We start from the raw sequence: 113,318 nt of genomic DNA on the forward strand, positions 1-113,318 counted from the left end.
CCTTGCCGTCGGCGATGATCGCGTCGTCCTCGGTGCGCACCCCGTACATGAGCCAGCGCAGCAGCGCCATCTCGGAGGACAGCCGCGCGCGGTCGAGCAGGTGCGGGTCGCGTGTCTCGCGGCGGGCCATGCCGTAGGCCTCGACGACCGAGTCGAGCACATCTTCGGGGGCCGACGCGACGAGCCAGGCCAGGTCGTCGGCCGGGTCCGCGACGCGCGCATCCATCCAATCCACGATGCCCGAGATCAGCTCCTCGCGGACGAGCAGCTGGTGCTCTCCCATGTCACCGTGGACCACCGTCGGCTCGAAGCGCCACCACGAGACGTTCTCGAGCTGCCTCTCCCAGCGATCCGCGAGGCGCGGGGGGACGAATCCCGTCTGCACGCCCGCGTCCAGCTCGGCGAGACGACGCTCGCGGTGCTCCTCGGCCGAGTACGAGGCAAGACCCAGGTCCTCGACCAGCTGCGGCGGCAGCTCATGCACCGACGCGAGAGCCTTGCCGATCGACGCGGCGAGGCCCGGTCCGCCGACGACCTCGGCGAGCACGAGCGGCGCCCCTGGCGCCTCCTTGTAGACGATCGCGCGGCCCTCGCCGTCCGACAGCGTCGCGGCTCCTGCGGGGATCGGCACCGCGAAGGTCACGAGCCCCGCGTCCTTCGCACGCGCGAGCGCCTGCAGCAGGCCGCGCTCCGCCTCGAGCGCCGCGCCGGCGGCCGCCCGTCTCGGGGCGCGCACCAGCCACCGGCGACCGGTGGCGTCCTTGACGACGACCACATCGAAGTCGGCGTCGGAGTGCGGCGAGCGGAGGACGTCGTAGACGTCCAGCCCTGGCACCGCTACCGACGCCAGCGCCGCAAGGGCGAGCGGTGAACGAGGCACGCCCTCACATTAGGACGAACCAGGCATCATCGCCATGGACCACGCCGGGGGACCGGTGTGGTGCGGGAGTACGGTGGAGCCGTGAGCGACCCGTGGACCAGGCCTGACCCCCTCCTCATCGATCGTGCGACCGAGCGTCGCGACTCCTTCGATCCCGGGGGAGCGACCGCGATCGTCGTGACGGGGGGCCGGCTTCTGACCTCTGCGGCTCGGCTCGTCGAGCTTCTTCCGGGCGAGCACCCGGAGGCGGCGCTCACCCTGTACTTGGGACATGAGGCGGGACGCGACCTGGTTGCGATCGTGCCCGCCGACCCCTCCTTCGCCGACGGCTATGACGGCATCGGCGGCGAGCGGCTCGTCGGCCTGCGGGACCTGTTGAAGCCGTTCGCCGAGCGTGGCGCTGAGGGCGTGCGGGACCGCGAGCTCGGGGCGACGGCCGTCGCGCTCGAGCAGTGGCACGCGGCCCACGGCCACTGCGCCCGGTGCGGCGCTGCCACCGAGTCGATCAAGGGCGGATGGGTGCGGCGGTGCCCCGCCGACGACCGCGAGCACTACCCGCGCGTCGACCCCGCCGTCATCGTGGCGATCACCGATCCCGACGACCGCCTCCTGCTCGCGCACGCCGCGCACTGGGGCCCGCAGCGGTTCTCGATCCTCGCGGGCTACGTGGAGCCGGGGGAGACCTTCGAGCAGGCGGTCCACCGCGAGGTGTGGGAGGAGGTGCAGGTGCGTCTCACGGACGTCGCCTACGCCGGGTCGCAGCCGTGGCCGTTCCCCGCCTCGGTGATGGTCGGCTTCACAGCGCGCACGGACGCGACGAGCGCGACCGTCGACGGCGTCGAGATCACCGAGGCGCGGTTCGTCTCCCGCGAGGAGGTCGTCGCGCTGGTCGCCGACGGCGAGGTCGTGCTCGCCCCGCACGGTTCGATCGCCCGCCGGCTGATCGAGGCCTGGCACGGCGGCCCGATCCAGGACCGGGTGCCCGACGACAAGATCGACGTCTGAGCATCGCGCCCGGGAATCGGCCTGGGCGTCGCCCCGGGCGACCGTACGCGACCGCCGTCGTCCCCGTGGCCGGGCCCGCCCCGCATCGTCCCCAGCCGTGCCTCGGAAGCGTCGGCGCTGTCAGCCCCGGCTGACACAATGCCTGTGATGTCATCCGATCAGATCCTCGAAGCGCTCGACCCGGAGCAGCGCGAGGTCGCCACCGCCCTCCACGGGCCCGTGTGCGTCCTCGCGGGCGCGGGCACGGGCAAGACTCGCGCCATCACGCACCGCATCGCCTACGGCGTGCGGGTGTCGGCGTACAACCCGCAGTCGGTGCTCGCCGTGACGTTCACGGCCCGCGCCGCGGGGGAGATGCGCCAGCGGCTGCGCGCGCTTGGCGCGGGCGGAGTGCAGGCCCGCACGTTCCACGCGGCGGCGCTGCGTCAGCTGAGCTACTTCTGGCCGCAGGCGGTCGGGGGCCAGATCCCGCAGCTCGTGGAGCACAAGGCGCCGTTGATCGGCCGCGCAGCGCGCCAGGTCGGGCTGAGCCTCGATCGCCTTGCGGTGCGCGACCTGGCGAGCGAGATCGAGTGGGCCAAGGTGTCGCTCGTGGCCGCCGAGGACTACGTGCGCGTCGCGGCCGACCAGGGGCGGCCGGCTCCTGCGGGGCTCGACCGCCTCCAGGTGGTCGACGCGATGCGCGCCTACGAGGAGGCGAAGACCGAGGCCGTGGTCCTCGACTTCGAGGACATCCTGCTCCTGCTCGCCGACATCATCGGCCGTCATCCCGAGGTGGGCGACACGATCCGCAGGCAGTACCGGCACTTCGTCGTCGACGAGTACCAGGACGTCTCGCCCCTCCAGCAGTTCCTCCTCGACCAGTGGCTCGGCGGGCGCGAGGACCTGTGCGTGGTCGGCGACCCGGCGCAGACCATCTACTCCTTCGCGGGCGCGACCCCGCGCCACCTGCTCGAGTTCGCGCGCCGCTACCCGGCCGCCCAGACGGTCAAGCTCGTGCGCGACTATCGCTCGACGCCGCAGGTGGTGAACCTCGCCAACGGGCTGATGGCCAGGCGCGGCGCGGCGGGGATGGGCGTCGAGCTCGTCGCCCAGCGGCCGTCCGGTCCCGCGGTCGGCTTCAAGGCCTACCCGGACGATGCGGCGGAGGCGGCCGGCGTCGCGGACGCCGCGCAGGCGCTCATCGCCTCGGGCGTGGCGGCGAGCGAGATCGCGATCCTGTACCGGATCAACAGCCAGTCCGAGCTGCTCGAGGAGGCGCTCGCGGAGCGCGGCATCGGCTACCTCGTGCGCGGCGGCCAGCGGTTCTTCGACCGCGATGAGGTGAAGCGGGCGATGGTGCTGCTGCGTGCGGCGGCCGTGGCGCCGGACGATGCGCCGCTCGGCGAGCAGGTGCGGTCCGCGCTGTCGGACATCGGCTGGGCGGAGAAGCCTCCGGCCGAGCGCGGCGCCGTGCGTGAGCGGTGGGACAACCTGCAGGCGCTCGTGCAGCTCGCGGATGACCTGGACTCGGACGCCGGCGGTCAGATGACGATGCGCGAGCTCGTCGAGCACCTCGTGGAGCGCGCGCAGGCGCAGCATGCGCCGTCGGTCGAGGGTGTGACGCTCACGACCGTCCACGCCGCGAAGGGCCTCGAGTGGGACGCGGTGTTCCTGGTCGGCTGCTCGGAGGGGCTGATGCCGATCTCCATGGCGGAGACGGATGAGGCGATCGAGGAGGAGCGCCGGCTGCTGTACGTCGCGATCACCCGCGCGCGCGAGCACCTGGCGCTGTCGTTCGCCCGCGCGCGTCGTGAGGGCGGCAAGGCGACGCGCAAGCGCACGCGGTTCCTCGAGAAGTGGTGGCCCGACGCGGCCCCGGCGCGCGCGCCTCGCCGTTCCAACAAGGCCGAGCTCGCGGAGCTCGACGTGGACCAGCTGCGCCTGTTCGACGCGCTCAAGCAGTGGCGGTACGCGATCGCCCAGGAGACGGGCAAGCCGGCGTTCACGGTGCTCGTGGACGCGTCGCTGGTGCAGATCGCGCGCGACCGGCCCGGCACGCGCGGCGACCTCGCCAAGGTGAACGGCGTCGGCGCGTCGAAGCTCGAGAAGTACGGTCTCGACATCCTCGGGATCGTCGCCGAGCACTGAGGCACACGCGGGTCTCCGACGTCAGCCTGCAGCGCCGCACCCGCAGTCCGCCCGAGGCGAGACGGGCGCGGGACGGGGCGCCCCTCCCAGGACGATGCGCCACGCCTCGTTGGACGGCGCGCCGCCGCGCAGGGCCCGGATGACGAGACGCGATGCAGCGGCCACGATGTCGGGCACGATCTCCGGTAGCGGACGAGGGCGGCGCCCCGACAGCTGGTCGAGCAGCAGCGGCCAGTCCGGGTCCACAGCGGTCCGCTCGAGGGCGAGGCAGCGTCCGCACGCGGTCGCCCCAGGCACGACGAGGGGCCCGACGGTCGCGCCCGCCTCATCGACCGCGATGAGCAGATGCGGGGTCCCGTCGTGCTCCCATGCGGCGGTCGCGTGGCGCGCCGCCCCGCCCAGCGAGATGAGCACCGTCAGCGTCGGGTCCGACGCGTCGACGACGCTCGCGCGCGGCAGTCGTTCCCTCACGGACCATGCGGCCCCACCCGCGCACGTCGAGACCAGCGCGCGCCGGGGGTACAGGCCCGGCTCGTCGTGCGCGGGGCGCCGGTCGGAGAACGCGACCGTGATCCCACACGCGGCGAGCGCGGAGCCGAGCTCGAGGCCGATCCTGCCCGCGCCGTGGATCGCCACGACGCCCGCGGGCGGCTCCTCCTCCTCGACGAGCAGCCCTGCCTCGGCTAGCCGCGCGCCCGCGTCGCCGAGCAGGGCGCACTCGTCCGCGCCGATCGGGGTGCTCTCCGCTGCGATGACGACGGGCCGCTCGGTCTCGCTCAGCGCGGCGAGCCGGACGGGCACGGACGTACCGACCTGGGTGGTGCCGTCCGGGCGGGCCAGCACCGGGGCGCAGGGGGCGAGTCTCATGCGGCGATGCTCGCACCTGGCGCGGGCGCGAGGACGTTGTCCACAGGCGCCGCGGTGGCCACAGCGTCGTCCACAGCCCCGACGTCCCTCGGCCACTGCATCGTTCCTGGACCCACGCATAGTCGTGGAAGGCGAACGTCCCCGAACGCGAAGAAGCGGGCCGCCCCGTGAGGGACGGCCCGCTTCTGTCAGCTTCGGTGGGCGCTTACGCCTTGCCGAGGATGCGGTTCAGCTTGGTGCCGCAGACGGGGCAGACGCCCTTCGCCATGCGACGGTCGTTCGAGACGACGACGTCGCCCTCAGCCTCGCGCTTCTCCTTGCACTTGACGCAGTAGAACTCGCCCTGCCACTTCTCGTCGGCCATGAGTCCCTCCTCATTCGTAAGGCGCGGCCGGTGGCCGCGCATCGATCGGTCTGCTGGACCTTCGCCCCCCAGCGTAGACGCGAGGTGCGGCGAAAGGTCGTCATCTCAGCACGCCGTGTCGCGGCGCGTCGAGCGGACCGCTAGAGCCTAAGGCACGCCTGCGGCCGTGCGCGACCGCTACCGGTCCGTGTCCGGGTCGGGTTCGCCACCCGCGTCGTCCCCGCCCGCATCGTCCGCGCCCCCGCCGAGGAGCTTCTCGAGCTCGCGGTCCATCTCGTCCTCCTGGTCGCCCGAGACCCGGCGCTCGACCCACGCGGACCAGTCCTCGAGGTCCGTCGCGGTGGGCAGCAGGTCGGGATGCGACCACACCTCGTCGCGCGCGGAGGGTCCGGCCTTGGAGGCGAGCGACGCCCACATCGCGGCGGCGTCGCGCATGCGGCGCGGACGCAGCTCGAGCCCGAGCAGGGTCGCGAAGGTGTCCTCCGCGGGCCCGCCGGCCGCGCGACGGCGGCGCATCATCTCGCCGAGCTGGCTGAGCGACGCGAGGTGCGGGGCCGCGGCGCGCATCGTGACGTCCTGAACCCAGCCCTCGACGAGCGCGAGGAGGGTCTCGATCGACTCGAGCGTCGCGGTCTGCTCCTCCGAGTGCTCGGGCGCGAAGATGCCGCGCGTGAGGGCCTTCTGCAGCTTGGCGGGGTCGCCGACGCCCGCGTCGCGGACGGCCTCGTCGAGCGCGTCGGCGTCGATCGCGATGCCCTGCGAGTAGCGCTCGATCAGGGAATGGAGCTTGGCCTGGAGCCACGGTGCGGCCTGGAACAGGCGCACGTGCGCGGCCTCGCGCAGCGCGAGGAATGCCTTCACCTCGCGCTCATCGACGCCCTCGAGCCCGCGCGCGAACTCCTCGACCGCATGCGGCACGATCGCGACCCGGGCCTCCGCCAGCAGCGGGATCCCCAGGTCGGTGGCGCCGAACGCCTCGCGAGCCATCTCCCCGGCGGCCTGGCCGACGTGCATGCCGCACACCGTGGGGCTCACGGAGGACAGCATCGCGCGGCCCTGCTCGCCGAGCAGCGCGTTCGTCGGATCGTCGGGGTCGTCCGACGCGGCGAGCTCCCGTCCCAGCACGCCGCCGAGCGCCTGCGAGACGCTCACCGCGACGGGGCCCGCGAGCGAGCGCCACGTGGGAAGCGTCGCCTCGACCCACTCCGCGCGGCTCCACACGCGCGGCTCGAGGCGCGACGGGTCCAGATCGGTCGCGGCGTCGAGCCACAGCTCTGCCTCGGACACGACCGCCCGGTGCTCCGACGCGACTGCGGCCGAGACCGTGGGATCACCGCCCTGCGCCGCGACGCCGCGCGCGACGTCGTGCGCGAGCTGCCAGTTGACGTCCTGCCCGTCGCCCTGGGACAGCAGCGTCCTGATCTGGCGCAGGACGTGGTCCATCATCGCGGGCGAGGCGCTCATGCCGGAGGCCTGCGCGAGCGCCTGCGGGTCCATGCCCATGCGCTGAAGCTCGGCGAGCGCCTCGTCGGCGTCGTCTCCGAAGAGCTCGCGCAGGAGGCGCATCCACGGGGTCTCGTCGTCGGTCACGTCGTCTCCTCGGCGCTCGGGCGGCGTCCGCGGTTGCGTCGCCTTCACTCAAGGTAACGTCCGGGCGGGGTGATTGGGTCTCGCGTTCGCTATGGGCAATGATGGGGCGGTGACCGACGAGACGACGCCCGACCCCGTGGAGACGTTCAACGCCTTGTACGAGGCGGATGAACCAGTCGTCACGCGCCGCGAGCGGGTGATGGGGATCTCCGGTCTCACGACGAGCGCCCTGGTCGCGCTCATGGTGATCCTCCCGTCGCCCTACGCGATCGGCGGCCCCGGTCCCACCTACGACACCCTGTCCACGACGGACGACGGCGCGCTCGTCACGATCTCAGGCGCGGAGACCTACGAGCCCTCGGGCGAGCTGCGGCTCACGACCGTCTCGGTCCAGGACGCCGGGTCGACGTTCATGACGATGGGCTCGGTGCTGCGCGGCTACCTGTCCGGGAGCCAGTACACGACGCCCCGCGAGCTGGTCTTCGGCAGCACCGAGGAGGACGCCGAGGAGGCGGAGCAGGAGTCCGCGGAGCAGTGGGTGACGTCGCAGGAGGCCGCGACGGTCGCCGCGCTCGAGGCGCTCGGCACCGAGGTGTCCGCGACGCTCACCGTCGCTCAGGTGCTCTCCGGTTCCGACGCTTCCGGCAAGCTCGAGGAGGGCGACGTGATCCTCGCGGTCGACGGCGAGGACCTTGACGGCTTCACCGACCTGGCGGACGCGATCGCGGGTCACGCCGTCGGGGACGAGCTCACCGTGACCGTCGACCGCGACGGCGAGGAGCAGGACGTGACGTTCGCGCTCGTCGATGACGGCACAGGCTCCCCGGTGATGGGGATCCTCGTGGACCCCGAGTTCGACCTCCCGATCGACGTCGAGGTCGCGATCGACACGGTCGGCGGCCCGAGCGCCGGGCTCATGTTCACACTCGGAATCATGGATCTCCTCACCGAGGACGACGAGCTGAACGGCGCCCTCGTCGCCGGCACCGGCACGATCTCGTCGACGGGGCAGGTCGGGGCGATCGGAGGCATCGACCTCAAGATGCTGGGCGCCCAGCGCGACGGCGCGGAGTGGTTCCTGGCCCCGGTGGACAACTGCGACGAGGTCGTCGGGCACATTCCTGACGGGCTGTCCGTTGTCGCGGTGGAGGACATCGACGACGCCTACGACGCCATCGTCGCGATCGGTGCAGGTCAGACGGACGACCTGCCGACGTGCGAGGCTGTGGCAGGCTAGTCGGAAGCACCTTCGGGCCGTCGCGCGGCGGCTCGACCGATGAGCTCGTGAGGACCGACAGTGACGTTCGCCGCAGACGGCAACCAGCCCAGCCCACCACGCCCTATCCGTGTGCCGCAGCGACGCAGCCCGCTCGCGATCACGGCGATCGTGGTCGGCGTCATCGTCGTCCTGGCGGTGGTCGCGGCCAACATCTGGACCGAGATCGCCTGGTATGACCAGCTCGACTTCTCCGAGGTCGTGTGGGTCCAGTGGATCACCCGCGGGGTGCTGTTCCTGATCTTCGGCGGGCTCGCGGCCGGCGCCGTGTGGCTGTCGCTGTTCCTGGCCAAGCGCGCGCGTCCCGCGCGCAGCGAGGCGCAGTCGAGCCTGGACCGCTATCGCGAGCAGATCGAGCCGCTTGAGCGCGCCGTCACCATCTCGCTGCCGCTGTTCGTCGGCCTCATCGCGGGCGGCGCCATGTCGTCGCAGTGGCAGACGTTCCAGCTCTTCCTCCACCGCCAGTCGTTCGGCACCGAGGACCCCCAGTTCGGCCTTGACGCCGGCTTCTACGTCTTCACGCTCCCGGCGCTCAACTCGATCGTCGCCTACGTGCTCACGATCTCGATCCTGTGCGCGATCGTCGCCGCCTTCGTCCACCTGCTGTACGGGTCCATCTCGGGCGGCGGCCGACGCTTCATCGCCTCGCGGGGCGCGCGCATCCAGCTGTCCGTGATCGGCTTGATCGTGATGCTCTCGGTCGCGGCGAACTACTGGCTCGACCGGTACAGCCTGCTGACCAAGCAGGGTGACCTCATCTACGGCGCGACGTACACCGACGTGAACGCTGTGCTGCCGTCGCGCACGATCCTGGCGGGAATCGCCGTGATCGTCGGGCTCATGTTCCTCGTGGTCATCTGGCGCGCCGACTGGCGCATCCCGATCATCGGCGTCGGCCTCATGGTGATCGCCGCGGTCGCGATCGGCGGGATCTACCCCGCGATCGTGCAGCGCTTCCAGGTGAACCCGAACCAGCAGGAGCTCGAGACCGACTACATCCAGCGCAACATCGATGCGACCCTCACGTCGTACGGCATCGATGACGTGGAGATCACGCAGTACGACGCGACGACGGAGGCCGACGCCTCCGCGCTGCGCGCCGACGCGGACACCACCGCGCAGATCCGCCTGCTCGACCCGAGCATCGTCGCTCCCGCGTTCCAGCAGCTCCAGCAGAACAAGCAGTACTACACGTTCGAGGACGAGCTGAACGTCGACCGCTACGACATCGACGGCGAGAGCCAGGACACCGTGATCGCGGTGCGCGAGCTCAACATGGACGGTCTCGACGACTCGAGCCGCAACTGGGTCAACGAGACCACCGTCTACACGCACGGCTACGGCGTCGTCGCGGCCTACGGCAACGCGGTGACGTCGGACGGGCAGCCGTCGTTCTTCGAGGGCGGCATCCCGTCCTCCGGACTGCTCGGCGACTACGAGCCCCGCATCTACTTCGGTCAGAACCTGCCTGCCTACTCGATCGTGGGCGCGCCGGAGGGTGAGGGCGGCTGGGAGCTCGACTACCCGGACGACGACGCCGACAACGGCCAGCAGAACACCACGTACGAGGGTGATGGCGGGCCGTCGATCGGGAATCTGTTCGAGAAGCTCGCCTACGCGATCTCGTTCGGCGAGGAGCAGATCCTGTTCTCGGACCGCGTGACCTCGGAGTCGCAGGTGCTGTACTACCGCGACCCACTGGAGCGCGTCGCGAAGGTCGCCCCGTACCTCGAGCTCGACTCGACGGTGTACCCGGCTGTCGTCGACGGGCGCGTCGTGTGGGTGGTCGACGGCTACACGTCGACGTCGGAGTACCCATACGCGTCGCTCATCAACACGACCGGCCTGTTCGCGGGCGACGACTCGAGCCTGATCCAGACCACGCTCAACTACGTGCGCAACTCGGTGAAGGCGACCGTCGACGCGTACGACGGCACCGTGACGCTGTACGCGTGGGACGACGAGGACCCGATCCTCCAGGCGTGGGAGGACGTGTTCGGTTCGGAGATCCACCCGATCTCGGACATCTCCTCGGACCTCATGAGCCACCTGCGCTACCCGGAGGACCTGTTCGCGATCCAGCGCTATCAGCTGTCCGAGTACCACGTCACGGACGCGGCGTCGTTCTTCTCGCAGGGTGACTTCTGGCAGGTGCCCGAGGACCCCAACGACTCCACGAGCCTCCAGGACCCGTACTACCTGACGCTCCAGATGCCGGGTCAGGACGAGCCGACGTTCTCGCTGACCACCAACTTCATCCCGGCGGGAACGAGTCCACGCAACATCCTCACCGGCTATCTCGCCGTGAACTCGGAGACGGGTGACACCGCCGGCGAGGTCGACGAGGACTACGGCACGCTGCGCCTGATGGAGCTTCCACGCGACACGACCATCCCAGGCCCAGGCCAGGTGCAGAACAACTTCAACGCGGACTCCGACGCGCAGACGGTCCTGAACCTCCTGCGCTCGGGCGAGTCGACCGTCGACAACGGCAACCTGCTCACCCTTCCGGTCGGCGGCGGCCTGCTGTACGTGCAGCCCGTCTACGTCCAGGCGAGCAGCGGGACCCAGGTGCCGCTGCTGCGCAAGGTCTTCGTGTCCTTCGGCGACGAGGTCGGGTTCGCCGACACGCTCGCCGACGCGCTCGACCAGGTGTTCGGCGAGGGCGCGTCCGAGGGCGCGACCGATCCGGACGCCGGGGTCGACGGCGATGCCGTGGACGACGGGGTCGCGGACGATGCGGCCACGGACGACGGGACGACGGACTCGTCCGCCACGCCCGAGGCGACCGATTCGGCGTCCAGTTCCGCGACCAGCGAGCCGACCGAGACGGCGACGCCGGCCGAGACCACTCCTGCGGCGGCCGACGCGCAGGCGGCGCTCGACGAGGCGCTCTCCCGGGCCACCCAGGCCATCGAGGACGGCAACGCCGCGCTCGCGGACGGCGACTTCGCCGCCTACGGCGAGGCGCAGGACGCTCTTGACGAGGCGCTCCAGGACGCGGTGGCGGCCTCGGACGCGCTGGACGCCGCCACGGAGTAACGGCTCTACAAGGGACGATGCGGGGCCGGCGGGGCATTTGCCTCCCGGCCCCGCTCCCGTTCCGCGGGGTCGCGGGGCCCCGTGGTCATCGGGGCACCGAAACGCTGGTAGAGTTAATACCCGCAGCAACGACGCGGGGTGGAGCAGTTCGGTAGCTCGCCGGGCTCATAACCCGGAGGTCGCAGGTTCAAATCCTGTCCCCGCTACCACTCGAGAAGGCCCGGACCAGATGGTCCGGGCCTTCGTCGTTCCTGCTACGCCTAAGCCAGTTCGCTGATCCGTCCCCGCGCGGCCAGCCGCTCGAGAGCGAGCTCATGCGGCAGCGCAGGGCTGAAGTGCCCCGCACGCCCGGTCATGTCGCGGTTCGCGAAGAGCGCGTTGAGCACGGCCTCCTCGGTCGCCTGGACGGTCGCCGTGTAGAGCAGATCCATGAAGCTCCACGGCACCATCTGCAGGCTGTCCAGAGTGGCCTCCGCAGCAGGCGTCGCAGAGAACCCGTTGTCCAGCGCCCCCGCGTTCCCCGTCGAGAACGCCAGGAAGATGTCGCCGGAGAAATGCCCGCCGGTCGTGCCGGTCCGCGCGAGCCCGAGGGACACGCGCTTGGCGAGCGCCTCGCACTGCGTCGGGATGAGCGGCGCGTCGGTCGCGACCACCGCGATGCACGATCCCGAGCCTCCGGGCACCCGTCGGTCCTCGGCGAACCAGGATAGATCTCCCATCGGGTACGGCACGTCCAGATCCCCGAGGGGGACGCCCTGGATCATCAGCTCGCTGCGATCACCGAAGTTCGCCTGCAGGAACACGCCCACGGTGTACGTCGCGCCACCGATGGAGACCTGCCGCGAGGACGTGCCGTTGCCGCCCTTGAAGCCGTACAGGTTCATGCCCGTGCCGCCGCCGGCGGAACCCTCCGGGACAGCGGAAGAGGAGGCGGCATCGATGGCCGCCCCCGCATCGTCCGTCGTGACGAACGGCTGGTTGATGCTGTTGAGGTAACCGTCCCAGGTCTCGCCGACCACGGGCAGCAGCCATTCGGCCGCGAGATCGGGACGATGCGTCGCGGTCCAGTCCACGACGCCGCGGTGGACGGTGCCCACCGCGTGGGTGTTGGTGAGCATCACGGGGCCGGCGAAGGATCCGGAGTCGCGGATCCAGTGCGAGCCGGTGAGCTCGCCGTTGCCGTTGAGCGAGTGCACGGCCGCGGGAACAGATGAGCCGACCCCGTCCCGCCCGAGCGGGAGGATCGCCGTGACCCCGGTACGGGCGGCGACTGCGGCATCGTCGGTGTCCTCGATGCGCGTGACGGTGCCGACCGTGAGGCCGGGCACGTCCGTGATGCCGTTGAGCGGGCCGGGAGTGCCGGCGAGGTCGAGGCCAAGGTCGCGTGCTCTCATGCGGGGGACTCCTCGGGGTCGATGGTGATCGCCGGGCAGGACAGCGCCTCGGCGAGATGTGTGCGCATCAGGTGACGCGCGCGGTCGGCGGAGAAGCGACCGGCCGCGTTGATGATGTAGAGGCCGTACGCGTCCTCGAGCGCGACGGCGTTCGCCGCGATGTCGGAGGCGGCGGCGGAGGGGGAGAAGTGGCCCTGTGCGGTGCCGATCTCCACGGTGGTCGCGTACAGCGTCACCTGCTGCTCGGTGAGTGCGCGGGTCATGGTCCGGTGGACGGCGCTGCGGCGCACGAGGGCGTTGAGGTCGTAGAGGGCGACGACGAGGACGTCGTCGTCGTTCTCGGGCACGCCGGTGTCGATCAGCGCCGCGATCTTGTCGCGCGCGTCGGGAAGCGCGGCGATCATCTCCTGGCGCGCGCCGACGAAGCGGTCGATCGCCTCCTCGTGCACCGCGATGAGCAGATCGTCCAGGTCCTTGAAGTGATAGTGGACGGTCCCGGTCGCGACGCCCGCGGCCTCGGCGATGTCCTTGATGCGCAGCCCGACGATCCCGCGCTCGCTCACGGCGTGCAGCGCGGCATCGAGAAGTTGCGCCCTGCGGGCGTCTCCATCGCTCCTGCCCATTCTGACCTCCGCGTCAAAGTAGATGAATTCACCGAGTGTGCATGGTCAATGTTTCGAGCACGTTGTGCCGATTTAACAGTACATTTCATTCTCAGAAATGCTTGACAGCACCCCGCTCGGTAACTTTGACTTTGGCGTCAACATGGCACTTACCTAGAAAGGAAGCCGCCGTGGCCCCCAAGGAGAAGTACAGTCAGGAGCTCTCCCGGTCGTTGACGATCAAGGAGAACATGCTCATCACGCTGTCGTCGGTGACCCCGGCGTCGAGCGTCTTCATCATCGTTCCGGCCCTCGTCGTCGCACTGGCAGGTGCAAGCGTCGCGGCGATGGCGATCGGTGCGTTCATCGCGCTGTTCGTCGGCTGGTGCTACGCGGAGCTCGCGAGCCGCTACCCGATCACCGGAGGCGAGTACACGTGGGCCGCGCGCCTGCTCGGGCGAGGCTACGGCTTCGGTGTGTTCCTCCTCAGCCTCGTCTCAGGCGTGCTCATCATCGCCGTGATCGCCTCGGGCGTCGGCCCGTACCTGTCGGTCGTCTGGGAGGGCTTCAACTCCTCGATCACCACGGTGGTCGTGGTGGCGATCACCACCCTCATCGCGGCGCTCACGATCACGACCAACGCGTGGGTCACCGGCGTGTGCCTCGCTCTCGAGGTGCTCGCCCTCATCGTGCTCGCGGTCATGGGCTTCAGCCACGTGAGCCGCGGCGTCGACACCTTCGTCATGCCCCAGACCCTGGGAGCCGACGGCGGCCTCGAGACCGTCACCTGGGCGATCCTGTTCTCCCTGGTCCCCGTGGCCCTGTTCGCCTTCAACGGCTACGGCGGCGCCGTGTACTACGCCGAGGAGACCAAGGGCGCCTCCAAGACCATCGGCAAGGCGATCATGATCTCCCTGCTCATCACGGTGATCGCCGAGATCGTCCCGCTCGCCGCCGTGATCCTCGGCTCCTCCGACCTCGAGGCTCTCGTGTCGTCCGAGTCCCCCATGAACTGGTTCCTGCTGGACCGCGGCAACGAGGCGATCAACGTCATCGTCAGCCTCGGCATCGCGGTCGCGGTCTTCAACGCCGTCATCGCGGTGCAGATCCAGCTCGCTCGCCTGCTGTTCTCCTCGGCCCGCGACCGCTCGTGGCCCGACGCGATCGACCGTGTGCTCGGCAGTGTCCACCCGCGCACCAAGACCCCGATCGTCGCGACCATCGTCATCGGCCTCGCGGGCATCGGCGTCGGCTTCCTCCCGTTCGACTGGCTGCTCATCGCGACCGGCGCGAGCGCGGTCGTCATCTACTCCACGGTCGCGGTGGCGGCGCTTCGCGTCCGCGGCGCCGCCGGCCGTGAGGGTGGCTACCGGATGCCGCTGTTCCCGCTGCCCCCGATCGTCGTGCTCGCGATCATGGCGTACGTGACGTACCAGATCATCGCGTCCGACCCGACGCCGCTCCTGGTCTCCGTCGTCGCGATCGTGCTCGGCGTGCTCTGGTACGCACTGTTCATCCACCCCCAGCGCGGCGAGCGGTGGACGCTGCCCGACCCGCAGGATGACGCGGAGCACGCCCTGGCGGATGACGTCGATCCCGACGAGGTCGAGGCCGCCAAGGTCTGACGCCCATCTGCTTGACGCGAATGCCCGGGGCCTGCGCCCCGGGCATTCGCCGTTCCCGGGACGATGCGCCAGCAGCCGCATCGTCCCTGGTCTCCGTCGTCCTGGTGCCGAGAATGTGCACCCGGCGTAACGTGGAAGACGAGAGAGCCGCCCCCAGTCGGGGCGTCGGCACGGATGCCGCGACGCGAGGACGACGGAGAGTGAGGACCTCATGTCGTACGCAGACCGGCTTGCCCGCTTCGAGACGGGCGCAGGATTCATCGCAGCGCTGGATCAGAGCGGTGGCAGCACCCCGGGAGCGCTCGCGCGATACGGCATCCCCGAGTCCGCCTACGGGACGGACGAGGAGATGTTCGACCTCATCCACGCGGCCCGTACGCGCGTCATCACGAGCCCGGCGTTCACGCGCGAGCACATCCTCGCGACGATCCTCTTCCAGGGCACCGTGGATCGGCAGATCGCCGGCAGGGGCGTCGCCGACTACGTGTGGCGGGTCAAGGGCATCCTGCCGATCCTCAAGATCGACAAGGGCCTCGAGGAGGAGAGCGACGGAGTGCGCCTCATGAAGCCGATCCCCGGCCTCGAGGACACCCTGGCCGCGGCCCTCGACAAGGGCGTCTTCGGCACGAAGGAGCGCTCGGTCATCAGGGAGGCGAACCCCGTGGGGATCGCGCGCGTGGTCGACCAGCAGTTCGCGCTCGCCGAGCGGGTGGTGGCTGCGGGCCTCATGCCGATCGTCGAGCCCGAGAACGACATCAACGCGCCCGACAAGGCGGCGACAGAGGATCTGCTGCGGGAGCAGCTGCTCACCCACCTCGACGACCTCGGGGATCGCAAGGTCGCGCTCAAGCTCACGATCCCGACGGTTGACGGGCTGTGGGGCGACCTGATCGCTCACCCCAACGTCGCCCGCGTGGTCGCGCTGTCCGGCGGCTACACCCGAGCGGAGGCCAACGAGCGGCTCGCCCGCAACCCCGGCCTCATCGCGAGCTTCAGCAGGGCGCTGCTCGAGGGGCTCACGGTGGACCAGGCCGACGCGGACTTCGACAGGATGCTCGGCGAGTCGATCGTCTCGATCTACGCCGCGTCGATGGCGGGATCGTCCGGGATGTCCGGCCTGCGAGGTGCCGCGTGATGTGACGCGGGACCCAGGTCCTCGCGCGCGAGGTCGGACCGGCGTAGGCTCGCGACTCGTGTGTGTGACGATTCAACGAGACGCTGCCCCCGCGCGTCGTGAGAGGTGCGCATGACCGCTTCGAAGGGTGGCGGCTGGCTCGCAGGCCGCACCGCGCTCCTGCTCGCGTTCGCGTTCTCCGTGATGGCGGACCCGGTGTCCTCGGTCGCGTACGCGATCGAGGCCGCGCTGCACGCGTTGAACGGTCACCTGCCGCTGCTGCTCGGCGCGATGGGCCTCGTGGTCCTCGTCGTCGCGCTCGTCGTCACCAGTTATCACCAGCTCGTCGGCCGCTTCCCCGAGGGCGGCGGCGCGGCCGCGGCCACGGGCGCGGCCCTGGGCGACGGATGGTCGTTCGTGCCCATGGGCGCGCTGATCGTCGACTTCGTGCTCACGATCGCGATCTCCGTCTCCGCGGGCGCGTCCGCGATCATCTCCTACATCCCGTCGCTCGCGCCGTACCGGCTGGGCCTCGCGCTGTGCCTGCTCGTGCTCGTCGCCGGGCTGATGTGGTTCGGGCACATGGGCCGCGCGGTGTTCGCGCTGCTCACCGTCATCTTCCTGGTCGCGGCCGTCGCGGTGCTGGTGTCGGTCGCGATGGCGGCGCCCACGATCGCGGACACCGTCTCCGCGGAGACCGCCGAGACGAGCCTGCTCCACTCGGCCCCGCTGTCCGTCGTCCTGGCCTTCCCCGTCGCGATGGCGCTCGCGACCGGCGTCGAGGCGCCGTCCTCGGCGATCGCGCAGCTCGCGCAGCTCGACGACGACGGCCGACGTACGTTCGGCCGCACCGCCCTGTGGCTCACGCTCGGCATCGTCGGCACGCTCACGCTGTTGCTCACCGCCTCGGTGGTCTACCTGGAGATCGGCCTGCCGAGCGAGGACTCGACGCTCGTCGCCGACCTGGCCCGTGCCGCATCGTCCCCGGCGGTGTTCGCGCTCTTCCAGGGAGCCACCGCGCTGCTGCTGCTGTCCGCCGCGAGCTCGTCCTTCCAGGCAGGCCCCGGCCTCATGAAGGCGCTCGCGCGCCGCGAGGACGGGACGGCCGGTCACGGCGTCCTGCCCTCGATCCTCGGCCGCACCAACTCGCATCACACCCCGTACGTCGGCGTCGCCGTGTTCCTCGCGCTGTCCGCGGTGGTCGTGGCCGCCGCCGGCGCGCGCGACCAGCGTCTCGTCCTGTTCTATGCGGTCGCCGTGTTCGTGAGCTTCCTCATGGGCCTCGTGTCGATGGCGCTGCTCGCCCACCGGGACGGCCAGCGCCGCTGGGTGACCCTCAACATCGTCGCCGCGGTCGCGGTCGGCTTCACCCTCATCATGAACCTCACCCGCGTCGCCGCTCTCGGATCGCTCGCCGCGACCGCCGTCGCGTCCGGCATCCTCTACTGGGCCTGGGTTCGTGCTGGCAAGCCGAGCGGGGCGTCGCACGCGGTCGCCGAGTCCGAGGCCGGGGACGATGCGGTCGCCGAGGACGATGCGGCGTCGGGCTCCACCTCGGCCGCCGAGCACGCCGTTGCCGAGGATGCTGTCGCCGAGCCCACGGTCGCGGAACCCGCTGTGGCGGTGCACGCGCGCCTCAAGCGCTGACGCGACCCGCTCGCGACCCTGACGCCAGCGCGGTCCCGGCCTCCGGACCGACCCGGCCCGCGCATCGTTCCTGTCCCGCCCCTGCCCCCGCTCTGGCCCGCTCCTCCCGCCGCCTGTAGCCTTCCCGCGTGACCGCACGACGGGTGGGACTGCTGGGAGCGACCGGCATCGGCGTGGGCTCGATGCTCGGAGCAGGCGTGTTCTCCGACATGTGGGTCGACGTGCTCGCCGCCGGGCGCTGGTACCTGCTCGCCCTCGCGCTCGCGGCGGCGATCGCGATCGCGAACGCGCTGTCGACCGCCCAGCTCGCGGCGGCGCATCCCGTCGCGGGCGGCTCGTACGCCTACGGCCGCGCGGAGCTGTCCCACTGGGCCGGCCACGTGGCGGGGGCGGCGTTCCTGGTCGGCAAGACCGCGTCCGTCGCGGTGGGGGCCGTGGTCCTCGGCACCTACGTGCTGCCGGGCCACACCCAGGGAGTCGCGACCGCCGCGATCGCGCTCGTCTGGGCGCTCAACGCGCGCGGCATCACCAAGACCGCATGGGGCGCGACCGCGATCGCGATCGTCGTGTCGCTCGCCCTCGCGGTGCTCGCCGTCGTCGTGCTCTCCGCCCCCGTGTCCTTGAGCTGGTTCGCGTGGAGCGCGGACGGAGAGGCGTATGAGCCCACCGTCCTCGACTTCGCCTTCAGCGGGCCGGGGGGCCTCGCTCAGGTCCCGGTCGCCGCGGCCGCCGCGTTCTTCGCCTTCGCGGGCTACGCGCGCATCGCGACGCTCGGCGAGGAGGTGCGCGAGCCCGAGCGGACCATCCCTCGCGCGATCGTCATCGCTCTCGCGGTGGTGCTGACGCTCTATGTCGCGATCGCGGTCTCACTCGCGCTCCACGTGGGCTACGACGGGCTCGTCGCCGTCCTGGAGCCGGGCACCGACGCGGGCGAGGCCATCACGCTCGCGCCGCTCGAGCGCCTCGCGGATGCCGTGGGATTCCCCGTCGCGATCGTCACGGCGACCGCCGCGCTGAGCGTCTTCGGCGCGATGCTCGCGGTGCTCGCCGGGGCTGGCCGCACCGCGATGGCGATGGCCCGCGAGGCCGACCTCCCCAGCGCGCTCGCCCGTCAGGGTGGCAGCGGCGCGCCGTGGCTCGCCGAGGCGGTCATCGCGGTCGCCGCGATCGCGCTCGTGTGGACGCAGGGGACGAGCCTCCTGCTCGTCTCGGTCGCGACCGTGCTCACCTACTACGCGGTCGCGAACGCCGCCGCGATCGCGCAGCGGCGGGCGGGGAGGACGGCGACGCTGCGCGTGCCGGTCGCGGCCTCCGCCTTCGGGCTCGTGGGATGCGTCGCGCTCGCGATCGTCGCGGCGCCGTCGGCCGTGGGGGAGGGGCCCGCGTGGGTCCCCTGGGCGCTCGCGCTCGTCGTCCTGGGATGGCCGACCGTCGCCTGGACGATGCGTCGGCGTGCATCGGGACCGAAGTCCCGCTAGTATGTCCCCAAGTTGACGTATCAACGTCAGCCCGGCGCGGCAAGCGCCACGGCCTGCTGAGGCCGAACCGCACCCCGGTCCCCGGGGGTGCGGTTCGCCGGCCTCGCGCCGACAGCCACCACCCTCATCCCCGAGGATCGCGTGCGCGAGGGTCAGTCCCGTGCGGCGTCAGCCTCGCTCGGCGAGCCAGGCGTCCGCCGCCTCGAGCTCGCCGTCCATCGTCCTGGTCACGGTTCCGACGAGGGCGCGCTCGATCATCGGCCCGACGATCGGCATGGGGACGCTCACCTTGCCCGTCGCGAGCAGCTCGGTGCCGTCGCCGTCGGGCCGCAGACCCAGGGCGCCGGCAACATGGCCGGGCGCGCCCATGATCTCGACCGCGAAGGTGCCGATGCGCTCGTCGTCCTCGGGTGGCTCCCACGCCTCGGTGTACGTCACGACCAGGCGGGAGCCGACGAACGCCCGGATCTCCGAGGGGATCGATGACGTCGGCGCCTCGCGCCTCAGCGAGACACGGAAGTCGGCGTCGGCGCTCCCGTCGACGAGCAGGTCGACGAGCCGAGCGCCCGACGCCTCGCCGCGCACCTTCGAGAAATCCGCGTCCGCCAGCATGGCGACGACGGCGTCGAGCGGCGCGTCGAAGCGGTGGCGGTGCGTGAAGTCCATCGGTGTCTCCAGGTGTCGGTACGACCTCTCAGCCTACCTCGCAGGAGGGACGCCTTCCGTGTCACGTGGGACGGTCGGCGGCGCGGGGTGTCAGCGGGCCGTAGGCTTGGACGGTGGCAAGCCTGAGAGAGACCGCGGAGCGCTACGGCGCCCTCACCGACGCCGAGGCAGAATGCCTGTCCCTGCTCGCGGAGGACTGGCAGATCATCGCCGACCTGTCCTTCGCGGACCTGGTGATGTGGCGGCCGGTCGACGACGGATTCGTGGCGATCGCGCAGTGCCGTCCCTCGACCGGTCCCACCGTCCACCAGGACGATGTCGTGGGCGTCTTCGCCGCGGAGGGCCGTGTCGCGCACCTGCGCAGCGCCTTCGACTCCGGCGAGCTCGTCGCGTCGCGCGAGCCGCGCTGGGACGAGTCCTACGCGGTGCGCGAGGACGCGCTTCCCGTCGTCCTCGACGGGCGGCCGATCGCGGTGCTGACCCGGGAGGTCTCCCAGGCGGTGTCGCGCTCGTCGTCCCGCCTGGAGCTCAACTACAAGGGCGCGGCCGACGACATCCTGCACATGATCACGAGGGGCGAGTTCCCCGTGCCGACGTCGATCACGGGTCCCCGCCGAGGCGCGCCGCGCGTCGGCGACGGAGTGCTGCGGCTCGACGCCGCGGGGCACGTCACCTACGCGAGCCCGAACGCGCTGTCGTGCTTCCACCGCCTCGGCCTCACGGGACCGCTCATCAACAAGTCCCTCCCGCGTGAGGCCAGCGCGATGCTGCTCGACAAGGGGCAGATGGACGAGACCCTCGCGATGGTCGTCATGGGTCGCGCGGCCTGGCGCACCGACATCGAGGCCAACGGCGCGGCGCTGTCCCTGCGCGCGATCCCGGTCACGGAGAACGGCGTGCGCCACGGCGCGGTGCTGCTGTGCCGCGATGTCTCGGAGCTGAGGCGCCGCGAGCGCGAGCTCATCACCAAGGACGCGACGATCCGCGAGATCCACCACCGCGTCAAGAACAACCTTCAGACCGTGGCGGCGCTCCTGAGGCTCCAGTCACGTCGCGTGGAGGCCCCCGAGGCCAAGGAGGCGCTCGCGGAGGCGATGCGTCGCGTCTCCACGATCGCGCTCGTCCACGAGACGCTGTCCGGCACGCTCGACGAGCTCGTGAACTTCGACGACCTGGGTCGCCGCGCGATGCGCATGGCCGCCGAGGTCGCGTCGCCGGGTGTGCAGGTCTCGATCGTGAGGGAGGGCGACTTCGGGATGATCCCGGCGCAGTGGGCGTCCTCGCTCGCGCTCGTCATGACCGAGCTCATCACCAACGCGGTCGAGCACGGCTTCGAGGGCAGGGAGCGCGGCGTCATCACGGTGCAGGCCGATCGCGAGACCGCGCGCGAGCGGCTGCACATCGCGATCCTCGACGACGGCGTGGGGCTGTCCGGCAGCCCCACCGGGCTCGGGTCGTCGATCGTGCGCACGCTCGTCGAGAACGAGCTCGACGGCTCGATCGAGTGGTCGCTGCGCGGAGACGAGCCCGGCTCCGCGGTCACGCTGGACGTGCGGATCGGCGAGGGACCGGGCGAGGGCCGGTACTGACGGCTCCGCCGCCGAGAATGGCAGAAGCCGCGCCGCCCCGGAGGGCGACGCGGCTTCTGTGCGCTGGTCTGAGCCGCGCTGTTCGTCGAGCGGTTACTTCGCGGCGCGGCGGGCGCGAGCGGCACGGCGCTTGAGCGAGCGGCGCTCGTCCTCGGACAGTCCGCCCCACACGCCAGAGTCCTGGTTGTGCTCCATGGCCCACTGCAGGCAGGTCTCACGCACGTTGCACGTGCCGCACACGGCCTTGGCCTTCTCGATCTGGGAGATCGCCGGGCCGGTGTTGCCGACGGGGAAGAAGAGCTCGGGGTCCTCGACCTCGAGGCAGGCAGCGGTGTTACGCCAATCCATCATGTACTCCTTAGGAAAAAGAGAGCGACGGACCATGGGCCAGGGGAAGGCCGTGATCCGTCGCATCGTCGCTACATCACTGCCGAACATTTTCTCATTGTTACAAACAGATGACAAGAGGGCGGTTTCTGAGAATTTCCGCAGAGCCGCCGCGCGGTTCTAGGGTGGGCGCCGTGACCTCCGCCGAACGCCGTGACCCGCTCGACCTCCTCGCGACCGTGCTGCTCGCGCTCGAGGCGGCGCTGCTCGTGGCGGTCGCTGCCGCGTACGTGGCGTACGCGGCCGGGGGAGAGGACGTCGAGCTCGCGGCCACGCTCGGCATCGCCGCGTTCGCGCTGGCCATGGGCGGCTCGGTCGCGTTCGTCGCCCGCGGGTTCGCGCGGGGTGCGCGCTGGTCGCGAGGCGCGGCGCTGACGTGGCAGGTGCTTCAGGCCGCCGCAGCGGCCGTGATGCTTGGCGCGCTGCCGATGCTCGCGATCGCGCTGCTGGTCGCGTCCGCCATCGTGGCGGCCGCTGCGATGCGGGCGTCCGCTCGAGACGCGCAGCGCGAGGACTGACGAGGGCTTCAGCTCCCCGAGATCTGCTCCGTCGCCGACGCTACCGAGGTGACGGTTCCGTCGTCGTTGACCACCCCGATGAGCCACTTGTAGTTGCGCGTCACGTAGGTCACGGGGATCCGCTGCAGCGAGTACCCGGAGTGGGTGACGACGGACGTGACCACGGGCGTCGGCGTCTCGGTCCACTCGAGCCAGTCCTTGTTGCGGGTGACCACCACGGGTGCCTCGCCGAAGACGTCGACCATCTCCGCGAGCGTGTCCTGCGTGGGCTCCACGAGCGCGAGGACGACCGGCACGTCGCACACGACGCGGATGGTGCCGAAGACCTCGGAGGTTCCCGCGAGCACGACCGGACGGCCGTCGATCTCGTCGCACAGGTCGTCGATCATCCCGTTCGCGCCGTCCATCTCCGTCGTGAACACGTTGACGGCGGCCCCGATCGGGATGCTGCTTCCCGGCGAGACGGACACCCAGGTGGTGATCGGCAGGATCACGAGCGCGCCCACGGCGACACGTCTGCCCAGGCGTCGGCTGTGCTCGCGCCTCAGGAGGCCCACGAGCCACCATGCGCCCACCATCGCGGCGATCGCGAAGCCCGGCAGGGTCGCGGGCTCGAACCGTCGGATCGACCAGATCTGGTCGGCGATGATCGACGGCTTCCAGAGGTAGAAGAGCGTCGACGGCAGCACCGCCGCGAGCAGCACCCACGAGTCATAGGGTCCGCGGAGCACGCGGTAGATCAGCACCCCGAAGCCGACGAACGCGAGCAGGACCAGCGGCCACGTGAGGTAGTAGCTGAGCCACGTGACCGTGCTCTCGGCGTACGTTCGGGTGGGATCCACGTCGAGCCCGGCCGAGCTCTGGAAGCCCTGGATCACGCTGTTCGTGAACTGGTCGGTGCTCGTCTCGGTGCCGCGGCGGGAGATCATCCACAGCGGGCGGGAGGTGAGGATCGCGAACGTCGCGCCGAGGAGGAGCGAGGCGGCGAGGGATCCGCGGTGACCCAGCCGCTCCGTGAGCGCGGGCAGCAGCCGGTCCATGCGGCTGCTCGCGACCCAGCTCATGACCCACAGGAGCACGAGGACCGCGGAGGCCGCGTACGCCCCGACGAGCAGCGTCGTCTCGTCGCCGAGGCGCTCGAGGTAGGCGCGGCTCCAGCGGTAGAGGGACAGGTATCCGCCCGTGAGGACGACGGACTGCAGCCCGACGTACGCGAGAGCGGCGCCGCGACGCCACGCGCGCGGTGCGTCGGCCGCCGACAGCGCGAGCACGGTGCCGACCATCGCTCCCCACGCGAAGACCGCACCGTCGATGCGGGCGAACGCGGTCGCCCCCGAGACGAAGGCGCCGGCGAGCAGCGGCGCCCACGCGCGTTCCGCGACGCCACGCCATGACCACAGGACGCCCGCGAAGACGAGCACGAGTGTGAGCGGCTCGGTGTACGCGGCGCGGGAGAGGCCGATGTGCGCGACCGTGAGGCCCAGGAGCGCCGCCGGGGCGAGCGCGGCGAGAGGGGCGAGGAACCTGCGGGCGACCAGGTAGACGGCCGCCATGCCCGCCGCGCCGATGATGATGTTGGCGCCGTAGACGCCAGCGGTGCCGGCGAACCAGCCGCCGACGGCGATCGTCGCGGGCAGCATCTTGGCTCCCTGCGGCTGCACCGCGTCGCCGAGCAGGTTCCACGCCTGCGAGGCGTCGGGGATGAGGTTGCTCTGCAGCGCCGCGGCCTCGACGGCCCCGGAGGCGGGGATGTCGGTGCTCGCATGGTGCACGAGCCACAGCCCGCTGAGCGTGAGGAAGCCCGGGTCGCGGACCACGAGGATGTACTGCGCGGCGAAGAACAGGTTGACGAGGATCCACGCGACGGTCCCCGACAGCAGCAGGATCCCCGCGAGCCGCGCCTGCGGGTGCGTGTCGGTCGTGACGAGGTGGCGCCATAGGAGCGCGATGAGCAGCGCGGCGAGCGGGAGCACCGTCCACCAGCGATGATGGCCGACAGACACCAGCAGACCGGCGGAGACTGCGATCGCGGTGATGACGAGGACGAAGGCCGATGGCGCCGTCCGCACCACCGTGTCGATCCGGGCCTGCAGGGACGCACGCAACGGCGAGGTGGAGCCGGCGGCCACACGAGCGTCACTCATAGCCTCCGAGCCTAGTGGCGGCATGCCGTGCCGAGATGCCGGCCGCGGAGAACTTGGGGTGCGGAGAACCTTGCATTGAGAGAGCCCGGCGGTATCGTGTCCTCATGACCCGCATTGTCTTGGTCGAAGATGACCCGACCATTTCGGAACCCTTGACCCGGGCTTTGACGAGAGAAGGCTACGACGTCGAGTGGTGTGGCACCGGTACCGAAGGAGTCGGGGCCGCGGAGGACGCCGACCTGGTGATCCTCGATCTCGGCCTGCCCGACATCGATGGTGTCGACGTCGCTCGCCGCATCCGTGACAAGGGACTTCAGGTTCCGATCCTCATGCTGACGGCCCGCGCCGACGAGGTCGACCTCGTGGTCGGTCTCGACGCCGGCGCCGACGACTACGTCACCAAGCCCTTCCGCCTCGCCGAGCTGCTCGCGCGCGTCCGCGCCCTGCTGCGTCGGCGCGCCGGTGCGGACGCGGTGGGGGAGATCTCCGCGCGCGACGTCCGTGTCGATGTCGCCGGTCACCGCGCCTTCCTCGGTGAGAGCGAGCTCCAGCTCAGCTCCAAGGAGTTCGAGCTCCTTCAGGCGCTCGTCACGAACGCCGGATCAGTCGTGTCCAGGGACGCGCTCATGCGCGAGGTCTGGGAGGCGGAGTCCGGCGCTCCGTCGAAGACCCTCGACATGCACGTGTCCTGGCTGCGCCGCAAGCTCGGCGACGACGCCGCGAACCCGCGCTACATCACGACGGTGCGGGGAATGGGCTTCCGCTTCGAGAGCGGCGACTAGGCCCGCGCCGTGCGGCGCAAGCTGCTCCAGGCCACCGTCTCGGCCCTGCTCGTGGCCGTGGTCCTCCTCGGCATCCCCCTGGGCGTCGCGGCCGCGCAGTTGATCTTCAGCTCGGCGGAGCAGGATCTCGGGCTCCGCGCCTCGACGGCGTCACGCGCGATCGAGGTCAGGTACGACCTCGGCGACACGATCGACGAGCGCACGCTCGAGGCGTTCGTGTCCGAGGCCAGGGGCGCGCCCAAGTACATCGTCGTGACGCTTCCCGACGGGACCGAGCTGTCGGCGGGCGAGCAGCCCGACCCCTCGCTCGTCGGCTCCTACGTCGCGAGCTCGGGCGTCTTCGTCAAGATGTACGTCGCCTGGTGGGACGTCTTCCTCGATGCGGCGCAGCTCGTCGGGCTCGTCTTCGCGGTCGCCTTCGTCGCGATCGTCGCCGGTATCGCGATGGCGTCGTGGCAGGCCGAGAGGTTGAGTCGGCCGCTGGTCTATCTCGCGGCGTCCGCGGAGCAGGTGGGCTCGGGACAGACACGACCGCGGCTCGAGAAGACGGGCGTCGAGGAGATCGACCTCGTCGCCGAGGAGCTGTCGCGCTCGGCGGATCGCATGGCGGCCCGCCTCGCGGCGGAGCGGCAGTTCGCCTCCGACGCCTCGCATCAGCTGCGCACGCCGCTCACCGCCCTCACGATGCGCCTCGAGGAGATCTCGCTCATGACCGAGCGCGAGGAGGTCAGGGAGGAGGCCGAGGCGTCGCTCGAGCAGGTGGAGCGGCTCGTGGGCGTCGTCGACGACCTCCTCGGGCGGTCCAAGCGCGCGCTCGGCGCCGGCACCGAGCTGCTCTCTCTCGATGAGGTCTTCAGCCAGCAGCGCGAGGAGTGGGCCGCGACCTTCGCGAAGGCGGGCAGGACGCTCACGATCCATGACACCGACAGCTCGGTGTTCGCGACCCCAGGCGGGCTCGCCCAGGTGCTCGCCACGCTCATCGAGAACTCCCTCCACCACGGCGGCGGGGCGACGACCGTGTCCGCCCGCGAGTCGGGATCGAGCCACGCGATCGTGATCGAGGTCAAGGACGAGGGCGACGGCGTGCCAGACGACCTCGCGCCGCGGATCTTCGAGCGGGAGGTGACCTCGGGCAGGGGCCACGGGCTGGGGCTCGCCCTCGCACGCGACCTCGTGACCGCCGATGGCGGCCGGCTCGAGCTGTCTCAGCGGCGCCCCGCGGCGTTCTCGGTGTTCCTCCAGGGCGTGCCGAAGATGGTCGACCTGGAGAAGGTGGTCCCGCACGGGCGCACGCTCAAGCAGCGCACCCGCTGGGTGTGGGGCAGGGGCTAGGAGCGGGGTTCGTCGGTGACCAGGGACGACGCGTCCCCGAGCTCGGCGTCGTCGGTCGCCTTCGGCTCAGGATCCCGGAACAGGAAGAGCCGGTAGGCGCCGTACCGGACGACCGTGCCCAGGCCGATCCCGACAGCGGCGGATACGTTGTCCGCGAACGCCGACGTGAGCCCGAGCACGTGGTGCGAGAGCGCGACGGTGCCCGACTCGATGAGGAGCGCGCCGCCGTTGACGACGAGGAACATCAAGGCCTCGTGTCCAGGCTTGTGGACGCTCATGCCGCGGAACGTCCACCCGCGGTGCGCGATCCACGCGAACGCGATCGAGACCACGGTCGCGATGATCTTCGCGCTCACCACGCGGTCGTCGTCGCCGCCGATCTCGGCATCGGGGGCGAAGGGCCCCATCCTCAGCAGGTTGAACACGCCGAGGTTGACGACGACGCCGAGGGCTCCGACCGTCGCGAAGCGCGCGAGCTCGCCCGCCCGCGCGCGCACCCACTCGACGATCGTCATGGATAGGCATTTTACGCGGGTAGTTTGGAGCCATGACCCCGCCTATCGTCGCCGTCGTCGGCGGCGGCCAGCTGGCGCGCATGATGGCGCCGGCCGCGACGGAGCTCGGCGTGACCCTGCGCGTGCTCGTCGAGTCGCCCGCCGCCGCCTCCGCGCTGCCCGCCCATGAGACCGTCGTCGGTCTCCCCACGGACCCCGAGGCGGTCGCCGCGCTGCTGGCCGATCCCCGCCCCACCGTCCTCACCTGGGAGCACGAGCACATCCCCGCCGAGGTGTTCGCCGCGGCGGAGGCCGCCGGGGTGCCCGCGCTGCCGGGTCTGGGAGCGCTGCGCTTCGCCCAGGACAAGATCGAGATGCGCGTCCGCATGGACGCGCTCGGCCTCCCCAACCCGGACTGGGCGCCCGTCACGACGGAGGACGAGGTCGCATCGTTCCTGTCCTCCCACGGGGGAGAGGCGGTGCTCAAGACCGCGCGCGGCGGGTACGACGGCAAGGGCGTCCGCATCGTCCGTGCCGCCTCCGAGGCGGCGGACTGGCTCGCGGCCGCAGCCGCGGGAGGTCCTCGCGTGCTCATCGAGGCCAAGGTGCCCTACACGCGTGAGCTCGCGGCCCTGGCCGCGCGCCGACCCTCCGGCGAGGTCGTGACCTGGCCCGTCGTGGAGTCGATCCAGCGCGACGGCGTGTGCTCCGAGGTCATCGCCCCCGCGCCCGGACTCACCGCTGACGAGGAGCGCGAGGCGCGCGAGGTTGCGGCCAGGGTCGCCTCGGCGCTCGGCGTGGTCGGCGTGCTCGCGGTCGAGATGTTCGACACCGGCACGCACGTGCTCATCAACGAGCTCGCGATGCGCCCGCACAACTCTGGGCACTGGACCCAGGACGGCGCGGTGACGAGCCAGTTCGAGCAGCACCTGCGCGCCGTCCTCGACCTGCCGCTGGGTGCGACCGACGCGCTCGCGCCCGTCACGGTCATGGCGAACGTCCTCGGCGGATCGCGCGAGGACCTCCCCGGCGCCCTGGCCGACGTGGACGATGCGGGGGCCAAGATCCACCTCTACGGCAAGGAGGTGCGGCCGGGCCGCAAGGTCGGCCACGTGAACGTCACCGGGACGGACTCCGACGACGTCTACCGCCGCGCTGTCGCCGCCGCCGCTATCGTGAGGGACGGAGGTGCGGCATGAGCGAGCAGCCGATCGTCGGGATCGTGATGGGGTCTGACTCCGACTGGCCCGTGATGCAGGCCGCGGGGGAGGCCCTCGCGGAGTTCTCGGTCCCGTTCGAGAAGGATGTCGTCTCGGCTCACCGGATGCCCGAGGAGATGATCGCGTACGGGCGCATGGCGGCTGAGCGCGGCCTGCGCGTCATCATCGCCGGTGCCGGTGGCGCCGCCCACCTGCCCGGCATGCTCGCGTCCGTCACGACCCTGCCTGTGATCGGGGTGCCCGTGCCCCTCAAGCACCTCGACGGCATGGACTCGCTCCTCAGCATCGTCCAGATGCCCGCGGGAGTCCCCGTCGCGACCGTGTCCATCGGCGGCGCCCGCAACGCGGGCCTGCTGGCCGTCAGGATGCTCGCCTCGGGAACTGATGATCTCGCGCAGCGGCTCACCGTGGAGATGCAGGGCTTCCAGGACTCGCTGCGCGAGACCGCTCACGCCAAGGGCGAGGCGCTCCGCCGGGCCTGACGCGTGCTTCGCCGGGCCTGAGGCGAGCTGCACCGGGCCTGAGACGCCGAGAGCCAGCCGCTCTCGCGGCCGGCTCTCTTCAAGACTCGTGAGGGATCAGACCTCGCAGGCCGCGAGGATCTCCTCCTCGGTGTCCCTGCTGAGGTCGTACGCCTCATCGGGGGGCACCGGCAGGTACTTCGTCGCGTCGTCCGCGGAGAGGTCGGCCCGCTCGGAGGAGTCGGTCTCGTCCTCGGTCGTGTTGGCGTCGTCGATCTCATCGAGCGCGTCCTGGAGGCCCGAGTCGTCGCGGATCGCGGCCCAGATCGTCTCGGCGTCCGAGGTGAGCACCACGTCGCCCGAGCTGTCACCGGCGTACGCCCACGGCGCGGTCGTCATCACGACGTTGTCCAGGTCGATGTTGCGAAGCGAGTACAGCAGGCCGAAGTCGTACGTGAGCGAGCCGAAGTCCTCGGACATCGTGAACGACTCCGTGGCCGCCTTGACGAACTTCGACAGCACATCGATGTCCGTGAAGGCGTTGACGCTCAGGGCCTTCTCGAGGATCGCCTCGATCAGCTGCTGCTGGCGCTCGATGCGCATGAGGTCCGTGCCGTCGCCCAGGTTGGTGCCGGTGCGGGCGCGGGCCCAGGCGAGCGCCTGCTTGCCGTTGAGGATCTGCGCGCCCGCCTCAAGGTCGAGGTTGGCCTTCTTCGAGTAGACGTCGTAGGGGATGCACATCGGCACGCCGCCGAGCGCGTCCACCATGTCGCGGAAGCCGGTGAAGTCGGCGACGACGTACTCGCCGTCGAACTCGATGCCCGTGAGGTCGTTGATGGTGCGCATCACGCACGCGGCCGCCTCGGACGGGTCGTTGTTGAAGGCGTAGCCGTTCGCGAAGGCGACGTTGAACTTCGTGGTCCAGCCGGTCTGGGTCTGGCCGTCGAAGGACTCGCACGTGGAGATCGCGACGCGGGTGTCGCGGGGGATGGAGACGAGCTCGACCCGGCTGCGGTCCGCGGAGATGTGCACGATGATCGTCGTGTCGCCGCGCGCTCCCGCGACGTAGCCGCCGATCGCGGCGTTCTCCGACGTGCGCACGTCCGAGCCGATCACCAGGATGTTGAGGTCCTCACCGGCGTTCTCGTCGACCGGGTTGTCCGAGTCTCCCGTGGACACGGGAGACGAGATGTACTCGGAGTCGCTGTCGCCGCCCGTGATCGCGCTGATGTCCTTGGTGTTGGCGTTCGCCTGGATCAGCGCGCCGGTCGCGAACACGGTGCTGCCGTAGAAGCCGAGCACCGCGACCGTCACCGAGGCGACGGAGGACAGCACGAGACCGTGGTGGCGGCGGGTGGCGTGGCGCGGGCGCAGGCGCGCGCGGCTGAAGGTCGTCTTCCTCATGGGTGCCGTCATTGTATGTGGTGCCAGCGCAGAGATTGCGCAGAATGTGGCGCACGCCTCATCCGTCCCACGCCGCTCCCGCCGCCCGCTCGAGGGCGATCGGCGAGGTCAGTAGTCGCACTCCGCCAGCAGATCGTCCACGACGGAGGACTCGTCCGTCGCGTCGGGCGTCGCCGACGCGGAGGCGGAGGCGGAGGTGGACGCAGACGGCGACTCCGTCGTGGAGTCGTCGTGACCGGTGTCCCACTCGGAGGATGCGTCGCCCTCGGCGTCGACGGTGAGCGGCTCGTCGTTCCTCAGCTGCTCCCACATCGTCTCGGCGTCGTCCGTGGCGATCACGTTGAGGTCGTCCTCCGTGTACTCCCAGGGCACCGTCGCGAAGACGATGTCGTCGATGCTCACGCCGCGCAGGCTCCACGCGAGGCCCTCGAGGTACTCGAGGCTGCCCAGGTCCTCGTCCATCGTCATCGAGCCCGCCATCGCCTTGACGAACTGCGTGATCTGGTCGGTGTCCGTGAGGATGTTCTTGCCCAGGAGCGTGCGCATCGTCTGGCGCAGCAGCTCCTGCTGGCGCGTGATGCGCTGCAGGTCGGAGCCCGAGACGCCGCCCTCCTCGGCGGTGCGCAGCCGCGCGTAGGCGAGCGCGGTCTTCCCGTCGAGCAGCTGCGGGCCGGCGTCGATGTAGAGATGGGCCTTCTTGGAGGAGATGTCCGAGGTGATGCACATCGGGATGCCGCCGATCGCGTCCACCATGTCCTGGAAGCCGGTGAAGTCCACGACTGCCCAATGGTCGATCGCGATGCCCGTCATGTCCTGCACGGTGTTGATGGTGCACGCGGCGGCCTCGGCCGCGTCCCCCTGCTGGCCGCCGTTGGAGAAGGCGATGTTGAAGTCGCCGAACCAGCCTTTGACCTCGGTCCCGTCGAAGAGCGTGCAGTCGGAGATCTGCACCTGGAGGTCGCGCGGGATCGAGATCATCTCGACGCGGGAACGGTCCGCGGAGATGTGCGCGATGATCGTCGTGTCGTTGCGCATGCCGCCCACGTCGCCGTTGTTGTCGGCGTTGTCGCCCTCGCGGGTGTCCGATCCCATCAGCAGGATGTTGAGGTCGTTGCCAGCGTCGGTGTCCTCAGGGCCGGCAGATTCCTCCACGTCGTTGATGAGCGCCGAGTTGTCCCTCGCGTCGAAGCGGTCCTCGATGAGGTACGCGAACACCGTGTAGCCGGCGAGGACGAACCCCATCACTCCCGCGACGATCATCACCCCGACGCGGATCACGGGATGGTCCGGCTGGCGCGACCCGTGGCGTCGCGCGGGTCGGCTTCGATGCGTCGGGCTCGTCACGACTTCCGATCCTAGTCATCGAGTGCCTCGGCGCCGCGTGAGGGATTGCTCCGTTTTCATCATGCCTGCACTGGGTGCAACATGTCACTCTCGACTTGACTGGCACGGATGACACGGGTGTAATTCCCCTTAGGCGGGGGTGGCTCCCCCGCGGCGAATCGGAGGGAAGCCTATGTGGAGCATCTACGACGGCACAGTCCCCTCGGACGCCGGCGCGCCAGCACCGACGCTCGCACCCGTGATCGACATCTTCGACGCGGTGGAGGACGACGGGCCGCTGGCGTGGCAGGAGCGCTCATTGTGCGCCCAGACAGATCCTGAGGCATTCTTCCCTGAGAAGGGCGGATCGACACGCGAAGCGAAGAAGGTGTGCGCGTCGTGCGAGGTCCGACAGGAATGCCTCAACTACGCTCTCGAGAACGATGAGCGTTTCGGGATCTGGGGTGGCCTCTCTGAGCGCGAGCGTCGCAAGCTCAAGCGGCGCGCTGTCTAGTCGGCTTTCCACGAGGGACGTGTCGTGAACGCGGCGCGTCCTGTCGTGCGCGCGATCGTCGTCTCCGACGGACGGTCCGATCACCTGACCGACGTGCTCGCCTCGTTGGCCGAGCATGAGTACGACACCCTGGACGTGGTCGTCGTCGATGGTGACGCCCCTGAGCTTCCGCCCGAGCTCCGCGGTGATGTCGTGTCCGCGCCCGGCGCGACGTACCGCGAGGCGGTCGACGCGGCCCTTGCCAGGCATCCCGACCTCGAGCGCGACTACCTCTGGCTCCTGCACGACGACACCGCACCCCTCCCCGGCGCCCTGACCCTGCTCGCAGCGACGGCGCGCAAGCGCCGCCGGGCCGCGATCGTGGGCGCGGCGCAGGTCCGATGGGACGAGCCGAGCCGCCTGGTCGGACTGGCCTCCACCACCTCCCGCGTCGGCGCGCGCCGCGTCTCCCTCGTCGAGGAGGACGACGTCAACCAGGGCCAGCATGACTCCCGCGACGACGTCCTCGCGGTGAGCCTCGCGGGCGCGCTCGTGCGGAGGGACTGGTGGAAGGAGTCCGGCGGCATCGATGACGCCTACCGGGGCTTCGGGGAGAGCCTGGACCTGTGCCGGCGCGCGTGGAGGTCGGGCTACGACGTGGTCGTGGTTCCCGCCGCGCGGATCCGTCACGCTCAGGACGCGCTCAACGGCGTGCGCGCAGGCTCCTCGCGCGGCCGCGCGTCGAGCTACGCCGCTCGGCGCACCGGGGAGTGGTACCACGCGCTCGCCTACGCCCCTGCCGCGATGCTTCCCCTGCTGGTCCTGTGGTCGTTCCTCGCCGTGCCCGCGCGCATCGTGCTGAGGATCGCGCAGAACGATGGCCGGACAGCGGTGTCGGATCTCGGGGTGCCATGGCGTCTGCTCGGACGGCTCGGGTCGTTGCGACGCAGCCGCTCGGCGGTACGCCGGGCGACGACGGCCCCGATCAGCATCGAGCGTCAGCTGCTGGCCACGCCGCGCGAGGTCCTGCACCATGTGAGGGTCGCGGAGCTCGGCGCCTACGACGCGTGGCGTGAGAGCCAGGCGCCGACCGACGTCGAGCGGGCGGAGCTCGCGGTCGCGGCGGCGAGGCGTCGCCGGGGCCTCGCGGTCACCGCCTTCCTCGCGCTCGTCGTGTCGCTGGCGCTGCACGCCGATTGGTTCATCGGGCTCGCCCGCGGCGAGATGCTGAGCGGCGCGGTGCTCGGCGTCACCGACCTGTCGTTCGCCGAGGTCTGGAGCCGCGTGCTGACCGGCTGGGACGAGACCGGCTTCGGCGGCGCGACGCTCGATTCCGCGTACGCCTCGCTCATGCTGCCCCTCGCGGCGATCCCCGGTGGCCTGCGCATCGGCGCGGCGCTCCTGCTCTCCCTCGCGCCGCTCATCGCCGCGCTCGGTGGATGGGCCGCCGCCGGTGTCGTCGTCAGGTCGACCTGGGCGCGCGGCGCCGCGGCGCTCGCCTACGCCGTGTGGCCCCTGTTCCTCGTCTCCGTCGCGGACGGGCGGATGGGCGCCGTCATCGCGCATCTCGCGCTGCCGTGGGTGGTGTTCGGACTCGTGCGCGGCGCGGGCTGGCACCGCGGCGAGCCGGTGGGCGACGGCGAGTACCCGCGCGTTCCGCAGGCATCGCCGAGCGCTTCCGCAGGAGCCGCCTTCGCCGGCGCCGTCACCGTCGCGGCGGCTCCCGTGCTCCTCGCGCCGTTGCTCATCGTGGTGGCGGTCGCAGGCGTGCTCGCGCGCGGCACCCGCCTGCGCACCTGGGGCATCGCGGTGCCAGCGCTCGTGGTCTCCGGGCCCGCGATCCTCGCGGCCGTCGAACGCGGTTCTGGGGACGCTGTCGCACGCATCCTGGCCCGGGATGTCGGGCCGGTCGGCGGTGTCACCACGCTCTCCCCGTGGACGCTGCTGCTTGGCGGCACCGTTGACGGGCCGACCTCCGCCCAGCTCGGTTCGGCGGCAGGCGGGGACCTCGGCGCCACGGGCGTGTGGCTGGCCTTCGCCGTCGGCGCGTGCGTGCTCCTGGCTGCCGTCGCCGCGCTCGTATCGCTGCGCGCCGGGTGGGCGGTGCGCGCAAGCGTCGCGGTCGCGACGCTTGGCCTCGCCGCGGCGATCGTGTCGCAGCACACTCCTGTCGGCGCCGTCGACGGCGCCGGCGGCCAGGTCACGCCCGGCTGGGCCGGCGCCGGGTCGTCGCTCATGGCCCTCGGGCTGATCACGGCGGCAGCCGCCGCGTCGTCGGGATCGTGGCGCACGGGGCAGCGCTCGCGTGGCCTGGCCTGGCGCCGCACGGGTTACGCGGTCTCGCTCGGCGCGGTCGCCGCTGTGCTGGCAGGACACGTGGCGGTCGCCTCGCTCCTCGAGCCCGCCGCGGACTCGGCGACTCCCTCCGGCACGCGCGTGCTTCCGCTCGCGACGGCGCTCGATCAGCAGTCCTCGTCGCGCCAGCGCGCGCTCGTGATCGATGAGGACGAGGACGACGGCACGATCAGCTACTCCGTCCTCGGCACGGACGGAACCGTGCGCGTCCTCGGCACCGCCGAACGGGATGCCGGTGGCGTGACGCTGAGCCGTGCCGCAGGCGATGCCCCAGCGTCTCCCGCGGACCTCGCCGAAGCCGTCGGCACGCTCGCGGGTGGCGCGGAGGGTGCGGCGACCGCGCTGACGGACTGGGGCATCGGGATCGTCGTCGTGGCGCCTGGCGCGGACGCGCTCGTGTCCGCGCTGACGCAGGTGGACGACGTCGCGGCGATCGGCGCGAGCGACTACGGCACCCCGTTCCGCGTGGTGAGGGGCGACGGCACACAGGCGTCGCGCGCGTGGCTCGAGGAGGGCGACGCGACCGTCACCGTCCCCATGGACGCGACGTCCGGGACCCTCGCGGTCGACGCCAAGGACGCGACCGTCGTGCTCGCCGAGGCCGCCGACGACGCGTGGCACGCGACGCTCGACGGTGCCGAGCTGAGCCGCGTCGACGACGAGGAGGGCCGGAACGCCTGGGCCCTGGACGGCGCCGGCACGCTTGAGATCCGCTACGACGATCCCGCCCACACCGCGTGGCTGTGGGCCGCGGCGCTCGTGTGCGGGTGGGTGCTCCTCGCGTCGGTGCCGCTGCATCGGTCGCGCGGAAGGGAGTCAGCATGAACGCCCAGCGCATCGTCGCGACCGTGACGGCGCTCGCCGCGGGCGCGCTCCTGGTGGGGACGGCGGTCGTCGGAACCCAGGTGGGGACCGCGACGACTGTCGCGGCGGAGCCTACCTCGGTGACGGTCACCCCCGCGGTGCAGCCCGCGGCATGCACGGGCGAGCTGACCGTCCCGGTGGGCTCGATCGAGGGCGATGACTTCTCGTCGGAGCCGACCGTGCGGTCGCGGGATCTGTTCGGGGTCGAGGCGGTCACCGATGGCGCCGAGGCCGGCGACGGCCTCTTCGGAGCGTCGATCGAGCGGGTCCAGGACGGGGACATCGCGGGCTACGCGGCGCTCGCGTGCGGCACCCCCTCGACCTCCCAGTGGCTCGTCGGCGGCTCCACCTCGTTGGGCTCGTCCGCCCGTCTGGTGCTCGCCAACCCCACGCAGTCGAACGTCGAGGCGACCGTCACCCTGTACGGCGGAAGCGGGCAGATCGACGCCCAGACGGTCGTCGCCGTCGGCGCGGGGGGCATCGAGGATCTCCTCCTTGAGGCGGTGCAGGAAGGCATCGAGGCCACGGCGGTGCGCGTGGAGTCGACCGGCGCCGGCGTGGTCGCCGCCCTCCAGGACTCGGAGCTCGACGGTCTTCAGCCCGCAGGGACGTCGTGGGTCGCGTCCGTGTCCGATCTCGGGACGTCGCTCGTCGTCCCCGCGGTCGCCGCGGTGGGGCTCGAGTCGTCTGCCGTGCTGCGCCTCGTGGCCTCTGAAGGCGCCACCGTCTCGCTCACCCTCGCGAACGGCGACGGTGCGGTCGAGTGGTCGGGGGTGGCCGCGCTCGAGCTCGACCCGGGTGTGGTCACGGAGGTCGAGATCCCCGAGTCCTCGGGGTCCGCGGTCGTGATCGACTCGGACGCGCCCGTCGCGGCGGCGGCGGAGATCACGGTCGCGAGGTCGTCCGACATCGGCGAGGAGGGGTCTGTCGCACACGACAGGACCTGGGTGCCCGCGGAGGAGGTCCCCGCCACCTACGGGGAGAACCAGGACGACGGCGTGTACTGGCCCGGTGACGAGGGCGTGCTCCTGGCCTACACCGCGGTCGCGACGACGCTCACCGTGCTGGACGATGCGGGCGAGCAGATCGCGCAGACGGAGACCCGTGCAGGAGTGGTCACGCGTATCCCGGTCGAGGGCGTCTCGGCGGGGACCCGGCTCACGCTTCAGGGGAGGGCCGCATGGTCGCTCCAGATCGTGGGCGACGGAGGGTTCCTCGCATCGATGCGCGCGCTGCCCGCGACCGTGCTGGACGTCGACCTGTCGGTTGTCGACGCGCCCTACCTCCCCTGAGCCGGTCAGCCGCCGAAGTCGGGATCCACGTCCTCGGGAGAGCAGCCGAGCAGGTGGGCGAGCTGCTCGGCGACCACGTCGCGCACGAGCAGCGGCAGTTCCGCCCCCTCGGCACGCTCCTCGCACGGCTTGCGGTAGACGACGACGCGCGCGGGCTGGCCCATGTCCTCGGGGAACAGCCGGCCCAGCGGCACGCCGTCCTCCCACGGGCTCGGGTCGGAGGGCGGGACGTCCTCGACGCCGAACTCCACCCGTCCCCAGCGTCGTCCCCACCGCGGCTCAAGCCTCTCCGCAGCCTCGACGACGAGCGAGTCGAAGCGCTCCCCCCGAGTCAGATGCCCGGGCAGCGAGGCAGGGATCAGCGGGGCGCGCAGGCCCCTGCCGTGACGGTCGCGTCGTGCCATGCGACAGACCCTACGCCCGGCGCGACCGTCCCCGGGCGTGTGGCGCCTTGGTCGTGGGGCACCGGCGAGCCTCGCGCCGCGGCGGCGCGCGCGGAGGTACCGTCCCTTCCGTGATGGCCTCCCGACAGTGCACCAAGACGGGCTGCACGCGGTCCGCCGCGGCGACGCTGACGTACGTCTACGCGGACTCGACGGTCGTCGTGGGGCAGCTGTCCGCCTCCGCTGAGCCGCACAGCTACGACCTGTGCGCCGATCACGCGAGCCGGTTCACCGCGCCGCGAGGCTGGGACGTCGTGCACATCCAGCAGGACTACGTGGACCCGGGCCCGTCGCCCGACGACCTCGACGCGCTCGCGCGCGCGGTCCGAGAGGCGGGAGCCCCGCCTCGTCGGCAGGAGGTTCTGCCCGTGGCGCAGCCCATCGAACCGCGTCGAGGGCACCTGAGAGTTGTCTCGTCAGACATTTGATCCACAGTCGCAACGCCGCTGTCATACATGACCGCTAGCCTGTCGCCCATGACCGATCTGAGCGGACTCATCAAGTCGTACGACGTTCGAGGCATCGTGGGGGAGCAGCTGACGGAGGAGATCGCGCGAGCGATCGGCGCCGCCTTCGCCGACACCATCGTGCTTCCCGAGGGCGAGACGTCCGTGGCCATCGGCCACGACATGCGCGACTCCGGGCCGGGGCTTGTCGCGGCGGTCGTCGCGGGACTGACGGACCGCGGCATCGACGTGATCCGCATCGGTCTGTGCAGCACCGACGGCCTGTACCACGCGACCGGCGCGCTGAACATGCCCGGCGTGATGGTGACGGCGAGCCACAACCCGGCCGCCTACAACGGGATGAAGATGTGCCGCTCGCGCGCCCGCGCGGTGGGCGAGAACACCGGCCTCGGGCTCGTGCGCGAGCTCGCGACCGCGTACGTCGACGAGGGCGTGCCCGTCGCCGAGACGCGCGGCACCGTCACGGATCGCGACATGATCCGCGAGTACGGAGAGTTCCTGCGCACGCTCGTGCCCCTCGAGACGATCCGACCGCTCAAGGTCGTGGTCGACGCGGGCAACGCGATGGCCGGCTACACCGTGCCCGCCGTCCTCGGCGACGCCGCAGGCATGACCCCGCTGCCCCTTGACATCGTGCCGCTGTACTTCGAGCTCGACGGCACGTTCCCCAACCACGAGCCGAACCCGCTCGAGGAGGAGAACCTGCGCGACCTGCAGGCGGCCGTGGTGAAGCACGGAGCCGACCTGGGCCTCGCCTTCGACGGCGACGCTGACCGCTGCTTCGTGGTGGACGAGAAGGGCGCCGTGGTCCGTGCCTCGGCGATCACCGCCCTCGTCGGTCTGCGCGAGGCGGCCCGCGTGCGCGAGTCCGGCGAGACCGCGACCGTGATCCACAACCTCATCTCCTCGCGAGCGGTGCCCGAGATCCTCGGCGCGGACGGCATCACCACGGTGCGCTCGCGCGTGGGGCACAGCTTCATCAAGGCGCTCATGGCGGACAACGATGCGGTGTTCGGAGGCGAGCACAGCGCGCACTTCTACTTCCGCGACTTCTTCTACGCCGACTCCGGCATGCTCGCCGCGCTGCACGTCATGGCGGCGCTCGGCTCGCAGGAGGGTCCGCTGAGCGCGATGCTCGCGGACTACGACCCGTACACGGCCTCGGGCGAGATCAACTCGACGGTCGCGGACGTGAAGACCTCCGTCGCTCGGATCCGCGGGGTCTTCGGCTCGCGCGAGGGCGTCACCCTCGATGAGATGGACGGGCTGACCGTCGCGCACTGGGACGCCGAGCCGCGCTGGTGGTTCAACGTCCGTCCGTCGGGCACCGAGCCGCTGCTGCGTCTCAACGTCGAGGCCGCCGACACGGCCACCATGGAGCAGGTCCGCGACGAGGCGCTCGCGGTCATCAGGGAGGGCTAGCCGTGTCCGCTGAGGGCGGGACGAAGGCGATCGTCGCGGCGCTGAGCGCCAATCTGGGGATCGGCGTCACCAAGTTCGCCGCGTGGGCGCTCACGGGCGCATCGTCCATGCTCGCCGAGGCCATCCACTCGGTGGCGGACTCGGGCAACCAGCTCCTGCTCCTGATCGGCGGTCGCAAGGCGCGCAAGGAGGCCACCCCGGAGCATCCGTTCGGCTACTCGCGCTACCGCTACTACTACGCGTTCCTGGTCGCGATCGTGCTGTTCACGCTCGGAGGCCTCTTCGCGCTGTACGAGGCGTGGCACAAGTTCGAGCATCCCGAGCCGATCGAGTCCTGGAAGTGGGTCCCGATCGTCGTGCTGCTGATCGGCATGGCGCTCGAGGGCTCGAGCTTCCTCACCGCGATGAAGGAGTCCAACAAGATCCGTGGCAACGTCGGATGGGCGAAGTTCATCCAGCGCTCGCGCTCTCCCGAGCTGCCGGTGATCCTGCTCGAGGACTTCGGGGCGCTCGTCGGCCTCGTGTTCGCGCTGTTCGGCGTCTCCATGACGCTCGTGACCGGCGACGGCCGATGGGACGCGTTCGGCACCGCGATGATCGGCGCGCTGCTGGTGTGCATCGCGCTCGTTCTCGCGCGCGAGACCCGAGAGATGCTGCTCGGCGAGTCCGCGACGCCAGAGGACCTCGTGCGCATCCGCGACGGGCTCGCCGAGGCGGGCTACACGGACATCATCCACCTGCGCACGATGCACCTCGGCCCGGACGACGTGCTCGTCACGGCGAAGGTCGGGGTGGCGCCTGGCCTCAGCCTCGAGGACGTCGCCACGAGGACGGACGATGCGGAGCGCCGGATCCGTGAGAAGGTGCCCGCCGCGAGGCTCATCTTCATCGAGCCTGACGTCCGTCACGGGGATCGCACGGACTGACGGTCAGCGCGCGAGCAGGGCCTCCACCTGTGCCGCGAGCTCGCGCGGCGAGAACGGCTTCTGCACATACGCGTCGGCTCCCGAGGCGTACGCGCGCTCCAGGTCTGCCTCCTGTGCCTTCGCGGTGAGGAGCAGGATCCGGGTGGCCGTGATCGACCCGTCGTTCCGTACCTCGACGCACACGTCGAGACCGTTCATGCGAGGCATCATCCAGTCGAGCACGACCAGGTCCGGGCGCGAGCGGCGGATCGCCTCGAGACCGGCGACGCCGTCCACCTCGACCGCGACGTCGTGTCCGGCCGTGCGGAGCTTGTGGCTCACCAGCAGCGCGATATCGGGGTCGTCGTCGACGATCAGGATCGAGGCCATGTGATCTCCTCGGGGTGAGGCGGAGAGTTGTCCCGGGCGTGCCCCCGGTGCCATGCTCCACTGTACGCAAGGCCTCGTAGCAGGCCGGGAGGTGGAGCCATGCCGTTGCCAGCGTTGGACGAGCGGTCGCGACCGGCGACGCGCGCCGCCGCCTCCGGCATCGCGCTGGTCATCACGTTCGTGCTGGCGTGGGGCGCCGTGCAGCTGGCCGGTCACGGGGGCGACACCTCGCCGTGGTGGCCTGCCGCGGGGACGTCGGTGCTCGCGGTCCTCGCGGTCCGGCGCCGCTTCATGCCGCTCGCCGCGCTCGGCGTCGCCGTCGTCTCCGCCGCATCGAATCATGTCGCGGGACGCCCGCTCGAGATCTCGCTCGCCTTCGGCGTCGCCAACGCCATCGAGGCCCTCGTCGTCGCGATGATCCTGTCTCCGCGGGACCGGCCCCCGCGCCTGGTGTCCGTCCGCGAGGTCACGAGGCTTGTCGCCGCGACGCTCGCCGGTGCGTCAGCCGTGGGCCTCGCGGTGGGTCTGGTGGTGCACCTGCTGGGCACGGATGATCCCGTCGCTACGGCGGGAGCGGTGTTCTCGAGCCACGGGTCGGCGGTGCTCGCGATCGTGCCGCTCGCGCTCACGTGGAGGGATCACGCGAGCGCCCGAGGAGGCCACGCGCGCTGGATGCAACCGCTCGCGCTCGCGGTGGTCGTCGGCGCGGTGTTCTTCCCCGGAGTGAGCCTTCCGCTGTCGTTCCTGCCGATGCCGGTGCTCCTGTGGGGCGCGTACGTGTTCCCCCTGCGCGGCGTCGCGATGCAGCTTGTGCTGACCGCGACCGCGGCGACGACGCTCACCCTTCTCGGCGGAGGTCCCTTCGCCGGCGCCGGCTGGAGCGATGTGCAGACCTCGTGGGCGGTGCAGAGCTTCCTCGTCGTGTACGCGGCGACGGTGCTGTACTTCGCGGCGGCGCGACGCGAGACGCTGTCCGTCGCGGAGGACCTGCTCGTGCGCGAGCAGCTCCTGCGCGGCGGCCTCGTGGACTCGCAGGTCGGGATGCTGATCCTCGAGGAGGACCGGTCGGGCGAGCCGCGCGTGCGCACCGCGAACTGGCGTGCAGTGAGCCTGCTGGGTCCGGGCGTCGCCGCCCCACCGCGCAATGAGGTTCCACGCGTGCTTCCGGACGACTCACGCGGCGTGCAGGTCCTGCGCGCGGCGATCGCGCGGGCCAAGGACGATCCCGAGGGCGAGAGCGTCACGGAGGTCGAGCTCGGTGAGGACAGGCGCGTCGAGATCCTCGTCACCCGGGTGCAGCGCGACGGTGGCCGCGTCCTGCTCACCGTGCAGGTGCTCGACGTCTCCGAGCGCGTGCACGCCGCTCAGGCGCTCGCGCACGCGCTGGCCGACGAGAGGAATGCCGCGTTGCAGCTGCGCGAGGTGGCCCGGCAGAAGGACGAGTTCGTCTCCGCGGTCAGCCACGAGCTGCGCACCCCGATCACGAGCATCATCGGGTTCGCCGAGCTGCTCGAGGACGAGCCGTCCCTCGACGACGACGCGCGGGCGCATCTGTCGGTGATCACGCGCAATGCTGACAGGCTCGGGCGGCTCGTCGAGGATCTGCTGGCGCTCGGATCGGGCCGCCGCGAGAGCGCGCGGCCCTGCGACGTCAGGGAGGCGGTGACGGGTGTGCTCGAGGACATGGGGCCGAATGCGTCGGACCGCATGGTCGCGCTGAGGGAGCACATGCCGTTCGGCGTCGAGGTCGTGATCCCTCCAAGCGACCTGGTGCGCATCCTGTCCAATCTGATCGGCAACGCGGTCAAGTTCACCCCGCCTGGCGGAGAGGTGGTCGTCGCCGCGAGATTCGACGCCGACCTGGTGACGATCGAGATCGTCGACAACGGCCCAGGGATCGCGCCGGAGGACCTCGAGAAGGTCTTCGAGCGCTTCTATCGAGCGAAGGGCACCGCCGAGGGCGTGCCCGGAGTCGGCCTGGGACTGGCGCTGGTGCGCCAGCTCGTGACGCGGGCCGGCGGCACGGTGGCGCTCGGGTCCGACGGCCGGTCCGGCACCGTCGCGAGGGTCACGCTCCCGCGCGCGTCGGGGTGAGCGGACCGGTTCGCACGCCGCCACGCGGCCCGACGTGCCTACGCTTGCACGTGAGGGGAGGTGAGGGGGATGTCGAACAGCAGCAATGGCGGCGCCGCGGCATCGGGCGGTGCGATCTACGGGATCGGGATCTTCGGCGGGATCGTCTACTACTGGACCGTCGCCGACGGGTTCTGGGAGCACGTGGGAGCGATCTTCCAGGGGATCTTCTGGCCCGCGTTCATGGTCTACGAGGGGTTCGCGGCGCTCGGCGCGTAGCGGGCGGCGACAGCCAGGTATCCGCAGGGTGCCCGGACGATGCGGTCCTACAGCACCTCGGGGACGCCGTGAGGGAGCCGGTGCACGGCGTCGGCGATCTCGGAGTCGAGCCGCTGGTGCTCGACGCCGCGCGCGTACTCGCGGTCGCGACGGATCACGAGCGCCGCGGCGATGAGCTGCTCGGGATGCGTGCCCTCGGGAGGGTGAGGCGACACGTAGGCGGCGACGCGCGCGCCCAGATCGGCGCCGTGCTGCGCGCGGGACGCGGGATTGAGGCGCGGCGCGCGCGAGAGGAACTGCCTGGCGGTGAGCGCGAGCCCGTCGGGCATGCGGCGCACGTCCGCGGTGGCGGCCCACGAGGCGAGCGCGACGGGCATGACGAGCGGCGCGTGAGGCGACTTCGCCGCCCGCTCCTTGAGGGCGTAGGTGCCCGCGAGCACGTCGCCGACCCTCTTGGCCCGCTTCGTGACGAGCGCGGAGATCAGGGCGAGCCCGCCCGCGGTCATCCAGAGGTCGAAGAAGCCCATGAGCCCGCGCACGAAGGCCTGACGGAAGGCGATCGGTCCGCCGTCGTCGCGCACGATGCGCACGCCCGTGGCCCACTTGCCCAGCGACCTGCCGCGGGTCGCGGTCTCGACCGCGATGGGGATGCCGATGAACACCGCGAGCGCGTGCACGAGCACCGCTGCGCTCATCGCGGCGAGGTCGAGCGACTCCGGCAGGATCTCGGCGAGCGCCAGGAAGCTCCCCACGTAGACGAGGCCGATCGCGAACGCGTCGATGATGGCCCCAGCGGTCCTCAGGCCGATGCTCGCCGGCGCGGTCTCCAGCACGACGCCCTCGCCGATGAGCGTGGTGTCATCGTCCATGGGTCCCCCTGTGAGTTCGCGCGGCCCCGGGTGCCGTCTGTGGCATCGTAGCCGCATGGATCTCGACGCGTTCCAGGCTCTCCACGAGGAGAGGTGGCTGCGGCTCAAGGCGCTGTCCAAGCGCTCGCGGCTGTCCGGCGCCGAGGCCGACGAGCTCGCGAGGCTCTACCAGACCACCGCATCGGACCTGGCACGCGTGCGGTCGTCGGCTCCCGACCCGGCGCTCGTGTCCCGCCTGTCGGTGCTGCTCGCCTCGGCGCGCGCGACCCTCGCGGGCGCGCGTCCTCCGATCCATCGTGAGGTCGCGCGCTTCCTGGTCCTCTCGATGCCCGCCGCGCTGTACCGCCTGCGGTGGTGGACGGTGGCGGTGATGGCGACGTTCTTCGTCGTCTCCGTGGCGACGGGCCTGCACTACGCGACCCATCCCGACCTCATGTCGAGCCTCGGCACGTTCGACGAGCGGCAGCAGTACGCCGAGGAGGCCTTCGCGTCGTACTACTCGGAGAATCCCTCGACCTCGTTCTTCGCGCAGGTGTGGACCAACAACGCGTGGGTCGCGGCGATGTCCGTCGCGGGCGGGTTCACGGGGATCTTCACGGTGTACGTGCAGTTCCAGAACGCGGTCGGCGTCGGAACCGCCGGCGCGATCATGAACGAGTTCGGGTATCTGAGGGAGTTCTTCCAGCTCATCACCCCGCACGGACTGCTCGAGCTCACCGCGGTGTGGGTCGCCGGCGCCGCGGGCCTCAAGATCTTCTGGACGATGCTGGTGCCGGGTCCGCGCACGCGGACGCGCGCGCTCGCCGAGGAGGGACGAGCCATGTTCGGCGTCGTGCTCGGCCTCGTGATGGTGCTGCTGGTCTCGGGGCTGGTCGAGGGCTACGTCACCGGCTCGTCGCTGCCGTGGGGCGTGAAGATCGCGATCGGCATCACGGTGCTCGCGGGATTCTGGACGCTCGTGCTCACGCTAGGCAGGCGCGCCGCGGCGATGGGCGAGACGGGCGACGTGTCGGCGGACCTGCGCGAGGACGTCGCGCCGGTCTCGGCCTAGCCCACGCATCGTCCCCGGCACCTCAGCGAGCCGCTCAGCGAGCAGCTCGGCTAGCTAGAGACGCCCGGCGGCCTTGAGCCTGAGATACGCGTCGGCCACCGCGGGCGCGATGCCCTCGGGGTCCGCGGAGACGACCTCGACCCCGCGTCGACGCAGCCGCTCGGCGACCGCGGCGCGCTCGAGCTCGAACCGCGTCGCCGCTGCGGCCGTGTACACGTCGGAGACGTCGCCGCGCGCCGTGACGAGCTCGCCGATCTCGGGATCGTCGACCGCGCCGATGAGCACCTGGTGATCGCGCGCGAGCGGCGCGAGGGCGCGCAGCAGGCCGGAGTCCACCGAGCCCGGGCCCACGTCGGTGAGGAGCACGACGAGCGCGCGCTGGCCCAGCATCTCGCGGACGACGCCGGCGGCACCCGTCCAGTCGGGTTCGAGCAGGCGCGGTTCGAGGGGGGCGAGGCGGTCCGCGAGGGCGGACATGAGCCCCGCTCCCGACACCCCGGTGATCCGCGCGCGGACCGTCCGGTCGTAGGCGACCACGTGGACGCGGTCGCCTGCCTTCGACGCGAGGGCCGACAGCAGGAGCGTCGCCTCGATCGTCGCGTCGAGGCGCGGGGTGTCCCCGATGCGGGCCGCGGCCGAGCGGGCGGTGTCGACGAGGATCAGCACCTGGCGGTCGCGCTCGGGGCGCCACGTGCGAACCACGACCTCGCTGCGGCGCGCGGTCGCGCGCCAGTCGATCGAGCGGACGTCGTCGCCGATCACGTACTCGCGCAGCGAGTCGAACTCGGAGCCGGGGCCGCGCTGCTGCACGGCGGAGCGGCCGTCGAGCTCACGCAGGCGGGCGAGGCGCGACGGCAGGTGCTTGCGGGACGCGAACTCGGGCAGCACGCGCAGCGTCGCCGGCTGCTGGAGCGTGAGCTGGCGGCCCGCGAGCGTGAGCGGGCCCAGCAGCCGGAGCGTGACGGGGCCGGCGTGGCGGTCGCCGCGCCGCGTGGGGAGCATGGGCGTGCGCAGCCGCACGCCGTCGCCCGGCGCGAGATCCAGGCGATGCCGTGCGGGATCCGCGCCGGCGGACGGCTGCCACGCGTCGCGGGCCCAGCCGCGGACGCGGCGCGCGCCGAGGTTCCGCACGAGCAGCGACGTCGTGGTCGGCTCGGTCAGACGCACCGATGTCGGCGTCTCGCGACGGGTCGCGATCGTGCGCGGCGACGGTGCGCCGAGGACGTCGACCCCGACGGCGAGCGCGATGAGCGCGACCCACATGAGCGCGGGCACGGCTGAGGAGGCGGCGATCGCGACGGGGACCCCGACGGCGGTCAGCGCGACCGCCCGCCACGTGAGGAACATCAGCGCGGCACGGGGACCGAGGCGAGCACGGACTCGAGCACGCTCATGGGGGTCACGCCCTCGAGCTCGGCCTCGGCGGTGAGCTGGAGGCGGTGCACGAGCGTGGGGTGGGCGAGCGCCTTGACGTCGTCCGGGGTGACGAAGGCCCTGCCCTGCATCCATGCCCACGCGCGCGAGGTCGCGAGCAGCGCGGTCGCTCCTCGGGGGGACACCCCGAGCGAGGTCGCGGCCGCGTCGCGCGTCGCCCGGCACACGTCCACGAGGTAGCCGACGACCTCGGGGGAGACCTCGACCTTCGCGACCTCCGCGCGGGCGGCCTCGAGCTCGTCGAGCCCGGCGACGGGGACGATTCCCGCCGCAGCGAGGTCGCGCGGGTTGAAGCCCGCGGCGTGCCGAGTGAGCACCTCGGTCTCGACCGCGCGCGGCGGGAGCGGGAGGACGAGCTTGAGCAGGAAGCGGTCCAGCTGCGCCTCGGGGAGGGGATAGGTGCCCTCGTACTCGACGGGGTTCTGGGTCGCGATGACGAGGAAGGGGTCGGGCAGGGCGTGCGGCTCGCCATCGACAGTGACCTGCCGCTCCTCCATCGCCTCGAGCAGGGCGGACTGCGTCTTGGGAGGCGTGCGGTTGATCTCGTCGCCGAGCATGAGGTTCGTGAAGACGGGGCCCTCGCGGAACGAGAAGCGCGAGGTCTGGGCGTCGTACACGAGCGAGCCCGTGATGTCGCCGGGCATGAGGTCGGGCGTGAACTGCACGCGCTTGGTGTCGAGCGCGAGCGACGCCGCGAGCGAGCGCACGAGCAGCGTCTTGGCGACGCCGGGCACGCCCTCGAGCAGCACGTGGCCACGGCACAGCAGGGCGATGATGAGCCCGGTGATGGCGGCGTCCTGCCCGACGACGGCCTTGCCCACCTCCGCCCGCACCTGGGCGAGCGTCGTGACGAGGTCGGAGGGGCGGGGGGCGGTGGTGGCATCAGGAGCGTCTGTCACGATGCGGATACCTCACTTTCGAGTGCGTCGAGGTCGGCCACGAGCCGCGTGAGGGCGGCGTCGTCGGCCGGCGGTGGGCCGTACAGCAGGGAGTCGATGGCGGCGGCGTCGCGTCGCGTGTGCTGGGAGATCGCGGAGACGACGGCGGCGCGCGGCGCGGAGTGCGACAGGGACAGCCGCGCCGCGAGCCGCGAGGCGGCGCCGGCCCTGAGCGCGGCGGCTGCGTGGCCACGCGCGCGTCCCCGTCGGTACAGCATGCCGCGCCCGCGGGTGGCCTCCGAGGCCCGCACGACGACCGGGAGCGGCTCGGTGACGAGCGGGCCCATGCGTCGTCCCTGCTGGAGCGCGGCGACCAGGGCCACCAGGAGGAGCGCGACGCCGCCGGCGACGAGCCACCCGGGAGCGGCCGGCGTCAGCGCGGAGGAGCCTCCCTGGTCGGCTGCGAGCAGCGTCGCATCGTCCACGCTGCCGACGTACCAGACGAGCCGTGAGTCGTGGCCGAGCACGCCGAGCGTCAGGGCGGCGGCTCCGTCCGTCGTGAGAGACGCGTTGGTGAAGAGTGCGCCGTCGGCGATCACGTGCACCGGTCGGGCGCCGTCCCGCTGGATCTCCACGTAGGCGGCCGCGTCGTCCACTGTGAAGCACGACTGGGCGTCGCCGGTGATCGTGTAGGCGGCGCGCACGTCGGTCAGGGTCGCGGCGCGCGTCGCCGCGGGCGCCTCGCACCCGGCCTCCACCTGACCGCTCGAGGTCGAGGGGACGGTCGCCGCCAACCCGGCGTCGATGCCCGACAGCGCGTAGGCCGCGGGCTCGATCCAGACGATGTCCCCGGTGTGCGTGCCGATCGAGGCGATCTGGTCCTCGTCGAGGTAGGTGAAGGACGCGATCGCGAGCGTGCCCGAGCCGTCGAGCAGGCGGTAGGCCTCGGCGAGGGTCGCCACCTCGTCCACCTCGACGCCCTGGTCGCGCAGGATCTGCGCGACCGCACGCGCGCCCTCGTCACCCGCATTGGCGGTCGACAGCGGCGTCACGTTGGACGACGGCTGCGCGAGCGTCGTGACGATCACTCCGATCACGACGATCGACATCACGATCGAGATCCAGCGCAGGCGCACCCATCGCTCGCTCGCGACTGCCGCGGCGGTCGAGCCGTCGCCGAGCGTCCATCCCGGGGGAGCGGTGACGGTGCGGGTCACGCGGCCACCTGCCCCTGCAGGCGCGTGCGGGCGACGGCGTCGGCTGCCGCGCGGATCGCCGCGTAGTCGGCAGAGGTCGCCACTGCGTCCGAGTAGCACAGCGCGTCGAAGCGCCGCGCGGCGTCGGTCAGTGCCGAACGCGTGCCGGGCAGGGCGCTCGCGATGTCGACAGAGGCCTCGTGAGCGGTGCGGCCCTCCCGCGGATCGATGACAGTGCGCTCCTCGGCCCCGCGCACGAGGGCGCGGAAGGCGTCGAGGCATGCGTCGTGCCAGCGGGACTCGACCGCGGCCGCCCTTGCCGCGTCGTCGAGCTCGGAGGCGGTGCGCCCGTCGTGCTCGAGCACGACCGCGGACTCCCTGCGCCGGGAGGCCAGAAGCGGGCGGGCGATCAGCCATGCGACGACGAGCGTCGCGGCGAGCGCGAGCAGCGCGAGCAGGTACCCGAGCGGGGCGAGCGTCCCGCCGTCCGAGCCCCCGAAGATGCGAGAGATGAGGTCGGAGACCGCCTGCGCGAGCCAGTCCACGAGCGACGCACCCTGGCGGTACTCCGCACGGGAGAGCTCGTCCTCGGCCCAGCGGCGCGCCTCCTCGGCCCCGGGCTCCACCGGGACGGAGCCGACCAGCGCGGCCCAGTCTCCGGCAGGGACCGTCATGCTCCCCAGCCGCCGGCCGCGGCGCGTTCCTGGACGCTGCGGACCAGCACGAGGTCGAAGGCCTCCTGACGCATGCGCTGGTCCGTGTAGATCGCCGCGGTGACGCCACCGAGGTAGGCGACCGAGATGAGGACGCCGAGGAAGGACATGAGCGCCATCACGACGACGTAGACCACGACCGCCGCGCCCGAGTCCGTGACCAGGGCGAGAGGCAGGATCACCGCGGCGGGCACCGCGATGACCTGCTGGATGATCGACGTGATGATCGAGGCGACGAAGAGCACCGCGAGGATCATCCAGAACCGTCCGCGGGTGAGGGTCCATGACCGCTTCATGGCCGCGATCGGGCCGCGCTGCTCGAGCACCACGGCAGGGACGGCGAGCGCGAGCTTGATCGTGATCCAGGCGGTGAGCGCCACCGCGCCCAGGGCTCCGACGACGAGTACGGTGATGCCGAGCCCGGTGTCCACCATGAAGCCTCCGGCGACGACGAGCGCGACCGCGCCCACGATGACGCTGTACGCGAGCGTCAGCAGGAGCGACTGCGCGAGCAGGGCCGGCAGCGCCTTCACCCCGCGCCTCAGCGCCTCGCCGGGCGCGATGCGCTCTCCCAGCACCGAGCGCGAGAACGACAGCGACGTCACGCCCGTGGACACGAGCAGCACGAGCGCTCCGAGCAGGTAGCCGAGCAGCAGCAGCGCGAGGTCGGTGTTGGAGGTGCCGAGGTAGCTGTCATCGAGCGATGCGGCGTCGACGTCCGCCATGGAGAACAGGGAGCCGTAGTACCCGAAGCCGAGTCCGAACATCGCGATCATCGACGCGAGCGAGACCAAGGCGTTGACGCCGATCATGACCTTGGGGTTGTGGCGGATCGCCTTGAGCGGGCCGTCCAGCAGCTCGCCGAACGTGAGCGGGCGCAGGGGGATGATCCCGGGCCGCAGCATCGCTGCCGCGTCGAACGGCGCGGCGTAGGGGGCGTAAGGCTGCTGCGCGGAGGCGTACGGAGGCGTGCCAGGCGCCGCGGGAACGGACGACGCGGGAACGGACGATGCAGGGCTCGCGGTGGGAGGGCCAGGGGGGACGGGCGCGGGAGGGAACATCTGGGCCGGTCCCGGTGGGACCGGGGAAGGCGCGGGCGGGGCCGGTGCCGGGCCCAGTCCCGAGGGCGGCACGAACACCGGCTGCGCATCGTCCCCCTGCGGCTTGCCGGCTCCGTTCGAGCCCTCCCTGCCGTCGCTCACGTCCTGCCTCCTTCGATCCCGCCCATCCTGCCATGCGACCCCTCTCCGGCGGCAGATCCTCACAGGGCTCCCCTGCGCCCCGCCGAGCCGCGAAGGTCCTGCGTCGTGACCGTGGCAAGATGGTCCGCATGACGGCACGCATCCTGGTGGTCGACGACGATCCGGCTGTCGCGGAGATGATCGGAATCGTGCTGCGCGGCGACGGCTTCGAACCGCTGTTCTGCGACCACGGCGACCAGGCGGTCGACGTGTTCCGCGCGGAGCAGCCCGACGTGATCCTCCTCGACCTCATGCTTCCCGGTCGCAGCGGCATCGACATCTGCAGGGAGATCCGGGCCGAGTCCGGCGTGCCCATCGTCATGCTCACCGCGAAGTCGGAGACCGTCGACGTCGTCCTCGGGCTCGAGTCCGGCGCCGACGACTACATCCCCAAGCCGTTCAAGCCGCGCGAGCTGATCGCGCGCGTCCGCGCGCGCCTGCGCCGCAACGAGACCGGTGCCCCCACGAGCCTGCGGATCGGCGACCTCGACGTGGACGTGACCGGTCACCGCGTCACGCGCGACGGCGAGGTCATCCCCCTGACCCCGCTCGAGTTCGACGTCCTCGTCACCCTCGCGCGCGCGCCGGGCCAGGTCTTCACGCGCGAGGTCCTCCTCGAGGACGTGTGGGGCTACCGCCACGCGGCGGACACCCGCCTCGTCAACGTCCACATCCAGCGCCTGCGCGCGAAGATCGAGAAGGACCCCGAGAACCCCGAGATCGTGCTGACCGTCCGCGGCGTGGGCTACAAGGCCGGTGGTCAGACGTCGTGAGGCGGTCGGCGCGCGTGTCCGTGCTGCGGCTCGCGGTGCCGGTGCGCAGGGGCGCGCGCAAGTGGCGCAGGTCGATGCAGCTGCGCGTCGTGTCGACGGTGCTCGTGGTCGGCGTGCTGACGGTCGTCGTGCTCGGCGCGGTCGTCGTGTCGCAGATCCGGGACGGGCTGGTCGAGACCCGCGTGGATCGCATCCTCGCCGAGTCGGCGCAGGACGCCGCGAGCGCCCAGGAGTACATCGAGTCCTCGACCGCGGCCACTCCCGGTGACCTCCAGACGCTCGCGAACACGGTCTATGAGTCCCTGATCACGGTGAGCGGCGAGTCTCGCGGGCTCGTGCTGCTCCAGGCCGAGGACAACGAGACGGACCTCATCCTCACCACCGGTGCGTCCGATGCGGCGCTCGTCGCGGTGGTCTCCGACGAGATGCGGCAGGCGGTCGCCGACGGCATGACTCAGCCCTGGCAGTACGTCGAGCTTCCGGACGGGCTGCCCGGCGTGGTCGTCGGCGCCCCGATCCGGCTGCGCGACGCCGGGGACTATGAGCTGTACTTCGTGTACTCGCTCGAAGCCGAGGAGGAGACGCTCGCGCTCGTCGAGCAGGCGCTCGTGGTCGGTGGCGCGGTGCTGATCGGGCTCGTGCTGCTTCAGGCCTGGTTCGTGACGCTGCAGGCGCTGCGACCGGTGAGGCAGGCGGCCCGCGTGGCCTCGAGGCTCGCCGACGGCCTGCTGTCCGAGCGCATGACGGTGCGCGGGGCCGACGAGATGGCGACGCTCGCGAAGACGTTCAACGAGATGGCGGAGTCCCTCCAGCGTCAGATCACCCGCATGGAGGACCTGTCCCGCGTGCAGCGCCGCTTCGTGTCCGACGTATCCCACGAGCTGCGCACCCCGCTCACGACCATCCGGATCGCCGCTGACCTGCTCTACGACGCCAAGGACGGCTTCCCTCCCGAGGTCGCGCGCTCCGCCGAGCTGCTCAACACCCAGATCGATCGGTTCGAGCTGCTGCTGTCCGATCTGCTGGAGATGTCCCGCATCGACGCGGGCGCCGCGCAGCTCGAGTTCGAGGACACCGAGCTCGCCGACATCGTCGCCGATGAGGTCGAGGCGATCACGCCTCCGGCCTCCGACCTGGGTGTCGAGGTGCGGCTGTGGGCGACGGACGGCCCGCATCGTGCCTCCATCGATCGTCCGCGCGTGAGCCGCATCGTGCGCAACCTGCTCTCCAACGCCGTCGAGCATGCGCAGGGCGGGCCGGTCGACGTCGGCGTGGCCTCGAACTCGCGCGGGGTCGCCGTGGTGGTCCGCGACTATGGGCTCGGGCTCACGCCCCACGAGGTGGACCGCGTCTTCGACCGCTTCTGGCGCGCCGACCCCGCTCGCGCCCGCACGATGGGCGGCACCGGGCTCGGTCTGTCGATCGCGCGCGAGGACGCGCTTCTCCACGAGGGGCGGCTCGAGGCGTGGGGATCTCCCGGAGAGGGCGCGGCCTTCCGGCTCAGCCTGCCTCGGACCTCGCGCGGGCTCGGGACCCAGCCGGTCCTGCCGCTCGCGATGCGTCCCGAGGAGTTCCCGGCTCTGTCCACAAGTGGTCGAAGGAACCCGCGGCGCACGCCTCGCACCGTCGGTCTGGACGGCACGAGGAGCGACGCATGAGGGCGCGGCGCAGCATCGTCACCAGGCTCGGCGCGGCGTTCACGGCGGCCGTGCTGCTGGCCGGCTGCGCGTCGATCCCCGACTCGGGGCCGGTGCAGGAGGGCGTCACCACCATCGCCGAGGAGGACACGATCCTGCCGCTCGCGGAGGGGCCGGTGGTGGGCGCGACTCAGGAGGCCATCGTCAACGGCTTCCTCCGTGCGCTCGCGCAGGGCTTCAACTCGGACTTCTCGGTGGCGCGCGAGTACCTCACCGCCGATGCGAGCCGCGACTGGGACCCCTCCGCGAGCACCACGGTGTTCGGCTCGGGAGCTCTGACACCCGAGTGGAGCGAGGACGGCACGACGGCGGCCTACACCGTTCCGGTGGCCGCGACCATCGACGGCGACGGGCGCCTGGTCGAGGCCGCCGATGGCGCCGAGGCGATCCTCGACTTCACTCTCGTCCAGGAGGACGGCGAGTGGCGCATCGACGACCTGGAGGACGGGGCGCTCCTCGCGGAGGCCAACTTCGAGAGCCTCTTCCGACGCGTCGGCCTGGTGTTCGCGACCGCCGACGGGTCGACCGAGGTGATCGAGAGCAGGTGGTTCCCCCGGCAGAACGTGGCGACCAGCGCTGCGCAGGAGCTCGTCCTCGGGCCGTCGGCGTGGCTGTCCGACGCCGTGATGTCCGGCTTCTCGACGAGCGCGTCGCTCGAGGTGGACTCGGTGGTCGTGACGGACGGCGTCGCTGCGGTGCGCCTCGCCTCGGACGCGGCGACGGCCGAGGCGCAGGAGGGTCTTGCGGTGGTTCAGCTGCAGAGGACGCTGTCGGCGCTTCCGGACGTCACGTCCGTCGAGGTGACGGTCGGCGGCGTGCCCGCCGACGCGTCGGGCTACGCGCTCGGCGCAGCCGAGGTCCCCTCCGAGGTCGCCGCGACGATCGTGGGCTCTCGCCTCGGGCTGTGGGACGGCACGGAGCTCAAGGTGACCTCGGACGAGGCGGGGGCGCTGCCCGCGCGCGCACGCGGACTCGCGCTGTCGTACTCGGGAGACCAGGTCGCGTTCCTGGTCGGGGGGTCGAGGCTGGTGGTGACGGACGTGCTCGCGGGTGGGATGGCGGAGCTGGTGGACGCGTCGGCGGACGGCGCCGAGCCGACGGGGAGCCTGGAGACCACGACGGTGGTCGAGGGGACCGCCCTGGTGGATCCCTCGTATGACGTCGACGGGTGGCTCTGGACGGCCGAGGCGGGTGGCGGCGCGGTGATGGCCTACCCGACGGCGGCGGCCGGGGGCGATCCTGTCACGCTTGAGGCCGAGTGGCTGCAGGCACGGCGGATCCGCGCGGTCGCGGTCTCCCGGGACGGCGCCAGGCTGCTCATCGCCTCGACGGTCGCCGGTCAGCCGGTGCTTGAGGTGACGGGGCTCGTGCGCGACGAGTCCGGCACCCCGGTGGCTCTCACCGAGCCGCTCCAGGTCGGGGTGTCGTCGAGCGCGATCGCGGAGGTCGCGTGGGTCGACTCGACGACGGTGGCGGCGCTGGGCGTGAGCGTCGACGGCGGCACGACCCCGGTCTGGCTGTCCACGGTGGGAGGGTTCACCGAGACGATGACGGCGCCCGTCGACTCCTCATCCCTCACCGCGCGCAGCGGCACCACGTCGCTCACGGTCGTCGACCCCGAGTCCGGGGCGCAGGCCAGGTCGGGCTCCGGATGGACGTCCGTGGTCTCCGGGGTGGACGAGCTCGCCTACGCGGGCTGAGCCCGACGTCTGCTCTGCCGTCGACGTCCACTGCGTCGTCGGCACTTTCGCGCAACGCGACGCCGCCCCGTCGTCCCCAGCCCACGGCGGTCGCGTCGTCCTCCCCGTCTCTCGTCCCTCGCGGGAGGGACGACGGTCAGCCGTGAGTGGATGGCGTGGTGGCCGGGATCGGACGGAGAGCGATGCGGGACGTCGCGAGGGCCGTCGTCCCCGTCGCGTGCCCCGGATGCGGGCGCGAGGACGTGCGCTGCTGCGACGCGTGCGCGGCGCCATGGTGGGAGCCCGTGTGGCGCGCCGAGCCCGATGCCGCGCGCCTCGACGTGCACGGCAGGGCCGCGCTGCCGGTATGGGTCGTCGCGACGCTCGTCGGCTCGCCTCACGGCATGGTGTCGGCCTGGAAGGACGGCGGCAGACGCGACCTGGACGGCTTCTTCGCCGATGCTTCCCGCCGGGCTGGCCGGCAGGTGGCGCCGCACCTCGCGGCGCTGGGACGGACCGTGCGCGTCGTCCCCGCTCCCGCTCGCGCCGCGAGCACGCGGCGGCGCGGCGTCGACCTGCCCCTCCTGCTCGCGCGAGCCGTGTCCGACGGGCTCGAGCAGGGCGGGGTCCCGGCACGGGTGCACACCGCGCTCGCGATCGGGGCGGGGGAGCAGCGCGGCGGGTCCGCGATCGATCGGTGGCGTGGCATGCGGGGCGCTATCCGCGTGACGGGGTCGCTGACCCCAGGCGATCCGGTGCTGCTGATCGACGACGTGGTCACCACAGGGGCGACTCTTGCCGCATGCTCGGCGGCCCTCGAGGAGCGCGGCAGCCCCGTGGTCGGCGCCGTCGCGCTCGCGGCGGTCGGGCGTGTGGCGGGCGAAGCCGCACGGGGGCTAAGGTGAGATCTACCCAGACGATGAACGTCGGATCCCTTCGATGAGGGAGGTGATGCCGCAGGCGCTCGAGGCGCCGCAGTCACCCTGCCCCGCCCGGCTGGCCGGGGCCACTCTCATCCCACAGAGGAGGACACCGTCATGGACATCGCCATCACAGGACGCCACACCAAGGTCGCCGACGATCTGCGCGAGCGGATCATCGAGAGGATGGAGAAGGTCGAGGCCCTCGCGCCGCGCGCGACGCGAGTGGATGTCCACGTGGTCCACGAACGCAATCCCAAGCGTGCGGACGACAAGGAGCGTGTCGAGATCACCGTGCGAGGCAGGGGAGTGGTGAGGGCCGAGGCCTCCGCCATGGACCGCCACGCCGCGTTCGACGCCGCGTCGGCCCGCCTGCTCGAGCAGCTGCGCCGGCTCCATGAGCGCAAGGCGCACCGCCACCAGGGGACACCGAGTCTTCACTCCGTCGCCGCCGACCCGGCGCTCGCGCCCACCGGCGACGGCTCGGCGCCGCACGCCGCCTCGAGCGTCGAGCCGTGGGACGGCGCGCCCGAGGGCGCGACCCGCGAGGTCCCGATCGACGGCACCCCGATCCTGATCCGTTCCAAGACCCACACCGCCGTCCCGATGACGGTGGCGGAGGCCATCGACCAGATGGAGCTCGTCGGCCACGACTTCTACCTCTTCCTCGACTCCGACTCCGGCATGCCGGGGGCGGTCTACCGGCGTCGTGGCTGGACCTACGGCGTGATCCACCTCGCCGAGGCGCAGCCTCTCGAGTCCGCCGAGCGCGAGAGCGCCTGACCGCGGCCGGGGCCGCGACGATCGTCGCGGCCCCGGAGCGGCGCCCACGGATCCCGCCCGCGTTCCGCTCCTGGCGAGACAGGTGCCTCCCCACAATCGGGAGCGACTACGCTTGCTCGGGGTACCGCAACGACAGCAGGGAGTTCACCGGTGGGCATCTTCGAGAGAGTCATCCGCTTCGGCGAGGGCCGGCAGATCCGGCGGCTCGAGCGGGTGGTGAGCCTCACCAACGCCCTCGAGGAGCACTACCTCGAGATGAGCGACGACGAGCTCAAGGCCCTCACGGAGGACTTCAAGAGCCGCCGCGCCGAGGGCGAGAGCCTCGAGTCCCTCATGCCCGAGGCGTTCGCAGCGGTCCGTGAGGCCTCTCGCCGCACGCTCGGCCTGCGTCACTTCGACGTGCAGGTCATGGGTGGCGCCGCGCTCCACGGCGGCAACATCGCCGAGATGAAGACCGGTGAGGGCAAGACCCTCGTCGCGACCCTGCCCGCGTACCTCAACGCGCTCGACGGCCAGGGCGTGCACGTCGTCACCGTCAACGACTACCTCGCGAGCTACCAGTCCGACCTCATGGGCCGCGTGTTCCGGTTCCTCGGCATGGAGACCGGCTGCATCCTCTCGGGGCAGACGCCCGAGCAGCGTCGCGAGCAGTACGCCGCCGACGTCACCTACGGCACCAACAACGAGTTCGGCTTCGACTATCTGCGCGACAACATGGCGCTCGACGCGAAGCAGCTCGTGCACCGCGCCTTCCACTACGCGATCGTCGACGAGGTCGACTCGATCCTCATCGACGAGGCTCGCACGCCGCTCATCATCTCCGGCCCCGCGCAGGGCGACAACGCCCGCTGGTACGTCGAGTTCGCGCGCATCGCACGCGAGCTGAAGGTCGACGAGGACTACGAGGTCGAGGAGAAGAAGCGCGTCGTCGGCATGCTCGAGCCCGGCATCGAGAAGGTCGAGGCCGCGCTCGGGATCGAGAACCTGTACGACCCGGCGAACACGCCGCTCATCGGATTCCTCAACAACGCGGTGAAGGCCAAGGAGCTGTTCCACCGCGATCGCGAGTACGTCGTCCAGGCAGGCGAGGTCGACATCGTCGACGAGCACACCGGTCGCCTCCTCAAGGGCCGTCGCTACTCCGAGGGTCTCCACCAGGCGATCGAGGCCAAGGAGGGCGTCCCGATCAAGGCGGAGAACCAGACCTACGCCACGATCACGCTCCAGAACTACTTCCGCCAGTACACGAAGCTCTCGGGCATGACCGGAACCGCCCAGACCGAGGCGGCCGAGCTTCACGCCACCTACGGCATGGGCGTCATCCCGATCCCGACGAACAAGCCGATGGTCCGTCAGGACAAGGCCGACCTGCTGTACAAGACCGAGAAGGCGAAGTTCGACGCGCTCGTCGAGGACATCCTCGAGCGCAACAAGAACGGCCAGCCGGTGCTCATCGGCACGGTGTCGGTCGAGAAGTCCGAGCAGCTCAGCAAGGAGCTGCGTCAGCGCGGCATCGCCCACAACGTCCTGAACGCCAAGCAGCACGAGCGTGAGGCGTCCGTGGTCGCCGAGGCGGGCCGCGAGGGCGCGGTGACGGTCGCGACCAACATGGCGGGCCGCGGCACCGACATCATGCTCGGAGGCAACCCCGAGTTCCGCGCGGTGCAGGAGATGGCCGACCGCGGCCTCGACCCGCACGAGGACCCCGAGGCCTACGAGGCCGCCTGGGACGCCGTGCTCGAGGAGCAGAAGGCCGCCGTGGAGACCGAGCACGACCGTGTGCTCGAGGCCGGCGGGCTCTACGTGCTCGGCACCGAGCGGCACGAGTCCCGCCGCATCGACAACCAGCTTCGCGGCCGTTCCGGACGCCAGGGCGACCCGGGCGAGTCCCGTTTCTACCTGTCGCTCGAGGACGAGCTCATGCGGATGTTCCAGTCCGGCATCGCGGCGCAGATGATGAACTCGAGCGCCCTGCCCGACGACATGCCGATCGAGTCCGGCGTGCTCACGCGCGGCGTCCGTTCCGCTCAGGCGCAGATCGAGGGACGCAACGCCGAGATCCGCAAGAACATCCTCAAGTACGACGACGTCCTCAACGCGCAGCGCACCGTGATCTACGACGAGCGCCGCAAGGTTCTCGACGGTGAGGACCTGCGCGATCAGATCGAGAGCTTCGCTTCCGACGTCGTCACCGAGTACGTGCGCGCGGCGACGCTTGTCGGTGCTCCCGACGAGTGGGACCTTGAGGCGCTGTGGAAGGACCTGCGCACGATCTACCCTGTGTCGCTCACGATCGATGAGGTCGTCGACGAGGCGGGCGGCGTCGTCGGCCTGTCGACGGACTTCCTGACCCGTGAGCTCGTCGCGGACGCTCGCGTCCAGTACGACGCGGTCGAGAAGCGCATCGAGCCCGAGGTGATGCGCACGGTGGAGCGTCAGGTGCTTCTCCAGGTCCTCGACGCGAAGTGGCGCGAGCACCTCTACGAGATGGACTATCTCAAGGAGGGCATCGGGCTGCGCGCGATGGGTCAGCGCGATCCGCTGACCGAGTACCAGCGCGAGGGCTATGGGCTCTTCGAGGCCATGACGGACGGCATCAAGCGTCAGGCGACGCAGGTGCTGTACCGCGTCGAGCGTCGCGAGCCGCAGGCGCCCGAGGGTGCGGGCCCGGCCGTCACCCCGGATTCTGCCGCGGCGACGGCCTCCCAGGCTCCCGCGGCGGCTGCGCCGGCGTCCTCCGGCGGGCCGCGTCGTCGCGTGGCCGCGGCTGGTGGCACGACCACCGGCAACAACGGTGGGATGCAGATGACGATGTCGGCCCTGACGTACTCGGGTCCCTCCGAGGACGGCTCGGCGAAGGTCGTGAAGGAGTCGGGCGCGAAGGCCGACACCTCGGGAGCCGCGAAGAAGGCCGAGTCCGATGGCGCGACGTTCCCCGGTACGCCGAAGAACTCGCCGTGTCCGTGCGGTTCGGGCAAGAAGTACAAGATGTGCCACGGCAAGAACGAGGCGTGATCGCGCGGGCCGTGCGCCCGCGCGGCCCGGCTTCAGTCCTCGGGTGCGGTTCCTGAAGAGGTCGTGCACTGCGAGCCTGGTTCGTGGTCATGACGAAGGATGACGGCGCCTGACGCCGACGAAGGAGGGCGGTCGACGAGGAGTCGACCGCCCTCCTTCGCGTCCGCCCTCAGCCGACGTCGATCACGGTGGCGACCCAGCGGCCCTGCCTGTCCTCGAGCCTGAGGGCGAGCGCATGGACGCGGTCTCCGTGCCGTGCGACGACGCTCACCTCGGCGGCGCCGAGTGCGACCCTGCACACGCGTGCGCGCACGATCTGCGCCGAGCCGGCGATGGCCGTGCCCGACCGGCGGGCGAGCGAATGCTGCTTCGACAGGGCGGCGACGACCTTCGGGTCGACCCAGCGCGTGAGCGAGTCGAGCGTCGGCGCGCCATGCACCGCCTCGAGAGCGGCCTTGGCGAGCGTGCACGCCAACGGCGACGGGTCGCCCAGCGGACGACGCCTGCGGTCGTACGGAGACCTCCTGGCGGGCGCGCCCGCGGGACGTGCGCTGATGACGGGTCCAGCGTCCAGCGGACGGGCGGTGGCCTCCCCGGCCACGATCGGCTGCGCGCTCATCGTGCGAGCTCCTCGGGGATGCGGAGGACCTGACCCGGCACGATCGCGCCGGGATCGTCTCCGATCACGTCGCGGTTCTCCCGGTACAGGAGCGGCCACGCGGCGGCGACCTGCGCGGCGCCGTCTCCGGTGAGGGCGGCGGTGAGGTCCCACAGCGAGTCGCCGGCCTCGACCGTGATCGTCGCCGCAGTCTCCGTCTCCGAAGCTGCGCCCATCGCGGCGGCCTCGGTCGTGGAGACGCCAGTGGAGGCGCCGGAGCCGGCCCACCCGGGTGCGGCGTCAGCGAGGCCGACGATGGTCGCGCCGTCCTCGACGTCCGACGTCACCCACCCCGGGCCGGCGTCGACGATCGACGCGACGCCCGCAGCGCTCCACCCCGGTGCCGAATCGACGGCGAGCGCGGGTACGGCGAGCCCCGCGGACAGCGAGGCCCCGGCCGCCGTCGCGACGAGTCGTCGCCATGCCCGCGGCGCCAGCATCCTGGCCCACCGAGGCATCGTGCCTCCCGCGCCGGCCGCGATCATGATCAGCGCGGTCACCGCGAGGTACCCGGAGGCCACCGCGCCGAGCGCGACGATCGCAGGCGCGACCAGCGCGTCCACTCCCGCGCCGGGTGAGCCCGCGTCGATGGCCAGGTCCCAGGCGAGGCGGCCGAGCAGCCAGGCCGCCGCGGGCGTCGCCGCGACGGCGACGACAGCTCCCCCTCGATGCACGGACATGGTCTCCGCCGTCCCCCTCGGCTGACCCCACCCCGTGCCTTCCACGCCCCTAAGGCGCCTCTTCTCCGTCATGTCGCCCCCCGCGTCATGTCGTTTGATGATGTTTGGCATCACTAGATATAGCGCGCTTCGGTGGATATGTCCAGTTTGCACGAATTGGCGCTGGGTGGATAGAGGTCGCTCCCGTTCGGTCTCGCTACTGTGGGGCGATGAGATGGGGTCGGCTCTTCGCGGACCTCGAGGGCCGCATGGCCGCCGAGGAGTCGCGTCAGTTCGCGCTCGAGGTGGCCGAGCGCACCCGCGCCGAGCGCGCGGCGGTGGACCTTGCCTCGCGGCTGATGGGTGCGCGCGGGTCGGGCATCGTGATCTCCCTGCGTGGAGGGGGACAGGCGCACGGGGCTCTCGTCGACGTCGCCGCGCAATGGCTGCTGCTGGATTCGGCGACCGTCCAGCGACTCGTCCCGATGGCCGCGGTGGCCGCCGTCTCGGGGCTGCCGCGGCGTGTGGCGCCTCTCACGGAGGTGGAGAGACGGCTGTCGCTCGGTTCGGCGCTGCGCGTGCTGTCCCGCGATCGAGCTCGCGTGGTGGTGCGTGTCGAGGGCGGCGAGCACCGAGGGCTGCTCGGGGGAGTCGGCGCCGATCATGTCGACCTCATCGACCCTGATGCCGGCGCGCCGGTGACGGTGCCGTTCTTCGCGATCCTCGAGGTCTCGTCCCTCGCGACGTGACGGGCCGGAGCGCGGGCGGGTCAGTCGTGGCCGGCCGCGATCTTCGCGCGAGTGGCCTCGTACTGGCGCGAGATGTAGGCCTCGAGCTCGCTCGTCTCGACCCGCCACTGCCCTCGGCCGCCGACCTGGATCGCGGGCAGCTCTCCGGTGCGCACCAAGGCGTACGCCTGGGGGGAGGAGATGCTGAGCACCTCCTGCACCTCCGCGAGGGTGAGGAAGCGCTGGGTCATGCGTCCATTCTGAACCAATTGGGCGTGTTCGGCATGGTTTGTCCACAGGCACTGTTGTCACCCGGTGCAACCGGGCACCATGGGAGCCCAGCGCCAAGAAGGGGGACGGGATGGCGACGACGACCGGGATGACGGTGGGCAGGCTGGCCCGCCCGGGGTGGCGGGACCCGCGACTGCTCGTGGGCCTCGTCCTCATCGCGGCCTCGGTCGCGGGCGTCGTCTCGCTCGTCCGTGCCAATGATCGCACCGCTCCCGTCTACGTCGCCGTCGACGACCTCGTGCCCGGCGCGGTGCTCGACGAGGGCGATCTCGCGGTCGCGCACGTGCGCGTGGACGGTGATGCCTACGTCGGCGCCGCGGAGGAGCCCTGGGGGCAGGTGGTCACCCGAGCGGTCGGCGAAGGCGAGCTGCTCCCCGCGGAGGCGCTTGCCGAGGCTGAGGACTTCACCGGGCGACCCGTGGCGGTGCGCACGACCAGACCGATCGCCGAGGCGATCGATCGCGGCAGCCTCGTGGACGTCTGGCTCACGGTGACGGACGACGACGGGCCGTCGTCCGAGCTGGTCGCGCAGTCGCTCGTGGTCGACGCGGTGGACCGAGACGACGGCTCCTTCGCGGGCACGGGCGTGGAGACGGTGTACGTCGTGGTGCCCGCGGACGAGATGGAGGGGTTCCTCGACGCGATCGCGGTCGACGGCGACCTCTCCGTGGTGGGGCTCGCGGGCTGATGCGGGTCACGGTCGTCCTCGCCGTACGCGGTGCCCGCGAGGCAGCCCTGGCGGCCGCGCTGGACGGTCACCCGGACATCGTCGTCACGCGACGATGCGCCGACCTGGTCGAGGCTGTCGCGGCGCTGCATGCGGGGCTCGGCGCCGTCGCCCTGGTGTCCGAGCAGCCGCACCTCGATCGCGACGCGCTCGCGCAGCTGATGGCGAGCGGGGCCGTCGTCGTCGGAGCGCCCTCCGGCGCCGACGCTGCGGACCACCTGCGCGCACTCGGCCTCGAGTCCCTCGTGGGGCCCGAGGCCGATGCGGTGGAGGTCGCGGCGGCGGTGCTCGCCGCGGCGGACGGGGACGCGCCTCGCGCGCCGGTCCCGGTGCAGCAGCCAAGGGTCGGGAACGACGGCGCCGTGGTCGCGGTCTGGGGTCCGACCGGGGCGCCGGTGCGGACGACGCTCGCGGTCAATCTCTCGGTCGAGCTCGCGCGCGCGGGAGCGGACGTGGTGTGCGCCGACGCGGACACCTACGGCGGCGCGGTCGCGCACGCCCTGGGCCTGCTCGACGAGGCTCCAGGGCTCGCGGCGCTTGCGCGGGCCTCGGTCGGCGGATCTCTCGGCGACGACGTGATGGAGAGGTACGCGGTCAGGGTCGCTCACGGGCTCCGGGTGCTCGGCGGGATCACCCGCGCCGAGCGCTGGCCCGAGCTCTCGCGAGCCGCGCTCGACCCGGTGTGGGACATGCTGCGCGCGAACGCGGACATCGTCGTGATCGACTGCGGGTTCTCGCTCGAACGAGACGAGGCGCTGAGCTATGACACGCACGCGCCTCAGCGCAACGCCGCGACGCTGTCGGCGCTCGAGGCCGCGGACATCGTCGTCGTGGTGGGGCGCGCGGAGCCGTTGGGGATCCAGCGGCTCGTGCAGGCGGTCGGCGAGCTCGAGGAGTCGGGGCATGCGGCGAGCGCCCGCCGCATCGTCGCCGTGAATCGTGTCCGCTCCTCCGTCGCGGGGCCTCGTCCCGAGAGGGCCGTCGCCGACGCGCTGCGCAGGTTCGCCGGCGTGGAGGCCGTATGGCCGATCCCCGACGACCCGCGGACCTGCGACGTCGCCGCGCTGTCTGGGCGGTCCCTGCGCGAGACGAGGTCGCGGTCAGCCGTGGTGCGCGCGCTCGCGGGTCTCGCCGTCGAGATCCGCAAGGCCGCCGCCGTCACGTCGGACGCCGAGGACTCGCCCGACACGCTCGTCCAGCCCCGCCCGGTCCGGGCCGGGGTGACAGACTGAGAGCATGCGCGTGTACATCCCCGCCACGGTCGGCCAGCTCAGCGAGATCGCCTCCGGCTCGTGGGATCCGGGCACGGCCTTCGCCGTCACCGAGCGGATGCTCGAGCTCGCGCCGCAGCTCGACCCCGACGAGGTCGCGGAGGAGGTGATCCACGTCGCGGCGATGCGGTCGGCGCTCGCGATGCGCTCGCCGCTGCGGGTGGTCGTCGTCGCGGATCTTCCTCGCTCGGACGTGCGTTCTGCCCCAGATGAGCACCCGGCTGCGGTGGTGCTCGGAGACGTGGTCCCGCGGGACTCGCTCGCATGCGTCTTCGTCGACGAGCCCGAGGCGGAGCCCGACATCGCGGGCGCGCTCGCGGACGACGAATCCGCCGTCGAGAGGCTCAGCGACCGCGACCTCCTCTGGTACGACGTCAGCGAGATCGCCTCGATCGCGCTCGTCTGAGCGGGTCGATCGGAGCCAGAGCGGAGCCACAGCGGACGCTCGGCGCCGCGGGGCCCGACGGGGTCAGCCCCGAAGCCGCTCGAGCACCTCGTCGTGGAGCATCCCGTTCGTCGCGAGGGCGTCGCCGCCGAACGGTCCGGGCTCTCCCGCGAGCGAGGTGAACCGTCCGCCCGCCTCCTCGACGATCGGGACGAGGGCGGCCATGTCGTACAGCGCGAGCTCGGGCTCGCAGGCCGCGTCGACCTGGCCCTCCGCGACCATCATGTAGCTCCAGAAGTCGCCGTACGCCCTGGTGCGCCACACCGCGCGGGTGAGGTCCAGGAACGCGGGCAGCAGCCCGCGCTCCTCCCACCCTGACAGCGACGAGTACGACAGGGATGACTCGGACAGCGTCGTCGCCGAGGACACGGACAGCCGATGCGCGCCCGCGGTGGGGGACTCGCCCCACGCCCCGGAGCCGGCCGCCGCGTACCAGCGTCGACCGAGCGCAGGAGCGGACACGACGCCCACCACGGGAACGCCCCGGTCGATCAGGGCGATGAGCGTGGCCCAGACCGGGACCTCGCGGATGTAGTTCTTGGTGCCGTCGATGGGGTCGACCACCCACTGACGGGCGCTGTCGCCCGTCGCGCCGAACTCCTCGCCGAGGAACGCGTCGTCCGGGCGGGCCTCGGTGATGCGCGTCCGCACGAGCTGCTCGGCGGCGCGATCGACCGCGGTGACCGGGGTGTCGTCCGGCTTGAGCTCCACGGTGAGCGTGTCGGAGGCGAAGTTGCTGACGGTGAGGGCGTCCACCTCGGCCGCGACCTCGAGCGCGAGGCGCAGGTCCTCCGCGTATGCACCGATCGGATCCATGCTGCCAGGCTACCGGCCCGTCAGCGGGTGTCAGGCACCGCGCTCGCGAGCGAGAGCGGCGCGTGACGCGAGGGCCGCCGACGGAGCGCTCAGCGCGGGTCGCCCGCCGCGCGGGAGGCCAGCAGGCGGCGGATCGAGTCGACGCGCGCGCGACGCGCGGCATCGTCGCCCGCCCATGCGTCGAGCTCGCAGCCGGCCTCCGCGGACTCGTGCGTGCAGGCCCGCGGGCACAGCTCGTCCGACGCCGCGGACACGTCGGGGAACGCGTGGATGAAGCGCTCGGGGTCCACGTGCGCGAGCCCGAAGGAGCGCACGCCAGGGGTGTCGACGATCCAGCCGCCCGCCGGTACCTCGTAGCGGATCGCCGAGGTCGAGGTGTGGCGGCCGCGACCGGTGACGTCGTTCACGTGGCCCACCGCGCGCCCGGCGCTAGGGACGAGCGCGTTCACGAGCGTCGACTTGCCTACGCCGGAGTAGCCGACGAGGACGGTCGAGATGCCGTGCAGCTCCTGGCGGAACCGCACGAAGCCCGGGTCGGCCTCGGGGCCGCCCTCGCGCCTGGTGGAGGTCTCGATGACGGTGACCCCGAGCGGCTCGTAGGCGGCGCGCAGCGCGTCGGCGCTCGCCAGGTCGGCCTTCGTGAGCACCAGCAGCGCGGTGAGCCCCGCGTCGAAGGCGGCGACGAGGCAGCGATCGATCATCCTGGGGTTCGGCTCGGGATCCGCGAGCGCGGTCACGATCGCGAGCTGGTCGGCGTTGGCGACGATCACGCGCTCGGTCGGGTCGGTGTCGTCCGCCGTGCGGCTGAGCGAGTTGCGGCGCTCGAGCCGCGTGACCACGCGGGCGAGGGTGTCGGGAGCGCCGGACACGTCGCCGACCACGCGGACGTGGTCGCCGATCACGAGGCCGCGTCGCCCCAGCTCGCGCGCCTTCACCGCGGAGACCACCGCATCGTCCAGCTGGACCGTGTACCGCCCGCGGTCGACCGCGATCACCGTGCCGTCGACGGCCTCCTCGTGCGCGGGCCGGATCTTGGTGCGCGGACGCGATCCGCGACGGCTGGGCCTGACCTTCGCGTCGGACTCGTCGTAGCGGCTCCAGTCGCTCACGCGGAGAGCATCCCTGCCCACATCGACGGGAAGTCCGGCATGGTCTTCGCGACCGTGCCAACATTGCGCACGTGCGTCCCCTGAACCGCGAGACCCAGGATCGCGGCGAAGGTCGCCATCCGGTGGTCGTGGTAGGTCTCCATGACTGCGGGGCGGAGGCCGGCGGGGGGCATCCCCGAGAACGTGAGCGAGTCGTCGCCCGCGTCGCACCGGCCGCCCACGCGCTCGACCTCGGTCGCGATCGCCGCGAGACGGTCGGTCTCGTGCCCCCGCAGGTGGCCGATGCCCGTGAGCCGGGAGGCGCCGTCGGCGAGCGCGCACAGCGCCGCGATCGTCGGGGTGATCTCTCCGGCGGGGGAGAGGTCGGCCTCGATGCCGCGCACCGTCCCGTCGCCGCGGACGCGCATGACGCCGTCGACGAGCTCGCACGTGCCGCCCATGCGTTCGAGGAGCTCGGGATAGTACGCGCCGGGCTGCGTCGTGGTCGCGGGCCATCCCGGGATCCGCACCTCGCCGCCCGCGACGAGCGCTGCGGCCATGAAGGGGCCGGCGTTCGACAGGTCCGGCTCCACGCGCACCTCGCGCAGATGGATCCCGCCGGGGTGGACGATCCACGTGCGCTCGTCCGGCTGGTCGACGCGGATCCCCGCCTCGCGCAGCGACTCGCACGTCATGTCGATGTGGGGAAGGCTTGGCAGCGTCTCGCCGACGTGGCGCACGGTCAGCCCGTGCGCGAGGCGGGGCGCGACGAGCAGGAGCGCGGTGACGAACTGGCTCGACGACGACGAGTCGACCTCGACCTCAGCGGGCGTCGTCGCCGGCGGCGTGATGGTGAACGGGAGCGTGCCGCGGCCCTCGTCCTCGACCGTCGCGCCGAGCGCCCTGAGCGCATCGAGGAGGGGCCCCATCGGGCGGACCCGTGCGCCCTCGTCGCCGTCGAAGGTCACGGGACGGGTGTCGCCCTGCGCGCCGGCGAGCAGCACGAGGGGCGGGACGAAGCGCATCACGGTGCCCGCGAGCCCGCAGTCGATATGGGTGCCGCCGCTCAGCGGGCCAGGGGCGACGTCCCACTCGTCCTCCGCATCGTCCACCCACACGCCGAGCGCGCGCAGCGCGCCGATCATGAGCGCGGAGTCTCGCGAGCGCAGGCCCCCGCGGATGCGGACGGGGCCGTCGGACAGCGCAGCGAGCACGAGGTACCGGTTGGTCAGCGACTTCGACCCGGGGACCTCGACGGTCGCGTCGAGCTCGGTGACGGCGGGCGGCGCATCCCAGACCTCATCGGGTCCGAGCCCGACGGGGAGGGCTGCGGTCACGCGTCGGCCTTGGCGGAGCGCTTGGCCTTCTGGGCCTCGCGCATGGCTGCCTTCGCCTCGGACTCCTTGGCCTTGGCCGCCGCCGCCTTCTCCTTGGCCTTCTCCTTGGCCTTCTTCTTGCGCGCGATGTGGCGCGCCGAGTGGCCGACCGTCGAGGCGAGCATGACGCCGCCGACGAGGGAGAGGTTCTTGAGGAACTGCTCCTTCTCGGCCTCCTTCTCCTCCGCGTCCTCCACGGTCCAGAACGGGTGGGTGAGCGCGGTGGTGGCGGCGGAGAGCCCGGTCAGCAGCAGCGCGGCGGTGCGCGGCGCACGCGACACCGCCATCAGGGCCGCGGCGCCGATCGACAGCGCGCCGTGGGCCTTGACCAGGTCGGTCGTGGTCACCTTGTCGTCGATGCCCAGCTCCTTGAGAGCGGGCTCGACCATCGGCGCGACGCTCTCGGCGCGGCGCTCGGGTTCAAGGACGGACTCGATGCCCCCGTAGACGAACCAGGTGGCGAGCAGCGGTCGGGCGAGTGCACGGAACATACGTCCACAGTACTCGGGACGACGCCCCTCGTGCAGGGGAGGACCAGGCACTCCTCGGCCCGGGGGAATGCGCGGCAGCCGTCCGACGTTCCCGTGTCCATGATGGCGACGCTGGAGAAGGAGGCGACCTCAAGGGTCGCGGCACCCTCTCGCGCCTCAGTAGGCTCGGACCCGATGACTGAGATCGAGTTCGACTTCGAGACCGAGGCGCTGTCCTACATGGACCAGCTCTATGCCGCCGCGCTGCGCATGACGCGCAACGGGGCCGACGCCGAGGACCTGGTGCAGGAGACGTACGCGAAGGCCTTCGCGGCCCAGGCGCGCTTCACCCCCGGCACCAACCTCAAGGCGTGGCTGTACCGCATCCAGACCAACGCGTTCATCAACACGTATCGCAAGAAGCAGCGCGAGCCGAAGCGCTCGGACGCCGAGACCGTCGAGGACTGGCAGCTCGCCGCGGCCGCCGAGCACACGTCGTCGGGCCTGGCCTCCGCGGAGGACGCCGCGCTCGACTCGATGGGTGACTCCGAGGTCAAGCGCGCGCTCGCGGAGCTGTCGGAGGACTTCCGGATGGCGGTGTACCTCTCCGACGTCGAGGGATTCGCGTACAAGGAGATAGCCGAGATCATGGACACCCCCGTCGGCACGGTGATGTCGCGGCTGCACCGCGGGCGCAAGCTGCTGCGCGAGAAGCTGCGGGACTACGCCGCGGAGCGGGGCATGAAGGACAAGCGTGACAGCGGGACCACGACGGCCACGGCCGCCGCGTCGCGCGAGCAGGAGGTGCGCGATGACGCATGACCACAAGGCCGAGTGCGCGGAGGCCCTCGACCGCCTCTTCGAGTACATCGACAACGAGCTGCCCGACGACGAGCTCATCCGCATCGGTGAGCACCTGAGGTCGTGTCCGCCGTGCGAGGCGGAGCACCGCATCAACGAGAAGATCAAGGGCATGGTGCACGCGACGGGCGGCGAGGTCGCGCCCGACGATCTGCGCAGCCGCGTGCTGGCGACCCTCCGCGAGGCCCGCAAGGCCGAGTGAGGCGCCCCCGCGTCGTCCGTCTCCCCGAGGAGGCGGCCCCAGCATCGTCCCTGACAGACCACCCCTGAGAAGCACGAGAGCCCGCCCCGGAATGACCGGTGGCGGGCTCGTCGCTTCTGGTGATGCTCAGGCGTTGGGGCGCTTGCCGTGGTTGGCGCCGGAACCTGCACGCGACTTGCGCTTGCGGCCTCGCTTGCTCATGGCTTCCCCCTTTCCGGGATGCGGTCGGACATATGCTTGACGCACGATTGTCCCACAGGCGGACCGATGCGCGCATCGACCCCCGTCTGAGGCTCCCTCGCCGCGGTTCGGGGAGCGTGCCACGACGGTGTGGCATGCCTCACACGACTGCCGCGCGCAGGCGCGGGAACCGCTAGCGTGCGGCTCAGCCGCCTCAAGATTCCGGTCCGAACTGCCGAAGGAGCATTCGTGAGCGATCAACCAGTCTCCGTGATCCCGCTGCTCCACGCACTCGCGTCGACGGGCGGCTCCGACCTGCACTGCAAGGTCGGCTCGGCGCCGCGCATCCGCGTCGACGGGCGCCTGCGCAAGCTCCAGGTACCCGCGCTGCGTCCCGAGGACACGCGCAACATGGTCGCGCAGGTGCTGCCCGAGGACCTCGTCGCGCAGTTCCGCGACACGCATGAGGCGGACTTCGCGTTCTCGCTGTCCGGTGTGGGTCGCTTCCGCGTCAACGCCTACGTGGCGCGAGGCACCGACGGCCTCGTGTTCCGCCGCGTCGCGATCGGCGCGCAGCCCATGGACGAGCTCGGCCTGCCCGACGTGCTGGCCGACCTGGCCCTCGAGCCCCGCGGGCTCGTGCTCGTCACAGGCCCGACCGGGTCGGGCAAGACGACCACGCTGGCCTCGATGGTCGACCTCATCAACGAGGAGCGCGAGGTCAACATCGTCACGATCGAGGACCCCATCGAGGTTCTCCACACCGACAAGAAGGCGATCATCTCGCAGCGCGAGGTGCGCTCGGACACGCTCGACTTCACGAGCGCCCTGCGCGGCGCCATGCGTCAGGACCCCGACGTCATCCTCGTCGGCGAGATGCGCGACATCGAGACGGTGCGTGCGGCCCTGTCTGCGGCCGAGACCGGTCACCTGGTGCTCGCGACCCTGCACACGGTCGACGCTCAGGACACCGTCAACCGCATCGTCGACTTCTTCACGCCCCACGAGCAGGACCAGATCCGCGCGACGCTCGCGCAGACCTTGCGCGGCATCGTCTCGCAGCGACTCGTGCGCAAGTCCGACGGCGTGGGGCGCAAGCTCGTCGCCGAGGTCATGGTCAACAACGGCCGCACGGCCGAGGCGATCGTGGACCCGTCGAGCCAGCCCCCCATCGTGGATCTCATCGCCGAGGGCGAGTACTACAAGATGCAGACCTTCGACCAGCACCTGTTCCAGCTCGTGCGCGACGGCGAGGTCACCTACGACGACGCGATCGCGATCGCGTCGCGCCCGCACGACCTGTCGGTCACGCTGCGCAACGAGGGCGTCATCGCCTGATCCTCGGCATCGGAGCCGTCCGCCTCGGGCTGTCTCCGACTGTACGAACCAATCTCGCGGGCGACACCCCGGCGACACACCGCGTCGCGGCGCGGCACGCTAGCGTGCCGCGATCGAGATTGGTTCAGACCGTCGGGCCGGGACGATGTGGTCGCCGGGACGATGCGGCGTTCGCCTCGGCCTCAGGCGTCAGGCCTCGGGTTCGACTCAGGCCTCCGTGCGCTCGAGGCCCAGCCAGTCGTACCAGGCCGAGTGGAGCACGAGCCACGCCATGAGGCCGTAGCCGGCCTGCTGGGGAAGGCCATCGCGCCCGGTCGACATGTCGGTGAGCCACTGGTCGTGGCGTGCGAGCGGGCTGTACATGTCGATGTACGGCACGGCGCGACGCTCCGCGGCCTCCTCGCACAGCGCGGCGAGCTCCGCGATCCTGAGGTTCTGGTCCTCGAGGCCGGGCGGCGGGCCCGCGAGCATCGCGGAGAACCCGAGCGCGTGCGCGCGGTCGAGCGCGTTCGCGATGTTGAGGCGCGTCATCGTGGAGGAGACCCCGCGCAGGACGTCGTTCCGGCCGATCGCGAAGAGCACGTGACGCGAGGCTCCCTCGTCCGAGCTCGGGCCCACGCGGCGCAGCGCCTCCTCGTCCCACCGGCTCGTCATCTCACCGGTGGTCTCACCGGGGACGGCGAGCAGGTGGAACGACAGGTCCGGCGCAAGGGGGAGGGTGCGGGCGGCGACCCGGCCGGTCCAGCCGAGCGCCTTGGGGTCGCCGACGCCGGCCACCAGCTCGTCCCCTACGAAGAAGACATCCTTCATCGTGCGAATGCTCGTGACACGAGCTCCTCCTGCTCCTGCTTGTGACGTGACGCCAGCCCGGAGGCCGGCGATGCCGCGGCGGCCCGCGAGACGACCGACACCGTGGTGTCGATGATCTGCGGGAGGCTGAGCGAGATCTTGGCCCATGCCCCCTGGTTCTCGGGCTCCTCCTGAACCCAGACCACCTCGGCCCCATCGTAGGGGGCGAGCGCCTCCCTGATGGCGTCATGCGCGAGCGGGTACAGCTGCTCGAGCCTGACGATCGCCGTGGAGCGGTCTCCCGAGCGGTCGCGGTGCGCCTCGAGGTCGTAGTAGACCTTGCCTGCGCACACGAGCACGCGCGTGACGTCCTCGGGATCGAGCGTGTCGGGGATCACCTCGCGGAACGTCCCGGTGGTGAGGTCCTCGACGGAGCTCGTGGCGGCCCTGAGCCGCAGCATCGACTTCGGCGTGAAGACGATGAGCGGACGGCGCGGGCGGTCGTACGCCTGGCGGCGCAGCAGGTGGAAGTAGCTCGCGGGCGTGGACGGCATCGCAGCGATCATGTTGTTCTCCCCGCACAGCTGCAGGAAGCGCTCGACGCGCGCCGACGAGTGGTCGGGCCCCTGGCCCTCGAAGCCGTGGGGGAGCAGCAGGACGACGGACGACGACTGCCCCCACTTCTGCTCCGCGGAGGACACGAACTCGTCCATGATCGTCTGCGCGCCGTTGACGAAGTCGCCGAACTGCGCCTCCCACAGCGTCAGGCTGTCGGGACGCTCGACCGAGTAGCCGTACTCGTAGCCGACGCACGCGTACTCGCTGAGGGGCGAGTCGTAGATGTGCAGGCGCGCCTGGTCGGCGCTGAGGTACAGCAGCGGCGTCCACTCGGCGCCCGTCGAGCGGTCGTGCAGCACGGCGTGGCGCTGCACGAACGTGCCGCGGCGCGTGTCCTGGCCTGAGATGCGCACGGGCACGCCCTCCTGGAGCAGCGTGCCGAAGGCGAGCACCTCGCCGTAGCCCCAGTCGATCCCGCCCTCGCGGCTCATGAGCTCGCGGCGCTCCATGAGCTTCGCGAGCTTGGGGTGGACCGTGAAGCCCTCGGGCGGACGCGTGTGCGCGCGGCCGATGCGTTCGAGCTGGCTCGCGGCGACCGACGTCTGCCAGCCGACCATGACGCCCGCGTCCATCGATTGCGAGCTCGGAACCTCGAGACCGGCGATCGCCTCGGTCTGCGTCTCGAAGCCCTCGCGAGTCTCGAGGAAGACCCTCTCGAGCTGGGCGAGGTAGTCCTTCGAGACCTGGTCGGCCTCGTCGGTCGTGATGTCTCCGCGGCGGATCAGCGACTCGGTGTAGAGGTGGCGCACCGACCGCTTCGCCTCGATGAGGTCGTACATGCGGGGCTGCGTCATCGACGGGTCGTCGCCCTCGTTGTGACCGCGCCTGCGGTAGCAGACCATGTCGACGATCACGTCGCGGTGGAACGACTCGCGGTACTCGAACGCGAGGCTCGCCGCCCGCACGCACGCCTCGGGGTCGTCGCCGTTCACGTGGAAGATCGGGATCTGGTAGCCCTTGGCGAGGTCGGTCGCGTAGCGAGTGGACCGGGAGTCCTGCGGGCCGGTGGTGAAGCCGACCTGGTTGTTGATGATGACGTGCACGGTGCCGCCGACGCGGTAGCCGCGCAGCTGCGCCATGTTGAGCGTCTCCTGGACGATGCCCTGGCCGGCGAACGCCGCGTCACCGTGGATGAGCACGGGCAGCACGGGGAAGCCGTCGGTCGCCGGGTCGGCGCCCATCGCGTCGAGCTTCGCCCGGACGATGCCCTCGAGGACGGGGTTGACGGCCTCCAGGTGGGAGGGGTTACCCGCGAGGTAGACCTGCGTGCTCTGCCCGGTCTCGGCGGTGAACACGCCCTCGGTGCCGAGGTGGTACTTCACGTCGCCCGAGCCCTGGACGGAGCCGGGCAGGGCGGTGCCGTCGAACTCGGAGAAGATCTGGGAGTACGACTTGCCGGCGAGGTTGGCGAGCACGTTGAGACGGCCGCGGTGGGCCATGCCGATGCAGACCTCCGCGATGCCCGCTCGCGCGGACTCGGACAGCAGCGCGTCGAGCAGGGGGATGAGCGACTCTCCGCCCTCCAGCGAGAACCGCTTCTGGCCCACGTACTTGGTCTGCAGGAAGGCCTCGAACGCCTCGGCGGCGTTGAGGCGGCGCAGGATCCTCAGGTGCTCGTCGCGGTCGGGCCGGGTGAAGCCGTGCTCGAGCCTCTCCTGGAACCAGCGGCGCTGGGCCGGATCCGAGATGTGCATGTACTCGAGGCCCATGGTGCGGCAGTACGCGTCGCGCAGGCGGTTGAGGACGTCGCGCATCGTCCAGCGGTCCTGACCCGCGAACCCCCCTGTGGGGTATGTGCGGTCCAGGTCCCACAGCGTGAGCCCGTGCGTCTGGATGTCGAGATCGCTGTGCTTGCGAGGCCGGGAGCTCAGCGGATCGACGTCCGCCATGAGGTGGCCGCGCGAGCGGTAGGCGTGGATGAGGTCGGCGATCTTGGCGGGCTTCGCGGCCTCGGTGGCCTCGTCGGTCATCGAGTCCTGGACCCAGCGAACAGGCTCGTACGGCACCCTCAGGGCCGCGAACACCCGGTCGTAGAAGCCGTCGAGGCCGAGCAGCTTGCGATGCACGATCGCGAGGAACTCGCCCGACTGCGCCCCCTGGATCACGCGGTGGTCGTAGGTGGACGTGAGCGTCATCACCTTGGAGACGCCGAGGCGTGCCACCGTCTCGGGATTGGCTCCCTGGTACTCGGCCGGGTAGTCCATCGCGCCGACCGCGATGATCGCGCCCTGCCCTCGCATGAGCCGCGGCACCGAGTGGACGGTGCCGAGCGTGCCGGGGTTGGTGAGCGTGATGGTGGTGCCCGTGAAGTCCTCGGGCTGGAGCGTGCCCAGCCGGGCGCGCTTGACCACCGCGTCGTACGACGTCCAGAACTGGTCGAAGTCCATCTGGTCGGCGTTCTTGACGTTCGGGACGAGGAGCTGTCGCGAGCCGTCATCGTTCGCGAGGTCGATCGCGATGCCCAGGTGCACGTGCTCGGGGCCGCTCACCGCGGGCTTGCCGTCGGGGTCCGTCACGTAGAAGGAGTTCATCGCGGGCAGCGCGTCGAGCGCCTCGACGAGCGCGAAGGCCACGAGATGCGTGAAGCTCACCTTGCCGCCGCGCGTGCGCGCGAGGTGGTTGTTGATCACGACCCTGTTGTCCTGGAGGAGCTTCGCGGGGATCGGTCGCACGGACGTGGCCGTGGGGACCGCGAGCGACGACTCCATGTTCGTGACGACGCGGGCGGCGGGACCGCGCAGGCGCTCAAGCCCGTGGTGGTGGTCGGCGACCTCGCGCTGCTCGTGGTCCGGGCGCTGCAGGTACAGCGCCGTGGGGGCCTGCGCGGTGGCGACAGGCGCAGTGGGCGGCTGTACGGGGGGTGCCGGACGCTCCGCCGCAGGCGCAGAAGGTGCCGCCGCGGGCGCAGAAGGCGCTGCCGCGGACGCAGCGGGCGCCGCGGCAGGCGCGGGCTGCGCGGGCTGCGCGGGGACCGCTGAGGTGGGGACGGTGGCGGTGGGGACTGGACTGGGTGACGTGGCGCCGGAGGGGGACTCCTGGGCCGGCCCGACCTCGGGTGCCGGCGTCATTGCCGGCTCGTGCACTGCGGATCCCTGGCCGGCCCCCACAAGGAGGGAGGCGACGGACGGGGCGCCCGCGGTGTGCACGATGGAGGTGCGGTCGGTGTCAGGCGCGCTGGTGTCGGGGGACACGTGTGGGCCGCTCACTTTCTCGCGATGTCGCATCGATGCGGTGGTGCATCTCTCATCATCGTGCCTCATCGTGGGCGCGGTGAACACACCCGCGCCCATTTGGGCAAATCGTTACCCGACCAGGGCGGGCGTCGTCAGGCCACGTCCCGTCGCAGGGAGGTGAGCCAGCCGATGCCCGCCGCGATCGCTCCGTAGGAGAGCAGGACGAGCAGCCCTCCCCACGCGGGGAGCAGGTCGGACATGCCCGCAGCGGAGTAGAAGCTGCTGCCCGCGAGCGCCTCTCCCGCGGCTCCTGGCAGGAGCTTCGCGGCGGGAGCGAGGGCGGGGACGAAGCCGAGGGCCAGCCGCAGGATCGGCTCCACGAGCTGGGTCCAGCCGAGCACGATCACGATCGCCGCGACCTGGTTGGTCACGGCCGAGCCGAATCCGACGCCGACGAGCATCCACGCGCCCATGGCAACGATCGACAGGGCGATCGACCGCAGGACGTCGGGGTCGTCCAGCATGACGGGCTGGTCGGCCAGTGCGAAGGCCGCGGCTCCGACCCCGACGGAGGCGATCGCGGAGACGACGCCGTACAGCAGCGCGAAGGGCAGCGCGGCGGTGAGCTTCCCGAGCACCAGCCGGCTGCGGCTCGGCTGCGCGAGCAGCGTCGTGGCGAGGGTTCGGTGCCTGAACTCGCTCGTCATCATGAGCGCGCCGAACGCGAGGGGGAAGGCGTACCCGAGCGAGACGCCCATCGTGTAGACCGTGATCGCCATGTCCCGCGGCGCGATGACGAGAGCCTCACCATCCGTCCCGGTCGTGTCCCCGAACGTGAACGCGAACGCGAAGACTCCCGCGAAGAACACCACCGTGGCCGCCATGAGGAGCAGCAGCACCCACCACAGGCGGGTCGAGAGCGCCTTGCGCAGCTCGGAGCGGAACGAGGCGCTCATGCCGCGGCCTCCTCGTCGAGCCGGTCCTCCGGGTCGGGATCCTTCGTCAGTCGGAGGAAGACCTGCTCGAGGTTCTCGCCGTGCTCGGCGAGGTGGTGCACCTCGAGGCCGGCGGCGAATGCCTCGGCGCCGACCTCGGCGGCGGTCGCGCCGCGCACCGTCGCAGTCCCGTCGGGTGCGACGGTCGAGCCGTCCCAGCGCGCGACGAGGCGGGCGAGCCCGTCGGCGTCGGGGGAGCGCAGCGCGACCTCCCGGGTGGCGAGCGCGCTGAGGTCCGCGAGCGACGAGGCGTGGCGGACCGTGCCTCGCGCGATGATCACGACGTCGTCGACCGTCTGCTCGACCTCCGACAGCAGATGCGACGACAGCAGCACGGTGCCGCCGCGCTCGGCGAAGGCGCGCACGAAGGCGCGCATCCAGGTGATGCCCGCGGGATCGAGCCCGTTGGCGGGCTCGTCGAGCACGAGAGCGCGCGGGTCGCCGAGCAGTGCGGTCGCGAGGCCGAGCCGTTGCCGCATCCCGAGCGAGTAGCCCCCGACGCGCCGATCCGCGGCCTCGGCGAGGCCGACCATCGCGAGCACCTCGTCGCACCTGGAGTCGGGGACGCCGCTCAGCGGCGCGAGCGTGCGCAGGTGGCCGCGCGCGGTGCGTCCCGGGTGGAAGGCGGGCTCGAGGTGCGCCCCGACGACGGTCGCGGGCCTGACGAGCCTCCCGTAGGACGTGCCGTCGAACGTCGCGTCGCCCGAGGTCGGGGTGAGGAGTCCGAGCAGCGCGCGAAGCGTCGTCGTCTTGCCGGCGCCGTTGGGGCCGAGGAAGCCCGTGACGCGTCCCGGCTCGGCCACGAAGCCGACGTCCTGCGCCGCGACGACGGAGTCGTAGCGCTTCGTGAGGCCGTCGACCACGATCCGTGGTCCCTCCATGGCTCCTCCAAAACTATTGTTATAGAGAAACTAGCACAGTTAGGGTGCTATGCCCACGGCGCCCTCGCCTGTATCCTTACGACATCATGGACCCTGACAGTTGCGGCCGCCCGTGATCGACTGGATCTACGTCGGAGTCGGCGTTCTCCTCACGCTCGGTACCGCGGTCTTCGTCGCCGCGGAGTTCTCGCTCGTCGCGCTCGACCCCTCGCAGGTGGACGACGACGCGCCCGGTGCCAAGCGCATCCGCCGCTCCCTCAGGCACCTGTCCACCCAGCTCTCGGGCGCTCAGGTCGGCATCACGCTGACGACGATCCTCCTGGGCTACACGGCCCAGCCCGCGCTCTTCAACCTTCTCAGCATCCCGCTCGAGTCGGTGCCGTTCCTGCGCGGAGCCGTGGCGGGCCTCGCCGGAGCCTTGTCTCTCGTGATCGTGAACGCGTTCTCGATGATCATCGGCGAGCTGGTCCCCAAGAACGCGGCGCTCGCCGACCCCATGCGCACCGCGCGCGTCGCAGCCCCGCTCAACGCGGGGTTCACCGTCGCGCTGCGGCCCGTCATCGCGACGCTCAACGGCGCCGCCAACGGGATCCTGCGCTCCGTGGGGCTCGAGCCCAAGGAGGAGCTGTCGGGCGCGCGCTCGCGGCAGGAGCTCGCGGCCCTCGTGCGTCGCTCGGCGGAGGTGGGCACGCTCGCCCCGTCGACCGCGCTCCTGCTGAAGAACTCGATCGAGATGGATGACCTCACCGCGATCGACGTGATGACCGACAGGACCAGGATGCAGACGCTCGGCGCCGAGGCGACCGTGGACGACGTCATGTCGCTCGCGCGCGCCACCGGCCACTCGCGGTTTCCGGTGTGCGGCGAGGGCCCGGACGACGTGCTCGGCCTCGTGCATCTGCGCGCGGCCTTCGGCGTGCCCGCCCACGAGCGCGGCACGACTCCCGCGGACGCGATCATGGTCGACGCGCCGCGCGTGCCCGAGACGATGGCGCTCGCACCCCTCCTCGTCGAGCTGCGCGGGCTGGGCCATCAGTGCGCGATCGTCGTCGACGAGTACGGCGGCACGGCCGGGCTCGTGACGCTCGAGGACGTCGTCGAGGAGCTCGTCGGCGAGGTCGCTGACGAGCACGACCACCGACGTCCCGAGGCGTACCGCATCGCCGGCGGCGCGTGGATCCTCCCTGGGCTGCTGCGGCCCGACGAGGTCCACGAGGCCACCGGCCTGACCATCCCCGAGTCCCACGCCTACGAGACGGTCGGCGGATTCCTGATGTCAAGGCTCGGCAGGGTCGCCGAGGTCGGCGACGAGGTCCTGGAGGACGGGCTCGCCATCCGCGTGGAGCGCATGGACGGTCGCCGCGTCGACCGCGTCCGCCTCGACGCGGTCCCCGACTTCGACGACGAGGGCGAGGTCGCGCGATGAGCGTCGAGATGGTCCTGATGATCGTCGGCCTGCTCGCCGCGAACGCGTTCTTCGTCGGCGGAGAGTTCGCCGTCATCTCCGCGCGCCGATCCTCGATCGAGCCGCGGGCCGAGGCAGGATCCCGATCGGCGGCCACGGTGCTGTGGGCCATGGAGAACGTCTCCCTCATGCTCGCCACGGCGCAGCTGGGCGTGACGGTGTGCTCCGTGAGCCTCGGTGTCGTCGCGGAGCCCGCGCTCGCGCACGCCCTCGAGCCGGTGCTGCACGCGGTCGGCATCCCGACCGACGCGGCCCACGGAGTCGCGGTCGCGATCGCCCTGCTCGTGATCGTCGGCCTGCACGTCGTCGTCGGCGAGATGGTGCCCAAGAACGCCGCGGTCTCCAGCCCCGACAGGGCCGCGCTCCTGCTCGGGCCTCCGCTCGTGTGGATGGGGCGCATCGTCCGGCCCATCATCGGAGCGCTCAACTGGCTCGCCAACCTGATCCTCAAGGGGCTCGGCATCGAGCCCCGCGACGAGGTGACGTCCGCCTTCACCGCGGATGAGGTGCACCAGATCGTCGAACGGTCGAGCGAGGAGGGCACGATCTCCGACGCGGCCGGTCTGCTGACCGGCGCGATCGAGTTCTCGGACAACGTCGCCTCGGACGTCATGGTCCCGATCGACAAGGTCGTCGGCGTGCCCTTCGGCGTGACCGTCGACGAGTTCGAGCGCGCGGTGACGCGCACGGGGTTCTCCCGGCTCCCGGTGATGGACGACGGACGATGCGTGGGCTACCTCCACATGAAGGACACGCTCTTCATGCGCCCGGGGGAGCGCGAGGACCCGATCCAGTCCTGGCGGGTGCGCGACCTGCCCGTCGTCGCGCATGACGACGAGGTCGAGGCCGTCCTCGCGCGGATGCGCTCCACAGGCGCGCACATCGCGGCGGTCTCCGACGAGGGTCGGACGGTGGGGCTGCTGTTCCTCGAGGACATCCTCGAGGAGCTGGTCGGCGAGGTCCGCGACTCCATCGCGCGCGGGCGCGCGTAGGCGATTCCGCATCGAACCTCGCAGATGCCTCAGAGCGCCCAACTGGATCAAAATGAGACGTTCGTCACCTGTCTGCCTCCTGACCGTGACCAATCCGTTATCCTTCTACGAGTGTCCGACCATCCCCCGGCCGGGCGCGTCGAGTAGAGCGACGATGGTGAGAGGTCTTCTGTGAACGCACGCACACGGGCGTCGGACGCTGGCGATCCGACCCTCCGCGCGCGAGGGCACCACAGGTCCCGTCGGCTGCGCCGGCTCCGCGAGACGCAGGAGCTGAAGATCCGCTCGACGCATCGTCGTCGCAAGACCCTCGCCCGCGGCAGCGTCATCGCGAGCTTCGCGATGGCCATGCTCGTGTACCCCATCGTGGGAACGGTGCTCCCGTATGTCGACGCGGTCGAGGAGATCCCCGGCGTCGTGGTCGGCGAGGCGCCTTCCACTGCTCACGCCCTGCTCGGCCGTGCACCGCAACTGGTTGAGGCGAGCCTGGACGCGCCGTCGGAGAAGGAGGTGGCGAGCGCCATCGCGGTCTCCGACACGTACACCGTGAGCGACTATCTGCCGGACTGCGATCCGACGTCGATCGTCGAGAACGCCTCCAACGGGCAGCTCCCCTCGAGCGAGCTGTGCGAGATCGTCGGCGGCTCGCTCCTCAGGGCGGACGCCGCCATCGCCTACGCGGAGATGAACGCCGCCTACAAGGCCGAGTTCGGCACCGACCTGTGCGTGGCGCAGGGCTACCGCACGCTCGCGCAGCAGTACGCCACCAAGGCCTCGCGCGGGTGGCTCGCGGCGACGCCGGGCACGTCGGTGCACGGCTACGGCCTCGCGATCGACCTGTGCGACGGCGACTACCAGGGCACGTCGAAGGCCTGGCTCGACGCGAATGCGGAGACCTGGGGCTTCGTGAACCCGACGTGGGCGAAGACCAAGAAGTATGAGCCGTGGCACTGGGAGTACGAGCCCGCGACGACCGCGATGGACCTGTACGGCTCGACCTACGGCAACGGCGTCTCCGACTGACGCAAGCGCGTGATCAGCGCGCGTCCGCGTCCCGCCGATCGCGTCGGCGCAGCCGCGCGACGGAGCCCGCTCCCTCCGTCCCCAGGAGCCCCTCCGCCCGGTCTCTCAACGAGCCGGCACGCGTGGCGATCGACTCCCTGACGCTCGCGAAGGAGCCTCCCGACGCGCCTCGCACGAGGTTCGCGGCCTCCTGCGCGCGCACCTCGGCCTCGGCGTCCGTCGCGCGCGGGCTCACCACGGCGTACTGCGCCAGCTCCCGCTCCGCGGCCTCGCGGCCGAGCTGGATGAGGCCGGGGATGTCGCCGGTCGACCACTGGGTCCGCTGTCCGATCTGAGGCCTGATCATCGTCACGCGCGCGTCGATCTCGAGCTCGTGGATCGAGGTGCCGGTGCGGAGCTGGGGGAGCGCGTCCCATTCGGCGGCCAGGCGCACGCCGATCACCTCGCTCGCGCCGATCTCGAAGGCCGCCTGGAGCGGCAGGTTCTGGACCACGCCGCCGTCGACGAGGAGGTGTCCGCGAACGCGCTTGGGCTTGAACAGGCCGGGCACCGCGATCGAGGCGGACATGGCGTCGACGAGCGATCCCTCCGAGAGCAGGACGGCCTTCCCCGTGGCGACGTCGGTGGCGACCGCCGCGTAGCGGATCGGGAGGTCCTCGATGAGGCGGTCGCCGCCCGCGACCTCGTCGATCGTCCGGCGGAGGCCCTCCGTGTCGAGGATGCCCAGCCCCGGCGTGAACGAGAACGTGCCGAAGTGACCCCAATCGGCGCGCAGCACGAGGTCGGCGAGCTCGTACGGATCCGTGCCGGCCGCGTAGGCGGCCCCGATGACGCTGCCCGCGGAGGTGCCGACGACGAGCTCAGGGCGGATGCCCTTCTCAAGCAGCACCTGCAGCACCCCGACATGCGCCGCGCCCAGGGCGCCGCCTCCGCCGAGGGCGAGCCCGAGCCTGGGTGAGTAGCGCAGATCGACGCGGTCCTCCATGCCTTCCATCGTAGGGAACCCGGTGTCACGTACGCGGAGATCTCCACAGGGACGATGCGGTGGCCGGGGCTCGATCGCGCTTCCGGTGGTCTCGAGCACGACGAAGGCCCCGAGGCGGTGCCTCGGGGCCTTCGCAGGGAGAGTGCGTCAGGCGGTGGTCACAGCCACTGCGACGAGATGCCGAAGGTGTCGGCGACGCCACGGATCTCCTCGCGGCTGAGGCCCTCGGCCTTGCCGCCTGCCTGGAGGTCCATGAACTCGTACTTGGCGCCGGTCTCGGCATACTCGACGCGGTCGACCGCGCGGAAGACGGAGATGTCGGAGCGCGACATCGTGCCGTGCTTGGACCAGAGGGTGATCTCGAAGTCGCGCAGGCCGGCGACGTTCTCGTTGCTCATCTTCTCCGAGCCGGGGATGCAGAACGGGAGGACGGCGATGCCCTGCGAGAGCGACACGATCGACTCGGGCTCCCAGCGCAGGATCGCGCGGTTCATCGCCTCGCTGGTCTGGTAGGCGGGGACGTGGCTGAGGTAGGTGAGGTGCGGCGGCTGGGCGTGCACGACGGCCTGGAAGTCGATGCCGCGGCGCGAGACCTGATCCTGGTGGACGGCGAGGTGCGAGTTGAACTCCGAGGTCAGCCTCTGGAACTTGCGGCTGTTCGAGGTGTAGAGCGTGCCGGTGAGGCCGCCCTCGTGGATCTTGACGGCGCCGATCGCGGACAGCGGCTCGTCCTCGATCTGACGCAGGCGGCGGCCGGAGCCGGTCGCGAGGACCGTGCCGCCGGCGAGGGCGGGGGCGGGGACGGGGAGCTCGATCTCCTCGGCGTTGGGGAAGTGGCGTCGCACCTCGACGTCCCAACCCATGTACACGGAGATGTTGCCCGCTCCGGCCTCGGAGGCGTCGATCTCGCAGATGCGGGCGCCGGACTCGCCGATCTGCTCGATGAGCTCGTCGAGGGTGGGCTTCGGCTGGTCGATGGCCATGGTGTTCCTTCCTAGGGGGCGACGTCGATGTCGCGTTCTTGATGAAGCTCTTGAAACGATTCAATCATACCTGACGATCGGCGTGCACGTCCAAGGTCCCGGACGCGGTGACGAGGAATGGGCGCGACGGCGCGGTGCGTCGTGACTCTCAGCGGTTCGTCCACCAGAATCGTAGGAGCACGGAGAAGCCCAACGTCCCGGGAGGACTCGACATGACCACCTACCGCGCAGCGCTCTTCGACCTCGACGGTGTCATCGTCGACACTGCGGTGCATCATTTCGCTGCGTGGCGGCAGACCGCGGCCGAGCTCGGCTTCACGCTTGCCGACGAGGATGAGGAGCTGCTCAAGGGCGTCGGTCGGATGGATGCGCTGCGGGTCGTGCTGCACATCGGCGGCGTGACGGTGTCCGAGGAGGAGGCGGTGCGCCTCGCGGCCGAGAAGAACGCCCGCTACGTCGAGGCGATCAGCACGATCACCCCCGAGGACATGCTCCCCGGCGCTCGCGAGTACCTCGTCGAGCTGCGCGACAGGGGAGTCCTCACGGCTCTCGGCTCCGCGAGCCGCAACGCCCCGATGATCCTCGAGTGCCTGGAGATCGTCGACCTGTTCGACGCGGTCATCGACGGCTCCGTGGTCACGGAGGCGAAGCCGAATCCGCGGGTGTTCCTCGCGGGCGCGGAGGCGCTCGGCGTCGAGCCGTCCGCGTGCGTCGTCTTCGAGGACGCGATCGCCGGGGTCGAGGCGGCCCATGCGGGGGACATGGTGGCGGTCGGCATCGGCGATCCCGCCGTGCTGACCGAGGCGGACGTGGTGATCCCCGGGCTGCACGCCGCAGGGGAGCTCGCGGCGCACGGCATCGTCTTCGTCGGCAGCGACGACTGAGCGGTCGGGCGGTCCTGCGTCAGCCGCGCTTCGCGCTGCGGACGGGTGGCCGCGCGGCGGCCGGTCGGCGCGGGCGACGAGTCGCCGTGGCGACTTTGAACTTTTCAATGATATCGATTCAATAACGACGCGCCTTCAGTGTGGATGCGGCGATGGCGCGGTGGCGTCGTTGTGAGCGCGCACATCGGCCTTGCGTCACCGTGGCTGGGGGCTCTCCGCCATGGCCATGGCGTCGCCGTTGTCGGTGAAATCCCTGGTACTGGTCAATATTCGAGTGGCCCGAACAGTTCCGCGCGCTCGCGCCCCCTTGACGCTTCGGGGATGCCGAGCAATCCCGGACGCCTCCGATCGCGATCTCTTGACAGCCTGGAGGGCCGCGCCTAGCCTCCGAAATGAAGCGCTTCAAAGACGACGCGCCTCTTGTGCCTGATTCAAGGAGGAATCATGTCCATGACCCTTGCGCCACGCCGCACCACGCTCGCGGCGATCGCACTGACCGGCGTCGGGGCCCTGGCCCTCGCAGCCTGCAGCTCTGGAGGTGACACCTCCGCCTCGGATACGGCGTCCGACTCGGGCAGCACCGACGAGACCGCCACGACCAGCGACGAGTTCACCTATCTGGGCCAGACCCAGAACACCACCATCATCGGCACCCTCGAGTCGCTCGAGACGGGTGCCTGCGCCGCCGCTGCCGACGGCACGCCGCTCGTGAGCGACGCGATCGATGGCACGACCTGGGACCAGCAGCTCCAGGTGCTGGCCGGGAACGACGCGCTGTCGAACATGTCGATGGCAGCGGGCACGCCATCGCTCATGCAGGACTTCATCGACGCAGGGCTCGTGGTCGACCTGTCCGACGTGCTCGCCGAGTACGGCGTCGAGGACTCCGTCCTGCCCGCCGCGGCGGCCACGCTCGAGCAGCTCTACCAGACCGACGACCTGTACGCGCTCCCGACCGAGTACAACATCGAGGGATTCTGGTACAACGAGGAGCTGTTCGCGGAGGCCGGCGTGGAGGTCCCGACCACGTGGGATGAGCTCGTCGACGCGGCTGCCACGCTCGACGCTGCGGGCATCCAGCCCTTCGTGGCCGCGGGCGGCGACGGCTGGCCTGTGACGAGGCTGGTCGGCAACTACATCCTCCGCGACCTCGGCTCCGACGCGCTTCAGAAGGTGGCCGATGGCGAGGCGAGCCTGACCGACCCGGAGTACGTGGCCGGCGCCGACGCCGTTGCCGCTCTCGGCGAGGCGGGCTACTTCGGAGCCGCGGCAGGCTCGATCGACTACGACACCGCGATGAACCAGTTCCTTACGGGCGGCGGCGCGATGTTCTACATGGGCAGCTGGGCGCTCGCGAACTTCAACGACGAGGAGCAGAACCAGATCGGCGTCGACAACATCGGCTACTTCGCCTTCCCCGAGGTCTCGGGTGGCGCCGGCAGCATCGACGAGGTCCCGGCGAACGCCGGCATCCCCGTGATGTTCACGACCTCGAGCTACTCGGACGACATCGGTGAGTGGATCGCGTGCATCGCTCAGAACTACGGCGACGTTGCGCTTGCGGAGTCCGGCCAGGTGACGGGCTTCACGATCACCGAGACCCCGGCCGACCAGTCCGACCTCACCACGCTCGTGCAGGACGAGATCGCGAACGCCACCGGCTCGGTGCTGTGGTTCGAGGCGGCCTTCACCTCGGAGGGCACCACCGTGTCGCAGACCAACGGCGGCGGGCTCGCCTCCGGCAACCTGACCGGCGAGGAGTTCATGCAGCTGGTCCAGGACGCCAACGAGGGCTAGTCCCTCAGCCGGACCTCTCCCACCGGTTTCGGCCCCGCCACCCCCGCGGGGCCGAAACCGGAACCCCTCAAGACCCAAGGACTCATCGTGGACTCCGTCTTCCGCGACCGCAAGGCGACGTTGCTGATGCTGACGCCGGCCCTGCTGGTCTACACCATCGTCATGCTCATCCCGATCGTCTGGTCGGTCACCTACACCTTCCAGTCGGGCAACGCCATCACGGGCTTCGAGTTCGTCGGCTTCGACAACTGGATCAAGTTCTTCGGCGACGACACCGCGATCGACGCGCTGTGGTTCACCCTCCGCTACGCGGTCGTGATGACGTTCCTGCAGGTCGCCACCGGCTACGGCCTCGCGCTGCTCTACATCTTCTTCCTGCGCAACAAGTCCTCGCTCGTGCGCGCCATCATCTTCTTCCCCGTGATCCTCCCGACCGTGGCGGTCGCGCTGATGTTCAGCCGCATCTTCGAGGCGGCTCCGACCGTAGGGCCGGTCAACGCGGTGATCACCTGGCTCGGTGGGGACCTCACCGACTTCTTCGGCGACCCCGGCTACTCGTTCTGGGTGGTCATCATCATGGACGTCTGGCGATCGATGGGCTTCTACGCGGTGCTCCTCTACGCGGGACTCGTCGAGATCCCGCAGGAGGTCATGGAGTCCGCCCGCATCGATGGCGCCTCCGGGTGGAAGCTCGTGCAGAAGATCGTCTTCCCGCTGTCGCTGCCCATCCTGCTGTCCTCTCTCATCTTCTCCATCAATGGAACCTTGAAGGTCTTCGACTCGATCGTCGCGTTGACCAACGGCGGGCCCGGGTCCGCCACGACGCCGCTGACCCTCTACATGTTCCGAACGTCGTTCGCCTACGGGCAGTACGGCTACGGCAGCACCGTCGCCTTCATGCTGACCCTCCTGTGCCTGCTCGCGACCATCTTCGTGTTCAGGTCGATGCGAAAGGACGTGACCAAGTGAGCGCCGTCGCCGTCACCTCGCCCCGTACCCGCAAGCCGCTGAAGGCGAGGCTTCGCCGCGGGCTCGGATGGGTCGGACTGTCGCTGGTCCTGCTCACCGTCGTCTACCCGATGTTCTGGATCCTCATGGGGTCCTTCAAGACGCAGCCGGAGTTCCTGTCGGAGCCCTTCTGGGCGCTGCCGCAGCAGTGGAACCTCGACAACTACATCTCGGCCTTCGTCGACGGTGGTCTCGGCACCTACATCAAGAACTCCGTGATCGCGGTCTTCCCGTCGCTGTTCCTCATCCTGCTGTTCGGGACGGCGGCCGCGTACGCGCTGCAGATCCTGGTCTGGAAGGGGCGCGGCCTGGTATTGGTGCTGTTCCTCGCGGGCATCATGATCCCCACCCAGATGATCCTGCTGCCGCTGTTCACCGTGTACTACAAGGTGGGCATCACGAGCACGATCTGGCCGCTGATCATCACCTACACGGCGATCGGGATGCCCTTGACGGTGTTCATGATCGCGACCTTCATGCGCGCGATCCCCGCCGAGGTGTTCGAGGCGGCGACTCTCGACGGCGCGAGCGTGTACCGGATCTTCTGGAACATCACGGTGCCGCTGGTCAAGAACGCCGTGTTCACGGTCGCGCTCGTGCAGTTCTTCTTCCTGTGGAACGACCTGCTCATCGCGCTGACGTTCGTGACGAAGTCCGACCTGCGCACCATCCAGGTCGGCCTGCTGAACTTCACGGGCGAGTACGGCGCGGTCAACTACGGGCCGCTCTTCGCAGGCATCTCCGTCACGGTGTTCGGCACGCTCGCGCTCTACATCTTCCTCAACAAGAAGGTCATGGCGGGCATGACGTCAGGGGCGGTGAAGGGATGATCTCCGTCATCGAGGTCCGCGCCGAGCTGCGCGCGGACGCCCTCGGGCTGGGCGTCGCCGCGCCACGGCTGTCATGGCGTCTGGACGATGCGGCTGCACCGGAGCGGGCCCAGGCCCGCGCCGTAGACGCCGGCGGAGAGCGGGTCGAGGACCTGGCGACCGCCGACGGCGTGCTCGTCGCGTGGCCGTTCGCCCCCCTCGCCTCGCGCGAGGCGGTCGAGGTCTCGATCCGTGTCGAGACGGCAGGGGAGTGGTCCGCGTGGAGCGAGGCTCTCGCCGTCGAGGCCGGGCTCCTCGACCCGTCCGACTGGGTCGAGCCCCTCGTGGTGCCCTCCGTGGCCGCGCCGCATGAGCTGCGCCCGTCGCACCTGATCCGCGCGGAGTTCATGCTCGACGACGCTCCGGTCAGGGCCCGGCTCTACGCGACCGCGCAAGGAGTCTTCACCGCCTCGCTCAACGGTGAGGCGGTCTCGGACGAGCACCTCGCCCCGGGATGGACGAGCTACTCGCATCGTCTGCGCTACCGCGTCCACGACGTCACCGCGCTCCTCCGCGGGGGCGCGAACGCTCTCGCGGTCGAGCTCGCCGACGGCTGGTTCCGCGGCCGCATCGGCTTCGACGGCGGCCTGTGGGACGTCTACGGCGAGCACGTCGGGGCGCTGCTCCAGCTCGAGGTGACGGACGCGTCCGGCGAGACCCGCATCGTCCCGCTGCGCGACGCGTGGCGCTCCCTGCCCGGCCCCGCCGTGCGCGTGGGCCTCTACGAGGGCGAGACGTACGACGCCCGACTGCTCCCTGGGGGCTGGGACCTCCCTGGCTTCGACGACTCCTCATGGGGTCGTCCCCAGGCGCGCCCCGCATCGTCCCTGGAGACGCGGCTGGAGGCCGCGATCGGCGAGCCCGTCCGACCCGTTCAGTCGCTCGCGCCCGTCACCGTCGAGCGGCGCCCGAATGGGCGCATCCGCCTCGACTTCGGGCAGAACATCTCCGGTCTCCTGCGCATCGCGGTGGACGCTCCCGCGGGCCACACCGTGCGGCTGCATCACGCCGAGGTGCTCGAGAACGACGAGCTCGGGACCCGGCCGCTCAGGCTCGCCCCGTCCGTCGACTCCTACACCTCCGCGGGCGAGGGCTCGGTCGTATGGATGCCTCGCTTCACGATCCACGGCTTCCGCTATGCAGAGCTCGAGGGGTGGCCAGGCGAGCTGTCCGACGGCGACGTCGAGGCGGTCTCGCTCCACACCGACATGGAGCGGCGCGGCTGGTTCGAGTGCAGCGACCCGATGCTCAACCGCCTGCACGAGAACACCGTGTGGAGCATGCGCGACAACTTCGTGGACCTCCCCACCGACTGCCCGCAGCGCGACGAGCGCATGGGGTGGACAGGGGACATCCAGGTCTTCGCCCCGGCGGCGGAGTTCCTGTACGGCGCCGACGGGGTCCTGACCTCGTGGCTGCGCGACGTCGCCGCTGAGCAGGAGCCGAACGGCTGGGTGCCGAACTTCGTGCCGTGGGTCGAGTGCGGCTTCCCGCGCAGCGCCTCGGCGGCCTGGGGTGACGCCGCGGCGATCGTGCCGTGGACGATGTACCAGCGTCGCGGCGACCTCGGGGTCCTCGCCGACCAGTACGCGAGCATGCGGGCCTGGGTCGACCACCTCGAGCTGCGCGTCGGTCCCGACGACGTGGTCGAGGGGTCGATGGAGCTCGGCGACTGGCTCGATCCTGCCGCGCCGCCCGAGGATCCGGGGAAGGCGCGCACCGACAAGTACCTGGTCGCGAGCGCGTACGTCGTCAAGTCGGCGCGCATCGTGGCCGACGTGGCCGCGCTGCTCGACGAGGCGGAGGACGAGGCTCGCTATCGCGCGCTCGCGGACCGCGTCGTCACGGCGATCCGCGGCCGCTGGTTCTCGGACCTCGCGGGCATCGCCGACGCCCCGACCGCGCTCGCGCTCGGGCTCGAGTTCGACCTGGTCGAGGACGCGGTGGTGCGCGAGCGGATCGGAGACCTCCTGTCGGAGGCGGTTCGCGCCGGCGGCCATCACGTGCAGACGGGCTTCGTCGGCACGCCGATCATCTGCGACGCGCTCGCGGGCTCGGGGCACCTCGACGATGCGTACGGCCTGCTTCTCCAGCAGGAGTGCCCGTCATGGCTGTACCCCGTGTCGATGGGGGCGACCACGATCTGGGAGCGTTGGGACTCGATGCTGCCCGACGGCTCCATCAATCCCGGCGACATGACGTCGTTCAACCATTACGCGCTCGGCGCCGTGGTCGACTTCCTGCACCGGGTCGTCGCCGGCCTCGCGCCGGTCGCGCCCGGCTATCGCGAGGTCGAGGTGCGGCCTCGTCCGGGCGGCGGGCTCACGTCCGCCTCGGCGCGGCACCTGAGCCCCTACGGGCCGATCTCCGTCGCGTGGACGCTCGACGGCGAGACCTTCGTGCTCGACGTCGAGGTCCCCGCCGGGGTGACCGCCTCCGTCATCCTTCCCGACGGCGAGACGCACCGCGCACGCGCGGGAGCTCATCACTACACGGCGCACATGGCCGAGACTCAGGAGGACGCGCGATGACCTCGCCGACCTACGACAGCTTCCGCCCCGGCCAGGAATGGCTCGACACCGAGGGCAGGCCGATCCAGGCGCACGGCGGCTCGGTCATGGAGGTCGACGGCACCTACTACTGGTACGGGGAGAACAAGGAGTTCACGACCCCGGGCTCGGGGATCTGGCACTGGGGTGTGCGCTGCTACTCGTCGACGGATCTGTACAACTGGAAGGACGAGGGCGTCATCATCCCGCCCGTCGAGGACGATCCGTCGTCGCCGCTGCATCCGGGGCGCGGCATGGACCGCCCTCACATCCTCTACAACCCGCACACCAAGAAGTACGTGTGCTGGATCAAGGTGATGTCCGGCTCGGTGCAGCTGTCGTCGACGCTGGTCGCCGACTCGATCCTCGGGCCCTACACGATGGCGAAGGCGGACTTCCGGCCGCTCGGGATGTACGCCGGCGACTTCGATCTGGTGGTCGACCCGCACGACGGCAAGGGCTACTACATCTTCGAGCGCGTCCACTCGGAGCTCATCGTCGCCGATCTCACCGACGACTACACGGACGTGACGGGCTACTACTCGACTCACTTCCACCACGGCCGCCCGCCGTTCACGCGCGAGGCGCCGTCCTTCTTCAGGCGGGGCGGCCGGCAGTACCTGGTGACCTCGGGGACCACCGGCTACTACCCGAACGCCTCCGAGGTGGCCGTCGCGGACACGATCCACGGACCGTGGTCCGTGGTCGGGGACCCGCACCCGGACGATGCGTCGCGCACCTCGTATCGCACGCAGGTGAGCTCGGTGTTCCACGTGCCAGGAACGGACCTCCACATCGCGCTCGGCGATCGCTGGCTGCCGGACTATGACGCGCATGGCTCCGAGGCGTACGACCTGTTCGACGAGTACTTCGCGAAGATCGAGGCGGGCGCCGAGGACACGGGGATGCGGGAGCTCACTGTGCCCGATCCCTCTCGAGCCCGCTACGTCTGGTTGCCGATCCGTGTCGGCGACGACGGCCGCGTGCTGATCGACTGGCACGACGAGTGGCGGCTGGAGGATATGACATGACCCCCCTCGGGCGCCGCGACAACGGAGTCGTTGCGCCTAGGATTCAGCGCATGACGGAGTCCGACGGTGGCAGCGGGGCGAAGCGCGCCTCGATCACGGACGTGGCGGCGCTCGCGGGGGTGTCCCAGGGCACCGTCTCCAACGTCCTGAACCATCCGGAGAGGGTCGCGGCGCGCACGCGCGACAAGGTCGAGCAGGCGATCGCACAGCTCGAGTTCAGTCCCCACGGGCCCGCGCGTTCGCTCGCGTCGGGGTCGACGAGGGCGCTCGGCCTCGTGCTGTCGGACCTGTCCAACTCGCTGTTCGTCGACATCGCGCGAGGGGTCGAGAGGATCGCGGCTGAGCATGAGGCGTTCGTGCTCATGGCGAACACGGACTCGGACCTCGAGCGCGAGCGGCGCTACCTCGCCGCCTTCGCGGCGACGCAGACGATGGGAACGCTCGTGACGATCAACGACGCGAGCCACTACCGAGCGCTCGCGGACGGGTACCGCGTCGGCAGGCCCCTGGTGTTCCTGAACTACCGTGGCGGCGACGGCACGCACTGCGCGGTCCACACCGACAACTACGAGGGCGGACGGCTCGCGGCGAGGCACCTCGTGGAGATCGGGCGCAAGCGCCTTGCCCTGGTGGGCGGCCCCGAGTCGCTCCAGCCGGTCGCGGACAGGTGCCGCGGTTTCCAGGACGAGGCGGGGTCGCTCCTTGCCGAGTCCGTCGCGCGCGAGGATGTGGGCGAGCTCAATCGCGCCTACGGCTGGAGTGCGGGGCGCGCGCTGCTGAGCCGGATCGAGCGTGGCGAGATCGACGCGATCTTCGCGATCGCTGACCTGGTGGCCGCTGGAGTGGCGCAGGCGCTCTCGGGGGCCGGTGTGCGCATCCCCGAGGATGTCGCGATCGTCGGCTACGACGACAACCGTGCGTCGTGGGACAGCCCGCTGCCGCTGACCACCATCAGGCAGCCCGGCGAGGGCATGGGTGCCGCCGGCGCGAACCTCGTGTTCGAGGAGCTGCACGACCCGTATCACGAGCACCGGATGGTGCATCTGGCGCCGACCCTCGTGGTGAGGCGGAGCACTGTCGCGAGTCCCTGACCGGGGTCGGTCGGCAGACGACCATCGGGAATAGTTGCATGTGCAACTAAGTTGGTCTACATTGAACTTGTAGATACAACTAACTGAAGGAACCTCCCATGGACATCGTCTTCCTCGCCGCGCGCATCCTCTTCGCGCTCATCTTCCTGCTCTCCGCCGTCGGCCACCTGACCCAGGCGGACGCCATGACCCAGTACGCCGACTACAAGGGAGCCCCGGGCGGCAAGGCCGGCGTCATCCTGTCCGGTCTCGCGATGGGCGTCGGCGCGCTCATGGTGCTCTTCGGCGTCTTCGGCGACCTCGGCTCGCTGCTCGTCGCCGCGACGCTCGTCCCCGTCAGCTTCTTCATGCACGCGCACTGGAAGGAGACCGACGCTCAGGCCAAGCAGTCCGAGCAGATCAACTTCAACAAGAACATCGGCCTCATCGGCGGCGCCCTCGCGCTGTTCCTGCTGTTCGCCGTGACCGGCGCGGACATGGGCCTCACCGTCACGGGACCGCTCTTCGCGATCGGCTGAGCCGGCTGGACGGCGACGGGGCGGTTCTCCTACGGGGGAGCCGCCCCGTCGCCGTTCCCGAGCCTCCGACCACACCGCACCCGCGCATCGTCCCCGCGACCGCATCGTCCAGGAAACGCCAAGGACCCCGCCTCTCAGCAGGGTCCTCAGTGGCGCGAGCCATCGCGAGATATCGCGAAGCGCCCCCGACAGGAATCGAACCTGCGACCTTCGGTACCGGAAACCGGCGCTCTATCCGCTGAGCTACGGGGGCCCGCCGCGCACGCGCGGCTAAGAGAGGATATCAGTCCTCGGTCGCCCCGCCGCGTCGGAGCCCGCGTGCGCGGGACGAGCCCCGCAAGCGCGACGCCCGCGGGCGACGAGTACCGGACGCATACCGTGTCGTGCGCATGGTGGAGCCGCCAACCGGCTCACACGAAGGAGTGCATCATGCGTCGAGTCCCCGCCATCGCCGCCGCGGCGATCGTCCTCACGATCTCGCTGTCCGGACCGTCGAGCGCCAGATCCGGCGACGTCGACGAGTCCCTCCTGCAGCCCTCCCTCAGCCCGACGTTCGCGCCATGGACGTGCACCCTCAAGGACTCGGGTCCCGTGTGCGTGGGCACCCGGGTGGTCGACACCGGATGGGTGCTCGACGAGGAGATCCCCTGCGACGTCCCGCTCTACAACCGGCACACCGAGATCCGGACCCAGATCCGCTACTACGACGACGACTACCTCAACTACGACCGCAGGTTCCGCACGCGCGACCTGGACCAGTACGGCACCTCGCCGGACGGACCCGCGGGCGTGAGCATCCGCGCCAACCTGCGCTTCCAGGAGCCGTTCGCGGTGCCGGGCGACGACTCGACGATCGACCTGCTCGCCCAGGGGGTCTTCTGGGACATGAAGGACTCGGACGGGCACCGGCTGCTCATGGCGGTGGGCTCGTCCTTCGAGCCGCACGACGGCGATGGCACGTTCACCGGCCATGTCACGCAGGATGGCGTCACCGCGAGGTTCGTCGACGCGCCCCTCGACGACATCCTCGACATCGACTGGTTCTTCGCGACGATCTGCGAGGAGGCGAGGGGCTGACGCGCCTCAGGTGGTCGTGCGCCGCGTGTTCGCCACCAGACGCGAGCCCCTCTCGAGCGGCGTATCGTGGGCGATCGGCGACAGGCGTCGCAGCTGGGTCACGTGATCAGGGTTGAGCTCGGCGACGTTCGCGACGCCCAGCAGCTTCATCGTGCGCACGATCTCGGTGCGGAGGATCTCGATGGTCCTGTCCACGCCCTCGCGGCCGCCGGCCATGAGGCCGTAGAGGTACGCGCGGCCCACGAGCGTGAAGTCCGCGCCCGCCGCGATCGCCGCCACGACGTCGGCGCCGGACATGATGCCCGTGTCGAGCACGATCTCGGTCTTGCCCTTGAGCTCCGCCGCGACCGACGGCAGCAGGTGGAAGGGGATGGGGGCGCGGTCGAGCTGGCGGCCGCCGTGGTTGGACAGGACGATGCCGTCGACGCCGTGGTCGACGACCCGCTTGGCGTCGTCGAGCGTCTGGATGCCCTTGACGACGACCTTGCCCTTCCACTGGTCGCGGATCCACGCGAGGTCCTCGAACGTCATGGTCGGATCGAAGAGCGAGTCGAGCAGCTCGCCGATGGTCCCGTCCCACTCGCTGAGCGAGGCGAACTGGAGCGGCTCGGTCGTGAGGAAGTTCCACCACCACTCGGGCCGCGGGATCGCGTTGAGCACCGTCGCGGGCGTGAGCTGGGGCGGGATCGAGAAGCCGTTGTAGCTGTCCCGCAGGCGTGCGCCGGCCGCCGGGACGTCGACCGTGATGAGCAGCGTGTCGAAGCCGGACGCGGCGGCGCGCTCCACGAGCCCCATGGACGCATCTCGGTTCTTCTGCATGTACAGCTGGAACCAGTTGCGGCCGTTCGGGTTCGCCTCGGCGACGCCCTCGGGGGACGTGGTGCCGAGCGTCGACAGCGAGAACGGGATGCCCGCCGCGCCAGCGGCCGAGGCGCCCGCGCGCTCGCCCTCGGCGTGCATCATCCGCGTGAAGCCCGTCGGCGCGATGCCGAACGGGAGCGCCGACGGGCCGCCCAGGATCTCGACGGACGTGTCGAGCTGAGACACGTCGCGCAGGATCGCCGGGTGGAACTCGACGTCCTCGAACGCCTGCCTCGCCCGAGCCAGCGACAGCTCGAGCTCGGCGGCGCCGTCGGTGTAGTCGAACGCGCCCTTCGGCGTGCGGCGCTTCGCGATCGCGCGCAGGTCGGCGATCTTGTGAGCCTTGCTCAGCCGGCGCTTGCGTGCGTCCGGCTCGAAGCGTCGGAACCTCATCAACGGCGCGAGGTCCGCCGGCCGGGGTACGCGGCGGGACATCTTCATCTCATCTATCCCTTCGGGGAGGAGGCGCTCACGGCGTGAGCGCGCGGGGCGTAGGAGCGCGGCGAGAACGCGCGCGCCACCAGATCTCTCATGGATTCCAGCGTGCCACCGACGGCACCGAGAGCACGCGCCTGCACGAGCACGTTGCCGATCGCGGTGGCCTCGATGGGCCCCGCGACGACGGGCAGGCCCGACAGGTCGGCCGTGCGCTGGCACAGCAGCTCACCTTGGCTTCCGCCGCCGACCATGTGGATCCGGCGCACCTCCTGGCCGCTGAGCGACGAGGCGGTGCGCACGGCCTCCGCGAAGGCCGTGGCGAGGCTCTCGACGATGGACCGCGCGATCTCGGCGCGGCTCTGCGGCGCGCGCATCCCGTGCTCCTCGCAGTACGCGGCGATCCGGGGCGACATGTCCCCGGGCGGGGAGAAGCGCGGGTCGTTCGCGTCGAACACGGGGATCTCGCCGGTGACCTCGGCCGCCGCGCCGAGCAGCGCGACGAGGTTCACCTGGGCGCCGTCCTCGCGGCTCCACGCCGCGACCGTCTCGTTGAGCAGCCACAGGCCCATGACGTTGTGCAGGAAGCGGGTGCGGCCGTCGACGCCGCCCTCGTTCGTGAAGTTCGCCTCGCGGGCCGCGGTGCTGAGCACCGGTGCCTCCGTCTCGACGCCCACGAGCCCCCACGTGCCGCATGAGATGTACGCGCCGCCGGGCTCGGTCATCGGCGTGGCGACCACGGCCGAGGCGGTGTCGTGCGAGCCGACCGCGATCACCGGCGTCGTCTCCGCGAGCCCTGTCGCCGAGACGACGTGGGGCAGCACCGTGGCGATCGTCTCGCCGGGCTGCACGAGCCGCGGGAAGATCGCACGGGGCAGCCTGAGCCTGTCGATCAGCTCGCCGTCCCACTCCTTGGTGCTCACGTCGAGCAGCCCGGTCGTCGACGCGTTCGTGGACTCCGCGACGGTCGCGCCCGTGAGGTACCAGGCGATGAGGTCGGGGACCAGGAGCATGCGGTCGGCCACGTCGAGCATGCCGACCTCGCGCTCCACCGCGAGCTGATACAGCGTGTTGAACGGCAGGAACTGCAATCCGTTGCGGGCGTAGAGCAGGCTGAAGGGCTCGTCGGCGTGCACCAGTTTCACGCCGTGCGCGGTGCGCTCGTCGCGGTAGTGGAACGGCTCGCCGAGGACGCGGTCGCCGCGCAGCAGCGCGTAGTCGACGGCCCACGAGTCGATGCCGATCGAGGCGATGGTCTCGGTCGCCGCCGCGGACCGCAGGCCCTCGACGACGTGCGCGTAGAGCTGCTGGACGTTCCAATGGAGCCCGTCCGGGGTGGCGAGCGGGCCGTTCGGGAAACGGCCCGCCTGCTCGAGCTCAAGCGTGTTCGGGCCGACGCGGCCGACCATGACGCGACCGGAGGTCGCGCCGAGGTCGACGGCGGCGACCGAGACCGCGCTCATCGGAGGAACGCCGCAGCCACGCCTGCATCCACGGGGATGTGCAGGCCGGTGGTGTGCGTCATGTCGGGGCCGGTGATCATCGCGGCCGCGTTGGCGACGTGCTCGGGGAGCACCTCGCGCTTCAGAATGGTGCGCTGAGCGTAGAACTTGCCCAACTCGTCCTCCTCGATTCCGTAGGTCTTGGCGCGGTTGGCTCCCCAGCCGCCGGCGAAGATGCCGGAGCCGCGGACCACGCCGTCGGGGTTGATGCCGTTCACCTTGATGCCGAACTCTCCGAGCTCGACGGCGAGCAGCCTCACCTGGTGCGCCTGATCCGCCTTGGTGGCGGAGTAGGCGATGTTGTTCGGGCCCGCGAACACGGAGTTCTTGGACGCGATGTAGACGATGTCGCCGCCCATCTCCTGGGCGATCATCACGCGGGCCGCTGCCTGGGAGACCAGGAACGAGCCCTTCGCCATGACGTTGTGCTGGAGGTCCCAGTCCTTGTCGGTGGTCTCGAGCAGCGACTTGGACAGCGACAGGCCCGCGTTGTTCACGACGAGGTCGACGCCTCCGAACGCGAGCACTGCCTCGTTCATGGCCGCGGTGACGGCCTCGGGGTCCGCGACGTTCGCGGCGACTCCCACCGCCACGTCGGGGCCGCCGAGCTCGGCCGCGGCGGCCTGAGCCTTCTCGAGGTCGAGGTCGGCGATGACGACGCACGCGCCGTCGGCCGCGAGGCGGGTCGCGATCGCCTTGCCGATGCCCGAGGCCGCGCCCGTGACGAGCGCGACGCGGGTCGCGTGGGACTTGGGCTTGGGCATCCGCTGGAGCTTGGCCTCCTCGAGCGCCCAGTACTCGATGTTGAACTTCTCGGCGTCGGAGATGGGCGTGTAGGTGGATAGCGCCTCGGCGCCGCGCATCACGTTGATCGCGTTGATGTAGAACTCGCCCGCGACGCGCGCGGTCTGCTTGTTGCGGCCGAAGGAGAACATGCCGACGCCCGGGACCAGGACGATGGCGGGGTCGGCGCCGCGGATCGCGGGTGAGTCCTCGGTCGCGTGAGCGTCGTAGTAGGCCTGGTAGTCGGCCCGGTACTCGTCGTGCAGCTCCTTGAGGCGGACGATGCTGTCCTCGACGGACGCGTCGGCCGGCAGATCGAGCACCATCGGCTTGACCTTGGTGCGCAGGAAGTGGTCGGGGCACGACGTGCCGAGCGCCGCGAGGCGCGGGTGCTCGGATGAGCCGAGGAAGTCGAGCACCACGTCGGCGTCGGTGAAGTGGCCGATCTGCGGCGCATCCATCGAGGCGAGCCCGCGGATCACGGGTGCCAGCGCGGCGGCCTTGGCGCGATCGCGATGCCCGCATCCGGGTGGAGGTGGTCGATGTGGGCGGCGTCGACCAGGCCGTGCATCGCGGTGTCGATCGACGGGGCGGCGCCGCCGCGGCCGTGCAGGCAGTAGTCGAACGCGGCGACCATCTCGTCCTCGCGCTCGACGCCGGGGTAGGTGTCGACGAGGCCGCGCAGGCGGTCGAGGCGAAGGACGGCGAGGCCGTTCGTGCCGAGCGTGCCGAGGTCTCCACCGGAGCCCTTCACCCACATGAGCTCGACGTCGGCCCCGGTGGCGGGGTCGGTCGCGGTGCCCTTGGCGGACGTGTTGCCGCCCGCGAAGTTGGTGTTCTTGGGGTCGGCGCCGAGGCGATTCGATCGGTCGATGAGCGTGTCAGCGACGTTGGGGACTGTCATGCGGGTTTCCTCTCTGGGGACTTGAGGTGGGGTCGTGCGTGGAGGTGTCAGCGGGCTGCGGACCACTCCAGGAGGCGTTCGAGCGTGCGCGCGAAAGCGGGTTCGTCGGGACGGTTGAGATGGCCGTGTACGGTGCCGGCCTCGACGCGGTGCGTCGTGTCGACGCCGGACTCGGCGAGCTGCTGGGCGAAGCGTTCGCCGGACGGCCGGAGGTCGTCGGCCTCGGAGTCGACGATGAGCGTCGGAGGCAGGCCGGCCACGTCGCCGTCGCCGGCGAAGGCGCGGGGGTCGGTCAGCAGCGACTCGTCCCCAGCGACGTAGTTGAGGTTCATGGTGCGGATCACGTGGGCGGGGAAGCGCGCGTCGGCCGGGGTGGTCGCGATCGCGACCGCGGCCTCGGGGCGCGCGGCGGGCATGACCGCGTGCAGCACGGGGTAGGCGAGGAACAGCCCGGCCGGGACGATGCGGTCGTCGCCTTCGCGTGCGCGATCACGCAGCGCCACCGCCGCGCCAGCGGCGAGGTTGGCTCCCGCGCTCGCGCCGCCGAGCAGCACCGCGTCGCGGCCCGCGCCGAGGTCCTCCGCGTGCTCGACCATCCAGTCGAACGCCGCGACCACGTCGTCGTGCGCGGCCGGGAACGGGTGACCGCCGAAGCCGATGCGGCCGCCCTCGAAGTCGGGCTCCGGCGCGAGCCGGTAGTCGACGGACAGCACTGCCCAGCCGCGTTCCGCGAGCCAGGCGGCGACCGCATCGGCCTCGGGCATGTCCAGGTCCCCGAAGGCGAAGGCGCCTCCGTGGACCCAGACGAGGGCGCGCTCGCACGACGCGGAGGCCCGGTACAGGCGCGCCTTCAAGGGTGCGTCCGTACCGGGTGCCTCCACGTCGAGGCGGGTGAGCGTGCGGTGCATGTCTCTTAGGCGCCCCAGCCGGCCTGGACTCCGCCCACGCGCTCCTCGGCGATCTTCGCGAGGTAGCCGGAGGCGAGGAAGGCGGCCATCGGGTCCGCGGGAAGGCCGCGCGACTCGCGCCACTGCGCGAGGTCGGCGCGGACGTCCGTGTAGAAGGCGTCCATCATGATGCCGTTCGCCTTGAGGACGTCGCCCTCGATCTGCGCGGCGGTGAGCGCCTCGCGGTCGATGAGCAGCGCGCGGGCCGTCATCTCCTGGACGTTGAGCACGGAGCGGATCTGGCCCGGGATCTTGTCCTCGATGTTGTGGCACTGGTCGAGCATGAAGGCGGTGTCGCCGTCCTTGCCGTAGCCGCCGCCCCGGATGACCTCGGTGATGATGCGGAACAGCTGGAACGGGTCGGCGGCGCCCACGATGAGGTCGTCGTCCGCGTAGTTGCGCGAGTTGAAGTCGAACGACCCGAGCTTGCCGAGGCGCAGCAGTTGCATGACGATGAACTCGATGTTGGTGCTGGGGGCGTGGTGGCCGGTGTCGAGGCAGACGGTGGCACGCTCGCCGAGCGCGGCGACCTGGGCGTAGCTGGTGCCCCAGTCCGGAACGTCCATGTGGTAGAACGCCGGCTCGAAGATCTTGTACTCGAGGACGAGGCGCTGGTTCTCGCCGATGCGCGCGTAGATCTCCTGCAGCGACTCGTGCATGCGGTCCTGACGGCCGCGCATGTCGTCCTGGCCCGCGTAGTTGGTGCCGTCCGCGAGCCAGATCTTCAGGTCGCGCGACCCGGTGGCATCCATGATGTCGATGCACTCGAGGTGGTGGTCGATCGCCTTGCGACGGATCCGGTCGTCGCGGTGGGCGAGCGAGCCGAGCTTGTAGTCGTCGTCCTGGAACGTGTTCGAGTTGATGGTTCCGAGCGCGACGCCGAGGTCCTCGGCGTGCTTCTTCAGCTCGGAGTAGTCGTCGACCTTGTCCCACGGGATGTGGAGCGCGACGGACGGCGACAGGGCCGTGTACTTGTGCACCTGCGCCGCGTCCGCGATCTTCTCGAACGGGTCGCGGGGGGTGCCGGGGGTGCCGAACACCTTGAAGCGGGTGCCTGAGTTGCCGAAGGCCCACGAGGGCAGCTCGATGGCCTGCTCCTCGAGGCGGGTGGCGATGTCGGGCGTGAAGGCCATCGTGTCTCTCCTTCGAGATCGCGGCGCTGCACGGACCTGAGGTCCAGTCGGCGCCGACCGGTAGTTGAATCGTTTCAAACAGTAGGCCAGAATGGTCGCAGGAGTCAAGCGCGACGGAATGTGCCTGCGCTAGCCTGCACTCCAGGGCATCACGGACGAGGAGGGACGATGGCGGTCAGCGTCAAGGAGGTCGCGGCGCGCGCGGGCGTGTCCGTCGGCACCGTCTCCAACGTCATCAACAGACCCGACATGGTCAAGGCCGAGACGGTGGAGAAGGTCCACGCCGCGATCGACGAGCTCGGCTACGTCCCCAACGCCGCGGCTCAGGCGCTGCGCGAGGGCCAGAGCCGCAGCATCGGCTTCATCGCGCTCGACGCGAGCAACCCGTTCTTCACCGACGTCGCGCTCGGCGCCGAGCGGCAGGCCGCTCGCGAGGGCCTCAGCGTGCTGCTCGCCAACTCGGACGAGAGCGTCGAGCGCGAGCGGTCCCACATCGAGCTGTTCGAGCGCGGTCGCGTGCGCGGACTTCTCGTATCGCCGCTCGTCGAGGACCTCGCGCGCCTGCGCGACGTGCGCCGCCGCGGCATCCCCGTCGTGCTGGTCGACCGGGGAACCGAGGACACGTCGTTCGCGTCGGTCTCGGTTGACGACGTGGCGGGAGGCGAGCTGGCGGCGCGCCACCTCCTCGATGGGGGGCGCAGGCGGCTCGCCTTCGTCGGAGGTCCGACGAGCCTCCGCCAGGTCACGGATCGCTATCGCGGCGCGGCCGCGGCGGTCGCGAGCGTGGACGATGCCAGCATCGAGTTCGTGGAGACCATGGCGTTGTCGCTGAGAGGCGGCATGCGGGTCGGCGCCGAGCTGCGCCCGCGTGTCGCCGCGGGTGAGATCGACGCCATCTTCGCGGCGAACGACCTGCTCGCGATCGGCCTCCAACAGGGGCTGCTCGGCGGCGACGAGCCCGTCGCGATCCCTGGCGACGTCGCTCTCGTCGGCTACGACGACATCTCGTTCGCGGCGGCCGCGGTCGTGCCCATCACGTCCGTGCGCCAGCCGCGCGAGCTCATCGGCGAGACTGCTGTCACGCTGCTCGAGGAGCTGCGGGAGCCGGGCGCGGAGCCGCGCCAGGTCGTGTTCGAGCCCGAGCTTGTCGCCCGCGCGTCGTCCGCGTCGCGCTAGCCTCCCGCGCGACCGACGCGTGCACCGGGTGCCGCATCGTCCCTGGTTCCAGGGTGACACGGGGCTGGGCATCGTCTCCTCCCGGCGGTAGCGTGGAGGCATGAGGACGATGCGACGTCCGGCGGTCCTGGCGGTGCCCCTGGTGGGGTTGCTGGTGGTCTCCGGGTGCAAGCCGATCGGGACCGGGGAATCGAACGCGGTCGGCACCGTGGCCTCGGTCGCCGTCGCGGATGACGTCGTGTCGCTGTCCTTCATCCCGGACGCCGGCTACGAGTACTACTCGGGCACGATCTTCGACGTCGGCCCCGAGGTGGGCGTGTGGGACGCCGACTGGGGGACGATGGCCGCGACCGACATCTCCGCTGGCGCCACGATCGAGGTGTGGGCCGCCGTGTGCGCCGAGTCCTACCCCGTGCAGTGCGACGTGACCGGGGTACGGGTCCTCGACTAGGCCGGGCGGCGGCCGATCGCCGCCCCGCATCGTCCTGTCTCCAGCCGTCGGCGACCGTGCTCACGCGCCGATAGAATCGGCAGGTGACTCCCGAGCAGCTCAGCGAAGCAATCCGTGCCGCCCTTCTTCAGGGGATCGACGACAGCGACTTCCAGCTGTCCCCGTTCGATGTCCCGGAGGACATCCGCGTGGAGCGACCGCGCCAGCGCGAGCACGGCGACTGGTCCACCAACGTCGCGATGCAGCTCGCGAAGAAGGCCGGCACGAACCCTCGCGAGTTCGCGACGACCCTCGCCGAGCGCCTCGGCGAGATCGACGGCATCGACACGGCGGAGGTCGCCGGCCCCGGCTTCCTCAACATCCGCCTCGCGGCCGGCGCCGCGGGTGAGCTCGCCCGCACGATCGTCCTTGCGAACGGCGCGTACGGGCGCGGCGAGACGCTCAAGGGCGTCACCGTGAACCTCGAGTTCGTCTCCGCGAACCCGACCGGTCCCGTGCACCTCGGCGGCGCTCGCTGGGCTGCGGTCGGCGACTCGCTCGCGCGCCTGCTCGAGTTCCACGAGGCCCGCGTGATCCGCGAGTACTACTTCAACGACCACGGCTCGCAGATCGACAACTTCGCGAAGTCGCTGGTCGCCGCGATCAAGGGCGAGGACACGCCCGAGAACGGCTACGGCGGCGACTACATCCTCGAGACCGCGAACCGCGTGCTCATCGAGGCCATGGAGGTCGGCGAGAAGGACCCCCTTGAGCTCGAGGCCGACGAGATGCAGGAGTTCTTCCGCTCGCGTGGGGTTCACCTCATGTTCGACGAGGTGAAGTCCTCGCTGCACGACTTCGGCGTCGACTTCGACGTGTACTTCCACGAGGACTCGCTCCACGAGTCCGGCAAGGTCGACAAGGCGGTCAAGGAGCTCAAGGAGTCCGGCGCCCTGTACGAGGCCGACGGCGCGTGGTGGCTGAAGTCCACCGACCACGGCGACGACAAGGACCGCGTCGTCATCAAGTCCGACGGCAACGCCGCGTACATCGCGGGCGACATCGCCTACATCCGCGACAAGCACGAGCGCGGCGCTGACCTATGCATCTACCTGCTCGGCGCCGACCACCACGGCTACATCGCGCGCCTCAAGGCCGCCGCGGCCGCGCTCGGCTACGACCCCGACACCGTCGAGGTCATCATCGGGCAGCTCGTGAACCTCGTGAAGGACGGTCAGCCCGTCCGCATGTCCAAGCGCGCGGGCACGGTCGTCACGATGCACGACCTGGTCGACGCCGTCGGCGTGGACGCCGCGCGCTACGCGCTCGCCCGCTCGAGCGCCGACTCGACGATCGACATCGACCTCGACCTGCTCGCGTCCGCGACCAACGCGAACCCCGTCTTCTACGTCCAGTACGCGCACGCCCGCACCGCGGGCGTCGCCCGCAACGCGGCCGAGTACGGCATCGAGCTCGACAAGGGCTTCGACGCGTCGCTGCTCACGCACGAGTCCGAGGCCGCGCTGCTGGGCGTGCTCGGCGAGTTCCCGCGCGTCGTCGCCCAGGCGGTCGAGTACCGCGAGCAGCACCGCGTCGCCCGCTACCTCGAGGACGTGGCCGCTGCGTTCAACAAGTGGTACGACCGCACGCGCGTCACCCCGCTGGGCGACGAGGAGGTCACGGACCTGCACCACACGCGCCTGTGGCTCAACGACGCCACCGGCATGGTGCTGCGCACGGGGCTCCACTTGCTCGGCGTCTCCGCCCCCGAGAGGATGTAAGGCGTGAGCGCAGTCTGGTCCCGGACAGTCGAGCGCGGCGACGACGGGGCGCTGCGCGTCGGCGGGTGCGACGTGCGCGAGCTCGCGGGCGAGTTCGGCACGCCGCTGTACATCGTCGACGAGGTGGACCTGCGCGCGCGGGCCGCCGCGTTCCGCGACCACTTCACCGCGGCCTTCGGCCGACACGGCACGAAGTGCGACGTCTACTACGCGAGCAAGTCGTTCCTGTCCTCGCGCGTGACCCGCTGGATGCTCGACGAGGACCTCCGCATGGACGTCGCGTCGGGCGGCGAGCTCGAGATCGCTCTGCGAGGCGGGATGCCGCCCGAGCGCATCGGCCTGCACGGCAACAACAAGTCCGACGCGGAGATCGAGCGCGCGCTCCGCGTGGGCGTGGGGCGCATCGTCGTCGACTCGCTCGACGAGATCGAGATCCTCGACGCGATCGCCTACGAGCTCGGCGTGACCGCGCCCGTGATGGTGCGCATCACGACCGGCGTGCACGCCGGCGGCCACGAGTACATCGCCACGAGCCACGAGGACCAGAAGTTCGGGCTGTCGCTCGCCTCCGGCGCGGCGCTCGAGGCGCTGCGGAGGGTTCACGCCGCCGACAGCCTTGAGTTGCAGGGCATCCACACCCACATCGGCTCGCAGATCCTGTCGGTCGACGCGTTCCGCGAGTCCGCGACCCGCATGTTCGGTCTTCGCGCGCAGTTCGCGGCCGAGTCCGGGATCGAGGTGCCCGAGGTGGACCTGGGCGGCGGCTACGCGATCTCGTACCTCCCGGGCGCCGAGGCGATCGAGCCCGAGCGCGCGGCCTTCGAGATCGCCGACGCCGTCGCATCGTCCCTGGAAGAGGCAGGCGGCACGTGGCCGCGCATCTCGATCGAGCCCGGCCGCGCCATCTCGGGACCCGCCGGCATGACGCTCTACCGCGTCGGCGTCGTCAAGATGGTGAACCTCGAGGAGGGCGGCCACCGCACGTACGTGGCGGTCGACGGCGGCATGAGCGACAACATGCGCCCCATCACCTACGGCGCCGACTACACGGCGACGCTCGCGGCTCGACTCTCGGAGGAGCCGCCGAGGCTCAGCCGCGTGGTCGGCAAGCACTGCGAGAGCGGTGACGTGGTCGTGCGCAACGTCGAGCTGCCCGGCGACGTGAGCAGAGGAGACCTGCTCGCGGTCGCCGCGACCGGCGCGTACGGGCGCACGATGGCGAACAACTACAACGCGCTGCTGCGCCCGGCGGTCGTGTCCGTGAAGGACGGCGAGGCGACCGTGCACATCCGCCGCGACACCATGGCGGACCTGCTCAGCTGGGACGTCGCGCCCGAGTAGCGGCGGGCTGGACACGGCCTGCTCGATCGCGCCAGAGTGTCAGGCGTGACGAACATTCCTACGCCCGATCGGATCGTCGCGGTGACGGCGCCGCGTTCCTGGAGCCTCGGTGAGACGCCGTGGGCCGGGGCGGGGCCGCTGCCTCCGAGGTATCGCGTCATCGTCGACAACGACTTCTCCGGCGACCCGGACGACGTGTTCCAGCTCGTACATCACCTGCTGTCGCCGAGCGTCGACGTGCGGCTCGTCGTCGGCTCGCACCTGAGCGAGGACGATCCCTTCGATCCTGGTCCCGACACCGCGTCTCATGCGGTCCTCGTCGCGCGAGAGGTGTTCGCGCGCCTCGGGCTGGCCGATCACGACCGCATCGTCCTCGGCGCCCAGGCCGCGTTGCCGGACACGTCGACCGCTGTGGACTCGCCCGCCGCGCGCGCGATCATCGCGGAGGCGATGCGGGAGGACACGGATCTGCCGCTGTTCTATGCGGCCGGCGGAGGCCTGACGGACCTCGCCTCGGCGCTCCTCCTGGAACCTGCCATCGCGTCGCGGCTCACGCTCGTGTGGATCGGTGGTCCGGAGCACGAGGGCCTCGCAACGCCGCCGCCCGGCGGCAGCGCGATCGAGTACAACCTCGCGATCGACGTGGCCGCGGCGCAGGTCGTCTTCGCCTCCGAGGCAACGATCTGGCAGGTGCCGCGCGACGCGTATCGCCGTTGCCTCGTGTCGTTCGCGGAGCTGCGGGCGCGCGTGCGTGCCACCGGACCGCTCGGCGCCTACTTGCACGACGAGGCGCTCGAGATCCTGCGCGGCGCCGTCGAGCACTCGGGTCGCGGCGCGGGCGAGGCGTACGCGCTCGGTGACCAGCCGCTCGTGCTCCTCACCGCCCTGCAGTCGCCCTTCGAGCCCGACCCGAGCAGCAGCGAGTACGTGGTCATGCCGACGCCCGCGATCACCGCGGAGGGGACGTACCAGCCCGTCGAGGGCGCGCGCCCGATGCGCGTCTACACGGGCTTCGACACGCGCATGATGTTCGAGGATCTCTACGCGAAGCTCGCCGAGCACGCCGCCTGGCAGCGCGCTGGTGGGAGCTGAGCGCAGGATCTGAAGCAGAATCCGCACCCAGCTCCCACAAGGACGCACGACCCCCTAGAGAGCGGCCTTGACCGCTGCCGCGAGGGAGGTGGGCTCGCGACCGATGAGGTCCGCGAGGTCGGTCGACTCGGTGTGCAGGTCGCCGAGCGCGATCGAGCCGTCGATCGAGGCCCAGAAGCCGGCGACGCCCTCGGGCATGCCGGCCTCGACCATGCCCGCGGTGAGCTGCTCGACGGTCACGTTCGTGTAGGCGATCTCCTTGCCGGTGGCCTCGGACACGGCGGCCGCGAGGTCGGCGAGCGTGAAGGCGGGACCTCCGAGCTCGTAGACGGGCTTGACCGTGTCCGCGACGGCGGCGGCCGCGGCGGCCTCCGCGAAGTCCTGGCGGGTGGCCGCGGAGATGAGGCCGTCGCGCGCGGCGCCGACGATCCCGCCGCGCTCCAGGTAGGAGCCGATCTGCGCGGTGTAGTTCTCGGTGTACCAGGAGTTGCGCAGCGCGGTGGTCTCGAGCGGGGACTCGGCGAGCAGGCCCTCGGTCGCGATGTGCTCGGGCGCGAGGCCGTTCGTCGTGTCGTCCGCCTTGAGCAGCGACGTGTAGACGATGCGCTGCACGCCCGCCGCCTCAGCGGCGGTGATCACGGCCTGGTGCTGGGGGAGGCGCTTGCCGGGCTCGGACGCGGAGACGAGGACGAGGCGGTCGACGCCCTCGAGGGCGGTCGCAAGGGTCTCGGGCTCGTCGTAGTCGGCGGTGCGGGTGCGGACGCCGAGGTCGGCGAGGTCCTCGACCTTGGCGGTGTCACGCGCGAGCGCGATCACGTCGAACGGCGAGATGTGCAGGTCGAGCAGCGCGTGGACGATCTTGCGTCCGAGCTGGCCCGAGGCCCCGGTGACGGCGTAGGTGGTCATGGCATCCCTTTCATACAGGCGCGACGTGTTCGCGACGCTCGTACTAACTATTCGAAAGTACTATCTATTCCGCAGTGCTGGTGACGTATTCTTGAACGCGTGACCGCCGATGCCCAGGATGCCTCCGCGCCGAGCCAGGAGCTCGTCGCCGACGTCTTCGCGCGCGCCTGCAGCTCGCGCGCGGCCTTCGAGGTCGTCACCGGGAAGTGGGCCTCGCTCGTGCTGCTCGCCCTGGTCGAGGGCCCGCATCGCTTCGGCGAGCTGCGCCGCCACGTCGAGGGCGTGAGCGAGAAGATGCTGTCGCAGGCGCTCCACTCCCTCGAGCGCGAGGGGCTCGTGGCGCGCACCGACCACGGGACCGTTCCGCCTCGCGTCGACTACGCGCTCACGCCGCTCGGGGCGGACATCGCGACCCGGTTGCGCGGCGTCGCGGACCTGCTTCAGGGCGCGGTGCCCGACCTGGACCGCTCGCGCGCTGAGTACGACTCCGAGGGAGCGCGCGTCGAGTAGACGGGGCTCCCGCGAGAGCCGCGCGGCGGTCGAGCGAGCGGCTCAGACCCGCGCCCACGCGCCGAGCGCGTCGACCGCCTCGACGATCTCATCCATCACGCGGTCGAAGACCGCCTGCGGATGCGACCACGGATCGTCGAGGCTCCTGAGCGGCACCTCGGCGCGCAGCCGCTCGGCATGCAGGGACGATGCGGCCGCGACCAGTCGCTCGGCCGGGGTGTCCCCGGGCGGGGTCGCGGCCCGCTCGGACAGGTCGACCGCCTCCTTGAGGCCGAACACGTGGTCGGGCAGGAGCCCCTCGCTCTGCGAGATCCACCGAGAATGCTGGCTCGTCGCGACGAGGACGAGGTCGGCCCAGCCGATGAGCTCGGAGTCGAGCTGCGTGGGCCGGTGGCGGGGCATCTCAAGCCCCGCGCGCTCGCGGGCCGACCTGCGGATCTCCCGGGTCGCGTCCATCCCGATCTCGGCCCACGTGCCCGCGGACCTCACCTCAGCGGCGGATCCCCACTCGCGCGCCGCGAGGTAGTGCATCGCGGGGGAGCGGCAGATGTTGCCGGAGCAGATCATGAGGACGCGGGCGGGACGGGTCATGGCTCCAGGCTAAGGTCTGGCTCCGGATCAGCCCTCCGCGCGGCCCGCGCCTCGACCCGCCGCCGCGCCCTGGCCTCGCGTCGCACGACGACGACGCTCGGCTCATCGTCCTCCTTGCCGTCGAGCACTCCCTCGAGCCGCTTGAGCGCCGCGACGATCACGAAGCTCAGCGACACGAGCAGCGCCCACGAGCCGACCTTGCCGACGTGCACCATCGTCCAGTGGATCAGCTGGTCCGGGTACGCCCAGGCACCCAGCAACGTGGCCGCGTTCTCGGCGAACCACAGCGCGAGGCCGATCGCGACGAAGGACAGCAGCAGCGGCATCCGGTACCGGTGCTCGCGCACCGTGAGGTGGACGAGGGTGCCGCGCGTCTCGATGAGGAACCCCGCGGCGATCAGCCACCGCAGGTCCGGGATCCAGTGGTGGGTGAAGAAGTTCGCGTACGCCGCGACCGCGAGGAACGTCATCGGCCACAGTCGGAACCCGGTCACCCTGAGGTCGAAGCGACGCCACGCCTGGACGATGTAGGAGCCGACGGCTGCGTACATGAAGCCCGAGTACAGGGGCACTCCTGCGACCTTCGACCACGCCTCGTCCGGATAGACCCACGACCCCACATGCACCTTGAAGATCTCGAGCGCGAGTCCCACGAGGTGGAACACGAGGATCACGCCCACCTCGCGCGTCGTCTCCCACCCGGTCGCCCACAGGATCCCCGTGAGAGCCACGGCGAAGATCAGCAGCGCGTCGTAGCGCGGGATCGGGAGCTCGACCACGGACGTCAGCGCGAGCGCGGCGAAGATCGCCAGCGCGAACACCAGCGACTGGAGCTCGAGCCAGACGAAGCCGACCCCGAAGCGCCACAGCCGACGCGGCCGCCAGCGCTCGGGGTCCAGGACATTGCGTTCCCCCACCCGGCCCATCCTGCCCCACGCGACCAGCGATCCGGGGGAGCGGAGGGCGACTGACGCATCGTCCTCATGCCTGGCGCGCATCGTCCGCCCGCCCCCGTGCGCATCGTCCCCTCGCCGGGACGATGCGAGGCCCGGCGGCCGTGCTCGCTCGGCTAGGCTGGGGGGCGTGTCTGGAGCGCTGAAAGACCCTGTCAAGGTAGCCGTACTCGGGTGCGGAACGGTCGGGACCCAGGTGGTGAGGCTGCTCACGGAGCAGGCCGACGACCTGGCGTGGCGCGTAGGCGCGCCCGTGACCCTCGCCGGCGTGTACGTGCGGGACACCTCGGTGCCCCGCGACGCCGTCGTCCCGGTCGACGCCCTGACGTCCGACGCCGACGCGCTCATCGCGTCAGCCGACGTGGTCGTCGAGGTGATGGGCGGCCTCGAGCCCGCCCGCACGATGATCCTCAAGGCGATCGAGGCCGGCGCAGGCGTCGTGACCGCGAACAAGGCGCTGCTCGCCGCTCACGGCCCCGAGCTGTACGAGGCCGCCGACGCCGCGGGCGTCGACATGTACTACGAGGCCGCGGTCGCGGGAGCCATCCCGATCGTTCGCCCCGTGCGCGAGTCGCTCGCGGGCGACCACATCACCCGCATCCTTGGCATCGTCAACGGCACCACGAACTACGTGCTCGACGAGATGACCACCAAGGGCCTCGCGTACGGCGACGTCGTCGCGGAGGCGCAGCGTCTCGGCTACGCCGAGGCCGATCCGACCGCCGATGTCGAGGGCTTCGACGCCGCCGCCAAGGCCGCGATCCTCGCCTCGCTCGCGTTCCACCAGCGGGTCTCGCTCGACGACGTGTTCCGTGAGGGCATCTCCCAGGTGACCAAGGACGACGTCGCCGCGGCCGCGGAGTCCGGCCACGTCATCAAGCTGCTCGCGATCGCCGAGCGCGCCGCCGACGGTGTGGCCGTGCGTGTGCACCCCGCGCTCGTCCCGCTCGCGCATCCCCTCGCCGGGGTCCACGGCGCGTTCAACGCCGTCTTCATCGAGGCCGAGGCCGCGGGCGAGCTCATGTTCTACGGCCAGGGAGCCGGCGGCGCGCCCACCGCGTCGGCTGTGCTCGGCGACATCGTCTCGGTCGCGCGCCACCGCGCGCAGGGCGGTCGCGGCCCTCTCGAGTCGCACTACGCCGACCACCCCGTGCTGTCGATCGACGCCGTCTCCTCGCGCTTCCAGCTGCGCATGCACGTGGTCGACAGGCCCGGCATGCTCGCGTCGATCGCCTCGACGCTCGGCAACCGCGGGGTCTCGATCGAGACCGTGCGGCAGAAGCCCGCGCAGCACGAGACCCACGCGGAGCTCGTCATCGCGACGCACCGCGCGCCCGAATCCGACATGGCACGCGTGCTCGAGGACCTCCGCGCCCTCGACGCCGTGCTCGACATCAGCTCCGTGCTGCGAATCGAGGGGGAGTGATGGCCCACGTCTGGAACGGCATCATCCGCGAGTACCTGGACCGTCTTCCGTTCTCCGAGGACGACCGGATCATCACGCTCGGCGAGGGAGGCACGCCGCTCGTGCCCGCGCCGTCCATCTCGGACGAGGTCGGCGCGAACGTCTTCGTGAAGGTCGAGGGGATGAACCCCACCGGCTCCTTCAAGGACCGCGGCATGACCTCCGCGATCACGCAGGTCGTGAAGGACGGCGACCACACCGTCGTGTGCGCGTCGACCGGCAACACGTCCGCCTCGGCCGCGGCCTACGCCGCGCACGCAGGGCTGCGCTGCGTCGTGATGATCCCGCAGGGCAAGATCGCCGCGGGCAAGATGGCGCAGGCGATCGTGCACGGCGCCGAGCTCGTGCAGGTGGACGGCAACTTCGACGAGTGCCTCGACATCGTGCGCGACCTCTCGGACAACTACCCCATCGCGCTCGTGAACTCGGTCAACCCGTACCGCCTCCAGGGGCAGAAGACCGCGGCGTTCGAGATCGTCGACCAGCTCGGCGACGCCCCCGACATCCACATGCTCCCCGTCGGCAACGCCGGCAACATCTCCGCCTACTGGATGGGGTTCAAGGAGGCGCTCTCCTCTGGGGACGCGACCCGCCTGCCCAAGATCTGGGGTGTGCAGGCCGCCGGCGCGGCGCCGTTCGTCGCGGGCCACCCGATCAAGGACCCCGAGACCGTCGCCACCGCGATCCGCATCGGCAAGCCCGCGTCCTGGGACCTCGCGGTCGCTGCCCGCGACGAGTCCGGCGGCTGGATCCGCGCCGTGTCCGACCAGCAGATCCTCAACGCGCAGGCGCGCCTCGCGGCCGACGTCGGCGTGTTCGTGGAGCCTGCCTCGGCCGCTCCGATCGCGGGGCTTCTCGCGGCCGCCGCGCTCGGCGAGGTGCCTGCCGGGGCCACGATCACGTGCACCGTCACGGGCAACGGCCTCAAGGACACCGCGACCGCGCTCGCGGGCCGCGAGATCGAGCCCACCGTGATCCCCGTCGACACCGAGGCCGCCGCGCGCGTGCTCGGCCTGTAGCCATGCGTATCGCCGCCGACCACGTGCGGGTCTCCGCGCCCGCGACCGCCGGGAACCTCGGCCCCGGATTCGACTCGCTCGGCATGGCGCTGGGCGTCCGCGACGAGCTCGAGGTGCGCGCGATCGCGTCGCGCGAGATCGAGATGGAGATCGTCGGCGAGGGCGAGGCGACCCTGCCTCGCGACGAGTCGCACCTGGTGGTCCAGGCGATCCGTGCGGCGCTCGACCACGTCGGCGCGTCGCAGACCGGGCTGGCCATTCGCGCGACGAACCGGATCCCCCACGGACGAGGACTGGGATCGTCGGCCGCGGCCGTCGTCGCGGGCATCACCGCGGCGCGCGCCATGATCGCCGAGCCGGAGGCGCTGGACCGTGCCGAGGCGCTGCGCCTCGCGACCGTGTTCGAGGGTCACCCCGACAATGCCGCGCCCGCGATCTACGGCGGGGCGACCGTCGCGTGGACCTCATCCGATGGTCCGCTCGCTGCCGCGCTCGAGGTCGGCGACCAGATCGAGACGGCCGTGCTCGTCCCAGGGGCGACGCTTCCCACCAAGGAGGCCCGCGCGGTGCTTCCCGCGCAGGTCCCGCACACGCACGCGGCGTTCAACGCGGGCCGCTCCGCGCTGCTCGTGCACGCGCTCGCCGGCCGTCCCGAGCTGCTGTTCCCCGCGACGGAGGACAAGCTCCACCAGGGCTACCGGGCCGACGTGCTCGGGCCCGCGACCTCGCTGCTGCGGGCGCTGCGGGAGCGCGGCCTGGCCGCGGTGATCTCGGGCGCCGGCCCGTCGGTGCTCGTGCTCGGCTCGGGCCTCGAGGAGGCGGGACTCGGCTCGGGGATGCCCGAGGAGCTCCAGGGCGTCGGCGACTCCGCGTGGCGCTGCATCCACACGGTCGGCCGCGTGGCCGGTGCCACGGGCGAGCCCGTCGGGGTCTGACCTCCGGGGTGCCTCCGTGCCTCTAGTCCTGGAATCTCTGGAATCCCTGGAATCGCGTCGTACATTCCTTTGAGTGTGGTTCTGCGGGCCATTGAGGTTCACAGGTTCCTCTCAGTGTTGCCTGGGTGGCTAGACCGCGCGGCGAGCACGGCCCGAACTGTGGCCCTGCACCACTCCGGCCTGTTCATCACAGCGCTGTAGGGGAGCCGGATCGTCTGGATGGCGAGCGTAGCCAGGTCGGCGTCTCTCTCGTCATCTGATTCCCGCTGCTCGCCGGCAAGGTGGTATCTGCCGCCGTCCAGCTCGACATTTGTCCTGGTCCGAGGGTCATACATGTCGAGGGTCCGTCGCCGCCCGCGTGCGACCACGCGATGGCGGCGCAGGAAGCGTGTGAACTCGGGGCCCGCGAAGGTGCGCCTCAGCGCCTCGTACTCGAGGAAGCTGTCGGCGCCCTCGGTGAACCCTGCGAGCACGTCTGCGAGTCCAGCACGGTGACGGACTCGTGGCATGGAACGAGCGGCTGCGCCGATCTCATCGACGGTTGTCGCACGTCGCTGCAGGCTCGCGAGCACATCACCCGCCGGAGACTTGTTGCCTGGGTCGGTCCACGCGTGGATCGCGGCCCACGGCGGCAACGCGACCTCAATGCCGTGCCACTCCGCTGACGGAGTGCGGGTGGCAGGGCGGAATACGGCGGTGTCTGCGGGCACCTGTTCATGGCTTCCTGGGGGTGCGGAGACGCGCAGTCTCATTGGCGGGCGGTCGAGAACACCCCACGCGAACAGGGCCCCCGGGCCAGTGAGCACGCCGTGGGTAGCCGCAACTGCGGCGTGAGCCCGCACGATGAACGACTCGGCGTGCGCGGCGACCGCGAACCGTCCGGGACTGAGACGGGCAAGTTCGCGACGGGCGATGGCGCCGCGGACGCGCTCCGGACTCGTGATCGCCGCAAGCTCCGCCCGTGCGAACGAGCGAAGAGGCATCGTGGTGAGCCAGTCTGCATCGGTGTCCATGGGTGAAATCTCGTGCAACTCCCACTTGCGCTGGGCGACAGGGACGCCTTTGGTGGATTCACGAACACGGTGCGGAATCTGTGGACGAGACAGTGCCCTCCGACGACACGGAGAGGAATGTGCGGGCACAGGGCGGAGGATCGGCCGGATCGGGTTGGCGCGAGGGCATGAACCCTGGTGGCGCGGGTTGTCCTCGCGCTAGCGTCGGAGCATGTCCCGCGTCGCTGCCTGGATTCCCCCGATGAAGGTGATGCGCCTCGTCGTCGTGCTCGTGAGCGTCCTGGTGGCGATCGCGCTCATCGGCCTGTGGTGGGGAGGCGCCAACGCGGCGACCGCGTCCGCGCTCGGGGCGGTCTCGGTTCTGATCCTCGCGCTCAAGCAGCCCCCGTGGTGGCACACCGCGGCGCTCGGCGCGGTCACGGCGGCGGGGGCATCGGCGGCGACGGTGGTCGCCGGGTCGGCCTGGGGGCTGGGCCTCGTCGTCGGCGCGACGGTGCTCGCGACGACACCGCTCGTGCTGCGACACGGCGCGATCGTGTCGAGCACCCCGGTGGTCGTGGCCCTCGCGGGCATGGAGGCCTCGTCGATCGGCCCCGTGGCAGCAGCGGCGGGCATCATCGCGGCAGCGCTCCTCATGGTGCTCGCGGTCGCGCTGCTCGGCCTTGCGATGCCGTTGCCTCCCGCGCCCGAGCGCGCGGTGCTGCTCGCCTACGTCGGTGTGCTCGCGGTGGGTTCGGGTCTCGCCGTGGGGATCGTGTCGGCGATGGGGGTGTCGCACGGCTACTGGGTGGTCATCGCTCTGACGGCGGTGCTGGTGCCGGTCGCGGGTGAGACCACCCGGAAGGCGCGGGGGCGGATCGTCGGCACCGTGGCCGGCGCGATCGTCGCGTCCGGGCTCGCTCTCGTGCTTCCCGGTCCGGCTGCGGCGGTGGTCGCCGCGCTGAGCCTGCTGGTCGGCGTCGCGTGGTCGGTGATGGGGGACCAGGCGCGGGGTGCGGGGTTGACTGCCGTCGCGATCGTGCTGCTCTCGGCGGCGGGCGCGACCGCGGCCGCGTGGGAGGTCGCCGGCGAGCGCGCGATGCTCACGCTCGCGGGAGGCGTCTTCGCGGCGGTCCTGGGCCTCGCGTTCGCGCGGTT

The 113,318-nt window shown here is 71.1% G+C and carries 100 protein-coding genes, 2 tRNA genes and 1 pseudogene (2 of these 103 cut by a window edge); 59 read left to right on the forward strand and 44 right to left on the reverse strand.

What is annotated here, in order from left to right; translation table 11 throughout:
- Window positions 1-880: the 5' portion of a phosphotransferase gene (locus AOP78_RS02245; RefSeq protein WP_062200949.1), read on the reverse strand. Its footprint begins 89 nt before the window's first position; 880 of the gene's 969 nt are visible here — the first part of the coding sequence; the start codon lies at window positions 878-880; the stop codon falls past the left edge of the window.
- Window positions 881-961: 81 nt separating this feature from the next.
- Between AOP78_RS02245 and nudC the strand changes: the two genes are divergently transcribed.
- Window positions 962-1,885 (forward strand): NAD(+) diphosphatase, encoded by a 924-nt coding sequence (gene nudC, locus AOP78_RS02250; RefSeq protein ID WP_236685264.1) that lies wholly within the window; start codon window positions 962-964, stop codon window positions 1,883-1,885.
- Window positions 1,886-2,032: 147 nt separating this feature from the next.
- The gene (locus tag AOP78_RS02255; protein ID WP_062200954.1) at window positions 2,033-4,015 is read left to right on the forward strand and encodes an ATP-dependent helicase; all 1,983 of its coding nucleotides are present in this window, start codon (window positions 2,033-2,035) and stop codon (window positions 4,013-4,015) included.
- A 21-nt stretch (window positions 4,016-4,036) separates the two neighbouring features.
- Here the strand turns inward: AOP78_RS02255 and AOP78_RS02260 are convergent, their stop codons facing one another.
- The 3 genes from AOP78_RS02260 to AOP78_RS02265 all read right to left on the reverse strand — a co-directional run bounded on the left by AOP78_RS02260 (window position 4,037) and on the right by AOP78_RS02265 (window position 6,836).
- Window positions 4,037-4,882, reverse strand: coding sequence for a hypothetical protein (locus AOP78_RS02260; RefSeq protein WP_152659365.1), 846 nt, complete (start codon window positions 4,880-4,882; stop codon window positions 4,037-4,039).
- Between the two features lie 205 nt (window positions 4,883-5,087).
- A complete protein-coding gene (locus AOP78_RS15345; RefSeq protein WP_169748441.1) occupies window positions 5,088-5,246 on the reverse strand; it encodes a DUF5679 domain-containing protein in 159 nt (52 codons plus the stop codon).
- A 177-nt stretch (window positions 5,247-5,423) separates the two neighbouring features.
- A complete protein-coding gene (locus AOP78_RS02265) occupies window positions 5,424-6,836 on the reverse strand; it encodes a zinc-dependent metalloprotease (RefSeq protein WP_236685265.1) in 1,413 nt (470 codons plus the stop codon).
- Between the two features lie 109 nt (window positions 6,837-6,945).
- Here AOP78_RS02265 and AOP78_RS02270 point away from each other — a divergent pair, with 109 nt between their 5' ends.
- The 3 genes from AOP78_RS02270 (at window position 6,946) to AOP78_RS02280 (ending at window position 11,363) form a co-directional block, all read left to right on the forward strand.
- Window positions 6,946-8,073, forward strand: coding sequence for a YlbL family protein (locus AOP78_RS02270; RefSeq protein WP_236685266.1), 1,128 nt, complete (start codon window positions 6,946-6,948; stop codon window positions 8,071-8,073).
- Window positions 8,074-8,133: 60 nt separating this feature from the next.
- The gene (locus tag AOP78_RS02275) at window positions 8,134-11,154 is read left to right on the forward strand and encodes a UPF0182 family membrane protein (protein WP_062200957.1); all 3,021 of its coding nucleotides are present in this window, start codon (window positions 8,134-8,136) and stop codon (window positions 11,152-11,154) included.
- Between the two features lie 132 nt (window positions 11,155-11,286).
- Window positions 11,287-11,363 (forward strand) — tRNA-Met (locus AOP78_RS02280).
- A 51-nt stretch (window positions 11,364-11,414) separates the two neighbouring features.
- Here AOP78_RS02280 and AOP78_RS02285 read toward each other — a convergent pair.
- Together AOP78_RS02285 and AOP78_RS02290 are read right to left on the reverse strand one after the other, a co-directional pair.
- Window positions 11,415-12,548, reverse strand: a complete 1,134-nt coding sequence (locus AOP78_RS02285) for a DmpA family aminopeptidase (protein ID WP_062200960.1) — start codon at window positions 12,546-12,548, stop codon at window positions 11,415-11,417.
- Window positions 12,545-13,171: a TetR/AcrR family transcriptional regulator gene (locus AOP78_RS02290; RefSeq protein WP_062200963.1), complete on the reverse strand. Its 627-nt coding sequence runs from the start codon at window positions 13,169-13,171 to the stop codon at window positions 12,545-12,547. The genes AOP78_RS02285 and AOP78_RS02290 overlap by 4 nt, the downstream gene beginning before the upstream one ends.
- Before the next feature lie 170 nt (window positions 13,172-13,341).
- Here AOP78_RS02290 and AOP78_RS02295 point away from each other — a divergent pair, with 170 nt between their 5' ends.
- The 4 genes from AOP78_RS02295 (at window position 13,342) to AOP78_RS02310 (ending at window position 19,014) form a co-directional block, all read left to right on the forward strand.
- Window positions 13,342-14,775, forward strand: a complete 1,434-nt coding sequence (locus AOP78_RS02295) for an APC family permease (RefSeq protein WP_062200966.1) — start codon at window positions 13,342-13,344, stop codon at window positions 14,773-14,775.
- A 211-nt stretch (window positions 14,776-14,986) separates the two neighbouring features.
- Window positions 14,987-15,910: a fructose bisphosphate aldolase gene (locus AOP78_RS02300; protein WP_062200969.1), complete on the forward strand. Its 924-nt coding sequence runs from the start codon at window positions 14,987-14,989 to the stop codon at window positions 15,908-15,910.
- Window positions 15,911-16,021: 111 nt separating this feature from the next.
- Entirely contained in the window at window positions 16,022-17,536 is a 1,515-nt protein-coding gene (locus AOP78_RS02305; protein WP_083979711.1) for an amino acid permease, read from the forward strand.
- A 128-nt stretch (window positions 17,537-17,664) separates the two neighbouring features.
- Window positions 17,665-19,014 carry an APC family permease gene (locus AOP78_RS02310; protein ID WP_152659366.1) on the forward strand — a complete coding sequence of 450 codons (1,350 nt, stop codon included), beginning with the start codon at window positions 17,665-17,667 and terminating at the stop codon, window positions 19,012-19,014.
- Window positions 19,015-19,182: 168 nt separating this feature from the next.
- Here the strand turns inward: AOP78_RS02310 and AOP78_RS02315 are convergent, their stop codons facing one another.
- Complete coding sequence (locus tag AOP78_RS02315) at window positions 19,183-19,680, reverse strand: DUF2505 domain-containing protein (RefSeq protein WP_062200974.1); 498 nt, start codon at window positions 19,678-19,680, stop codon at window positions 19,183-19,185.
- Between the two features lie 113 nt (window positions 19,681-19,793).
- Here AOP78_RS02315 and AOP78_RS02320 point away from each other — a divergent pair, with 113 nt between their 5' ends.
- Window positions 19,794-21,269, forward strand: a complete 1,476-nt coding sequence (locus AOP78_RS02320) for a sensor histidine kinase (RefSeq protein ID WP_062200977.1) — start codon at window positions 19,794-19,796, stop codon at window positions 21,267-21,269.
- A 93-nt stretch (window positions 21,270-21,362) separates the two neighbouring features.
- Here AOP78_RS02320 and AOP78_RS02325 read toward each other — a convergent pair whose 3' ends face one another.
- Window positions 21,363-21,617 carry a WhiB family transcriptional regulator gene (locus AOP78_RS02325; protein WP_062200980.1) on the reverse strand — a complete coding sequence of 85 codons (255 nt, stop codon included), beginning with the start codon at window positions 21,615-21,617 and terminating at the stop codon, window positions 21,363-21,365.
- Window positions 21,618-21,790: 173 nt separating this feature from the next.
- Here AOP78_RS02325 and AOP78_RS02330 point away from each other — a divergent pair, with 173 nt between their 5' ends.
- Window positions 21,791-22,174, forward strand: coding sequence for a hypothetical protein (locus AOP78_RS02330; RefSeq protein ID WP_062200982.1), 384 nt, complete (start codon window positions 21,791-21,793; stop codon window positions 22,172-22,174).
- 8 nt (window positions 22,175-22,182) lie between these two features.
- On the opposite strand, the gene AOP78_RS02335 is transcribed toward AOP78_RS02330, so the two are convergent.
- Entirely contained in the window at window positions 22,183-24,318 is a 2,136-nt protein-coding gene (locus AOP78_RS02335; RefSeq protein WP_152659367.1) for a DUF2339 domain-containing protein, read from the reverse strand.
- Window positions 24,319-24,422: 104 nt separating this feature from the next.
- Between AOP78_RS02335 and AOP78_RS02340 the strand changes: the two genes are divergently transcribed.
- Window positions 24,423-25,100, forward strand: coding sequence for a response regulator transcription factor (locus tag AOP78_RS02340; protein WP_062200988.1), 678 nt, complete (start codon window positions 24,423-24,425; stop codon window positions 25,098-25,100).
- A 9-nt stretch (window positions 25,101-25,109) separates the two neighbouring features.
- Window positions 25,110-26,432 carry an ATP-binding protein gene (locus tag AOP78_RS02345; RefSeq protein WP_062200990.1) on the forward strand — a complete coding sequence of 441 codons (1,323 nt, stop codon included), beginning with the start codon at window positions 25,110-25,112 and terminating at the stop codon, window positions 26,430-26,432.
- On the opposite strand, the gene AOP78_RS02350 is transcribed toward AOP78_RS02345, so the two are convergent.
- Window positions 26,429-26,947 (reverse strand): GtrA family protein, encoded by a 519-nt coding sequence (locus AOP78_RS02350; protein WP_062200993.1) that lies wholly within the window; start codon window positions 26,945-26,947, stop codon window positions 26,429-26,431. The two genes, AOP78_RS02345 and AOP78_RS02350, sit on opposite strands and share 4 nt — an antisense overlap.
- 32 nt (window positions 26,948-26,979) lie before the next feature.
- Between AOP78_RS02350 and AOP78_RS02355 the strand changes: the two genes are divergently transcribed.
- Together AOP78_RS02355 and purE are read left to right on the forward strand one after the other, a co-directional pair.
- On the forward strand, window positions 26,980-28,125 hold the full coding sequence (locus tag AOP78_RS02355) for a 5-(carboxyamino)imidazole ribonucleotide synthase (protein ID WP_062200996.1): 1,146 nt from the start codon (window positions 26,980-26,982) through the stop codon (window positions 28,123-28,125).
- Window positions 28,122-28,628: a 5-(carboxyamino)imidazole ribonucleotide mutase gene (gene purE, locus AOP78_RS02360; protein WP_062200999.1), complete on the forward strand. Its 507-nt coding sequence runs from the start codon at window positions 28,122-28,124 to the stop codon at window positions 28,626-28,628. The genes AOP78_RS02355 and purE overlap by 4 nt, the downstream gene beginning before the upstream one ends.
- 96 nt (window positions 28,629-28,724) lie before the next feature.
- Here the strand turns inward: purE and AOP78_RS02365 are convergent, their stop codons facing one another.
- Window positions 28,725-30,011, reverse strand: a complete 1,287-nt coding sequence (locus AOP78_RS02365) for an LCP family protein (protein ID WP_062201003.1) — start codon at window positions 30,009-30,011, stop codon at window positions 28,725-28,727.
- 108 nt (window positions 30,012-30,119) lie between these two features.
- On the reverse strand, window positions 30,120-31,355 hold the full coding sequence (locus tag AOP78_RS02370; protein ID WP_152659368.1) for an LCP family protein: 1,236 nt from the start codon (window positions 31,353-31,355) through the stop codon (window positions 30,120-30,122).
- A gap of 172 nt (window positions 31,356-31,527) precedes the next feature.
- Here AOP78_RS02370 and AOP78_RS02375 point away from each other — a divergent pair, with 172 nt between their 5' ends.
- From AOP78_RS02375 to AOP78_RS02385, 3 genes are read left to right on the forward strand one after another with little or no spacing between them, the layout of a single operon-like run.
- The gene (locus AOP78_RS02375) at window positions 31,528-31,848 is read left to right on the forward strand and encodes a WhiB family transcriptional regulator (RefSeq protein ID WP_062201011.1); all 321 of its coding nucleotides are present in this window, start codon (window positions 31,528-31,530) and stop codon (window positions 31,846-31,848) included.
- Between the two features lie 24 nt (window positions 31,849-31,872).
- The gene (locus tag AOP78_RS02380; RefSeq protein WP_062201014.1) at window positions 31,873-35,007 is read left to right on the forward strand and encodes a glycosyltransferase; all 3,135 of its coding nucleotides are present in this window, start codon (window positions 31,873-31,875) and stop codon (window positions 35,005-35,007) included.
- Window positions 35,004-36,338 (forward strand): DUF5719 family protein, encoded by a 1,335-nt coding sequence (locus tag AOP78_RS02385; protein WP_062201015.1) that lies wholly within the window; start codon window positions 35,004-35,006, stop codon window positions 36,336-36,338. The genes AOP78_RS02380 and AOP78_RS02385 overlap by 4 nt, the downstream gene beginning before the upstream one ends.
- A 5-nt stretch (window positions 36,339-36,343) precedes the next feature.
- Here AOP78_RS02385 and AOP78_RS02390 read toward each other — a convergent pair whose 3' ends face one another.
- Window positions 36,344-36,742 (reverse strand): metallopeptidase family protein, encoded by a 399-nt coding sequence (locus AOP78_RS02390; RefSeq protein WP_062201019.1) that lies wholly within the window; start codon window positions 36,740-36,742, stop codon window positions 36,344-36,346.
- 113 nt (window positions 36,743-36,855) lie between these two features.
- Here AOP78_RS02390 and AOP78_RS02395 point away from each other — a divergent pair, with 113 nt between their 5' ends.
- From AOP78_RS02395 to AOP78_RS02405, 3 genes are read left to right on the forward strand one after another with little or no spacing between them, the layout of a single operon-like run.
- Window positions 36,856-37,209: a DUF3499 domain-containing protein gene (locus AOP78_RS02395; RefSeq protein ID WP_062201024.1), complete on the forward strand. Its 354-nt coding sequence runs from the start codon at window positions 36,856-36,858 to the stop codon at window positions 37,207-37,209.
- 48 nt (window positions 37,210-37,257) lie between these two features.
- Window positions 37,258-38,670, forward strand: coding sequence for a phosphomannomutase/phosphoglucomutase (locus AOP78_RS02400; protein WP_062201027.1), 1,413 nt, complete (start codon window positions 37,258-37,260; stop codon window positions 38,668-38,670).
- A 2-nt stretch (window positions 38,671-38,672) separates the two neighbouring features.
- Window positions 38,673-39,596 (forward strand): cation diffusion facilitator family transporter, encoded by a 924-nt coding sequence (locus AOP78_RS02405; protein WP_062201031.1) that lies wholly within the window; start codon window positions 38,673-38,675, stop codon window positions 39,594-39,596.
- Window positions 39,597-39,599: 3 nt separating this feature from the next.
- On the opposite strand, the gene AOP78_RS02410 is transcribed toward AOP78_RS02405, so the two are convergent.
- Window positions 39,600-39,965 (reverse strand): response regulator transcription factor, encoded by a 366-nt coding sequence (locus AOP78_RS02410; RefSeq protein ID WP_062201035.1) that lies wholly within the window; start codon window positions 39,963-39,965, stop codon window positions 39,600-39,602.
- A gap of 99 nt (window positions 39,966-40,064) precedes the next feature.
- Between AOP78_RS02410 and AOP78_RS02415 the strand changes: the two genes are divergently transcribed.
- Both AOP78_RS02415 and AOP78_RS02420 read left to right on the forward strand, forming a co-directional pair.
- Window positions 40,065-42,059 (forward strand): sensor histidine kinase, encoded by a 1,995-nt coding sequence (locus AOP78_RS02415; protein WP_083979715.1) that lies wholly within the window; start codon window positions 40,065-40,067, stop codon window positions 42,057-42,059.
- Between the two features lie 69 nt (window positions 42,060-42,128).
- Window positions 42,129-42,317, forward strand: a complete 189-nt coding sequence (locus AOP78_RS02420; protein WP_062201042.1) for a hypothetical protein — start codon at window positions 42,129-42,131, stop codon at window positions 42,315-42,317.
- A 47-nt stretch (window positions 42,318-42,364) separates the two neighbouring features.
- Here AOP78_RS02420 and AOP78_RS02425 read toward each other — a convergent pair whose 3' ends face one another.
- Window positions 42,365-43,186: an RDD family protein gene (locus AOP78_RS02425; RefSeq protein WP_062201045.1), complete on the reverse strand. Its 822-nt coding sequence runs from the start codon at window positions 43,184-43,186 to the stop codon at window positions 42,365-42,367.
- A gap of 55 nt (window positions 43,187-43,241) precedes the next feature.
- On the opposite strand from AOP78_RS02425, the gene AOP78_RS02430 reads away from it, so the two are divergent.
- Complete coding sequence (locus tag AOP78_RS02430; protein WP_062201049.1) at window positions 43,242-44,237, forward strand: stage II sporulation protein M; 996 nt, start codon at window positions 43,242-43,244, stop codon at window positions 44,235-44,237.
- Between the two features lie 54 nt (window positions 44,238-44,291).
- Here the strand turns inward: AOP78_RS02430 and AOP78_RS02435 are convergent, their stop codons facing one another.
- Genes AOP78_RS02435 through AOP78_RS02455 form a run of 5 tightly spaced genes read right to left on the reverse strand, consistent with a single transcriptional unit; the run spans window position 44,292 to window position 49,660 of the window.
- Window positions 44,292-45,584, reverse strand: coding sequence for a DUF58 domain-containing protein (locus tag AOP78_RS02435; RefSeq protein ID WP_062201054.1), 1,293 nt, complete (start codon window positions 45,582-45,584; stop codon window positions 44,292-44,294).
- The gene (locus AOP78_RS02440) at window positions 45,584-46,570 is read right to left on the reverse strand and encodes an AAA family ATPase (RefSeq protein ID WP_269082091.1); all 987 of its coding nucleotides are present in this window, start codon (window positions 46,568-46,570) and stop codon (window positions 45,584-45,586) included. Before AOP78_RS02440 ends, AOP78_RS02435 begins: the two co-directional genes overlap by 1 nt.
- Window positions 46,567-47,766: a DUF4350 domain-containing protein gene (locus AOP78_RS02445; RefSeq protein ID WP_062201060.1), complete on the reverse strand. Its 1,200-nt coding sequence runs from the start codon at window positions 47,764-47,766 to the stop codon at window positions 46,567-46,569. Before AOP78_RS02445 ends, AOP78_RS02440 begins: the two co-directional genes overlap by 4 nt.
- Entirely contained in the window at window positions 47,763-48,419 is a 657-nt protein-coding gene (locus tag AOP78_RS02450) for a DUF4129 domain-containing protein (protein WP_062201063.1), read from the reverse strand. Before AOP78_RS02450 ends, AOP78_RS02445 begins: the two co-directional genes overlap by 4 nt.
- Window positions 48,416-49,660 (reverse strand): glycerophosphoryl diester phosphodiesterase membrane domain-containing protein, encoded by a 1,245-nt coding sequence (locus tag AOP78_RS02455; RefSeq protein ID WP_152659370.1) that lies wholly within the window; start codon window positions 49,658-49,660, stop codon window positions 48,416-48,418. The genes AOP78_RS02450 and AOP78_RS02455 overlap by 4 nt, the downstream gene beginning before the upstream one ends.
- A gap of 128 nt (window positions 49,661-49,788) precedes the next feature.
- Here AOP78_RS02455 and mtrA point away from each other — a divergent pair, with 128 nt between their 5' ends.
- The 6 genes from mtrA (at window position 49,789) to secA (ending at window position 58,566) form a co-directional block, all read left to right on the forward strand.
- Window positions 49,789-50,472 (forward strand): MtrAB system response regulator MtrA, encoded by a 684-nt coding sequence (gene mtrA, locus AOP78_RS02460; protein ID WP_062201678.1) that lies wholly within the window; start codon window positions 49,789-49,791, stop codon window positions 50,470-50,472.
- 14 nt (window positions 50,473-50,486) lie between these two features.
- Window positions 50,487-52,130 carry an MtrAB system histidine kinase MtrB gene (mtrB, locus tag AOP78_RS02465; RefSeq protein WP_062201072.1) on the forward strand — a complete coding sequence of 548 codons (1,644 nt, stop codon included), beginning with the start codon at window positions 50,487-50,489 and terminating at the stop codon, window positions 52,128-52,130.
- Window positions 52,127-53,869, forward strand: a complete 1,743-nt coding sequence (locus AOP78_RS02470; protein ID WP_062201075.1) for an LpqB family beta-propeller domain-containing protein — start codon at window positions 52,127-52,129, stop codon at window positions 53,867-53,869. The genes mtrB and AOP78_RS02470 overlap by 4 nt, the downstream gene beginning before the upstream one ends.
- Before the next feature lie 182 nt (window positions 53,870-54,051).
- Complete coding sequence (locus AOP78_RS15380; protein WP_062201079.1) at window positions 54,052-54,753, forward strand: ComF family protein; 702 nt, start codon at window positions 54,052-54,054, stop codon at window positions 54,751-54,753.
- 132 nt (window positions 54,754-54,885) lie between these two features.
- Entirely contained in the window at window positions 54,886-55,551 is a 666-nt protein-coding gene (gene hpf, locus AOP78_RS02480) for a ribosome hibernation-promoting factor, HPF/YfiA family (protein WP_062201083.1), read from the forward strand.
- Between the two features lie 150 nt (window positions 55,552-55,701).
- Window positions 55,702-58,566, forward strand: a complete 2,865-nt coding sequence (gene secA, locus AOP78_RS02485; RefSeq protein WP_062201088.1) for a preprotein translocase subunit SecA — start codon at window positions 55,702-55,704, stop codon at window positions 58,564-58,566.
- 169 nt (window positions 58,567-58,735) lie between these two features.
- On the opposite strand, the gene AOP78_RS02490 is transcribed toward secA, so the two are convergent.
- Window positions 58,736-59,185, reverse strand: a complete 450-nt coding sequence (locus AOP78_RS02490) for an Rv3235 family protein (protein ID WP_062201091.1) — start codon at window positions 59,183-59,185, stop codon at window positions 58,736-58,738.
- Window positions 59,182-59,904 carry a LysM peptidoglycan-binding domain-containing protein gene (locus tag AOP78_RS14655; RefSeq protein WP_066730224.1) on the reverse strand — a complete coding sequence of 241 codons (723 nt, stop codon included), beginning with the start codon at window positions 59,902-59,904 and terminating at the stop codon, window positions 59,182-59,184. The genes AOP78_RS02490 and AOP78_RS14655 overlap by 4 nt, the downstream gene beginning before the upstream one ends.
- A gap of 209 nt (window positions 59,905-60,113) precedes the next feature.
- Between AOP78_RS14655 and AOP78_RS02500 the strand changes: the two genes are divergently transcribed.
- Window positions 60,114-60,632, forward strand: coding sequence for a hypothetical protein (locus tag AOP78_RS02500; protein ID WP_062201095.1), 519 nt, complete (start codon window positions 60,114-60,116; stop codon window positions 60,630-60,632).
- Between the two features lie 20 nt (window positions 60,633-60,652).
- Here AOP78_RS02500 and AOP78_RS02505 read toward each other — a convergent pair whose 3' ends face one another.
- Window positions 60,653-60,862: a helix-turn-helix domain-containing protein gene (locus AOP78_RS02505; protein ID WP_062201099.1), complete on the reverse strand. Its 210-nt coding sequence runs from the start codon at window positions 60,860-60,862 to the stop codon at window positions 60,653-60,655.
- A 110-nt stretch (window positions 60,863-60,972) separates the two neighbouring features.
- Between AOP78_RS02505 and AOP78_RS02510 the strand changes: the two genes are divergently transcribed.
- From AOP78_RS02510 to AOP78_RS02520, 3 genes are read left to right on the forward strand one after another with little or no spacing between them, the layout of a single operon-like run.
- Entirely contained in the window at window positions 60,973-61,590 is a 618-nt protein-coding gene (locus AOP78_RS02510) for a CpaB family protein (protein ID WP_062201102.1), read from the forward strand.
- Window positions 61,590-62,861: a CpaE/TadZ family protein gene (locus AOP78_RS02515; RefSeq protein WP_083979717.1), complete on the forward strand. Its 1,272-nt coding sequence runs from the start codon at window positions 61,590-61,592 to the stop codon at window positions 62,859-62,861. Before AOP78_RS02510 ends, AOP78_RS02515 begins: the two co-directional genes overlap by 1 nt.
- A 4-nt stretch (window positions 62,862-62,865) precedes the next feature.
- Window positions 62,866-63,306, forward strand: coding sequence for a DUF6912 family protein (locus AOP78_RS02520; protein ID WP_062201105.1), 441 nt, complete (start codon window positions 62,866-62,868; stop codon window positions 63,304-63,306).
- A 63-nt stretch (window positions 63,307-63,369) separates the two neighbouring features.
- Here the strand turns inward: AOP78_RS02520 and hisN are convergent, their stop codons facing one another.
- The 4 genes from hisN to AOP78_RS02540 all read right to left on the reverse strand — a co-directional run bounded on the left by hisN (window position 63,370) and on the right by AOP78_RS02540 (window position 67,116).
- Entirely contained in the window at window positions 63,370-64,161 is a 792-nt protein-coding gene (gene hisN / locus AOP78_RS02525) for a histidinol-phosphatase (protein ID WP_062201108.1), read from the reverse strand.
- An 89-nt stretch (window positions 64,162-64,250) separates the two neighbouring features.
- Window positions 64,251-65,270 carry a ribosome small subunit-dependent GTPase A gene (rsgA, locus tag AOP78_RS02530; protein WP_062201110.1) on the reverse strand — a complete coding sequence of 340 codons (1,020 nt, stop codon included), beginning with the start codon at window positions 65,268-65,270 and terminating at the stop codon, window positions 64,251-64,253.
- Window positions 65,267-66,586 (reverse strand): 3-phosphoshikimate 1-carboxyvinyltransferase, encoded by a 1,320-nt coding sequence (aroA, locus tag AOP78_RS15455; protein WP_062201113.1) that lies wholly within the window; start codon window positions 66,584-66,586, stop codon window positions 65,267-65,269. Before aroA ends, rsgA begins: the two co-directional genes overlap by 4 nt.
- Entirely contained in the window at window positions 66,583-67,116 is a 534-nt protein-coding gene (locus AOP78_RS02540; protein WP_062201117.1) for a DoxX family membrane protein, read from the reverse strand. The genes aroA and AOP78_RS02540 overlap by 4 nt, the downstream gene beginning before the upstream one ends.
- A gap of 174 nt (window positions 67,117-67,290) precedes the next feature.
- Between AOP78_RS02540 and AOP78_RS02545 the strand changes: the two genes are divergently transcribed.
- Both AOP78_RS02545 and rsrA read left to right on the forward strand, forming a co-directional pair.
- Complete coding sequence (locus AOP78_RS02545) at window positions 67,291-67,917, forward strand: sigma-70 family RNA polymerase sigma factor (protein ID WP_236685267.1); 627 nt, start codon at window positions 67,291-67,293, stop codon at window positions 67,915-67,917.
- A complete protein-coding gene (rsrA, locus tag AOP78_RS02550) occupies window positions 67,907-68,158 on the forward strand; it encodes a mycothiol system anti-sigma-R factor (protein ID WP_062201121.1) in 252 nt (83 codons plus the stop codon). Before AOP78_RS02545 ends, rsrA begins: the two co-directional genes overlap by 11 nt.
- Before the next feature lie 126 nt (window positions 68,159-68,284).
- Here rsrA and AOP78_RS15625 read toward each other — a convergent pair whose 3' ends face one another.
- Window positions 68,285-68,359: a 50S ribosomal protein bL37 gene (locus AOP78_RS15625; RefSeq protein WP_375730880.1), complete on the reverse strand. Its 75-nt coding sequence runs from the start codon at window positions 68,357-68,359 to the stop codon at window positions 68,285-68,287.
- Between the two features lie 228 nt (window positions 68,360-68,587).
- On the opposite strand from AOP78_RS15625, the gene AOP78_RS02555 reads away from it, so the two are divergent.
- Window positions 68,588-69,676 carry a type IV pilus twitching motility protein PilT gene (locus tag AOP78_RS02555; protein WP_062201125.1) on the forward strand — a complete coding sequence of 363 codons (1,089 nt, stop codon included), beginning with the start codon at window positions 68,588-68,590 and terminating at the stop codon, window positions 69,674-69,676.
- 207 nt (window positions 69,677-69,883) lie between these two features.
- Here AOP78_RS02555 and AOP78_RS02560 read toward each other — a convergent pair whose 3' ends face one another.
- The 4 genes from AOP78_RS02560 to AOP78_RS02575 all read right to left on the reverse strand — a co-directional run bounded on the left by AOP78_RS02560 (window position 69,884) and on the right by AOP78_RS02575 (window position 76,132).
- Window positions 69,884-70,486 (reverse strand): GDSL-type esterase/lipase family protein, encoded by a 603-nt coding sequence (locus AOP78_RS02560; RefSeq protein WP_062201128.1) that lies wholly within the window; start codon window positions 70,484-70,486, stop codon window positions 69,884-69,886.
- Window positions 70,483-74,307 carry a multifunctional oxoglutarate decarboxylase/oxoglutarate dehydrogenase thiamine pyrophosphate-binding subunit/dihydrolipoyllysine-residue succinyltransferase subunit gene (locus AOP78_RS02565; protein WP_083979791.1) on the reverse strand — a complete coding sequence of 1,275 codons (3,825 nt, stop codon included), beginning with the start codon at window positions 74,305-74,307 and terminating at the stop codon, window positions 70,483-70,485. The genes AOP78_RS02560 and AOP78_RS02565 overlap by 4 nt, the downstream gene beginning before the upstream one ends.
- Window positions 74,308-74,408: 101 nt before the next feature.
- Complete coding sequence (locus tag AOP78_RS02570) at window positions 74,409-75,212, reverse strand: ABC transporter permease (protein ID WP_062201133.1); 804 nt, start codon at window positions 75,210-75,212, stop codon at window positions 74,409-74,411.
- Window positions 75,209-76,132, reverse strand: coding sequence for an ABC transporter ATP-binding protein (locus tag AOP78_RS02575; protein WP_062201137.1), 924 nt, complete (start codon window positions 76,130-76,132; stop codon window positions 75,209-75,211). The genes AOP78_RS02570 and AOP78_RS02575 overlap by 4 nt, the downstream gene beginning before the upstream one ends.
- A gap of 112 nt (window positions 76,133-76,244) precedes the next feature.
- Between AOP78_RS02575 and AOP78_RS02580 the strand changes: the two genes are divergently transcribed.
- From AOP78_RS02580 to AOP78_RS02590, 3 genes are all read left to right on the forward strand, one after another.
- Window positions 76,245-77,558 (forward strand): hemolysin family protein, encoded by a 1,314-nt coding sequence (locus AOP78_RS02580; RefSeq protein ID WP_062201140.1) that lies wholly within the window; start codon window positions 76,245-76,247, stop codon window positions 77,556-77,558.
- Window positions 77,555-78,589: a hemolysin family protein gene (locus AOP78_RS02585; RefSeq protein ID WP_062201144.1), complete on the forward strand. Its 1,035-nt coding sequence runs from the start codon at window positions 77,555-77,557 to the stop codon at window positions 78,587-78,589. Before AOP78_RS02580 ends, AOP78_RS02585 begins: the two co-directional genes overlap by 4 nt.
- 171 nt (window positions 78,590-78,760) lie before the next feature.
- Window positions 78,761-79,612 carry a M15 family metallopeptidase gene (locus tag AOP78_RS02590; RefSeq protein WP_062201147.1) on the forward strand — a complete coding sequence of 284 codons (852 nt, stop codon included), beginning with the start codon at window positions 78,761-78,763 and terminating at the stop codon, window positions 79,610-79,612.
- A gap of 13 nt (window positions 79,613-79,625) precedes the next feature.
- On the opposite strand, the gene AOP78_RS02595 is transcribed toward AOP78_RS02590, so the two are convergent.
- Both AOP78_RS02595 and AOP78_RS02600 read right to left on the reverse strand, forming a co-directional pair.
- Window positions 79,626-80,597, reverse strand: coding sequence for a patatin-like phospholipase family protein (locus tag AOP78_RS02595; RefSeq protein WP_062201150.1), 972 nt, complete (start codon window positions 80,595-80,597; stop codon window positions 79,626-79,628).
- A gap of 158 nt (window positions 80,598-80,755) precedes the next feature.
- On the reverse strand, window positions 80,756-81,580 hold the full coding sequence (locus AOP78_RS02600; RefSeq protein ID WP_062201152.1) for a class II aldolase/adducin family protein: 825 nt from the start codon (window positions 81,578-81,580) through the stop codon (window positions 80,756-80,758).
- 212 nt (window positions 81,581-81,792) lie between these two features.
- Between AOP78_RS02600 and pgmB the strand changes: the two genes are divergently transcribed.
- The 8 genes from pgmB (at window position 81,793) to AOP78_RS02640 (ending at window position 91,327) form a co-directional block, all read left to right on the forward strand.
- Entirely contained in the window at window positions 81,793-82,464 is a 672-nt protein-coding gene (gene pgmB / locus AOP78_RS02605) for a beta-phosphoglucomutase (protein ID WP_062201155.1), read from the forward strand.
- A gap of 444 nt (window positions 82,465-82,908) precedes the next feature.
- Entirely contained in the window at window positions 82,909-84,261 is a 1,353-nt protein-coding gene (locus AOP78_RS02610; protein ID WP_062201159.1) for an ABC transporter substrate-binding protein, read from the forward strand.
- An 87-nt stretch (window positions 84,262-84,348) separates the two neighbouring features.
- Window positions 84,349-85,230, forward strand: coding sequence for a carbohydrate ABC transporter permease (locus tag AOP78_RS02615; protein WP_062201162.1), 882 nt, complete (start codon window positions 84,349-84,351; stop codon window positions 85,228-85,230).
- On the forward strand, window positions 85,227-86,099 hold the full coding sequence (locus AOP78_RS02620) for a carbohydrate ABC transporter permease (RefSeq protein WP_062201165.1): 873 nt from the start codon (window positions 85,227-85,229) through the stop codon (window positions 86,097-86,099). The genes AOP78_RS02615 and AOP78_RS02620 overlap by 4 nt, the downstream gene beginning before the upstream one ends.
- Window positions 86,096-88,669 (forward strand): family 78 glycoside hydrolase catalytic domain, encoded by a 2,574-nt coding sequence (locus tag AOP78_RS02625; RefSeq protein WP_062201168.1) that lies wholly within the window; start codon window positions 86,096-86,098, stop codon window positions 88,667-88,669. Before AOP78_RS02620 ends, AOP78_RS02625 begins: the two co-directional genes overlap by 4 nt.
- Entirely contained in the window at window positions 88,666-89,718 is a 1,053-nt protein-coding gene (locus AOP78_RS02630) for a family 43 glycosylhydrolase (protein ID WP_062201171.1), read from the forward strand. The genes AOP78_RS02625 and AOP78_RS02630 overlap by 4 nt, the downstream gene beginning before the upstream one ends.
- A gap of 50 nt (window positions 89,719-89,768) precedes the next feature.
- Window positions 89,769-90,809: a LacI family DNA-binding transcriptional regulator gene (locus tag AOP78_RS02635; RefSeq protein ID WP_062201174.1), complete on the forward strand. Its 1,041-nt coding sequence runs from the start codon at window positions 89,769-89,771 to the stop codon at window positions 90,807-90,809.
- Between the two features lie 98 nt (window positions 90,810-90,907).
- The gene (locus AOP78_RS02640) at window positions 90,908-91,327 is read left to right on the forward strand and encodes a DoxX family protein (protein WP_062201176.1); all 420 of its coding nucleotides are present in this window, start codon (window positions 90,908-90,910) and stop codon (window positions 91,325-91,327) included.
- 180 nt (window positions 91,328-91,507) lie between these two features.
- Here AOP78_RS02640 and AOP78_RS02645 read toward each other — a convergent pair.
- Window positions 91,508-91,580 (reverse strand) — tRNA-Arg (locus tag AOP78_RS02645).
- A gap of 176 nt (window positions 91,581-91,756) precedes the next feature.
- Here AOP78_RS02645 and AOP78_RS02650 point away from each other — a divergent pair.
- Window positions 91,757-92,404 carry a hypothetical protein gene (locus tag AOP78_RS02650; RefSeq protein ID WP_062201179.1) on the forward strand — a complete coding sequence of 216 codons (648 nt, stop codon included), beginning with the start codon at window positions 91,757-91,759 and terminating at the stop codon, window positions 92,402-92,404.
- Between the two features lie 6 nt (window positions 92,405-92,410).
- Here AOP78_RS02650 and AOP78_RS02655 read toward each other — a convergent pair whose 3' ends face one another.
- The 5 genes and pseudogenes from AOP78_RS02655 to rhaI form a co-directional block, all read right to left on the reverse strand.
- The gene (locus tag AOP78_RS02655) at window positions 92,411-93,700 is read right to left on the reverse strand and encodes an alpha-hydroxy acid oxidase (RefSeq protein ID WP_083979793.1); all 1,290 of its coding nucleotides are present in this window, start codon (window positions 93,698-93,700) and stop codon (window positions 92,411-92,413) included.
- 11 nt (window positions 93,701-93,711) lie between these two features.
- Window positions 93,712-95,163: a rhamnulokinase gene (locus AOP78_RS02660; protein WP_062201182.1), complete on the reverse strand. Its 1,452-nt coding sequence runs from the start codon at window positions 95,161-95,163 to the stop codon at window positions 93,712-93,714.
- Window positions 95,160-96,889, reverse strand: a pseudogene (gene rhaD / locus AOP78_RS02665) (bifunctional rhamnulose-1-phosphate aldolase/short-chain dehydrogenase). Before rhaD ends, AOP78_RS02660 begins: the two are co-directional and overlap by 4 nt.
- Before the next feature lie 47 nt (window positions 96,890-96,936).
- Window positions 96,937-97,797 (reverse strand): alpha/beta hydrolase, encoded by an 861-nt coding sequence (locus AOP78_RS02670; protein WP_062201184.1) that lies wholly within the window; start codon window positions 97,795-97,797, stop codon window positions 96,937-96,939.
- A 5-nt stretch (window positions 97,798-97,802) separates the two neighbouring features.
- Entirely contained in the window at window positions 97,803-98,969 is a 1,167-nt protein-coding gene (rhaI, locus tag AOP78_RS02675; protein WP_062201189.1) for an L-rhamnose isomerase, read from the reverse strand.
- A 168-nt stretch (window positions 98,970-99,137) separates the two neighbouring features.
- On the opposite strand from rhaI, the gene AOP78_RS02680 reads away from it, so the two are divergent.
- The 5 genes from AOP78_RS02680 (at window position 99,138) to AOP78_RS02700 (ending at window position 104,789) form a co-directional block, all read left to right on the forward strand.
- Complete coding sequence (locus AOP78_RS02680; RefSeq protein ID WP_062201192.1) at window positions 99,138-100,145, forward strand: LacI family DNA-binding transcriptional regulator; 1,008 nt, start codon at window positions 99,138-99,140, stop codon at window positions 100,143-100,145.
- Between the two features lie 100 nt (window positions 100,146-100,245).
- Window positions 100,246-100,596 (forward strand): hypothetical protein, encoded by a 351-nt coding sequence (locus tag AOP78_RS02685; protein WP_062201197.1) that lies wholly within the window; start codon window positions 100,246-100,248, stop codon window positions 100,594-100,596.
- Between the two features lie 83 nt (window positions 100,597-100,679).
- Entirely contained in the window at window positions 100,680-102,356 is a 1,677-nt protein-coding gene (gene argS / locus AOP78_RS02690) for an arginine--tRNA ligase (protein WP_062201200.1), read from the forward strand.
- A 3-nt stretch (window positions 102,357-102,359) separates the two neighbouring features.
- Complete coding sequence (gene lysA, locus AOP78_RS02695) at window positions 102,360-103,697, forward strand: diaminopimelate decarboxylase (protein ID WP_062201202.1); 1,338 nt, start codon at window positions 102,360-102,362, stop codon at window positions 103,695-103,697.
- A gap of 45 nt (window positions 103,698-103,742) precedes the next feature.
- Window positions 103,743-104,789 (forward strand): nucleoside hydrolase, encoded by a 1,047-nt coding sequence (locus tag AOP78_RS02700; protein WP_083979723.1) that lies wholly within the window; start codon window positions 103,743-103,745, stop codon window positions 104,787-104,789.
- 54 nt (window positions 104,790-104,843) lie between these two features.
- On the opposite strand, the gene AOP78_RS02705 is transcribed toward AOP78_RS02700, so the two are convergent.
- Entirely contained in the window at window positions 104,844-105,695 is an 852-nt protein-coding gene (locus AOP78_RS02705; RefSeq protein ID WP_062201205.1) for an SDR family oxidoreductase, read from the reverse strand.
- A 99-nt stretch (window positions 105,696-105,794) separates the two neighbouring features.
- On the opposite strand from AOP78_RS02705, the gene AOP78_RS02710 reads away from it, so the two are divergent.
- A complete protein-coding gene (locus AOP78_RS02710; RefSeq protein ID WP_062201207.1) occupies window positions 105,795-106,205 on the forward strand; it encodes a winged helix-turn-helix transcriptional regulator in 411 nt (136 codons plus the stop codon).
- 42 nt (window positions 106,206-106,247) lie between these two features.
- On the opposite strand, the gene AOP78_RS02715 is transcribed toward AOP78_RS02710, so the two are convergent.
- Both AOP78_RS02715 and AOP78_RS02720 read right to left on the reverse strand, forming a co-directional pair.
- Window positions 106,248-106,796 carry an arsenate reductase/protein-tyrosine-phosphatase family protein gene (locus tag AOP78_RS02715; RefSeq protein ID WP_062201211.1) on the reverse strand — a complete coding sequence of 183 codons (549 nt, stop codon included), beginning with the start codon at window positions 106,794-106,796 and terminating at the stop codon, window positions 106,248-106,250.
- On the reverse strand, window positions 106,793-107,713 hold the full coding sequence (locus AOP78_RS02720; protein ID WP_236685268.1) for a DUF817 domain-containing protein: 921 nt from the start codon (window positions 107,711-107,713) through the stop codon (window positions 106,793-106,795). Before AOP78_RS02720 ends, AOP78_RS02715 begins: the two co-directional genes overlap by 4 nt.
- A gap of 178 nt (window positions 107,714-107,891) precedes the next feature.
- On the opposite strand from AOP78_RS02720, the gene AOP78_RS02725 reads away from it, so the two are divergent.
- Genes AOP78_RS02725 through thrB form a run of 3 tightly spaced genes read left to right on the forward strand, consistent with a single transcriptional unit; the run spans window position 107,892 to window position 111,168 of the window.
- Window positions 107,892-109,175, forward strand: coding sequence for a homoserine dehydrogenase (locus tag AOP78_RS02725; RefSeq protein WP_062201688.1), 1,284 nt, complete (start codon window positions 107,892-107,894; stop codon window positions 109,173-109,175).
- Window positions 109,175-110,233, forward strand: a complete 1,059-nt coding sequence (gene thrC, locus AOP78_RS02730; RefSeq protein ID WP_062201215.1) for a threonine synthase — start codon at window positions 109,175-109,177, stop codon at window positions 110,231-110,233. The genes AOP78_RS02725 and thrC overlap by 1 nt, the downstream gene beginning before the upstream one ends.
- 2 nt (window positions 110,234-110,235) lie before the next feature.
- A complete protein-coding gene (gene thrB / locus AOP78_RS02735) occupies window positions 110,236-111,168 on the forward strand; it encodes a homoserine kinase (RefSeq protein WP_062201218.1) in 933 nt (310 codons plus the stop codon).
- A gap of 98 nt (window positions 111,169-111,266) precedes the next feature.
- On the opposite strand, the gene AOP78_RS14960 is transcribed toward thrB, so the two are convergent.
- Window positions 111,267-112,181: an endonuclease domain-containing protein gene (locus AOP78_RS14960; RefSeq protein WP_152659373.1), complete on the reverse strand. Its 915-nt coding sequence runs from the start codon at window positions 112,179-112,181 to the stop codon at window positions 111,267-111,269.
- A 211-nt stretch (window positions 112,182-112,392) separates the two neighbouring features.
- Between AOP78_RS14960 and AOP78_RS02745 the strand changes: the two genes are divergently transcribed.
- Window positions 112,393-113,318, forward strand: the 5' portion of a protein-coding gene (locus tag AOP78_RS02745) for an FUSC family protein (RefSeq protein ID WP_152659374.1). 40 nt of this gene lie beyond the right edge of the window; 926 of the gene's 966 nt are visible here — the first part of the coding sequence; the start codon lies at window positions 112,393-112,395; its stop codon lies off the right edge, out of view.

Origin of the sequence: Demequina salsinemoris, from assembly GCF_000974805.1 — a bacterium.
GTDB classification, from domain to species: Bacteria; Actinomycetota; Actinomycetes; order Actinomycetales; family Demequinaceae; genus Demequina; species Demequina salsinemoris.

Excerpts from the sequence above, each read along its gene's own strand:
- AOP78_RS02255 (WP_062200954.1), top strand. The coding sequence starts at position 2,033 with ATGTCATCCGATCAGATCCTCGAAGCGCTCGACCCGGAGCAGCGCGAG.
- AOP78_RS02260 (WP_152659365.1), bottom strand. The coding sequence starts at position 4,882 with ATGAGACTCGCCCCCTGCGCCCCGGTGCTGGCCCGCCCGGACGGCACC.
- AOP78_RS15345 (WP_169748441.1), bottom strand. The coding sequence starts at position 5,246 with ATGGCCGACGAGAAGTGGCAGGGCGAGTTCTACTGCGTCAAGTGCAAG.
- AOP78_RS02285 (WP_062200960.1), bottom strand. The coding sequence starts at position 12,548 with ATGAGAGCACGCGACCTTGGCCTCGACCTCGCCGGCACTCCCGGCCCG.
- AOP78_RS02290 (WP_062200963.1), bottom strand. The coding sequence starts at position 13,171 with ATGGGCAGGAGCGATGGAGACGCCCGCAGGGCGCAACTTCTCGATGCC.
- AOP78_RS02300 (WP_062200969.1), top strand. The coding sequence starts at position 14,987 with ATGTCGTACGCAGACCGGCTTGCCCGCTTCGAGACGGGCGCAGGATTC.
- AOP78_RS02305 (WP_083979711.1), top strand. The coding sequence starts at position 16,022 with ATGACCGCTTCGAAGGGTGGCGGCTGGCTCGCAGGCCGCACCGCGCTC.
- AOP78_RS02315 (WP_062200974.1), bottom strand. The coding sequence starts at position 19,680 with ATGGACTTCACGCACCGCCACCGCTTCGACGCGCCGCTCGACGCCGTC.
- AOP78_RS02325 (WP_062200980.1), bottom strand. The coding sequence starts at position 21,617 with ATGGATTGGCGTAACACCGCTGCCTGCCTCGAGGTCGAGGACCCCGAG.
- AOP78_RS02335 (WP_152659367.1), bottom strand. The coding sequence starts at position 24,318 with ATGAGTGACGCTCGTGTGGCCGCCGGCTCCACCTCGCCGTTGCGTGCG.
- AOP78_RS02340 (WP_062200988.1), top strand. The coding sequence starts at position 24,423 with ATGACCCGCATTGTCTTGGTCGAAGATGACCCGACCATTTCGGAACCC.
- AOP78_RS02350 (WP_062200993.1), bottom strand. The coding sequence starts at position 26,947 with ATGACGATCGTCGAGTGGGTGCGCGCGCGGGCGGGCGAGCTCGCGCGC.
- AOP78_RS02355 (WP_062200996.1), top strand. The coding sequence starts at position 26,980 with ATGACCCCGCCTATCGTCGCCGTCGTCGGCGGCGGCCAGCTGGCGCGC.
- purE (WP_062200999.1), top strand. The coding sequence starts at position 28,122 with ATGAGCGAGCAGCCGATCGTCGGGATCGTGATGGGGTCTGACTCCGAC.
- AOP78_RS02365 (WP_062201003.1), bottom strand. The coding sequence starts at position 30,011 with ATGAGGAAGACGACCTTCAGCCGCGCGCGCCTGCGCCCGCGCCACGCC.
- AOP78_RS02375 (WP_062201011.1), top strand. The coding sequence starts at position 31,528 with ATGTGGAGCATCTACGACGGCACAGTCCCCTCGGACGCCGGCGCGCCA.
- AOP78_RS02385 (WP_062201015.1), top strand. The coding sequence starts at position 35,004 with ATGAACGCCCAGCGCATCGTCGCGACCGTGACGGCGCTCGCCGCGGGC.
- AOP78_RS02390 (WP_062201019.1), bottom strand. The coding sequence starts at position 36,742 with ATGGCACGACGCGACCGTCACGGCAGGGGCCTGCGCGCCCCGCTGATC.
- AOP78_RS02395 (WP_062201024.1), top strand. The coding sequence starts at position 36,856 with ATGGCCTCCCGACAGTGCACCAAGACGGGCTGCACGCGGTCCGCCGCG.
- AOP78_RS02400 (WP_062201027.1), top strand. The coding sequence starts at position 37,258 with ATGACCGATCTGAGCGGACTCATCAAGTCGTACGACGTTCGAGGCATC.
- AOP78_RS02410 (WP_062201035.1), bottom strand. The coding sequence starts at position 39,965 with ATGGCCTCGATCCTGATCGTCGACGACGACCCCGATATCGCGCTGCTG.
- AOP78_RS02415 (WP_083979715.1), top strand. The coding sequence starts at position 40,065 with ATGCCGTTGCCAGCGTTGGACGAGCGGTCGCGACCGGCGACGCGCGCC.
- AOP78_RS02420 (WP_062201042.1), top strand. The coding sequence starts at position 42,129 with ATGTCGAACAGCAGCAATGGCGGCGCCGCGGCATCGGGCGGTGCGATC.
- AOP78_RS02425 (WP_062201045.1), bottom strand. The coding sequence starts at position 43,186 with ATGGACGATGACACCACGCTCATCGGCGAGGGCGTCGTGCTGGAGACC.
- AOP78_RS02430 (WP_062201049.1), top strand. The coding sequence starts at position 43,242 with ATGGATCTCGACGCGTTCCAGGCTCTCCACGAGGAGAGGTGGCTGCGG.
- AOP78_RS02435 (WP_062201054.1), bottom strand. The coding sequence starts at position 45,584 with ATGTTCCTCACGTGGCGGGCGGTCGCGCTGACCGCCGTCGGGGTCCCC.
- AOP78_RS02450 (WP_062201063.1), bottom strand. The coding sequence starts at position 48,419 with ATGACGGTCCCTGCCGGAGACTGGGCCGCGCTGGTCGGCTCCGTCCCG.
- mtrA (WP_062201678.1), top strand. The coding sequence starts at position 49,789 with ATGACGGCACGCATCCTGGTGGTCGACGACGATCCGGCTGTCGCGGAG.
- AOP78_RS02470 (WP_062201075.1), top strand. The coding sequence starts at position 52,127 with ATGAGGGCGCGGCGCAGCATCGTCACCAGGCTCGGCGCGGCGTTCACG.
- AOP78_RS15380 (WP_062201079.1), top strand. The coding sequence starts at position 54,052 with ATGCGGGACGTCGCGAGGGCCGTCGTCCCCGTCGCGTGCCCCGGATGC.
- hpf (WP_062201083.1), top strand. The coding sequence starts at position 54,886 with ATGGACATCGCCATCACAGGACGCCACACCAAGGTCGCCGACGATCTG.
- AOP78_RS02490 (WP_062201091.1), bottom strand. The coding sequence starts at position 59,185 with ATGAGCGCGCAGCCGATCGTGGCCGGGGAGGCCACCGCCCGTCCGCTG.
- AOP78_RS14655 (WP_066730224.1), bottom strand. The coding sequence starts at position 59,904 with ATGTCCGTGCATCGAGGGGGAGCTGTCGTCGCCGTCGCGGCGACGCCC.
- AOP78_RS02500 (WP_062201095.1), top strand. The coding sequence starts at position 60,114 with ATGAGATGGGGTCGGCTCTTCGCGGACCTCGAGGGCCGCATGGCCGCC.
- AOP78_RS02505 (WP_062201099.1), bottom strand. The coding sequence starts at position 60,862 with ATGACCCAGCGCTTCCTCACCCTCGCGGAGGTGCAGGAGGTGCTCAGC.
- AOP78_RS02510 (WP_062201102.1), top strand. The coding sequence starts at position 60,973 with ATGGCGACGACGACCGGGATGACGGTGGGCAGGCTGGCCCGCCCGGGG.
- AOP78_RS02515 (WP_083979717.1), top strand. The coding sequence starts at position 61,590 with ATGCGGGTCACGGTCGTCCTCGCCGTACGCGGTGCCCGCGAGGCAGCC.
- AOP78_RS02520 (WP_062201105.1), top strand. The coding sequence starts at position 62,866 with ATGCGCGTGTACATCCCCGCCACGGTCGGCCAGCTCAGCGAGATCGCC.
- hisN (WP_062201108.1), bottom strand. The coding sequence starts at position 64,161 with ATGGATCCGATCGGTGCATACGCGGAGGACCTGCGCCTCGCGCTCGAG.
- AOP78_RS02540 (WP_062201117.1), bottom strand. The coding sequence starts at position 67,116 with ATGTTCCGTGCACTCGCCCGACCGCTGCTCGCCACCTGGTTCGTCTAC.
- AOP78_RS02545 (WP_236685267.1), top strand. The coding sequence starts at position 67,291 with ATGACTGAGATCGAGTTCGACTTCGAGACCGAGGCGCTGTCCTACATG.
- rsrA (WP_062201121.1), top strand. The coding sequence starts at position 67,907 with ATGACGCATGACCACAAGGCCGAGTGCGCGGAGGCCCTCGACCGCCTC.
- AOP78_RS02560 (WP_062201128.1), bottom strand. The coding sequence starts at position 70,486 with ATGAAGGATGTCTTCTTCGTAGGGGACGAGCTGGTGGCCGGCGTCGGC.
- AOP78_RS02565 (WP_083979791.1), bottom strand. The coding sequence starts at position 74,307 with ATGCGACATCGCGAGAAAGTGAGCGGCCCACACGTGTCCCCCGACACC.
- AOP78_RS02570 (WP_062201133.1), bottom strand. The coding sequence starts at position 75,212 with ATGAGCGCCTCGTTCCGCTCCGAGCTGCGCAAGGCGCTCTCGACCCGC.
- AOP78_RS02575 (WP_062201137.1), bottom strand. The coding sequence starts at position 76,132 with ATGGAGGGACCACGGATCGTGGTCGACGGCCTCACGAAGCGCTACGAC.
- AOP78_RS02585 (WP_062201144.1), top strand. The coding sequence starts at position 77,555 with ATGAGCGTCGAGATGGTCCTGATGATCGTCGGCCTGCTCGCCGCGAAC.
- AOP78_RS02595 (WP_062201150.1), bottom strand. The coding sequence starts at position 80,597 with ATGGAGGACCGCGTCGATCTGCGCTACTCACCCAGGCTCGGGCTCGCC.
- AOP78_RS02600 (WP_062201152.1), bottom strand. The coding sequence starts at position 81,580 with ATGGCCATCGACCAGCCGAAGCCCACCCTCGACGAGCTCATCGAGCAG.
- pgmB (WP_062201155.1), top strand. The coding sequence starts at position 81,793 with ATGACCACCTACCGCGCAGCGCTCTTCGACCTCGACGGTGTCATCGTC.
- AOP78_RS02610 (WP_062201159.1), top strand. The coding sequence starts at position 82,909 with ATGTCCATGACCCTTGCGCCACGCCGCACCACGCTCGCGGCGATCGCA.
- AOP78_RS02625 (WP_062201168.1), top strand. The coding sequence starts at position 86,096 with ATGATCTCCGTCATCGAGGTCCGCGCCGAGCTGCGCGCGGACGCCCTC.
- AOP78_RS02630 (WP_062201171.1), top strand. The coding sequence starts at position 88,666 with ATGACCTCGCCGACCTACGACAGCTTCCGCCCCGGCCAGGAATGGCTC.
- AOP78_RS02635 (WP_062201174.1), top strand. The coding sequence starts at position 89,769 with ATGACGGAGTCCGACGGTGGCAGCGGGGCGAAGCGCGCCTCGATCACG.
- AOP78_RS02640 (WP_062201176.1), top strand. The coding sequence starts at position 90,908 with ATGGACATCGTCTTCCTCGCCGCGCGCATCCTCTTCGCGCTCATCTTC.
- AOP78_RS02650 (WP_062201179.1), top strand. The coding sequence starts at position 91,757 with ATGCGTCGAGTCCCCGCCATCGCCGCCGCGGCGATCGTCCTCACGATC.
- AOP78_RS02655 (WP_083979793.1), bottom strand. The coding sequence starts at position 93,700 with ATGTCCCGCCGCGTACCCCGGCCGGCGGACCTCGCGCCGTTGATGAGG.
- AOP78_RS02660 (WP_062201182.1), bottom strand. The coding sequence starts at position 95,163 with ATGAGCGCGGTCTCGGTCGCCGCCGTCGACCTCGGCGCGACCTCCGGT.
- AOP78_RS02670 (WP_062201184.1), bottom strand. The coding sequence starts at position 97,797 with ATGCACCGCACGCTCACCCGCCTCGACGTGGAGGCACCCGGTACGGAC.
- rhaI (WP_062201189.1), bottom strand. The coding sequence starts at position 98,969 with ATGGCCTTCACGCCCGACATCGCCACCCGCCTCGAGGAGCAGGCCATC.
- AOP78_RS02680 (WP_062201192.1), top strand. The coding sequence starts at position 99,138 with ATGGCGGTCAGCGTCAAGGAGGTCGCGGCGCGCGCGGGCGTGTCCGTC.
- AOP78_RS02685 (WP_062201197.1), top strand. The coding sequence starts at position 100,246 with ATGAGGACGATGCGACGTCCGGCGGTCCTGGCGGTGCCCCTGGTGGGG.
- AOP78_RS02705 (WP_062201205.1), bottom strand. The coding sequence starts at position 105,695 with ATGACCACCTACGCCGTCACCGGGGCCTCGGGCCAGCTCGGACGCAAG.
- AOP78_RS02715 (WP_062201211.1), bottom strand. The coding sequence starts at position 106,796 with ATGACCCGTCCCGCCCGCGTCCTCATGATCTGCTCCGGCAACATCTGC.
- thrC (WP_062201215.1), top strand. The coding sequence starts at position 109,175 with ATGGCCCACGTCTGGAACGGCATCATCCGCGAGTACCTGGACCGTCTT.
- thrB (WP_062201218.1), top strand. The coding sequence starts at position 110,236 with ATGCGTATCGCCGCCGACCACGTGCGGGTCTCCGCGCCCGCGACCGCC.
- AOP78_RS14960 (WP_152659373.1), bottom strand. The coding sequence starts at position 112,181 with ATGGACACCGATGCAGACTGGCTCACCACGATGCCTCTTCGCTCGTTC.